At 70.9% G+C, this 115343-nt stretch carries 97 protein-coding genes and 5 pseudogenes (2 of these 102 running past the window's edge); 59 read left to right on the forward strand and 43 right to left on the reverse strand.

Translation table 11 applies throughout. The annotated features are described in order from the left end of the window. Window positions 1-733, forward strand: partial view of an iron chelate uptake ABC transporter family permease subunit gene (locus tag ACFYSH_RS13960; RefSeq protein ID WP_359468446.1) — the 3' portion only. Its footprint begins 326 nt before the window's first position; only the last 733 of its 1059 coding nucleotides appear in the window; its start codon lies beyond the left edge, outside the window; the stop codon is at window positions 731-733. Continuing rightward, window positions 730-1563, forward strand: coding sequence for an ABC transporter ATP-binding protein (locus ACFYSH_RS13965; RefSeq protein ID WP_388752490.1), 834 nt, complete (start codon window positions 730-732; stop codon window positions 1561-1563). Before ACFYSH_RS13960 ends, ACFYSH_RS13965 begins: the two co-directional genes overlap by 4 nt. Before the next feature lie 61 nt (window positions 1564-1624). Here ACFYSH_RS13965 and ACFYSH_RS13970 read toward each other — a convergent pair whose 3' ends face one another. Further along, window positions 1625-2605, reverse strand: a complete 981-nt coding sequence (locus ACFYSH_RS13970) for a PRC and DUF2382 domain-containing protein (protein WP_388752493.1) — start codon at window positions 2603-2605, stop codon at window positions 1625-1627. A 245-nt stretch (window positions 2606-2850) separates the two neighbouring features. Between ACFYSH_RS13970 and ACFYSH_RS13975 the strand changes: the two genes are divergently transcribed. Together ACFYSH_RS13975 and ACFYSH_RS13980 are read left to right on the forward strand one after the other, a co-directional pair. Further along, complete coding sequence (locus tag ACFYSH_RS13975) at window positions 2851-3573, forward strand: adenosylcobinamide amidohydrolase (protein ID WP_359468456.1); 723 nt, start codon at window positions 2851-2853, stop codon at window positions 3571-3573. A 28-nt stretch (window positions 3574-3601) separates the two neighbouring features. Beyond that, complete coding sequence (locus ACFYSH_RS13980) at window positions 3602-4498, forward strand: NAD(P)-dependent oxidoreductase (RefSeq protein WP_359468458.1); 897 nt, start codon at window positions 3602-3604, stop codon at window positions 4496-4498. Window positions 4499-4602: 104 nt separating this feature from the next. On the opposite strand, the gene ACFYSH_RS13985 is transcribed toward ACFYSH_RS13980, so the two are convergent. Then, window positions 4603-5472 carry an RNA polymerase sigma factor SigF gene (locus ACFYSH_RS13985; RefSeq protein WP_359468460.1) on the reverse strand — a complete coding sequence of 290 codons (870 nt, stop codon included), beginning with the start codon at window positions 5470-5472 and terminating at the stop codon, window positions 4603-4605. Between the two features lie 382 nt (window positions 5473-5854). Between ACFYSH_RS13985 and ACFYSH_RS13990 the strand changes: the two genes are divergently transcribed. The 4 genes and pseudogenes from ACFYSH_RS13990 (at window position 5855) to abc-f (ending at window position 10519) form a co-directional block, all read left to right on the forward strand. Beyond that, the gene (locus tag ACFYSH_RS13990; RefSeq protein WP_359468463.1) at window positions 5855-6676 is read left to right on the forward strand and encodes a GNAT family N-acetyltransferase; all 822 of its coding nucleotides are present in this window, start codon (window positions 5855-5857) and stop codon (window positions 6674-6676) included. 24 nt (window positions 6677-6700) lie between these two features. Beyond that, window positions 6701-7873 (forward strand): annotated as a pseudogene (locus tag ACFYSH_RS13995) (PP2C family protein-serine/threonine phosphatase); the annotation flags it as partial. Between the two features lie 395 nt (window positions 7874-8268). Then, window positions 8269-8541 (forward strand): hypothetical protein, encoded by a 273-nt coding sequence (locus ACFYSH_RS14000; protein ID WP_359468466.1) that lies wholly within the window; start codon window positions 8269-8271, stop codon window positions 8539-8541. Window positions 8542-8842: 301 nt separating this feature from the next. Further along, window positions 8843-10519: a ribosomal protection-like ABC-F family protein gene (gene abc-f / locus ACFYSH_RS14005; protein WP_388752498.1), complete on the forward strand. Its 1677-nt coding sequence runs from the start codon at window positions 8843-8845 to the stop codon at window positions 10517-10519. Here the strand turns inward: abc-f and ACFYSH_RS14010 are convergent. After that, window positions 10483-10989, reverse strand: coding sequence for an NUDIX domain-containing protein (locus tag ACFYSH_RS14010; protein ID WP_359468471.1), 507 nt, complete (start codon window positions 10987-10989; stop codon window positions 10483-10485). The genes abc-f and ACFYSH_RS14010 overlap by 37 nt on opposite strands. A 208-nt stretch (window positions 10990-11197) precedes the next feature. Between ACFYSH_RS14010 and ACFYSH_RS14015 the strand changes: the two genes are divergently transcribed. From ACFYSH_RS14015 to ACFYSH_RS14025, 3 genes are all read left to right on the forward strand, one after another. Then, window positions 11198-14689 (forward strand): phosphodiester glycosidase family protein, encoded by a 3492-nt coding sequence (locus ACFYSH_RS14015; protein ID WP_388752501.1) that lies wholly within the window; start codon window positions 11198-11200, stop codon window positions 14687-14689. A gap of 190 nt (window positions 14690-14879) precedes the next feature. Next, window positions 14880-15284: a hypothetical protein gene (locus ACFYSH_RS14020; protein WP_359468476.1), complete on the forward strand. Its 405-nt coding sequence runs from the start codon at window positions 14880-14882 to the stop codon at window positions 15282-15284. 33 nt (window positions 15285-15317) lie between these two features. Further along, entirely contained in the window at window positions 15318-18968 is a 3651-nt protein-coding gene (locus ACFYSH_RS14025) for an NACHT domain-containing protein (protein ID WP_359468479.1), read from the forward strand. 287 nt (window positions 18969-19255) lie between these two features. Here the strand turns inward: ACFYSH_RS14025 and ACFYSH_RS14030 are convergent, their stop codons facing one another. The 5 genes from ACFYSH_RS14030 to ACFYSH_RS14050 all read right to left on the reverse strand — a co-directional run bounded on the left by ACFYSH_RS14030 (window position 19256) and on the right by ACFYSH_RS14050 (window position 24092). Next, complete coding sequence (locus tag ACFYSH_RS14030; RefSeq protein WP_359468481.1) at window positions 19256-19666, reverse strand: PTS fructose transporter subunit IIA; 411 nt, start codon at window positions 19664-19666, stop codon at window positions 19256-19258. After that, on the reverse strand, window positions 19663-20280 hold the full coding sequence (dhaL, locus tag ACFYSH_RS14035; RefSeq protein ID WP_359468484.1) for a dihydroxyacetone kinase subunit DhaL: 618 nt from the start codon (window positions 20278-20280) through the stop codon (window positions 19663-19665). The genes ACFYSH_RS14030 and dhaL overlap by 4 nt, the downstream gene beginning before the upstream one ends. Before the next feature lie 53 nt (window positions 20281-20333). Beyond that, complete coding sequence (gene dhaK / locus ACFYSH_RS14040) at window positions 20334-21326, reverse strand: dihydroxyacetone kinase subunit DhaK (protein WP_359468486.1); 993 nt, start codon at window positions 21324-21326, stop codon at window positions 20334-20336. Between the two features lie 200 nt (window positions 21327-21526). Beyond that, window positions 21527-22693, reverse strand: coding sequence for a glycosyl hydrolase (locus ACFYSH_RS14045; RefSeq protein WP_359468488.1), 1167 nt, complete (start codon window positions 22691-22693; stop codon window positions 21527-21529). 109 nt (window positions 22694-22802) lie between these two features. Beyond that, the gene (locus tag ACFYSH_RS14050) at window positions 22803-24092 is read right to left on the reverse strand and encodes a cytochrome P450 (protein WP_359468491.1); all 1290 of its coding nucleotides are present in this window, start codon (window positions 24090-24092) and stop codon (window positions 22803-22805) included. Between the two features lie 190 nt (window positions 24093-24282). Between ACFYSH_RS14050 and ACFYSH_RS14055 the strand changes: the two genes are divergently transcribed. Together ACFYSH_RS14055 and ACFYSH_RS14060 are read left to right on the forward strand one after the other, a co-directional pair. After that, window positions 24283-24756, forward strand: a complete 474-nt coding sequence (locus tag ACFYSH_RS14055; protein WP_359468494.1) for a tyrosinase family oxidase copper chaperone — start codon at window positions 24283-24285, stop codon at window positions 24754-24756. Window positions 24757-24775: 19 nt separating this feature from the next. After that, the gene (locus tag ACFYSH_RS14060; RefSeq protein WP_359468498.1) at window positions 24776-25636 is read left to right on the forward strand and encodes a tyrosinase family protein; all 861 of its coding nucleotides are present in this window, start codon (window positions 24776-24778) and stop codon (window positions 25634-25636) included. A 90-nt stretch (window positions 25637-25726) separates the two neighbouring features. Here the strand turns inward: ACFYSH_RS14060 and ACFYSH_RS14065 are convergent, their stop codons facing one another. From ACFYSH_RS14065 to ACFYSH_RS14105, 9 genes are all read right to left on the reverse strand, one after another. Further along, window positions 25727-26002: a chaplin gene (locus ACFYSH_RS14065; RefSeq protein WP_359468500.1), complete on the reverse strand. Its 276-nt coding sequence runs from the start codon at window positions 26000-26002 to the stop codon at window positions 25727-25729. 111 nt (window positions 26003-26113) lie between these two features. Further along, complete coding sequence (locus tag ACFYSH_RS14070; protein ID WP_359468502.1) at window positions 26114-27280, reverse strand: GNAT family N-acetyltransferase; 1167 nt, start codon at window positions 27278-27280, stop codon at window positions 26114-26116. Next, on the reverse strand, window positions 27277-27945 hold the full coding sequence (locus ACFYSH_RS14075; RefSeq protein WP_359468504.1) for a lipopolysaccharide biosynthesis protein: 669 nt from the start codon (window positions 27943-27945) through the stop codon (window positions 27277-27279). Before ACFYSH_RS14075 ends, ACFYSH_RS14070 begins: the two co-directional genes overlap by 4 nt. Then, complete coding sequence (locus ACFYSH_RS14080; RefSeq protein ID WP_359468507.1) at window positions 27942-29093, reverse strand: glycosyltransferase; 1152 nt, start codon at window positions 29091-29093, stop codon at window positions 27942-27944. Before ACFYSH_RS14080 ends, ACFYSH_RS14075 begins: the two co-directional genes overlap by 4 nt. After that, window positions 29090-29860, reverse strand: coding sequence for a polysaccharide deacetylase family protein (locus tag ACFYSH_RS14085; protein WP_359468509.1), 771 nt, complete (start codon window positions 29858-29860; stop codon window positions 29090-29092). Before ACFYSH_RS14085 ends, ACFYSH_RS14080 begins: the two co-directional genes overlap by 4 nt. Continuing rightward, window positions 29850-31466: a lipid II flippase MurJ gene (locus ACFYSH_RS14090; protein ID WP_388752512.1), complete on the reverse strand. Its 1617-nt coding sequence runs from the start codon at window positions 31464-31466 to the stop codon at window positions 29850-29852. Before ACFYSH_RS14090 ends, ACFYSH_RS14085 begins: the two co-directional genes overlap by 11 nt. After that, window positions 31463-32824, reverse strand: coding sequence for an O-antigen ligase family protein (locus ACFYSH_RS14095; protein ID WP_388752515.1), 1362 nt, complete (start codon window positions 32822-32824; stop codon window positions 31463-31465). The genes ACFYSH_RS14090 and ACFYSH_RS14095 overlap by 4 nt, the downstream gene beginning before the upstream one ends. A 3-nt stretch (window positions 32825-32827) precedes the next feature. After that, window positions 32828-34324 carry a sugar transferase gene (locus tag ACFYSH_RS14100; protein ID WP_388752518.1) on the reverse strand — a complete coding sequence of 499 codons (1497 nt, stop codon included), beginning with the start codon at window positions 34322-34324 and terminating at the stop codon, window positions 32828-32830. Further along, window positions 34321-35496 (reverse strand): glycosyltransferase family 4 protein, encoded by a 1176-nt coding sequence (locus tag ACFYSH_RS14105; protein WP_359468519.1) that lies wholly within the window; start codon window positions 35494-35496, stop codon window positions 34321-34323. Before ACFYSH_RS14105 ends, ACFYSH_RS14100 begins: the two co-directional genes overlap by 4 nt. Window positions 35497-36106: 610 nt before the next feature. Between ACFYSH_RS14105 and pgm the strand changes: the two genes are divergently transcribed. Then, entirely contained in the window at window positions 36107-37753 is a 1647-nt protein-coding gene (pgm, locus tag ACFYSH_RS14110) for a phosphoglucomutase (alpha-D-glucose-1,6-bisphosphate-dependent) (RefSeq protein ID WP_388752521.1), read from the forward strand. Between the two features lie 39 nt (window positions 37754-37792). On the opposite strand, the gene meaB is transcribed toward pgm, so the two are convergent. From meaB to ACFYSH_RS14130, 4 genes are all read right to left on the reverse strand, one after another. Next, the gene (meaB, locus tag ACFYSH_RS14115; RefSeq protein WP_359468525.1) at window positions 37793-38782 is read right to left on the reverse strand and encodes a methylmalonyl Co-A mutase-associated GTPase MeaB; all 990 of its coding nucleotides are present in this window, start codon (window positions 38780-38782) and stop codon (window positions 37793-37795) included. A gap of 16 nt (window positions 38783-38798) precedes the next feature. Next, window positions 38799-41033, reverse strand: coding sequence for a methylmalonyl-CoA mutase (gene scpA, locus ACFYSH_RS14120; protein ID WP_359468528.1), 2235 nt, complete (start codon window positions 41031-41033; stop codon window positions 38799-38801). Next, complete coding sequence (gene mutA / locus ACFYSH_RS14125) at window positions 41033-42886, reverse strand: methylmalonyl-CoA mutase small subunit (RefSeq protein WP_388752526.1); 1854 nt, start codon at window positions 42884-42886, stop codon at window positions 41033-41035. The genes scpA and mutA overlap by 1 nt, the downstream gene beginning before the upstream one ends. A 167-nt stretch (window positions 42887-43053) precedes the next feature. Beyond that, entirely contained in the window at window positions 43054-45432 is a 2379-nt protein-coding gene (locus ACFYSH_RS14130; RefSeq protein WP_388752529.1) for an ATP-binding cassette domain-containing protein, read from the reverse strand. A gap of 312 nt (window positions 45433-45744) precedes the next feature. Here ACFYSH_RS14130 and ACFYSH_RS14135 point away from each other — a divergent pair, with 312 nt between their 5' ends. Together ACFYSH_RS14135 and ACFYSH_RS14140 are read left to right on the forward strand one after the other, a co-directional pair. Then, on the forward strand, window positions 45745-46239 hold the full coding sequence (locus tag ACFYSH_RS14135; RefSeq protein WP_359468535.1) for an SHOCT domain-containing protein: 495 nt from the start codon (window positions 45745-45747) through the stop codon (window positions 46237-46239). Window positions 46240-46347: 108 nt separating this feature from the next. After that, window positions 46348-47142, forward strand: coding sequence for a tyrosine-protein phosphatase (locus tag ACFYSH_RS14140; RefSeq protein WP_359468538.1), 795 nt, complete (start codon window positions 46348-46350; stop codon window positions 47140-47142). An 84-nt stretch (window positions 47143-47226) separates the two neighbouring features. Here ACFYSH_RS14140 and ACFYSH_RS14145 read toward each other — a convergent pair whose 3' ends face one another. After that, window positions 47227-47757, reverse strand: a complete 531-nt coding sequence (locus ACFYSH_RS14145) for a hypothetical protein (RefSeq protein WP_359468541.1) — start codon at window positions 47755-47757, stop codon at window positions 47227-47229. After that, window positions 47754-48329 (reverse strand): hypothetical protein, encoded by a 576-nt coding sequence (locus tag ACFYSH_RS14150; RefSeq protein ID WP_388752534.1) that lies wholly within the window; start codon window positions 48327-48329, stop codon window positions 47754-47756. Before ACFYSH_RS14150 ends, ACFYSH_RS14145 begins: the two co-directional genes overlap by 4 nt. A 227-nt stretch (window positions 48330-48556) precedes the next feature. Here ACFYSH_RS14150 and ACFYSH_RS14155 point away from each other — a divergent pair, with 227 nt between their 5' ends. Together ACFYSH_RS14155 and ACFYSH_RS14160 are read left to right on the forward strand one after the other, a co-directional pair. After that, window positions 48557-48961 carry a DUF1992 domain-containing protein gene (locus ACFYSH_RS14155; protein WP_388752536.1) on the forward strand — a complete coding sequence of 135 codons (405 nt, stop codon included), beginning with the start codon at window positions 48557-48559 and terminating at the stop codon, window positions 48959-48961. 43 nt (window positions 48962-49004) lie between these two features. Next, window positions 49005-49487, forward strand: coding sequence for a GNAT family N-acetyltransferase (locus ACFYSH_RS14160; RefSeq protein ID WP_359468549.1), 483 nt, complete (start codon window positions 49005-49007; stop codon window positions 49485-49487). 60 nt (window positions 49488-49547) lie between these two features. Here ACFYSH_RS14160 and ACFYSH_RS14165 read toward each other — a convergent pair whose 3' ends face one another. Continuing rightward, window positions 49548-49934 (reverse strand): VOC family protein, encoded by a 387-nt coding sequence (locus ACFYSH_RS14165; RefSeq protein WP_359468551.1) that lies wholly within the window; start codon window positions 49932-49934, stop codon window positions 49548-49550. A gap of 247 nt (window positions 49935-50181) precedes the next feature. Between ACFYSH_RS14165 and ACFYSH_RS14170 the strand changes: the two genes are divergently transcribed. After that, entirely contained in the window at window positions 50182-50763 is a 582-nt protein-coding gene (locus ACFYSH_RS14170; RefSeq protein ID WP_359468554.1) for a DUF6328 family protein, read from the forward strand. 16 nt (window positions 50764-50779) lie between these two features. Here the strand turns inward: ACFYSH_RS14170 and ACFYSH_RS14175 are convergent, their stop codons facing one another. From ACFYSH_RS14175 to ACFYSH_RS14185, 3 genes are all read right to left on the reverse strand, one after another. Further along, the gene (locus ACFYSH_RS14175; protein WP_359468556.1) at window positions 50780-51607 is read right to left on the reverse strand and encodes a VOC family protein; all 828 of its coding nucleotides are present in this window, start codon (window positions 51605-51607) and stop codon (window positions 50780-50782) included. A 102-nt stretch (window positions 51608-51709) separates the two neighbouring features. Next, window positions 51710-52624, reverse strand: a complete 915-nt coding sequence (locus tag ACFYSH_RS14180; RefSeq protein ID WP_359468559.1) for a cation diffusion facilitator family transporter — start codon at window positions 52622-52624, stop codon at window positions 51710-51712. A 134-nt stretch (window positions 52625-52758) separates the two neighbouring features. Then, window positions 52759-53094: a DUF6479 family protein gene (locus ACFYSH_RS14185; protein WP_359468562.1), complete on the reverse strand. Its 336-nt coding sequence runs from the start codon at window positions 53092-53094 to the stop codon at window positions 52759-52761. Between the two features lie 52 nt (window positions 53095-53146). Here ACFYSH_RS14185 and ACFYSH_RS14190 point away from each other — a divergent pair. From ACFYSH_RS14190 to ACFYSH_RS14240, 11 genes and pseudogenes are all read left to right on the forward strand, one after another. Continuing rightward, window positions 53147-53443 (forward strand): annotated as a pseudogene (locus tag ACFYSH_RS14190) (LLM class flavin-dependent oxidoreductase); the annotation flags it as partial. A gap of 167 nt (window positions 53444-53610) precedes the next feature. After that, on the forward strand, window positions 53611-56883 hold the full coding sequence (gene fdh, locus ACFYSH_RS14195) for a formate dehydrogenase (RefSeq protein ID WP_359468565.1): 3273 nt from the start codon (window positions 53611-53613) through the stop codon (window positions 56881-56883). Next, complete coding sequence (locus ACFYSH_RS14200; protein WP_359468568.1) at window positions 56880-57782, forward strand: 4Fe-4S dicluster domain-containing protein; 903 nt, start codon at window positions 56880-56882, stop codon at window positions 57780-57782. Before fdh ends, ACFYSH_RS14200 begins: the two co-directional genes overlap by 4 nt. After that, window positions 57779-58711 (forward strand): NrfD/PsrC family molybdoenzyme membrane anchor subunit, encoded by a 933-nt coding sequence (gene nrfD, locus ACFYSH_RS14205; protein ID WP_388752543.1) that lies wholly within the window; start codon window positions 57779-57781, stop codon window positions 58709-58711. Before ACFYSH_RS14200 ends, nrfD begins: the two co-directional genes overlap by 4 nt. 12 nt (window positions 58712-58723) lie before the next feature. After that, the gene (locus ACFYSH_RS14210) at window positions 58724-59119 is read left to right on the forward strand and encodes a hypothetical protein (protein ID WP_359468572.1); all 396 of its coding nucleotides are present in this window, start codon (window positions 58724-58726) and stop codon (window positions 59117-59119) included. A gap of 35 nt (window positions 59120-59154) precedes the next feature. Beyond that, entirely contained in the window at window positions 59155-59727 is a 573-nt protein-coding gene (locus tag ACFYSH_RS14215; protein WP_359468574.1) for a 2Fe-2S iron-sulfur cluster-binding protein, read from the forward strand. After that, the gene (locus ACFYSH_RS14220) at window positions 59724-60719 is read left to right on the forward strand and encodes a xanthine dehydrogenase family protein subunit M (protein ID WP_359468577.1); all 996 of its coding nucleotides are present in this window, start codon (window positions 59724-59726) and stop codon (window positions 60717-60719) included. The genes ACFYSH_RS14215 and ACFYSH_RS14220 overlap by 4 nt, the downstream gene beginning before the upstream one ends. A 40-nt stretch (window positions 60720-60759) precedes the next feature. After that, the gene (locus ACFYSH_RS14225) at window positions 60760-62856 is read left to right on the forward strand and encodes a xanthine dehydrogenase family protein molybdopterin-binding subunit (protein WP_359468579.1); all 2097 of its coding nucleotides are present in this window, start codon (window positions 60760-60762) and stop codon (window positions 62854-62856) included. Between the two features lie 142 nt (window positions 62857-62998). Further along, window positions 62999-63496 carry an ATP-binding protein gene (locus tag ACFYSH_RS14230; protein WP_359468582.1) on the forward strand — a complete coding sequence of 166 codons (498 nt, stop codon included), beginning with the start codon at window positions 62999-63001 and terminating at the stop codon, window positions 63494-63496. A gap of 151 nt (window positions 63497-63647) precedes the next feature. Further along, window positions 63648-65087, forward strand: a complete 1440-nt coding sequence (locus ACFYSH_RS14235) for an NADP-dependent succinic semialdehyde dehydrogenase (RefSeq protein ID WP_388752548.1) — start codon at window positions 63648-63650, stop codon at window positions 65085-65087. Continuing rightward, complete coding sequence (locus ACFYSH_RS14240; RefSeq protein WP_388752551.1) at window positions 65084-67471, forward strand: phosphoketolase; 2388 nt, start codon at window positions 65084-65086, stop codon at window positions 67469-67471. Before ACFYSH_RS14235 ends, ACFYSH_RS14240 begins: the two co-directional genes overlap by 4 nt. Window positions 67472-67549: 78 nt before the next feature. On the opposite strand, the gene ACFYSH_RS14245 is transcribed toward ACFYSH_RS14240, so the two are convergent. Then, window positions 67550-68665 (reverse strand): chemotaxis protein, encoded by a 1116-nt coding sequence (locus ACFYSH_RS14245; RefSeq protein WP_359468590.1) that lies wholly within the window; start codon window positions 68663-68665, stop codon window positions 67550-67552. Window positions 68666-68916: 251 nt separating this feature from the next. On the opposite strand from ACFYSH_RS14245, the pseudogene ACFYSH_RS14250 reads away from it, so the two are divergent. The 3 genes and pseudogenes from ACFYSH_RS14250 to ACFYSH_RS14260 all read left to right on the forward strand — a co-directional run bounded on the left by ACFYSH_RS14250 (window position 68917) and on the right by ACFYSH_RS14260 (window position 69714). Further along, window positions 68917-69182: pseudogene (locus tag ACFYSH_RS14250) on the forward strand (DUF1269 domain-containing protein). A 63-nt stretch (window positions 69183-69245) separates the two neighbouring features. Continuing rightward, window positions 69246-69374, forward strand: a pseudogene (locus ACFYSH_RS14255) (hypothetical protein); the annotation flags it as partial. A gap of 37 nt (window positions 69375-69411) precedes the next feature. After that, entirely contained in the window at window positions 69412-69714 is a 303-nt protein-coding gene (locus ACFYSH_RS14260; protein WP_359468692.1) for a hypothetical protein, read from the forward strand. Window positions 69715-69718: 4 nt separating this feature from the next. Here ACFYSH_RS14260 and ACFYSH_RS14265 read toward each other — a convergent pair whose 3' ends face one another. Continuing rightward, window positions 69719-70540, reverse strand: coding sequence for an endonuclease (locus tag ACFYSH_RS14265; protein ID WP_359468593.1), 822 nt, complete (start codon window positions 70538-70540; stop codon window positions 69719-69721). A gap of 211 nt (window positions 70541-70751) precedes the next feature. Between ACFYSH_RS14265 and ACFYSH_RS14270 the strand changes: the two genes are divergently transcribed. The 4 genes from ACFYSH_RS14270 (at window position 70752) to ACFYSH_RS14285 (ending at window position 76450) form a co-directional block, all read left to right on the forward strand. Beyond that, on the forward strand, window positions 70752-70964 hold the full coding sequence (locus ACFYSH_RS14270; protein WP_359468595.1) for a hypothetical protein: 213 nt from the start codon (window positions 70752-70754) through the stop codon (window positions 70962-70964). A gap of 70 nt (window positions 70965-71034) precedes the next feature. Next, window positions 71035-72192 carry a methyltransferase gene (locus ACFYSH_RS14275; protein ID WP_388752555.1) on the forward strand — a complete coding sequence of 386 codons (1158 nt, stop codon included), beginning with the start codon at window positions 71035-71037 and terminating at the stop codon, window positions 72190-72192. 242 nt (window positions 72193-72434) lie between these two features. Beyond that, on the forward strand, window positions 72435-74681 hold the full coding sequence (locus ACFYSH_RS14280; RefSeq protein ID WP_359468601.1) for a serine/threonine-protein kinase: 2247 nt from the start codon (window positions 72435-72437) through the stop codon (window positions 74679-74681). A 194-nt stretch (window positions 74682-74875) separates the two neighbouring features. Then, the gene (locus tag ACFYSH_RS14285; protein WP_359468605.1) at window positions 74876-76450 is read left to right on the forward strand and encodes an NAD(P)/FAD-dependent oxidoreductase; all 1575 of its coding nucleotides are present in this window, start codon (window positions 74876-74878) and stop codon (window positions 76448-76450) included. 43 nt (window positions 76451-76493) lie between these two features. Here the strand turns inward: ACFYSH_RS14285 and ACFYSH_RS14290 are convergent. From ACFYSH_RS14290 to ACFYSH_RS14300, 3 genes and pseudogenes are all read right to left on the reverse strand, one after another. Further along, window positions 76494-76712: pseudogene (locus ACFYSH_RS14290) on the reverse strand (cellulose binding domain-containing protein); the annotation flags it as partial. 296 nt (window positions 76713-77008) lie between these two features. After that, on the reverse strand, window positions 77009-77653 hold the full coding sequence (locus ACFYSH_RS14295) for an SIMPL domain-containing protein (RefSeq protein ID WP_359468608.1): 645 nt from the start codon (window positions 77651-77653) through the stop codon (window positions 77009-77011). Window positions 77654-77680: 27 nt separating this feature from the next. Beyond that, window positions 77681-79537, reverse strand: coding sequence for a serine hydrolase (locus ACFYSH_RS14300; RefSeq protein ID WP_359468611.1), 1857 nt, complete (start codon window positions 79535-79537; stop codon window positions 77681-77683). A gap of 246 nt (window positions 79538-79783) precedes the next feature. On the opposite strand from ACFYSH_RS14300, the gene ACFYSH_RS14305 reads away from it, so the two are divergent. Then, window positions 79784-81283 (forward strand): acyl-CoA synthetase, encoded by a 1500-nt coding sequence (locus ACFYSH_RS14305; protein ID WP_359468614.1) that lies wholly within the window; start codon window positions 79784-79786, stop codon window positions 81281-81283. 102 nt (window positions 81284-81385) lie between these two features. Here ACFYSH_RS14305 and paaK read toward each other — a convergent pair whose 3' ends face one another. Continuing rightward, window positions 81386-82678: a phenylacetate--CoA ligase PaaK gene (gene paaK / locus ACFYSH_RS14310; protein ID WP_359468617.1), complete on the reverse strand. Its 1293-nt coding sequence runs from the start codon at window positions 82676-82678 to the stop codon at window positions 81386-81388. A gap of 116 nt (window positions 82679-82794) precedes the next feature. Then, window positions 82795-83262 carry a nuclear transport factor 2 family protein gene (locus ACFYSH_RS14315; protein WP_359468620.1) on the reverse strand — a complete coding sequence of 156 codons (468 nt, stop codon included), beginning with the start codon at window positions 83260-83262 and terminating at the stop codon, window positions 82795-82797. A gap of 99 nt (window positions 83263-83361) precedes the next feature. On the opposite strand from ACFYSH_RS14315, the gene ACFYSH_RS14320 reads away from it, so the two are divergent. Continuing rightward, a complete protein-coding gene (locus tag ACFYSH_RS14320; RefSeq protein WP_359468622.1) occupies window positions 83362-83925 on the forward strand; it encodes a TetR family transcriptional regulator in 564 nt (187 codons plus the stop codon). 56 nt (window positions 83926-83981) lie between these two features. Further along, window positions 83982-85502 carry an alpha/beta fold hydrolase gene (locus tag ACFYSH_RS14325; protein WP_388752790.1) on the forward strand — a complete coding sequence of 507 codons (1521 nt, stop codon included), beginning with the start codon at window positions 83982-83984 and terminating at the stop codon, window positions 85500-85502. 42 nt (window positions 85503-85544) lie between these two features. Here the strand turns inward: ACFYSH_RS14325 and ACFYSH_RS14330 are convergent, their stop codons facing one another. Continuing rightward, window positions 85545-87179 carry an FAD-dependent monooxygenase gene (locus ACFYSH_RS14330; protein WP_359468627.1) on the reverse strand — a complete coding sequence of 545 codons (1635 nt, stop codon included), beginning with the start codon at window positions 87177-87179 and terminating at the stop codon, window positions 85545-85547. 272 nt (window positions 87180-87451) lie between these two features. Between ACFYSH_RS14330 and ACFYSH_RS14335 the strand changes: the two genes are divergently transcribed. From ACFYSH_RS14335 to ACFYSH_RS14365, 7 genes are all read left to right on the forward strand, one after another. Next, the gene (locus ACFYSH_RS14335) at window positions 87452-88570 is read left to right on the forward strand and encodes a TcmI family type II polyketide cyclase (protein ID WP_359468629.1); all 1119 of its coding nucleotides are present in this window, start codon (window positions 87452-87454) and stop codon (window positions 88568-88570) included. Window positions 88571-88634: 64 nt separating this feature from the next. Further along, window positions 88635-89078, forward strand: coding sequence for a cupin domain-containing protein (locus ACFYSH_RS14340; RefSeq protein ID WP_359468632.1), 444 nt, complete (start codon window positions 88635-88637; stop codon window positions 89076-89078). Beyond that, window positions 89075-90346, forward strand: coding sequence for a beta-ketoacyl-[acyl-carrier-protein] synthase family protein (locus tag ACFYSH_RS14345; RefSeq protein ID WP_359468635.1), 1272 nt, complete (start codon window positions 89075-89077; stop codon window positions 90344-90346). The genes ACFYSH_RS14340 and ACFYSH_RS14345 overlap by 4 nt, the downstream gene beginning before the upstream one ends. Continuing rightward, complete coding sequence (locus ACFYSH_RS14350) at window positions 90343-91602, forward strand: ketosynthase chain-length factor (protein ID WP_388752563.1); 1260 nt, start codon at window positions 90343-90345, stop codon at window positions 91600-91602. The genes ACFYSH_RS14345 and ACFYSH_RS14350 overlap by 4 nt, the downstream gene beginning before the upstream one ends. 16 nt (window positions 91603-91618) lie before the next feature. Beyond that, complete coding sequence (locus ACFYSH_RS14355; RefSeq protein ID WP_359468640.1) at window positions 91619-91876, forward strand: acyl carrier protein; 258 nt, start codon at window positions 91619-91621, stop codon at window positions 91874-91876. Between the two features lies 1 nt (window position 91877). Then, entirely contained in the window at window positions 91878-92357 is a 480-nt protein-coding gene (locus ACFYSH_RS14360) for an SRPBCC family protein (protein ID WP_388752566.1), read from the forward strand. A gap of 19 nt (window positions 92358-92376) precedes the next feature. Continuing rightward, a complete protein-coding gene (locus tag ACFYSH_RS14365; protein WP_359468644.1) occupies window positions 92377-92709 on the forward strand; it encodes a TcmI family type II polyketide cyclase in 333 nt (110 codons plus the stop codon). Window positions 92710-92782: 73 nt separating this feature from the next. On the opposite strand, the gene ACFYSH_RS14370 is transcribed toward ACFYSH_RS14365, so the two are convergent. Both ACFYSH_RS14370 and ACFYSH_RS14375 read right to left on the reverse strand, forming a co-directional pair. Next, window positions 92783-93868, reverse strand: coding sequence for a methyltransferase (locus tag ACFYSH_RS14370; RefSeq protein ID WP_388752569.1), 1086 nt, complete (start codon window positions 93866-93868; stop codon window positions 92783-92785). Window positions 93869-93902: 34 nt separating this feature from the next. Next, window positions 93903-94988, reverse strand: coding sequence for a right-handed parallel beta-helix repeat-containing protein (locus ACFYSH_RS14375; RefSeq protein ID WP_359468650.1), 1086 nt, complete (start codon window positions 94986-94988; stop codon window positions 93903-93905). A gap of 124 nt (window positions 94989-95112) precedes the next feature. Here ACFYSH_RS14375 and ACFYSH_RS14380 point away from each other — a divergent pair, with 124 nt between their 5' ends. Further along, window positions 95113-95514: an ACT domain-containing protein gene (locus ACFYSH_RS14380; RefSeq protein ID WP_359468653.1), complete on the forward strand. Its 402-nt coding sequence runs from the start codon at window positions 95113-95115 to the stop codon at window positions 95512-95514. Between the two features lie 46 nt (window positions 95515-95560). After that, a complete protein-coding gene (locus tag ACFYSH_RS14385; RefSeq protein WP_359468655.1) occupies window positions 95561-96061 on the forward strand; it encodes a hypothetical protein in 501 nt (166 codons plus the stop codon). Here ACFYSH_RS14385 and ACFYSH_RS14390 read toward each other — a convergent pair. After that, a complete protein-coding gene (locus ACFYSH_RS14390) occupies window positions 96000-98267 on the reverse strand; it encodes a terpene synthase family protein (RefSeq protein ID WP_359468658.1) in 2268 nt (755 codons plus the stop codon). The two genes, ACFYSH_RS14385 and ACFYSH_RS14390, sit on opposite strands and share 62 nt — an antisense overlap. A 245-nt stretch (window positions 98268-98512) precedes the next feature. On the opposite strand from ACFYSH_RS14390, the gene ACFYSH_RS14395 reads away from it, so the two are divergent. Continuing rightward, a complete protein-coding gene (locus tag ACFYSH_RS14395) occupies window positions 98513-99841 on the forward strand; it encodes a peptidoglycan recognition family protein (RefSeq protein ID WP_359468661.1) in 1329 nt (442 codons plus the stop codon). 100 nt (window positions 99842-99941) lie between these two features. Here ACFYSH_RS14395 and ACFYSH_RS14400 read toward each other — a convergent pair whose 3' ends face one another. Then, on the reverse strand, window positions 99942-101081 hold the full coding sequence (locus ACFYSH_RS14400; RefSeq protein ID WP_359468664.1) for an aminoglycoside phosphotransferase family protein: 1140 nt from the start codon (window positions 101079-101081) through the stop codon (window positions 99942-99944). A gap of 231 nt (window positions 101082-101312) precedes the next feature. On the opposite strand from ACFYSH_RS14400, the gene ACFYSH_RS14405 reads away from it, so the two are divergent. Next, window positions 101313-102809 (forward strand): hypothetical protein, encoded by a 1497-nt coding sequence (locus ACFYSH_RS14405; protein ID WP_359468666.1) that lies wholly within the window; start codon window positions 101313-101315, stop codon window positions 102807-102809. A gap of 102 nt (window positions 102810-102911) precedes the next feature. Here ACFYSH_RS14405 and ACFYSH_RS14410 read toward each other — a convergent pair whose 3' ends face one another. Continuing rightward, a complete protein-coding gene (locus ACFYSH_RS14410) occupies window positions 102912-104345 on the reverse strand; it encodes a SpoIIE family protein phosphatase (RefSeq protein ID WP_359468668.1) in 1434 nt (477 codons plus the stop codon). Between the two features lie 464 nt (window positions 104346-104809). Between ACFYSH_RS14410 and rpmG the strand changes: the two genes are divergently transcribed. Further along, window positions 104810-104974, forward strand: coding sequence for a 50S ribosomal protein L33 (gene rpmG, locus ACFYSH_RS14415; RefSeq protein WP_103515106.1), 165 nt, complete (start codon window positions 104810-104812; stop codon window positions 104972-104974). Window positions 104975-105218: 244 nt separating this feature from the next. On the opposite strand, the gene ACFYSH_RS14420 is transcribed toward rpmG, so the two are convergent. Further along, the gene (locus ACFYSH_RS14420) at window positions 105219-105719 is read right to left on the reverse strand and encodes a tetratricopeptide repeat protein (protein ID WP_359468672.1); all 501 of its coding nucleotides are present in this window, start codon (window positions 105717-105719) and stop codon (window positions 105219-105221) included. Between the two features lie 61 nt (window positions 105720-105780). On the opposite strand from ACFYSH_RS14420, the gene ACFYSH_RS14425 reads away from it, so the two are divergent. Further along, on the forward strand, window positions 105781-106503 hold the full coding sequence (locus ACFYSH_RS14425; RefSeq protein WP_359468675.1) for a VanZ family protein: 723 nt from the start codon (window positions 105781-105783) through the stop codon (window positions 106501-106503). Here the strand turns inward: ACFYSH_RS14425 and ACFYSH_RS14430 are convergent. Then, entirely contained in the window at window positions 106500-108242 is a 1743-nt protein-coding gene (locus ACFYSH_RS14430) for a glycoside hydrolase family 6 protein (protein ID WP_388752577.1), read from the reverse strand. The two genes, ACFYSH_RS14425 and ACFYSH_RS14430, sit on opposite strands and share 4 nt — an antisense overlap. Window positions 108243-108750: 508 nt before the next feature. On the opposite strand from ACFYSH_RS14430, the gene ACFYSH_RS14435 reads away from it, so the two are divergent. The 6 genes from ACFYSH_RS14435 to ACFYSH_RS14460 all read left to right on the forward strand — a co-directional run bounded on the left by ACFYSH_RS14435 (window position 108751) and on the right by ACFYSH_RS14460 (window position 114599). After that, window positions 108751-111702, forward strand: coding sequence for a glycoside hydrolase family 48 protein (locus tag ACFYSH_RS14435; RefSeq protein ID WP_388752580.1), 2952 nt, complete (start codon window positions 108751-108753; stop codon window positions 111700-111702). Between the two features lie 112 nt (window positions 111703-111814). Next, window positions 111815-112330, forward strand: coding sequence for a DinB family protein (locus tag ACFYSH_RS14440; RefSeq protein ID WP_359466478.1), 516 nt, complete (start codon window positions 111815-111817; stop codon window positions 112328-112330). Window positions 112331-112431: 101 nt separating this feature from the next. Beyond that, window positions 112432-113145 carry a DUF4230 domain-containing protein gene (locus ACFYSH_RS14445; protein WP_359466479.1) on the forward strand — a complete coding sequence of 238 codons (714 nt, stop codon included), beginning with the start codon at window positions 112432-112434 and terminating at the stop codon, window positions 113143-113145. A gap of 155 nt (window positions 113146-113300) precedes the next feature. Continuing rightward, the gene (locus ACFYSH_RS14450) at window positions 113301-113603 is read left to right on the forward strand and encodes a hypothetical protein (protein WP_388752584.1); all 303 of its coding nucleotides are present in this window, start codon (window positions 113301-113303) and stop codon (window positions 113601-113603) included. Window positions 113604-113682: 79 nt separating this feature from the next. Continuing rightward, a complete protein-coding gene (locus ACFYSH_RS14455; RefSeq protein ID WP_359466857.1) occupies window positions 113683-113982 on the forward strand; it encodes an alpha/beta fold hydrolase in 300 nt (99 codons plus the stop codon). Between the two features lie 80 nt (window positions 113983-114062). Continuing rightward, entirely contained in the window at window positions 114063-114599 is a 537-nt protein-coding gene (locus ACFYSH_RS14460) for a DUF664 domain-containing protein (protein ID WP_359466480.1), read from the forward strand. Here the strand turns inward: ACFYSH_RS14460 and ACFYSH_RS14465 are convergent. Next, window positions 114569-115343, reverse strand: the 3' portion of a protein-coding gene (locus tag ACFYSH_RS14465; protein ID WP_359466482.1) for an AraC family transcriptional regulator. It continues 29 nt past the right edge of the window; 775 of the gene's 804 nt are visible here — the last part of the coding sequence; its start codon lies beyond the right edge, outside the window; its stop codon occupies window positions 114569-114571. The two genes, ACFYSH_RS14460 and ACFYSH_RS14465, sit on opposite strands and share 31 nt — an antisense overlap.

Consider the following 115343-nt stretch of genomic DNA (forward strand, 5'->3'; position numbering starts at 1 on the left):
CCCGTTCGTCCTCGGTGTCTCCTCCGGGGCGTCCACCGGCGCGGTGGTCGTCGTCGTCCTGGGCGTCGGCGGGGGAGCGGTGTCGATCTCGGGCGGCGCCTTCGTCGGGGCCCTCTGCTCGTTCGCCCTCGTCCTGCTGCTCAGCCACGTCCTCGGCGGTTCCACCGACCGGGTGGTCCTCTCCGGGGTCGCGGCCATGCAGCTCTTCTCCGCACTCACCTCCTTCGTCGTGATGACGGCGGCCGACGCCGAACAGACCCGGGGTGTGCTGTTCTGGCTGCTCGGTTCGCTGAGCGGGGTCGGCTGGGGCGATGTGTGGATGTGTTCCGCCGTGCTCGCCGTGACCCTGCTGGTCTGCCTCGGCCATGCTCGTACCCTCGACGCCTTCGCCTTCGGGCAGGACGCGGCGGCAGCCCTCGGGGTGCATGTGGCCCGCACCCGGATCGTGCTGCTCTGCACCACCGCGCTGCTGACCGCGGCCCTCGTCAGCTCGGCGGGCGCCATCGGGTTCGTCGGCCTCGTCCTGCCGCACGCCGCCCGGGCGTTGACCGGGTCCGGGCACCGGCGGCTGCTGCCGGTGACGGCGCTCGCCGGAGCCGTGTTCCTGGTCTGGGTCGACACCCTGGCCAGGACCGTCCTGGACCCGCAGGAGGTTCCGGTCGGCGTCGTCACTTCCCTCATCGGGGTGCCCGCCTTCGTTCTGGTCCTCTACCGCACGAGGAGAAACGGATGACCCGGGCGGGCACCCCCGGCGACGGCCTGAGGGCCGCGCGGGTCGGCAGGGAAGCCGGCGGGCGGATCGTCCTCGACGACGTGAGCATCGCGCCGCCGCCCGGCACCACCGTCGGACTCCTCGGACCGAACGGCTCCGGCAAGACCACGCTCCTGCGGGTGATGGCGGGCGTACTCACCCCCGGCGCGGGCGTCGTCACCCTCGACGGCCGCACTCTCGCCGAGACCGGCCGGCGCGGTGTGGCCCGCCGGGTGGCCGTCGTCGACCAGCACGCGGTCACCCAGGTCGATCTGAGTGTGCTGGACGTCGTACGCCTCGGCCGCATCCCGCACCGGCGCGCCTGGTCCGCGCCCGGGCCCGAGGACGAGGCCGCCGTGCGAGAGGCCTTGACCCACACCGGGCTCGCCGACCGCGCGGGGCAGTCCTGGCACACCCTGTCCGGCGGTGAACGCCAGCGCGTCCAGATCGCCCGCGCCCTGGCCCAGCAGCCCCGTGAGCTGCTGCTGGACGAACCCACGAACCACCTGGACATCCAACACCAGCTGGAACTCCTGTCCCTGGTGGCCGCGCTGCCCGTCACCGCGGTGATCGCGCTGCACGACCTCAATCTGGCCGCGATGTTCTGCGACCGGGTGACAGTCATGAAGGAAGGCCGTGTGGTGGCCGCCGGCACACCCTCGGAGGTGATCACCGAGGAACTCGTCGCCGATGTCTACCGCGTACGCGCGGTGGTGCGGCCGGAAGGGCCCGACGGACGCCCGTCGGTGCGGTTCCTGCCGGGAGAAGCCGTCCACGGACGGCGCAGGCACGACGAGAGGGCGGGCCCGTGAACCATCCGGGTCCGCCCCTCGCTGCTGTGGTGCGGCCTTTCGCCGCTGTCTGTGTGAGGGGTCAGCGACGACGTCCCTGGCCGAACTCGCCGCCCGTGTCCTTGCCGCTGCCCGTGTCCTTGCCGTCCGCGTAGTCGATCTTCTCCTTGCGGAGCTCGGCGGAGACTTCCTTCTGCTCGGTGACCTTGCTGGTTTCGAGGTGGACCCGCTCCACGGGGACCGCCTCCTTGCGGACGGTGGCTCGTTCGGCGTGCAGGGTGACTTCGACGTCCTGCTCGCCGAGTTCGCGCCCCTTCATGCCTGTTCCCTTCTCGCCAGGCCGCATAGGCTCGCGCACCACGCGCACCTCCTCATGGGACACGGGCACCGTCCGCGTGACGTTCTCGGTCACGACGTACTTGTGCAGCCGCGCCCTTCCGCTCTCGTACTCCTCCGTGCCGACCTGGAGCTGCTCCTCGGACCGGATCATGTCCTCCCGGCCTCCGGCGCCCGCGGCGGACCGCTCGGCTCCGGCTCCCGCGAGCGGGCGCGAGGTGGAGGAGGCGTCCATGTCGCGGTGCCTGCCCGCGCCGGCCGTGGTGCCGGTGGCTTTCGCCTGGCCGGCCGAAGTGGTGCGAGCGGTTCCGGCAGCACCTGCGGCGCCGGCGGCTCCCATCGCTCCTGTTCCGGTCCCGGACGTCGTGCGCGCGTCACCGTGTGCCCCGGCGTTACCCGTGCCCTTCCTGGCCATCCCGTAGTGCCGGTACAGCTCCTCCTCCTCCGATACGGAGAGATGCGCGTCGGCGTCCACGCGGGGGGCTTCCTTGACTCGGTCCTTCGGGTGCGAGACGTGCAGGTCGGAACCCACGCGGCGGGCTCCTGCCAGCGGTACGAAACTCTCCTTCATGCCGAACATGCCGGTCTTGACGGTGATCCAGTCGGGCTTGCCGGTGTCGTCGTCGACGTACACCCGCCCCACTGTGCCCACCTTCTCCCCGTCGCTGTCGTAGACGGTCAGACCGTCGAGTTCTCCGGAATCCGTGAAACCGTCAGCGGCTCCCATGGCCGATACCTCCTCGCCCGGGCGCGTCCTGCGGTATGGGTCCAGCAGGGGAGGCGCGTCCGGATTCCATCGCGCCTCACCCAGTTGGACGGTGCAACTTCCCGGCCGGGGTGCTGAGCGGCCCGGAACACCGGGAAGGGGCGGTGACCCCGTCCCACGCGGATATCGGCCGACGACAGGCGTTACGCCATTCGGGTGAGTGCACTCTCCTGGGCGCGCCGGATGCGCGGCCTCGGCGCGCCCGTATGATCGACGCGCTGCAGCCGACCGTCGGCCCGGCCTGTCGTGGGAGGCGCGTCATCGGATCTGCGGGCATCAGTCTGCCCCGGCAGCGCGGCGAACTGCTGGCCCGCCAGGAGGACGGTCACGGACTCCACCACCTGGTCTGGCGGCTGGGGCCCGGCTGGCGGGTGTGCAGCAGTGCTGTGCTCGGCGGCGGGATCGGCGCACGGGCCTGGATCCTGAACGCCCAGGTGCCCGGCGGCTACCCCCGGCTCGACCCCGACCGGCACCTCGCGGAGATCGCGGCGGCCGAGGCGCTCGACGGCCCGGGCGCCGGACTGATGACGGCCGCTGATGTCACCGCGTACGCCGTCGCCGACGACGAAGGTGTGAGCGCGACCGTCACCAGTGGCCTCGGCGTACGGGGATGGGCCGCCGCCCCGGCTGAAGGCACCGACGGCCTGCCGCCACCGGGCACCGTCAACATCGTCGTCACCCTGCCCGTGGCGCTCTCCGACGCCGCCCTGGTCAACGCGGTGGCCACCGCCACCGAGGCGAAGGTGCAGGCGCTCGTGGACGCCGGTCTCGACTGCTCCGGTACGCCGACGGACGCGGTGTGCGTCGCCGCGCCCGCCCCGACAGGGCAGCCCGGGGAGCCGTTCGCCGGACCGCGTTCGCGCTGGGGCGCGCGACTCGCCAGAGCCGTGCACCGCGCCGTCCTGGAGAGCGCGCTGCGGCAGTCTTGAGACCCGCACCGACGAAAGGCATCTCCCCATGACCACCGCTTCCCCCGCCGACGCCGCCCCCAGCACCCCGACCGTCGCGGTCCTCGGCACGGGCATCATGGGATCCGGGATGGCACGCAGCCTGCTCAGGGACCGGCTCCCCGTCCGGGTCTGGAACCGCACGCGGTCCAGAGCCGAGCCGCTGGCCGCCGACGGCGCCACCGTGACGGACACGGCCGAGGAGGCGGTCCGCGGAGCCGATGTCGTCCTGACCGTTCTGAACGACGGCCGGTCCGTGGCGGAAACCCTGACCGCGGCGACACCGGGGCTGCGACCGGGGCAGATCTGGCTGCAGAGCTCCACCGTCGGTCTCGACGCCACGACCGACCTCGTCCACCGGGCCGCCGGACTGGGACTGGTCTACCTCGACGCCCCGGTCTCCGGCACGAAGCAGCCCGCCGAGCAGGGAACCCTCACGGTGTTCGTCTCGGGTCCTTCAGGCGCCCGCGCGACGGCGCTGCCCGTCCTGGACGCGATCGGGCAGCGCACCGTATGGGTCGGGGAGGAGCCGGGAGCCGCGACGCGGCTGAAGCTCGTCGCCAACACCTGGGTGATCAACATGGTGAACAGCGTGGCGGAATGCCTCAATCTCGCCGAGGGGCTCGGGCTCGACCCGCAGCTCTTCCTGGACGCGATGAAGGGAGGCCCGCTGGACTCGCCGTACCTCCAGGGCAAGTCGGCGGCGGTGCTCTCGGGCGACCTCAGCCCGAGCTTCGCGCTCTCCACCGCGCTCAAGGACTCCCGGCTGATCCTGGACGCGGCAGAGGCGTCCGGAGTGACACTCGACCTGGTCGCCGCCTCCGCCGAGCGGTTCACCCGGGCAGAGGCGGCCGGACACGGCGGCCAGGACATGATCGCCACCTACTACGCCGGCCGCCCCGCATAGCCTTTCGGAGCGCGGCCACCGGGTGCCTCACCACCGCGTCGAGGAACCACACACCCGCCGGCCCGGTGGTCCATGGAGCCGGCGGGTGCGCGGCCGGTTGCGCGTCAGTCCTGGGGGAACATCCCGCTGCGCAGCTTGCGGAGAATGCGGCTGAGCAGGCGCGAGACATGCATCTGTGAGATGCCGAGCTCCTCCCCGACCTGAGCCTGTGTCATCTCCTGACCGAACCGCATGTCGATGATGCGGCGCTCACGTGCGTCGAGCTCGTCCAGCAACGGGGCGAGCGTATGGAGATTCTCCACCGTCTCCATCGCGGGGTCGGGCTCGCCCAGCACATCCGCGTAGGAGCGCCTGCCCGAAGCGTGGCCCAGGTCAGCCGTGTCGGCGGGCATGTCGAGCGATCCCGCTGTATAGCCGTTGGCCGCGACGATGCCCTCGGTGATCTCTTCCTCGCCGAGACCCAGGTGCTCGGCGAGCTCCCGCACCGTGGGATCCCGGTCGAGGTCCGCGACCAGCGCCTCCTTCGCCTTCGCGAGGTCCACCCGCAACTCCTGCAGTCGCCGCGGCACATGCACCGACCACGTGGTGTCCCGGAAGAAGCGCTTGATCTCGCCGACGATGTAGGGCACGGCGAACGACGTGAACTCGACCTCACGGGAGAGGTCGAAGCGGTCGATGGCCTTGATGAGACCGATGGTGCCGACCTGGACGATGTCCTCCATGTCGCCGCTGCCCCGGTTGCGGAAGCGACCGGCGGCGAATCGCACGAGAGACAGATTCATCTCGATGAGGGTGTTCCGGGCGTACTGGTACTCGGACGTTCCCTCTTCGAGCGTCCGCAGGCGCTCGAAGAAGAGCTTCGACAGCTTACGGGCGTCCTGCGGGGCGATCTGCCCGGCGTCCTCGATCCAGGGAAGCCCGACCGGGGCACCTGCTCGATCCGCTCCGGCGGTCTGTGCAGTGTGCGCGGTCATCCCGTCACGCTCCTCAGGTTGTAGGCCATGAGGTGTGAGCGTCTGCCCGACGTTCTGCAACTCATGCATGAGGCGGCGGATTTGAGCCAAGCCGCGCGCGCGGATCGGCCGGGCGAGGACGGGGTGGTACACAGGACCGCCCCACCGGTACGGGGGAGCCCGGTGGGGCGGCCGTATCCAGAGTGCCACAGGCCGACGCCGGGTGGGGCCGTATCCCGCGCAGTGGTGCGCGATTCCCCTGACCGCACTGCACACCCGGTCCCCGCCCCGGCGCGCTTTCGGGGCGCGCTCGTGAACAGACCGGTGTCGGGAATAGGTGCGGGGTGGGGGAGCCTTTCATCCCTGTCGCCGACCGCCGCCAGTAACCGGAGTGAGAGAGTCCATGTCCGAGGCCACACCCCTGCCCACTAACCCGCTGACGTCGCGGGTGCCGGGCCCCGGTACGGAAACCGAAGCGTCGCATCCGCTGGACAATCCGGCCCGCGCCTCGCTGACCGGTCCGCATGCCCACTTCGCCGAGCGGCGCGGACGCGTCCTGCGCTACCGTCCCGACGTCACCCCCTGGCTCGCCCTGCCCAACTCGCCCGACGTCCAGGACTGGGCGGATGCCGCAGCGCTCGCCGGTCCAGGGGGTTCCGTCACACTCACCGCCTTCCGCGAGCCCCCGCCGGCCGACTGGGAGATCGTCTTCCAGGCCGAGGGCGTCCAGATGGTCGACGGCGCCGTGGACGCCGCCCCCGATCCGGAGGCCCTGCTCCTCGGCCCGGCCGATGTGCCGGAGATGCTGGACCTGGTCGAGCGCACCCGGCCCGGCCCCTTCCTGCCGCGCACCGTGGAGCTCGGCACCTATCTCGGCATCCGGCGCTCCGGAGTGCTCGTCGCCATGGCGGGGGAGCGGCTGCACCCTACCGGCTGGACCGAGATCAGTGGTGTCTGCACGGACAGCTCCGTGCGGGGCGAGGGACTCGCGACGCGTCTTGTCAGGGCCGTCGCCCACGGCATCAGGGAACGAGGCGAGACGCCCTTCCTGCACGCCGCCGCGTCGAACACCTCCGCCATCCGGCTCTACGAGTCCCTCGGCTTCACCCTGCGCCGCAGGACCACTTTCCTCTCGGCGCTCGTCCCGGCGGACGCGGGGCCGCCGCCCACCGACGTCAGGACCCGGAGCCAGGGGACGGGTAGCTTGGAACACGTGGGGCGATAGGGACGAACAGGCAGGAGACGTGCGGTGGTCATGGGGCTCCGGCGCCCGGCGGCGGCGCGCAGGCCGCAACTGCCCGGTGCGGACCCGGCAGAGACCGCGGCGGGTGCCTCCCGGATCGGGAACTGGGCGCTCACGCTGTGGCTGCTTCTCCTGACCGTCGCGGTCGTCCTTCTGGACGCCCTCACCGGTAACGACCTCCCTCTGATCCCGCTCTTGGTCGTCCTGCCCGCGTTGGCCTCGGTCTTCTGCACGGTCCGCCAGACCACCGCCGTAGCGGTATGGGTCATGCTGGTGGTCGTCGGATCCCGGATCGCCTCGACCGGCGCCTTCTGGGACGTGGTCTTCCTCCTCGGCTTCACGGCCCTCGCCAGCGCCCTGGGCGTCGTCGCCTGTGCCGCACGCATCCGGCACGCCACCGAGATGGCGAGGCTGCGCTCCGCCGCCGTCGCCCTGCAGCGCCAGATCCTGCGCCCGCTGCCCATCGTCACGCGGCAGGTCCGCGCCCACGGCCTCTACGAGCCGATCGAGGAGGACCGCTTCGTCGGCGGCGACATCTACGAGGTCGTGCAGTCACCGTACGGAACCCGGGTGATCATCGGAGATGTGCAGGGCAAGGGCCTGCCCGCGATCGGGGCCGGTTTCGCCGCTCTCGGCGCGTTCCGGGAGGCGGCCGTCAGGGAACCCCAGCTCACCGCGGTGGCCGACGCCGTCGAGGACGCGGTCGTCCGGCACAATGCCTTCTCCGCCGAGACCGGCGAGGAAGAACGTTTCGTCACCGCCCTGCTGCTGTGCTTCGACGACCGTGACCGGGCGCTGGCCGTCAACTGCGGCCATCTGCCGCCACGGCTGCTGCACGGCGGGGCGGCGTCGACGGTCCCCCTGCGCCGGACGTCCGTACCGTTGGGCATGGCGGACCTCGGCGGTGAGGCGCGTGTCACCGAACGGGTCGGCTTCCCGTCGGGCGCCGCTCTGCTGGTCTTCACCGACGGGGTGACCGAGGCGCGCGACGCGGCGGGCAACTTCTACCCGTTCGACGAGCGGCTCGGCTCCTGGGCGGGGCGCGAGCCGGACCAGGTCCTGGACGCGCTCCAGGCCGATCTCCAGCACTTCTCCGGCGGGGTGCGCCGCGACGACGTCGCCGTGCTCGTCCTGAGCAGGTCGCAGGACGGCGGGGGAGACCCCGCGCCGGGCGCCGCCGACCGCGCAACGGCGGTGGGGCGTGGCCCCGGCCGCCACGGAGGGGACACACACCAACTCGATCCCACCAGGATCGACAGGGACCGCCACTCCTCCGACCGCGGGGCGCAGCACCGCGCCGGCGCTCCACCGGCCCGCCATGAGGCGCAGACCGGCCCGCACGCGCTCTTCACCCGCTTCCCGTTCCTGTGCTCGCGACCCGTCCGGCCCGCCGCGCAGGTGGAGTCGTTCATCGCGTACGGAACGGCGCCCTGCCCCTGCGCCTGGGCCGACCTCCGGCCTGGCAGGGCGAGGCGGGGCGGGTGTGCGTCGTCCGGGGCGCACGGGGTACGCGAGGTGCGACACCCGGCCGGCACAGGAACGGCGCGCGCACCGCACCGAGGGAGAGCAGACACATGACCGACCGCAGGCCCCAGGGAACCGCCTACACCGGGGCGACGGGCAGCCCGCCGCCGATACCGGCCGACATGCCCGACCAACAGGCCCAGGACGGCGAGGACGCCCTCGACGTGATCCTCCCACCGGGTACCGAACACCCCGAAGCGGAACCGGACACCGAGTCCGGCGCCGACGACACCGGCCTGGACGAGGCGGGATCGGGCCGGGACACCGCCCGGAACGCCGGCGTCCACCCGGAACACCCCACCCCGGACGAGTCGCCCGGGTGACTCGGGGCCCGCGGCCACGACGCCGAGCGGGCGGCCCCCGGTGAACCGTGGTCCACCGGGGGCCGCCCGCTCCATGGTTACCATGGCTGCCATGGGTTCGTACTACTTCTTTCTCTGATCAGCGGCCAGGACGCCGCCGGGCGACGCCGAGCGTCGTCGCGTGACCCGCAGGCTCACGCCGCGTGCCGCTGTCCTTTCCGTTGTCCGACATCCCGGTCCCGAGTCCGCCAGCGCCCCTTCCGTCCGCGACGGACGTCGGTGTGCGCGTCGCCGAGGGCATGCCATTTCAGGGAAAGCACCCATGTCTCTTCCGCATACCCCCGCCCAACTGGCCATGACCGACGTCTCCAAGGCGTACGGCGACCGTTCCGTCCTCGATCAGGTGTCCCTCACCGTCCGTCCCGGAGAGAAGGCCGGGGTCATCGGGGAGAACGGGTCCGGGAAGTCCACGCTGCTCCGACTGATGGCAGGGGCCGAAGCTCCGGACAGCGGCGACATCACCGTCAGCTTCCCGGGCGGAACCGGTCACCTCGCCCAGACCCTCACCCTCGACCCCCGCAGCACGGTCCAGGACGCCGTCGACGCGGCCCTCGCCGAACTCCGCGCCCTGGAACGGTCGGTCCGCGCGGCGGAGGAGGCGATGGCGGAGGACGAACCCACCGCGGCGCAGCTCGCCCTGTACGGGGACCTCCTGGCGGAGTTCGAGGAGCGCGGTGGATACCGGGCCGACGCGAGGACCGACGCCGCACTGCACGGTCTCGGGCTAGGCCACCTCACCCGGGACCGCGCGCTCGGCACACTGTCCGGCGGTGAGCAGTCCCGGCTCGCCCTGGCCTGCGTGCTGGCCGCGGCGCCGGAGCTCCTGCTCCTCGACGAGCCCACCAACCACCTCGACGCCGCCGCCGTCGCCTGGCTGGAGGACCACCTCCGAGCCCACCGGGGCACGGTGGTCGCCGTCACCCACGACCGGGCGTTCCTGGAGCGGATCACCACCGTGATCCTGGAGGTCGACCGCGACCTGCGGAGCGTCTCCCGGTACGGGGACGGCTGGGACGGCTACCGCACGGCGAAGGACGCCGCGCGCCGCCGATGGGCCCTGGAGCACCAGGAGTGGCTGGCCGACCTCGCCCGCACGGAAGAACTGGCGGGGGCGGCCGGCCGGCGCCTCGCCGGGACGGGCAAGGATCCCGGACAGGGCTTCGGCAAGCACCGCAGATCGCACGAGGCCAAACTGTCGGGCCAGGTCAGGTCCGCCAGAGCACGGTTGGAGGTGCTGCGCCGCTCACCCGTCCCCGCACCTCCCCGGCCGCTGTGCTTCACCGCCGAACCCGCCGTGGCCGGTGCGGCCGGCAGTGCCTCACCCCTGGTTGAATGCGACGCGGTCCGGGTCGGCGAACGGCTGGACCTGCCCTCCCTGCGTGTCGAGCCGGGCCGACGGCTTCTGGTCACGGGGCCCAACGGTGCGGGGAAGACCACACTCCTGCGTGTCCTGGCCGGCGACCTGGCACCCGACGCCGGCACGGTCCGGCGGCGTGGCCGCATCGGCTACCTCCCGCAGGAACTGCCCGTCAGGCCCACCCGCCGTACCCTGCTCGCCACCTTCGCCGCCGGCCGGCCGGGATTCCCCGACGAGTACGAGGACGACCTGCTGGCCCTCGGCCTGTTCCGCCCGGAGGACCTGGCCGTACCGGTGGCGGCCCTTTCCGTCGGGCAGCAGCGCAGGCTCACCCTGGCGCGGCTGGTGACCCGTCCAGCGGACCTGCTGATCCTGGACGAGCCGACGAACCACATCGCGCTCGGCCTGGTCGAGGAGCTGGAGGCGGCGCTCGACCGGTACGCGGGAGCCGCCGTGGTCGTCTCGCACGACCGGAGTTTCCGCAGCCGGTTCACCGGCGAACGCCTCGAACTCCGGGCAGGCCGCGCCGTGGCCGACTCCGCAACCTACGCCCCCGAGGGAGCGCGCCCCTCCCGGACGTAGGCACGCAACCGCTCGACGAAGACCCGCTGGCCCGCCACCAACAGCTCCAGGGCCTCGTCCGGTGTGCACCAGGCGAACCGGTCCATCTCCGGGAACTCCCGCAGCACACCGGATCCCTTCGGCCACTCCATGGAGAAGGTCCCCGGGACCGCCCCGGCCGGGTCCAGGTCGGCTTCCACGGCCCACACGGTCACGGTCTTGCCTCCGGACTGGCGCGTCTCGCCCAGAGGCACCCAGGCCCCGGCCGGGAGGGGCAGTCCGAGTTCCTCCTCGAACTCCCGGCGCGCGGCGGCGGCAGGCTCCTCGGCGGGGTCGTACTCGCCCTTGGGGACAGACCAGGCCGCCGTCTCACGGTGGGCCCAGAAAGGCCCACCCATGTGGCCGATCAGCACCTCGGCGTCCGGTCGGCCGTCCCCGCCGGTGACGACCCGGTAGAGCAGGAGCCCCGCACTGCGCTTGACCGTCGACATGTCGTCAAGTGTGCGGGCCGGTGCGGTGGAAGGCCACCGGACCGGGGACCAGAAACGCATGTGGTGGGGGACGGCCGAGGGTCACTCCTTCGCCGCTCGCTGTTCCTCCTGATGTCCCTGTGGCCCCCTGGTGCCTCCCACCGCGCCCGGTCATGCTGTCCGCCGACAGCTCTTTCCGCGCGCAATCCGCTCTGCACCAGGAGGATTTGTGGGCCCTGGCACCTTCCGCGGCACTCTGCGGCCACTCGTGTTGCTGACGACGGTGGTGGCGACGGCGGCCGGTGCCGTCGCACCCGCCGCCGCCGACCCGACCCCGGATCCCCGCCCGCACACCACCGCCGAGATCCTCAGACCCGTCGCCCCGCCGGCCGCGAGCGGCGCTTCCGGTGCGGCGAGATCCGTCGTGGACGGCGACGGCATCGAGACGGCCCGTACCTCCCGCCCCATCGCCCCAGGTGTCCGTCTCCACTCGTACGACCGCCTCGAATCCGACAAGTGGCTGCGGGTCGACACCCTCTCGGTCGATCTGGACGGCAGCGGAGTACGCGCCGACTACCTGTCCTCGGGCAAGGTCGCGGACCGGCACACGGTCTCCGAGCTCGCCGCCGGGCACGACCCGGGGAAGGGCCGCCGTACCGTCGCCGCTATCAACGCGGACTTCTTCGACATCAACCAGACCGGAGCGCCCCAGGGCCCCGGGGTCAAGGACGGAAGGACGGTCCACTCCCCGGCCCCGGGCGTCCACCGGGCGGTGGGCATCGGGCCGCAGGACGCGGGCCGCGTCCTGGAGCTGTACTTCGACGGCACGCTGACCCTCCCCTCGGGCACGCACCCGCTCGCCGCCTACAACGCGGCGAACGTACCGGCCCAGGGTGTGGGCGCCTACACCTCCGCGTGGGGCGGCGCCGACCGCGCGCTGACCGTCGACGCCGCGCGGCCCGTCGTCGAAGTGGCCGTGCGCGACGGCAAGGTCGCCTCGGTGTCGGGCACCCCCGGGTCGGGGCCCGTGCCCGAGGACACCGTGGTGCTCGTCGGCCGGGAGGCAGGGGCGGGGCTGCTGACCGCGCTGGAGCCCGGTGACCCGGTCGGCATCGCATACCGGGCGCGCGCCGGCACCGGAGCCGTCCCGCGCACCGCCGTGGGCGGCCGGGAGCTGCTCGTCGTCGACGGGACGGCGCAGAATCACGACGGCGAGGGCAACAACACCGCGGCGCCCCGTACCGCCGTCGGGTTCTCCAAGGACGGCAGGACCATGCAGGTCATCACCGTCGACGGCCGCCAGAGCGACAGCGGCGGCGTCACCCTCACCGAACTCGGCGAGATGATGCGCGGGGCCGGTTCGTACAGCGCTCTGAACCTCGACGGCGGAGGGTCATCGACGCTCGTCGCCCGTGAGCCGGGCAGCGACTCGCTCCAGGTCGAGAACAGCCCGTCCGACGGCAGCGAGCGCACCGTCCCCAACGGTCTCGCCCTGACGGCCCCCGACGGCAGCGGGCGGCTCGAAGGGTTCTGGGTGGAGACCCGTACGCCGGCCGGTGCCGCCCCCGGTGACGACCCGGTCGCCGGCGGCCACCCCGAGCGGGTCTTCCCGGGCCTGACCCGGCTGCTGACCGCTGCCGGATACGACGAGACGTACGGCCCCGCCGCCGGCTCCCCGCGCTGGCGTGCCGTCGGCCCGGCGGTCGGCAGCGTCGACGACCGGGGGACGTTCACCGCCCGCCGCAGCGGCACGACCGAAGTCCGGGCGGAACGCGCAGGGGTCCACGGCGGGACCCGGCTCACCGTCCTCGACCGGCTGGCCCGTATCCGGCCCACCAGCGCGCGCGTCGGCCTGGCGGACGAGGAGGCCACCGGCGGCTTCGGCATCGTCGGATTCGACGCCCACGGGACGAGTGCCCCCGTCGAGCCCGGGGACATCACACTCGACTTCGACCGTACGCGGTTCGCCGTCGCCGACGACGGCCGGGGATCCTTCACCGTCAGGTCTCTCACCGGCCCGGGAGCCGGGCAGATCAAGGCCACCGTGGCAGGCGTCAGCACGACCCTCACGGTGAGCGTCGGCCTCACGCAACAGCCCGTGTCGGACTTCGAGGACGCCGGGTCCTGGAGGTTCAGCCAGGCCCGCGCGGACGGTTCGCTCGCCGCGACGCCGGACGGGCACACCGACACCGGGCTCCGGCTCACCTACGACTTCACCAGGTCGACGGCGACGCGTGCCGCCTACGCGGCCCCGCCTCAGCCCGTTGTCGCACCGGGCCGGCCGCAGGCGTACACCCTCTGGATCAAGGGGGACGGCAACGGCGCCTGGCCGACCCTCCACCTCAAGGACGGTGCGGGCTCCGACCAGCTGCTGCGGGGACCGTACATCACCTGGACCGGTTGGCGGCAGGTCACGTTCGCCGTGCCGCCGGGCGCGGCGACGCCGCTGTCGGTGTACCGCTTCTACCTCGCCGAGACGGCAGCGGCCCGGCAGTACACCGGTGAGATCGTCATCGACAGCCTGACCGCCCAGGTCCCGCCCACCGTCGAGCTCCCCGAAGAGACGGAGAACGCCGACCCGTTGATCGACACCGCCGCGGTGACCGAGGGCAGGGACTGGCAGTTCGCGGTGATGTCGGACGCCCAGTTCGTCGCGCGGGAACCGGACAGCGCCATCGTCCGGCAGGCCCGCCGCACCCTGCGGGAGATCAAGGCGGCGCACCCCGACTTCCTGGTCGTCAACGGGGACCTCGTCGACGAGGGGTCACCCGCCGATCTCGCCTTCGTCCGGCAGGTCCTCGACGAGGAGCTGGGCGACTCGCTGCCGTGGTACTACGTGCCGGGCAACCACGAGGTGATGGGCGGGAAGATCGACAACTTCATCGCACAGTTCGGTCCTGCCCGACGGACGTTCGACCACGAGGGCACCCGGGTCATCACACTCGACACATCGAGTCTCAGCCTGCGCGGCGGTGGCCTCGCCCAGATCAAGGAGCTGCGGGCCCAGCTGGACGCGGCGGCGGAGGACCGGTCCGTCGGCTCCGTCCTGCTGATCGAACACGTCCCCCCGCGCGATCCGACCGTGCAGAAGGCCAGTCGGCTGAGCGACCGCAAGGAGGCCGCCCTCGTCGAGCAGTGGCTCGCCGCCTTCCGCCGTACGACGGGTAAGGGCGCGGCCCTCATCGGCAGTCACGTCGGCGTCTTCCACGCCTCGCGCGTGGACGGGATCCCCTACCTGATCAACGGTAACTCCGGAAAGGCTCCGGCCGGCCCGGCGGACGAGGGAGGCTTCACCGGCTGGACCATGATCGGTGTCGACCGTGTCCGGCCCGGCGAACAGGCCACAGCCCGTCGGCAGCCATGGCAGGGAGGGCCGGACTGGATCTCCGCACAGACCCGCGCCCACGTCGACTCGCTGGCCCTGGACGCCCCCTCGGCGCTCGTCGCGGGGGAGCGCGCGAAGGTCAGGGCCCACGTCACCCAGGGCACACGGACCGCTGCGGCGGCATTCCCGCTCAGCGCGGACTGGACCGCCTCCCCGAACGTCCACATCGGGAAGGCGGACGGCGCCCGGCGCCGCCACGTCGCGACGATGGACCCCGCCACGGGCGGCCTCGCCGCGCTCCGGCCGGGAACCGTCACGCTCGCGGTGACCGTCAACGGCGTCACCCGCCAGGTGCGGATCCAGATCGCGGCCGGGGCGGTGGCACCCGCTGCCTGACGCCCCGACTCCTGGACCAGGCCCGGCGACGGCCGGGGGCGGGGCTCCTCCCTGCCGCCCGGCCGGACGGTCACACGGCGGTCGAGGGCATCCCGTTCAGGTCGGCCGACCGCCGGACACAAGTGACGTGCGCCGTGGTTCGGTCGGGGCTTAGAGTCGTACTCCCTGCGGCAGTCGGAAGGGGAGACGCGTGGAGACCGTGGCAGTGGACCTTCTCATGGCCCTGGCGAGCGGCACCGCCGGGGCCGCCGGACAGAACCTCTGGGAACGGCTGCGCACCCTCGCGCAGCGGTCCCCCGTCCAGCGGCCCGACGCCACGCAGGGCGACGGCGAGCCGGCGGTGGGCGAGTTGGTCGTGGCCCTGGACGAGGACGCCTCCGACGAGCAGCGCGCCGCCCGGCTGGCCGAAGGCCTCGCCCTGCGCGCCCGCCAGGACCCGGCGTTCGCCGAGGCCCTCGCGCTGTGGCGACGGGAGGCGGAGCAGCTGCCCGCCTCGTCGACCGGCGGGGGCACCCAGCACCAGGAGATATCGGGAGGCACCCAGCACAACGTCGTCTTCACCCGCGACGTCCACGGTTCGATCAACCTGAGCTGACCGGGGGAGAGAAGGCGAGGGGAGGGGACGGGCGTGGCGGGCGGCGGGGGAAGCCGGGCGACCGGCGACGACGGCTCACACCAGGAGATCTCGGGGGGAACCCAGCAGAACGTCGTCTTCGGGCAGGTCATCGAGAACGTCCACTTCCACGGGGGTCACGACTTCCGCACGGTCCACGGTGTCGGCGGCCTCGGTCCAGGTCGCGGACCCGACCGCGGTCTCGGCACGGTGGTCCTGCAGTCCGCCGTCGTTCTGCTCGGTGTGTTCCTGCTCCTCGCCCGCCCCGGGCTCCCGCTGCCCGCGGAGTTCGACCCGGGACCGGTGACCGCCGGTTGGTCGCTCCTCGTGGGGGCCGTCGGATACGCCGCGTGGTCCAGGGTGCGCAGGGAGCGGGCCCGTCGGCGCCTGGCCGCCTGGCGCACGAAGCGCAACCTCGTCCGGGCCGCCGAGGCGCTCGCGGAGGGCCTGGCCGTTCGCTACGACCAGGACGAACGCCTGACGAGGATCAACGACCCTTACCCGCTGGACGTCGCCTGGACGACCCCGGACGCAGAGGAGGAAGGAGCGGCAGGGGAGGAACAGGAGGGGACCGACGCGGAGGAACGACGCCCGTCGGCACGCCTCGCCCCGGCGGGCATCGCCGACTACTACACCGCCACCCCCGCCCGCCGCCTGGTCGTTCTCGGCGGCGCCGGGGCCGGCAAGTCCGTGTTCGTCCTGCGCCTGGCCCACGCCCTGCTGCACCGCCGGGCCAAGGGCTCAGGAGACCCGGTGCCGGCGGTCGTGTCCCTGGCGTCCTGGGACCCGGGCCAGGGTCTGTTGCGCTGGATGGCGGACCAGCTCGCCGACGCGCACCCGGAGGCGTGCACCCCGGTGCCGGGAGCGCCCGCGGCGGACGTCGCCTTCCACCTCCTCCTCACCGGCCGGGTCCTGCCGGTACTCGACGGTTTCGACGAACTCCCCGGGGAGCGGCGGGCCGCCGCCCTCCACCAGATCAGTCAGACCATGCGCGGTCGCCGCCCCTTCGTGCTGGCCGGCAGGGAGCCCGAGTACCGCGAACACGCGCCCGACGAAGTGGACTTCGAGCGCACCGAGATCCGCCTGAGCCCGCTCGGCGACGCGACCGTACGGGCGTACCTCAGCTCCGCTCAGGCACACACCCGCTGGACACCGGTCCTGGACCGGCTCACCGACCACTCCGGCGCCGCACCGCCCGAAGTGCGGCGACTGCGCGAGGTCTTGAGCGTTCCGCTGATGGTGGGCCTGGCCCGGGCCGCGTACGCCCACACCACATCCGATCCGTCGGAGCTGCTGGATCCGGACGTGTTCGGTTCCCGCGCCGACATCGAGCGGCACCTGTACGACGCGTTCCTGGACGCCGTCTACAGCTCCTCGCACGACATGCAGGCGGCGCACGGCGGCTGGTCGCCCCAGCAGGCGCGCACCTGGATCGGTTACCTCGCCGCCCGGATGAAGGCGGCGAACGAACAGGACCTCGCCTGGTGGCGTCTGGACGAGACCCTGCCCCGGTTCGTGGCCGTCCTCGTCCTGGTACCGGCGCTCCTCGTCGGCACGCTGTCGGTGGCGGGCCTCACCTTCGGCCTGCCGTGGTGGCGGTGGCAGCCGCTGCCGTCTCTGCCCGGCGCGTACGCGATGCTCTGCGCGCTGGTTCTCGTCGCGGAGGCGGCTGTTCGCACCGTGGGGCGGCAGGAGCCGCCACGCAGGCTGCACCGGCCCGACCGGGACGACGGCCGGGAAGCGTTCGCCGAGTGGCCGGACCGGGCGCGGGCGGTCCTGGCCGCCATCGCGCTCGCCGCCGCGGGCACGGCCGCCTCGCGCTGGGGCGGCTCGTGGATCTTCCCCATGATCTACGTCTCCGGCGTGGTGGTGTGGTGGTACGGGCGCCGGATCCTGGGACGCGTGTGGCGCCTCGCCGATCCGGCAGTGGCCGACACCCCGGCCGCCCTCCTGCGAGCGGACCGGCGAGGCGTGCTCACCCTGGGATGGTTCCCCTCGCTCCGCCCGGACAACGAGGCGACACCACTGCGGTACGTCCTCCTCCTGCCGCCCGTGATGCTGCTGTCCTGGCAGTTCATCGGAGGCGGCAGGGACGTCGTCACCGGTCGCGACTGGGCGCTGATGGCCGTGGAGATGTCGGTGTACTGGCTGCTGTTCTCCTTCGGCTTCTCCGCGTGGGGCGGGTTCACCATGGCCCGCCTGTACTTCTGGGCCACCGGCCGGCTGCCCTGGCAGCTCCTGTCGTTCCTGGAGGACGCGCACGCCCGCGGGGTACTGCGACAGGCCGGCGGCGTCTACCGGTTCCGGCACATCGAGCTGCGGGACCGTCTCGCGCGCGGCGTGCCGGCAGAGGTGCTCGTGCGGCCCCGGGCAGCCCCCGGACGGGTTCGCCGGGCTGTGGCCATGGTGCTGGTCCTCGCGGCCTCGGGCGGGCAACTCGTGGTGGGCTCCGGTGCGGTGCTCGCCGAGCGCCTGCCGGGGCCGGTCCGATCGCTGCCCGCCGCCTGCGAGCTCCTCGACCCGGCGGACCTGACGCGGCTGATGAAGGACCCCGCCGAGGTGGGCGCCGCCGACGGCGCGTCGTGCTCGGCGGGCGAGCAGGCGCCGTTCAGCCGCAACGTGTCCATCGGCGTCCACAGGAGCCTGGGCATCGGCGACGGCATCGTCCTCAGCGGAACCGAGCGGGCTCAGACCCGCTACGTGGAGTTACGCGACCAGGCGACGGGTCGCGCGGCGAAGGACGTGTCGCACGGCGGCTTCCACCGGGATCTCAGCGGTCTGGGCCACGAGGCGTACCTGGCTGTCCGGTCCCGTCCGGCCGCCGTGACGACCCGCATCGAGCAGCCTCAGACGACGGCCAGCGTCGGCATGCGGATCGGCAACGCCTTGATCGAGCTCGACTACACCGAGGAATTCGCCTCCGTCGAACGCGCCGCCGAGATCGTCCAGATCCTGGCCCGGCAGGCCCTCCGCCAGGCGGACCTCGCCGCGACCCGGCCCCTGGAGGAGGACCCGAAGCCGTTCTTCCGGGGCACCACGGAGCCGGCCGTCGACGGGCCGCTCGCCTCCGTCACCCCGCAGTCGGCCCTCCCCTCGAAGGACCACCGCTTCGTGTTCCACAACCGGCGTGCGGCGGGTTCGGTGTACGGCGCGACATGGCAGGGCGATGAGCGCTCCTACCTCTGGCACCTGGAATCCGTCCCCTTCGTCTTCCGCGCGCCGACGCACATGGACTGCCGGCGCGGCGAGTACATCCCCGACGACAGCACGTACACCTGCACGGCGCTGCCCGACCACGTCACAGCGGGGCTGGTCCCCGAGCTGCGCCTGGAGATCCGCAGCCTGCGGTGCGGCGAGAACTGCACCGACGAGCGGACGGCCTCATTCCTGCGCTCCACCAGAGCTCACGCCGCCACCACCTGGACGAAGCACGACGAGCGGGCGTACTACGCGGCCGACCCCGTCGGCGACAGCCGCTACCGCATGGCCATGAAACGGTCGTGGGCCTGGCAGAACAAGAGCGAAGGCACCCAGCAGGCCTTCCTGCTGTGGGTGCGCATCGAGGTGCCGTTCGAGCACCGCGCCCTGGCCCAGAAGGTCGTCAACGGCATATACGCACAGACGGGTGGCGCCGAGATCATGCAATTCCACCGAAGGAGCGCGTGATGGGGCGGTGTCTGTCTGATCCCTCGCGGGCAATCATCACTGCCGCCGTGCAGCTTCGCCGCATGGCCGGATACGGAGATCCAGAACACGGGGGCGGCCCGCTGATCAGGTCGCCCGGGCCCGCGACAGCCGGGCAGTCGCACGCGCCGGTACTCGACGACGAGCCCGCCTCGCCCTCCCGTCCACGTGTGGTCGTGCGCTGGACCATCTGACCGGGTGATCCGAGGCCGGCGGCCGAGAGACCTGCGCCGGCCGCCCCTCCCTACGGGGCGTCCGGCGCGGTCCACTCACACTTTCCGGTAGCCGTACGCGTCCGTGGCCGCCGCCTCCACGGTGTCCAGATCGCCCCCCGCCGACGCCGTCACCAGCGCGGCCACCGCACCCTCCACGAACGGCGCGTCCACCAGCCGTGCCCCGGCCGGCAGCTCGTCACCCTCCGCCAGCATGGCCTTCACCGTGAGCACCGCGCTCCCGAGGTCCACGAGCAGCGCCACCCCGGCGCCTCTGTCCACCGTCCTGGCGGCCGCGGCGATCAGCTCCGTACTCGTCCCCAGGCCTCCGGCCGAGGTGCCTCCCGCCGCCGCCACCGGTGCCGTCGCACCGCCGGCCGCCAGCCCCATGGCCAGCTCGACGACGGTCTCCGCCACCGGCCCGCTGTGCGAGACCAGTACGATCCCGACCTGCTTGTCCTCGCTCACGCACCGCCTCCACCGCTCGAAGCGTCGGCCTCGGCGAGAGCCCCGACCAGCAGCGCCGACGAGGCGGCCCCCGGATCCTGGTGCCCGATGCTGCGGTCGCCGAGATAACTCGCCCTGCCCTTCCGGGCCCGCAGCGGCACGGTTGCCAGAGAGCCGGCCAGCGCGGCGTCGCGGGCCTCGCCGAACGAGCGGTCGAGCACCTCGACGGCCGGGAGCAGCGCGTCGAGCATCGTCTTGTCCCCAGCCTGCGCCCCGCCGAGCTGCGCCACCGCGGCGACACCCGCACCGAGGGCCTCCGTCAGCTGACCGGGCGTCACCTTCAGAGCCTCGCCCAGAGCCTTACCGGTGCGGCGCAGCAAGGTCCCGTACAGAGGTCCGGACGCTCCGCCGACCGTCGAGATCAGTTGCCGGCCGGCCAGCGTCAGCACCGCCCCCGGGGACGCGGGGGCCTCCTTCTCGAGAACGTCGCTCACGGCGGCGAAGCCGCGCCGCAGGTTGCTCCCGTGATCGGCGTCGCCGATCGCGGCGTCGAGCTCGGTCAGCCGGTCCGCCTCACGGTCGACGGCGGCCGCGGTGGCAGCCATCCAGCGACGGAAGAAATCGGTGTCGAGCACAAGATCTCCTGTTCCATGCATATGTGGAGAGTCGCACACGGTGGACAGTCCCTTCACCGGCCCCAGCGGAGCGCGGACGTCTGTACCGGCGCGTCCCACAGCCGCACCATCTCCTCGTCCACCTGGCAGAGCGTCACCGAGCACCCTGCCATGTCGAGCGACGTCACATAGTTGCCGACCAGGGTACGAGCCACCGTCACGCCTCGCTCCGACAGCACCCGCCGCACCTCGGCATTGAATCCGTACAGCTCCAGCAGCGGTGTCGCGCCCATCCCGTTGACCAGCACCAGCACGGGACCATCGGGCCGCAGGTCCTCCAGCACCGCATGGACGGCGACGTCGGCGATCTCCCCGGACGTCATCATCGGGCGGCGCTCCCTCCCGGGCTCGCCGTGGATCCCGATGCCCAATTCCAGTTCACCCGCGGGCAGATCGAACGTCGGCGTGCCCTTCGCGGGAGTGGTGACGGAGCTCAGCGCCACCCCGAAACTCCGCGAGGACTCGTTCACCCGCCGGGCCAGGGACTCCACCCGCTCCAGCGGCGCACCCTCGTCCGCGAGGGCACCGGCGAGCTTCTCGACGAACAGGGTCGCCCCGGTGCCGCGCCGGCCCGCGGTGAACGTGCTGTCGGCCACCGCCACGTCGTCGTCGACCAGGACCCGCGCGACCTGGATGCCCTCGTCCTCGGCGAGCTCGGCGGCCATGTCGAAGTTCAGCACGTCCCCGGTGTAGTTCTTGACGACGAACAACACGCCCGCGCCGCTGTCCACCGCCGCGGCAGCCCGGACCATCTGATCGGGCACCGGCGAGGTGAAGACCTCCCCGGGACACGCCGCCGACAGCATGCCGGGCCCGACGAACCCGGCGTGCAGGGGCTCGTGCCCGGACCCGCCACCGGACACCAGGCCCACTTTCCCGGCCACCGGGGCGTCACGCCGGACGACGAGACGGTTCTCGACGTCCACGACCAGATCCGGATGGGCGGCGGCCATACCGCGGAGCCCGTCCGCGACGACGGTCTCCGGCACGTTGATGAGCATGCGCAACGGTTCCTCCTGGGAAGAGCGTGACGGCCGGCCGAGGGTGCGATCGGCCGTCGGCGTGAAATCCGGTCCTCTTGTCTCAGGTGCGTACGGCACCAGTATCGAAGAGACCCGGATGATCGGGAAGTGACGCGTCGGCCGGCCACTGCGGTTCCGCCTGCTCCTCCGCCGATCCCGTCACGCGGTACGCCTGGCAGAGGCCCTCAGTCGCGCACGCAGAGTTCGCGGTCGCGCAGCCACTGGCTGAACCAGTCGCTCAGCGGGACGGTGACGCACCAGCCGGGATCGTTCGTCACCGGCGCGGGCGCCGTCGGTGTGTCACCAGGGTAGGGAACGGGCGCCGAGGGGCCGGTGGTGTCCGGCAGCCCGCTCAGCATCTCGCGGAACACCCGGGAGGACTCGGGGTTCTCGGCGCACTGCCACACCCCGTGCGGGCAGTAGTCCGTGATCGTCTGGTACACCGGCCTGTGCCGCTCGATCCATTCCAGCATGCGGCGCATGTACCGCGGATTGTCGCCGTTGCGGAACAGTCCCCACTCCGGGAACGAGATCGGCTTGCCGTGCTCCGCCGCGAAATCGACATGCTTCTGCAAGCCGTACGGTTCGTTCACCTGCTCGTCGAAGGTCCGCGCCGGCGGCTGGTCGTAGGAGTCCATCCCGATGATGTCCACGACGTCGTCGCCCGGGTAGCACTCCGTCCAGGGCACGGCGTCCCGCCCCCTGCTCGGGGCGAAGTCGAAACGGAACTCCTGGCCGGACACGGACCGCATCGCGGTGACGATGCGCTTCCAGTACGCCTTCCACGCGACGGGGTCCGGTCCGCACCGGTGCGTGTACGTCGTGCCGTTCATCTCCCAGCCGAGGACGATCACCGTGTCGGGCACGCCCAGCAGGACCAGACGCTCGGCCAGTCTGCGGAAGTGCTCGTCGAAGCGGCCCTCGGCACCGGCCCGCAGCAGACCGCGAACCTCGTCGTCGGAGACCCGCTCCTCGTTCCGCTCCAGCATCGGTGTGTTGAGCACGAACATCCGGTTGTCGGCCGCTTGCCGCCAGGCTGCCCAGGAGGCGAGGAAGCCGGGGCGGCCCTCGATGTTCTCCCACAGGTCACCCGGCAGATAGCTGTGCCCGACGCGCAGCTCCGTACCGCCGAGCCAGCGGGACAGCTCAGCCATCCGCCGCACGCCCCTGGGCCCGTAGTCCAGATAGGCGCCGACGGCGGTCGCCCTGTCCGGCTCCGGGGCCCCCTGGGCGGCGCCCTTGCCGGCCTGGGTGTCGGTGGTGTCGTGGCCGGCGATGACCACGCCGCCGGCGAGGAGGCATAGCGCGGTCGCGCCGATGCCGAAATTGATGAGTCGGCGCTTCTCGGGCACGGCTCCTCCTTGTATGGCGGCTGGATCCGACCCTGCCGACCCTAAGGAGAAAGATTCGATATGGGGCTGTGGGCCGCCTTCGAATAGACCATTAGCGACCTGCGCAGGTTCAGAGTCGTCCGTTCGGGTGAAACATCTCGAAGGTGAAAGGAAGAGAACCGACCCGGTTGTCGAAATTGGAATCGACCAGGGCGGGTTCACTTGAAGTCCGGACGTTTCTAAGCCGCGTGAACATCTCGCGGAAGAGCGCCTTCATCTCGAGTTTCGCCAGATGTGCACCCAGACAGTGGTGGGGCCCTCCGCCGCCGTATCCGAGATGTGGATTGGGTGAGCGGGTGATGTCGAAAGCGTCCGGATCGTCGAAGACGGCCGTGTCCCGGTTCGCGGACGCGTAGAGGAGTACGACCTTCTCCCCGGGCAGAAAGGTGTGGCCGCCGAGCGTGCATCCGGTCGCCACCGTCCGGCGGAACTGGATGATCGGCGTCGAGTGACGGACGATCTCGTCGACCGCGCCGTCGGCGTAGCGGTCGAAGTCGGACTCGAGGAGGGCCCGCTGCTCCGGATGCTCGGTCAGCAGGACCAACCCGTGGGCGATCGCGTTCCGGGTGGTCTCCACACCGGCCACGAGCAGCAGCGAGAAGAACGCGCCGAGCTGCCGTGAGGACAGGGCCTGCCCGCCGACGTCCGCGCGGACGAGCGCCGAGATCACGTCGTCCGCCGGGACCTGGCGCCGCTCCCGTGCGATGCCTGCCATCTCCCACTGCATGCGGGCCAGGGAGCGCAGGCCGCGCCCCGGGACCCGCAGCCGGGCGCGGCCACGGCGCCGGACCCCGACGTACTCGGACGCCTGGTCGACGCGCGCGGCGATCACGGCCCGATGACGTACGGGGATGCCCATCAGGTCGCAGATGACCTCGAACGGCATCCGGGAGGGCGCCGCACGCATGAAGTCACCCGGGCCCTCGGCGGTCATCTCGTCCACCAGCCGCCGGGCGACGGCGTTGATGTTCACCTCGGCGGCGGCCAGCAGCCTGGGGGTGAAGGCACGGGAGATGGTCCTGCGCAGCCCCGTGTGCTCGGCGCCGTCCATGTTGACCATGGAGTTGCCGAACAGTGCCTTGGCCCAGGGCGCCGGTTCCGGAACCGTGGCGCCGGGGGCACTGGCGAAGAACTGCGGCTGCCGGCTGGCCGCCCTCACGTCCGCGTGCTTCACCAACGCGTAGAACGGCGTACGCGGCCCCGTGCGCGGGGTGAAGCGGACCGGGGCGTCGAGTTCCCTCAGCCGGGCGAACGCCGACAACCTCTCGGACCGTGGCAGCCGCCAGAACGCGGGATCGGCCAGATCGGCACCGGCCGTTCCTCGTACGCGGGCGATGGGCATTTGCGTCGGCGCGTGCATGCACAACCTCCGGGAGCTCGGACGGCCATGCTGGCCCGGCGGGCGGCGCCGGACGGCAGACACGGCCGAAGGAGCCGGAGAAATCCCACGGTCGCGTGATGCCCCGCGGATGAGAACTGTTCGCGCCTCGTCTCGTTGCCCACTCGAGCGAGAGACCTCGCACAAGCGGACAAGAGGGAGGTACACCATCATGAAACCGACCACCGGCACGCACACGGAGCCGGTCGGGGCCCTGCGGCCGGCCCGCCGCGCGGTGCTCCGCACCGTCTTCACCGCGGCCATGATCGCCGGCACCGGCGGTGCACTCGCGCCGGTCCTCCTCGAAGGCCCGGAATCCGGAGACCGGGGACAGGATCGCGACGCCGTGGGACCCGAACGGTTCTCCGAGCTGTACAAGGGCCGCGAGATCCGGGGCACCGGAGCAGTCGTCGTGGCGGCCGGGGCGCAGCCGTACACCGCCGAGGCCGGAGCCGCGGCGGCGGCGCCCGGTGCCGACGTCCGCGTCGACGGGAGGGCGCTGCACGTGATGAGGCGCGCCGACGGGAGTTATCTCAGCACCGTCAACCACTACGAGTCGTTCCCGACGCTCCTCGAGGCGGCGCGCGCGGCGGTCGACGAGCTCGGCACCGCCCAGTTGTCAGCAGCCTCCCCGCACACCATCTGAGCCGAAAGGACGAGCACGGGTGTACAGCCGCAAGAACCAGCGAGACCTCACGAGCACCGAGAAGAAACGCCTGGTCGACGCGATCCTGGAGCTCAAACGCTCGGGGCGCTACGACGACTTCGTCACCCTGCACCGGCAGTACTACGTCACCGACGCCGAGAGCAAGCCGCGGCCCGCCCACATGGCCCCGTCGTTCTTCCCTTGGCACCGCAGGTATCTGCTGGAATTCGAGGAGGCGTTGCGGGCCGTCGATCCCCAGGTGTCGATCCCGTACTGGGACTGGACGCGGGACGACACGCCGAGCGCCTCCCTCTGGGCGGAGGACTTCCTCGGCGGCAACGGCAGGCCGGGTGACCGGCAGGTCATGACGGGGGCCTTCGCCTACCGGCAGGGGAACTGGCGCATCCGCACCGGCGTCACCGACGACCCCTTCCTGCGGCGCAACTTCGGCCGGCCCTCCGCGCCCGTCACTCTGCCCGGCACGGCGGATGTGGACCAGGCGCTGAGCGATCCGCTGTACGACGCCGCGCCCTGGAACAGTGTCAGCACCACCGGCTTCCGGAACAGGATCGAGGGCTGGGGCATCACGGGGAGGCGAGGTGTGACCAACCACAACAGCGTGCACCGCTGGATCGGCGGGTCCATGGCGGGCGCCGCGTCACCCGACGACCCGGTCTTCTGGCTGCACCACGCCTTCATCGACCTGCTCTGGACCCGCTGGCAGAAGGCGCATCCCCGCTCCGGCTACCTGCCCGCCCGCACACTCCCCGCCGACGACCCGCAGCGGGACCGGATCTTCGCGTTCGATCAGCCGATGCCCCCGTGGGACGTGGCGCCCTCACAGCTCATGGACCACTCCCGGCTCTACCGGTACGTCTGAGCAGCACCGGCCGGGCCCCTGAACGGGGCCGGGCCTCCCCCCGCCGCCCGGAAGCGGAGAGGGGAGGCCCGGAGGCTTCCTCGGAGTGGATCAGTGACCCTGGTCGTACGCGCCCTTGTCCTTGTCCGACACGTTCTCGCAGGTGTTGCCGAACGCGGGGTTCAGCAGGGCGATCACGTTCACCGTGTTGCCGCACACGTTGACCGGGATGTGGACGGGCACCTGCACGACGTTGCCCGAAAGGACACCGGGGGAGTGGGCCGCGACGGCCTCCGCACCGGCGTCGGCGGTGGCCATGCCGGCACCGCCGGCCATCAGGGCACCGGTACCTGCCATGACGGCGGCCACCTTCGAGATACGCGACATCTGTTCTCCTTGTGAGGTTCGAGACCGGCTGCCGTGCGTGCGGCCGGTATGCCCTGACAACGCGAAACTCGCCAGACGGTAACGGACCGGCTCAAAACTCATCATCTCCGCTCAACTTCGGCTGATCGCCGCGAGCCCCGCCGACGGAAGCTCTTTCAACAGGCCACGCCACCCCCGCGCCGCGGGAAAACGGGACCGCACCGTTTCCGCCGCACGCTCCCGCGCGCTCACCTGGGTCTCGCGCAGCCGCAGCAGCGGCTCGAGCGAGGAGCGGGCCAGCAGCAGGCGCTGATTGACGACCGGCACGGGGCCCCAGTGATTCTTGTACTGCTCCGAGCCGCGCAGCAGACTCAGTACACCGCGGTCCAGGCTCGCGGACTCCCGCGCGAGCTCGCGCAGCAGCATCGAGGAGACGTCCACCTTCCGCTCCCTGAGCCGGGGGTCGGCGCCGTAGAGGTAACCTCCCGTCAGCTGCGCGGACCGGTACGACAGATCGGCGGCCACCACCTCACCGTCGAGCAGGAACTCCCTGACCGACGCCTCGCCGTCGCGCACCATCCGTCGGGTGGAGCGCACCAGGTGCGCGCAGAAACGGGGCCTCAGGTGCTCAGGAGTGACACCCCTGTCGAGCCATTGGAGTTCGTGCAGCCGCAGCAGGGTGCCGATCGCGCCCGCCACCCCGTGGACGGGCGCCGTGCGGCACTCGATGCCCAACGCGTCGATCCGGCGCAGCTTGGCCCTGGCCCGCTGGGCGCGCGAACGGGTCATCCGTCCGATGAGAACATCGATCGGCTCGGCCGGCAGTTCCATGCAGGTCGAGTCCGTGCGGCTGCTCCGGGCGCCGGACCATGCCTCGAACAGCAGGTGCGCCGAGGCCTCGGGCCGTACCTCCCGCAGATCCACGACCGTGTGCGCGGCCGCCCGGTGGAGCCCGCGCTCCAGTGCGGTGACTGCCGCACCGGTGTCCTCGCCGTCCACCAGGATGTCGGAGAAGTCGGAGATGGCTCCCCCCATCGGCACCAGCAGAGGCATCGGGCGGTGCACGAGCATCAGCGGCGCCGCCCCGATCAGACGTCCGCCCCGGCGCGCCAGGACGACCCTGAGCCGGCCGGGGGTCCCGTAGGAGAGCCACCACGAGTGGAGCCAGGCGTGGCTCTGGAACGGCGTGGCGGTGGGGCAGCGGCGGTGCAGCGCGTCCCATGGCGCGGCGAGGTCCGCGAAGTCCGCCAGATCCCGGCAGAGGGTGACGGTGAGCCGCCCGGAGAGGTCGGTGTTCAACGTACGAGCTCCCGTTCGTCGGCGGCGCCGCCCTGGGCGGGGGCCGGTACCTGGGCGGTGACGTCCCGGCGTCCGGGGCGGGGCCGGACGAGCAGGACGAGTCCGCCGACCAGACCGCCCGCGGAGGCGCCCACGGCTGTGCCGAGCGGCGCGGAGGGGGCGACGGGGTCCACGGGCGGTACGGCGTGCGAGAAGGTGATCAGCTTCACGCCGGTGTCCTTGGCGACGTGCCCGCTGCTCACGACCACCGCCTCGGTCACCGCGTTGGCGATGTCCGCGGCCCGGTCCCGGTCGGCCGAGGTGCCGATGACCGCGATCATCGGCGAGTCGGGGGAGGTCTCGGACCGCACGTGCGTACGCAGCTCGCGCACGGGCTCCCCCGCCGCTCCCCTGGCGTAGGTGAGCGTGGCGTCGCTGGTGGCGAGACGGCCGTACGACTGCGCGTACCCCAGGGCGGAGGCAGGGTCGACGCCCTTGCCCGCGGTGACCATCGCGTAGCTGGTCGCCGCGTACTCGGGCTGGGCGAGCATTCCGTACGAGAATCCGCAGGCGGCTCCGAGCAGGACGCCTGCGGGCAGGGGCCACCAACCGGGCCCTGCGAATGCGGGGCGGCGCCTGCGCCACCACCCGGGGACGGCAGACTGCTGCTCGGACGATTCGGTCATGGCTTCGCTCTCTCGGTCGGGGGAACAGCGGGGATGCCGACGGCCTGTGCGTAGACGTCCATGAGGCGCCGGCTGCTGAGCCTGATGTCGTAGTGCTCCACGGCGGTGGGTGCCGGCAGCCGACGGACACCGCTCTCCATGTGGCGCCGCAGCGCGGCCGTCAGCTCACGCGTGGCATCGGTCGCGCCGGACGCGGATCCGAGGCGGGTGGCGCCCGGCACCCGGGCGCCCGGAAGGTCCTCGATGGCGGGACAGGCCGCGTGCAGCACGGGCAGCCCCGCGGCCAGGGCCTCGACGACGGCGAGACCGAAGGACTCCTCTCGGGACGCCGAGACGAACGTGTCGACGGCGCTGAGCACCGCGGGGATGCCGGGAGCGGCGCCCGTGGTGCCGCACTCGCCGAGGAACCTCACCCGGCCGGTCGCACCGAGCCGGGCGGTGAGCGCGCGCAGCGGTCCGGCTTCCGGCCCGTCCCCGGCCAGGACGAGCCACGCTCCGGGGAGGGCGGCGACGGCGCGGATCAGCAGGTCGAAGCGTTTGCCGGGGACCAGCCTGCCCACGCCCCCCACGACGAAGGCGCTGTCGGGCAGGCCCAACAGGGCCCGGGTGGCGCGACGTCGCGCGCCGTCGAAGCGGAAGGCCGTCACATCGATCCCGTTGGGGACGGTATGGATGCGGGCAGCCGGTACGCCCCACTCGCGCAGCCTGCCCGCGACGGTGTCGGAGACGGCGACCGTCGCGGCCCCGAGCCGCTCGGTGCGCAGATAGAGCTCCCGGGTGCCGCGGGTGAGCGGCCGTCCCTCGATCTCCGCACGCCCCAGCGAATGCTCCGTCGACACCACGGTGGTCCCGGCGAGACGTGCCGCGATCCGGCCGTAGACACAGGCCCGGTAGAGGTGTGTGTGCACGAGGTCGTACGCGCCTCGGCGGATGAGGCGGGCCAGCCGGGGCACTGCGGCGAGGTCCCGGTTGCTCCGCATGCCCAGATCCCGGACCTGGACGCCGTCGGCGCGCAGCCCCTCCGCGACCGCTCCCGGGTTGGTGAGGGTCACGACGTCGCAGGGGACCGGCAGGTGGCGCAGCAGCAGACGCAGTTGCTGCTCGGCCCCGCCGACGCCGAGGCCGGTGATGACGTGCAGCGCCTTCACCCGGCGTCACCCGGCCGCGTGGTGCCGGCGGAGCGGTGCCGCAGCCGGTGCCGCACCTCCTTGGCCCGCAGGCGGGCACCCCGGTCGGCGTGGCTGACATGCGTGCGGGGAAGGGCGAGCGGCCCCGGGAGCGGACCGGGGACCAGGGCGCACCCGTAGGCGTATCCCGCCTGCCGTACGGACTCGACCACCCGCCGGTCGGCCGTCCCGTACGGGTAGCAGAAACCGGACGGCGTCCGCCGGAGGAGACGACGCAGCGCGTCCCGGCTGCCGTGTGTCTCCTGGCGCAGCTCCTCGTCGGACAGCGCCGTGAGGTCCCGGTGGAGCATCCCGTGCGAGCCGACTTCCATTCCGGCCGCGGCGACGGTTCGGACGCCCTCCTCGGTCAGCAGCGGTCTTCGCGGACCGAGCGGATCCCAGTCGTTGGAGCCGCCGGGCCGGCCGGGCAGGACGAACACCGTCGCCGTGCAGCCGTGAGCGAGCAGCACCGGGAGGGCCTCGTCGAGGAAGTCGGCGTACCCGTCGTCGAAGGTGAGCCCGACCAGGTCTCGCTTTCCGGAGGCCCGCGCGCGCAGCAGCGCCGCCACCCCCACGCCGCGCAGTCCGCGGCGCCCCAGCCAGGTCAGCTGCTCGTCCAGGCGGTCGGCGGAGACGGTGATGCCGTACGGATCGTCCGTGGGATCGCTCACCGAGTGATAGGTCAGGATCCACGGCCGGGACCGGAGGGGGAGCGTACGGACGCGGGGTGTCGAGGTGTCAGCGGCCATGGGGAATCCTCTGTCGGATGAGTGCCAGCAGATGCACGGCTTCGGGGGCTCTGAGCGCGAGCCCGGTGAGAAGGAACGCCGTGGGTACGAGAAGGCAGCCGGCCACCAGACCCGTCACGGGCCCGGTCACCAGGGCCGTGGCCAGCCGGCCCGCGACCGCGGCGACCGCCGCGGCGGCCGCCGGACGGGCGAGGGAGAGAGCGACCGCCCCGGCCCGTACGGCGACCGCCCGCGAGCCCAGCCCCAGGAGCATCAGCAGGGCGGCCGTGCTGATGCCGACGGCATTGGCGGCCGCGATGCCGTTGACACCGAACGGCCCGGTCAGGAGCAGTCCGGCGACGGTGGTGACCAGCAGTCCGGCGCCCATCGCGCCGAGTGGGTACCAGGTGGGCCGGCCGGCGGAGAAGAACGGCCTGCACAGGGCGCCGACCAGCGTGTGGCCGAGCAGCCCGAGCGCGTAGACCCGCATGACACCGGCCGTGGCGGCGGTGTCCGCGGCGTCGAAGGCCCCGCGCTGGAAGAGGACTGCGATGATGTGGGGCGCGCAGCCGAGCACCGTCGCCGTGCCCAGCAGCACCACGGTCCCGGCCAGGGCGAGATCCCGCTCGACCCGCCGCCGGGCGCCCTCCCGGTCCCCGGCCGCCATGGCCTGGGCGACGACGGGAAAGGTCACCGTGCAGATCATCATGGACAGCACCATCGGCAGCTGCGCGACCTTCTGCGCGTAGTTGAGGTGGGAGATCGCCCCCTCCGGCAGCGACGAGGCGAGGAACCGCTCGACGAAGACCTGCGACTGACGCCCCACCACGAACAGGACGACGGGCGCCAGCACCGTCGCGCCGAGGAGGGCGGGGCCCCGTTCCCGTGGCGCCCGCTTCCCGCCCCGCGCCGGCATCAGCCGTAGACACGTCGGGAGCAGGGTGAGGACCATCAGCAGACTGCCGACGGCCACCCCGGCGGCAGCGGCGCGCACACCCCAGGCCGAGTGCAGTGCCAGGGTCATGCCGATGATGCCGATGTTGTACGCGATGTAGACCCCGGCCGGTGCGAGGAACCGGCCGTGCGCCCGCGACGCCGCGCTGAAGTACCCCGTGATGCCGAAGGTGAGCACCGTGACGGCCGTCAGACGTGTGCAGTCGACCGCGAGCCGGGGATCGTCCAGCCCGGGCGCCAGGATGCCGACGGCCCAGGGCGCGCCCCATACCAGCAGCCCGCCCGCACAGGCCAGTGCGGCGCACAGCCGGGGAAGGGTGTCCGCCACCAGGGTGCGGACCGGATCACGCGCGTGACCGCCGGCGGCGCGGCGGGTCAGTGCCAGGCTGAACGCGGGTACGAGCAGCAGCGCCATGCCGTCCTCGATCAGCAGCGTGGCCGCCATCTCCGGCACCGTCCAGGCGATCAGGAAGGCGTCGCTGGCATGACTCGCGCCGAAGAACCGGGCGATGGCCTGGTCCCGTACGAGTCCGAGCAGGGCGGCGATCACGGTCAGCCCCCCGGCGCCGGCCGCCGCCCGCGCCAGGAAGCGCCCGGGCCGTACCGGTGCGTCGGACGCGGAAGTCCCGGCGACCGGCGCGTCCGCGGCCGGATCCGTGGCTGTCCCGTTCACGCGACGGTCGTCCTCTCCGGCTCCGCGAGCGCCCACCACGCGGCGAGGCCGAGCACGATCCCGGTCAGGACGGTGGAGGGGCCGCCGATGTCCGCGTACAGGAAGTCGACCGTCTGCCAGGTCATCAGCCCGACGGCGGCGAGACCGCAGTCGACGGTCGCGGCTCCCCGGGCCCGTGCGAGCACCAGCCTGCGCACCCCGCCCACCAGGAGCGCCGCCCAGGAACCCACCAGCGCGGTGAGGCCGATGAGCCCCTGCTCGCTGAGGATCAGCAAATACATGTTGTGGGGGGAGAGCAGCGGTTGCCTGCGGAACTCCTGTCCGGCCCCCGCCGTGTCACTGCCCGCGGAGAGCCCGATCGAGGCATGCCCGTCCCGGTGCGCCGGGAAGCCCTTCAGCCCGACGCCGGTCGCGGGCCGCTCGCGCCACATGCCCGCCGCGGCGGCCCACATGGTGTAGCGGTCGTTGACCGACCGGTCGGGCGCGCTGGTCACCTCGGTGATGCTGGTGAGCCGCTGCGAGATCATCTCCGATCCGACACCGAAACCGCCGACCAGGACGACTCCGGCCGCACCCACCACCGCCAGAGCGCGAACGGCCTGCCGGAGCCCGGTCAGCGCGATCGCCGCGAGGGCTCCCGCCGCCGTCGCGATCCACGCCCCCCGGCTGAACGACAGCGTGAGCGGGACGACCAGCAGGGCGGCGGTCAGGAGTGCCCACAGCTTCAGCCGGCGAGGCGCACCGGCGGGGGCGCGGAGCGCGTACGCGGTGGCCGCGACCAGACCGTAGCCGACGACCGTTGCCATGCCCATCACGTCACCGGGGCCGAAAGTGCCGACCGCGCGGATGTCCTGGCCCATGTAGGAGGCGCCGGAGCCGGTGACGTACTGGTGGACCCCCGTCACTCCCTGGACGGCCGCGAGCAGGACGAGCGCGCCGGTGACGGCCCGGAACCCCCAGGCGTCCTTGACCAGCAGAAGGACCGCGGCCGGCACCAGGACGAAGATCTGCAGGTACCGTACGAACCCCGGCAGCGCCGCCGCCGGGTCCGTGGCGGCGACCGTCGCCAGGGCGAGCGCCACGGCCGGCAGCCCCAGCACGACCGCCGCGGTCGGCGTGAGCGGGCGCCGCCGCAGGAACAACAGGCGGCCCACGCACACGAGGACGGCCACACCGGACAGGAGATCGGCCACCGGTACGCCGGACACGGCCCCGGCGCCCGTGCCGTCGGACGGTACGCCGACGAGCAGGACGGTCGCGATCAGCGGCAGCAGCGGCCATCGGCGGCGCCACCCGGGCGGGGACGCCTTCTCAGGGGCGGACGGCGGTGCGGGCGCCGCAGTGACGGTGAGTGTCACGGTTCAGCTGCCTCCGAGCCGGAACACCGAGCCGGCCGTGCGCGCCAGCACGCACATGTCCTGCCACAGCGACCATGTCTCGATGTAGTGGTTGTCGAACCGGGCCCGGTCCTCGATCGAGGTGTCGCCGCGCAGGCCGTGGACCTGGGCGAGCCCGGTGATGCCGACGGGCATCCGGTGCCGGGCCTGGTAACCGGGGTACGTGCGGCTGAACTGCTGCACGAAGTAGGGACGTTCGGGGCGCGGACCGACCAGGCTCATGTCGCCGCGTACGACGTTCCACAGCTGCGGCAGCTCATCGAGCGACGTCCGGCGCAGCAGCCTGCCGACACGGCTCATGCGCCGGTCCGCCGCCACGTTCCACCGGGTGGCCGACTCGTGTGCGTCCGCCGGGCGCAGGGTGCGGAACTTCAGCAGGACGAACGGCCGTTCGTGCGCACCGATCCGCTCCTGTCGGAAGAGGACCCCCGGGCCGTCGCACACGCGTACGGCCAGTGCGCAGGCGGCCATCACCGGGGAGGCCGCGACCAGGACGGCCGATGCCAGCACGGTGTCCATGGCCCGCTTCGCCCGGCCGGCCACCGGACGCGTCGGTCCGGCGTGCAGCGGATGTGCCGCGAAGCCCCACACATGGTCCGGCAGGGGCGCGATCCGGACCCGCGTGACCGCTCGCTGATCGGTGATCAGCCACACCCGGCAGCCGTGGCGCGCGAACAGGGAGAAGAGTTCCGCCCCCTCGGGCGAGGCCTCGGGCGGTGCTGTGAAGACGGCGTGCCGTACGGCGTTCTGCACGACAGCCCGGCCGGCGTCCTGCACCGACGCGAGGACCGGCAGCGGAGCGTCGCCCGTCGGCGGGCCCGCGGCCTTCTCCGCATCCGTATCCGCGTCCGCGCCCACCACCCGTCCTACCGGCCGCATCCCGTACCGCGGGTGCTCCTGCAGGACGGCGACGACCCGGTCGGCGACCGGACCGTCGCCGACCACCAGGGTGGACTGCGGATGGCGCGCGGTCGTCCACAGCCAGGAGCGGTGGACGAGGGCGCGTGCCCCGAAGCACAGCACGGTCTGCACGGCCGCCGCGCAGCCCAGCGCCACCCATCCGGTAACGCGGAGCGGGTCATGGGCGGCCACCGCCTCGGCCACCACGTACCACTGGACCACGGCCAGCCCGGCCAGCGCGGGCAGTTCCGCCAGCGCGGACGGGGACAGCCTGGTGCGGTAGAGGCCCCGGTAGGCGTGCAGGAGGAGCTGGACGGCGGCCTGCAGGAGTACGGCGACCGGTGGCCACGGCGCGGGGGCGACCAGGGCCACGGTCAGACCGAGCGCGAGCAGGTCGAAGGTCACGAGCATCGCCGGCGCCCGCCGGTGCCTGAGGCTTCGGGCGGCCCGCGGGGCCGGAGCACCGCCCTGTCCGCCGCGCGGCGGACGGATCGCGGAAGCCGCATGCCGTACGGCAGTCGCCTGCACGGCTCGGGGGGCGGGTGCACTCTCCGTCGTCATCGCTCGGTGCGCTTCCTCGTCGTGGGGCGGGACTGGCCGACAAGTTCCTCGTAGAGGCGGAGGACCGCTCCGGCGGTCTTCGTCACGTCGAAGACCGACCGGGTGCGGAGCTGAGCCGTGCGGCCCAGCTCCGCCCGCAGCCCAGGGTCACTCAGCAGAGTGGTCAGCGCCGCCGCGAGGGCCGTGGGGTCCTCGGGCGGCACCAGGCAGTGGGGCAGATGACCGGGCGGCAGGCTCTCCCTGGCCCCGTTGACGTCGGTCAGCAGGACGGGCGTGCCGCAGGCCATGGCTTCGAGGGGGGCCAGCGCCATCCCCTCCCAGCGCGAAGGGAGCACCAGGAGTTCCGCCGCGTGGATCCACGGCCGCACATCCGTGCTGGCCCCTGTGAACAGCACACCGGGGGGCGCGGCGCGCCGCAGCTCGTCCTCGTACGGCCCGTCGCCGACCAGGACCAGCCGCGCACCGCCCACCGCTGCCGTGTGCCAGGCCCGCAGCAGCACGTCCTGGCCCTTCTGCCGGCTCAGACGTCCGACGCACACCACGAGTGGTGTGCCGGCCGGGATTCCCCTGGGCAGCGCCAGCGAGGCACGCGCGGACGCGGCCACCCCCTCGCGGGCGGGCCGGAAGCGGCCGAGGTCGATGCCGTTGTGGATCACCGACCAGGCCGCAGTGATGCCCGCGCGCTGCCCGGCCCGGCGCTCGGACTCGCTGACGCAGACGATGCGGTCGCTCCACCGCGCTCCGAACCGCTCCCACGCCCTGGCCAGTCCGGCGGCCCTGCCCTCCAGTGCCTCGAACGACCATGCGTGCGGCTGGAACACCGTCGGAACCCGGCCGCGCACGGCCAGGCGGCCGGCGAGCCCCGCCTTGGCGCTGTGGGCATGGATCACATCGGGAGCGCACGCGTGGATCAGACGGTTCGCCGTGAGGACCTCCCGGCCGAGCCGGGGGCCGGGGGCGCGTTCCGCCGGCCAGGCGCACACCCGTGCCCCGGCTGCCGACACCCCGGCCGCCAGTGGTCCGCCGGGCGGGCAGGCCACGACGGGCCGGAGTCCCGCCCGGACCTGCGCCGTGACGAGGTCGGTAACGACGCGTGCGACTCCTCCGTCCACCGGCTGGACCAGGTGAAGGACCGTCAGTCGACGTTCGTCGGTGCAACTCATCTGCAGCACGCACGGCTCTCTTTCACGTGCCCCCGAAGAGCCGGTTCGCGTAAACACCGGCGGTAAGGAATATGGCGGCGGATAACAAGTGGATAAAACCGAAATGCACTGTGGCAGAACGTGCGGGGGAAAACACGCAGGACTCGCGCACATGTCCCCATTTGGTTCGTTCTCGGCCGGGTGGGCGGCAGCCGGCTCCCGGACCTGCGGCGTGTCAGGTGACTGTGACCGCCATTGCGCCATTCTGTGCCGCATGATGACGGTGCCGCACTCCACCGCTCGCATGCAGGAGGGTCATTTCCGGCCCTGGATACGCCTGCGAACAAAGCGCCGCGACGACGCGCCGAGTTGAGTGCCGCGATTACTGCTGCCGGCTTTCCGTCGGCTTGTGACCGGCCGTTCGGGCAGCATTCCGTGCTCCCGCCGTCTTCCGGCGCCCCTTCCGCCTGGACCGGCCACCCGCGGCGGAACAGGCCCCGGGACCCGCCGCGCCCCGGATGTACCGCTGGTCCGGCCACCTACCCGCGAGTGCGGCCGAAGAGGCAGTATCGGGTACAACTCGTGGTGATCGTCCGCCGCGTGGCGATCCGCGAACGGCCGATGGGACAGAGGAGAAGCGATGGTTCACGAACGGGCCGGTCAGCCGGCGCAGCCCGGAGACCTGGTGGACGTGGCACGGCTGGTGACGGCCTACTACACGGTCCACCCGGATCCGGCCGAGCCCGGCCAGCGTGTGGCGTTCGGTACGTCGGGCCATCGCGGATCGGCACGCGCGGCGGCGTTCAACGAGGACCACATCGCCGCCACCACCCAGGCCATCTGTGACTACCGGCAGCGGCAGGGCACCGACGGGCCGCTGTTCCTCGGCGCGGACACCCACGCACTGTCCGAACCCGCGCGGGTCACGGCCGTGGAGGTACTGGCCGCCAACGGCGCCACCGTCCTGATCGACAGCGACGACGGCTACACCCCCACCCCGGCCGTCTCGCACGCGATCCTGACGTACAACCGGGACCGTACGGGCGGCCTCGCCGACGGCATCGTCGTCACGCCCTCGCACAACCCGCCTGCCGACGGCGGGTTCAAGTACAACCCGCCGCACGGCGGGCCGGCCGGCTCGGATGCCACCTCCTGGATCCAGGACCGGGCCAACGCCCTGATCGAGGGCGGTCTGAAGGAGGTACGACGGATCCCCTACGCCCGGGCGCTGGCCGCCGGCACCACGGGGAGGCACGACTTCCTGACCGCCTACGTCGATGACCTCCCGGCCGTCCTCGACCTGGACGCCGTCCGTGATGCCGGGATCCGCATCGGCGCCGACCCCCTGGGTGGCGCCTCGGTCGCGTACTGGGGGCGGATCGCCGAGCGTCACCGGCTCGACCTCACGGTGGTCAATCCGCTCGCCGACCCCACCTGGCGTTTCATGACGCTGGACTGGGACGGAAAGATCCGGATGGACTGCTCCTCACCGCACGCCATGGCCTCGTTGATCGAGCGGCGCGACGCCTACGCCATCGCCACCGGCAACGACGCCGACGCGGACCGGCACGGCATCGTCACACCCGACGGCGGGCTGATGAACCCCAACCACTACCTGGCCGTGGCGATCCGCTACCTCTGCTCCCACCGCGAGGGCTGGCCGGCCGGCACCGGCATCGGCAAGACCCTGGTCTCCTCCTCCATGATCGACCGGGTCGCCGCGGACCTCGGGCGTCAGCTGGTGGAGGTCCCGGTCGGCTTCAAGTGGTTCGTCGACGGGCTGTTCGGCGGCACCCTGGGATTCGGTGGCGAGGAGTCCGCCGGAGCGTCCTTCCTGCGCCGCGACGGCCGGGTGTGGACCACGGACAAGGACGGCATCCTGCTCGCCCTCCTCGCCTCGGAGATCACGGCCGTCACCGGCTCCACCCCCTCCCAGCACTACGGCGAACTCACCGCCCGGTTCGGTGATCCGGCCTACGCCCGGATCGACGCACCGGCCACCCGCGAACAGAAGGCGGTGCTGGCCAGGCTGTCCCCGGAGCAGGTGACCGCGGACACGCTGGCGGGTGAGCCGATCACCGCCGTGCTCACCGAGGCACCCGGCAACGGGGCCGCCATCGGCGGGCTGAAGGTCTGCACCGACAGCGCGTGGTTCGCGGCCCGGCCCTCCGGGACGGAGGACGTCTACAAGGTGTACGCGGAGAGCTTCCAGGGCGCCGGACACCTGGCCAGGGTGCAGGACGAGGCCCGTGCCCTGGTCTCCGACGCACTGGGCGCCACGGGCTGAGCGGCCGGGCGGGCGTGCCCGGTCCCGGGCCGCCCGCCCTCAGCCGTCCCCGCGGAACGCCCGCAGGATCTGCTCGGCGGCCAGCGTGGCCGTCACCCCGCCTTCACGAACCTGCTGTTCGAGCTTCGGGGTGAGCGAGCGCACCGCCGGATGGCCGCGCAGGCTGTCCAGCAGCTCGTCGCGGACCATCGCCCAGGTCCAGTCCACCTGCTGCTCACGGCGCTTGGCGGCCAGGCGACCGGTGGACTCCAGGAGCGTACGGTGCTGCTCCAGCCGCTCCCACAGAGCGTCCAGCCCGGTCGACTCCCTGGCGCTGCACGTCAGCACAGGAGGAGTCCAGGCCGCGTCCACGGGGTGCATCAGCCGCAGTGCGCCCGCCAGCTCACGCGCCGCGGAACGGGCATCGCGTTCGTGCGGGCCGTCGGCCTTGTTGACCGCGATGGCGTCGGCCAGCTCCAGAACACCCTTCTTGATGCCCTGCAGCTGATCGCCGGTACGGGCCAGGGTGAGCAGGAGGAAGGTGTCGACCATGCCGGCGACCGCCGTCTCCGACTGCCCGACCCCGACCGTCTCCACCAGCACCACGTCGTAGCCCGCCGCCTCCATCACCACCATGGACTCGCGGGTCGCCTTGGCCACCCCGCCGAGCGTCCCGGCCGTGGGGGAGGGACGTACGAACGCCCTGGGATCCACCGCCAGCCGTTCCATGCGGGTCTTGTCACCCAGGATGGAGCCGCCCGTGCGGCTGGACGAGGGGTCCACGGCCAGCACCGCGACCCGGTGGCCGAGCCCCGTCAGCAGGGTGCCGAGCGCGTCGATGAACGTGGACTTCCCCACGCCCGGCACCCCGCTGATCCCGATGCGCCTGGCCTGCCCGGCATGGGGCAGCAGCTCGCTCAGCAACCGTTGGGCGAGCACCCGGTGGTCGGGACGCGTCGACTCCACGAGCGTGATCGCGCGCGCGACGAACGCCCGCTTCCCCTCGAGCACACCCTTGGCGTAGGCGTCGATGTCGATGTGCGTAGTCACCGTCACCGCCGGCGGCTCACAGCTCGTGGCCGAGCGCGGCGCCGAGCCGTGCGACCAGGTCGTGGGCGGCGTCGGGGATCACCGTGCCGGGCGGGAACACCGCAGCGGCACCCGCCTCGTGGAGTGCGTCGATGTCCTGCGGCGGGATCACCCCGCCCACCACGATCATGATGTCCTCCCGGCCCTCGGCGGCCAGCTCCTCGCGCAGCGCGGGTACGAGCGTGAGGTGACCGGCGGCGAGCGACGAGACGCCCACGATGTGCACGTCCGCCTCGACCGCCTGCCGGGCGACCTCGCCCGGCGTCTGGAAAAGGGGGCCGACGTCGACGTCGAAGCCCAGGTCGGCGAAGGCGGTGGCGATCACCTTCTGGCCGCGGTCATGTCCGTCCTGGCCCATCTTGGCGACGAGAATGCGCGGACGCCGCCCCTCCGCCTCCTCGAAGTCGTCGACCAGACTGCGGGTGCGGTCCACGGACGGGGACTCTCCTGCCTCTTTGCGGTACACGCCGGAGATCGTACGGATCTGGCCCGCGTGCCGGCCGTACACCTTCTCCAGCGCGTCCGAGATCTCCCCGACCGTGGCCATCGCCCGGGCGGCGGCCACGGCCAGTGCCAGCAGATTGCCCTCGAGCCCCGGCCCCGGGTCGCGCTCCGCGGCGGCGGTCAGGGCGCGCAGCGCCTCCTGACAGGCCGCCTCGTCGCGCTCGGCGCGGAGCCGGCGCAGCTTCTCGATCTGCTGGGCGCGCACCGAGGAGTTGTCGACCGATCGGACGTCGATCTTCTCGTCGGTCTCGACACGGTACTTGTTCACGCCGACGACGGGCTGGCGCCCGGAGTCGATCCGCGCCTGCGTCCGGGCCGCGGCCTCCTCGATGCGGAGCTTCGGGATGCCCGCGTCGATGGCCTTGGCCATGCCGCCGGCGGCCTCGACCTCCTCGATGTGCTGCCAGGCCCGCGCCGCGAGGTCGTGCGTCAGCTTCTCCACGTACGCGCTGCCGCCCCACGGGTCGATGACCCGGCAGGTGCCGGACTCCTGCTGCAGCAGCAATTGGGTGTTGCGGGCGATCCGCGCCGAGAAGTCCGTCGGGAGCGCGAGCGCCTCGTCGAGCGCGTTGGTGTGCAGCGACTGGGTGTGGCCCTGGGTCGCGGCCATCGCCTCGACGCAGGTGCGCGTCACGTTGTTGAACACGTCCTGCGCGGTCAGGGACCAGCCGGACGTCTGCGAATGGGTGCGCAGCGAAAGCGACTTGGCGTTCTTCGGCCCGAACTCCTTGACCAGCTTCGCCCACAGCAGCCGCGCCGCGCGCAGCTTCGCGATCTCCATGAAGAAGTTCATGCCGATCGCCCAGAAGAACGAGAGGCGCGGGGCGAACGCGTCCACGTCCAGGCCCGCCGCCTGCCCGGCCCTCAGGTACTCCACCCCGTCGGCCAGGGTGTACGCCAGCTCCAGGTCGGCCGTCGCTCCGGCTTCCTGGATGTGGTAGCCGGAGATCGAGATCGAGTTGTAGCGCGGCATCTTCTGCGAGGTGAACGCGAAGATGTCGGAGATGATCCGCATCGAGGGGCCGGGCGGATAGATGTAGGTGTTGCGGACCATGAACTCCTTGAGGATGTCGTTCTGGATGGTCCCGGCCAGCTTCTCCGGCGGCACGCCCTGTTCTTCCGCGGCGACGATGTACAGGGCGAGTACGGGCAGCACCGCGCCGTTCATCGTCATCGACACCGACATCCTGTCCAGCGGGATGCCGTCGAAGAGCTGACGCATGTCGTAGATCGAATCGATCGCCACGCCCGCCATGCCGACGTCACCCGTCACCCGGGGATGGTCGCTGTCGTAGCCGCGGTGGGTGGGCAGGTCGAACGCGATGGAAAGACCCTTCTGGCCGGCCGCCAGATTGCGCCGGTAGAAGGCGTTGGACTCCTCGGCCGTGGAGAACCCGGCGTACTGACGGATCGTCCAGGGCTGATTGACGTACATCGTCGGGTACGGGCCGCGCAGATACGGTGCGATACCCGGATAGGTGTCCAGGAAGTCCAGGCCTTCAAGATCCCGCCCGGTGTACAGCGGCTTGACCTCGATGCCCTCCGGGGTCTCCCAGAGCAGTTCGTCCTCGGACCGGCCGGCCGACTCCTTGACGGCGGCGTGCCACCGGTCCTCGGTGACCTCGGCGGAGGGCTCGCCGTTCAGCGCGATGTCGGAGAAGTCCGGCACGGCCCCGGCAGTACCTGTGGGGGTCTCGGGGGTCTGCATCACGCCACTCCCATACGGTCGAGTTCGGAGGAGAGGACGGCGACCACGTCGCAGCCGGCGAACACATGGACGTCCGCCCCGGCGTACTCGTCCGGCCGCCCCGCGAGGATGATCCGCTCGGCGCCCGCGGCCCTGAGGGCCGAGGCGACGGCGTCGGCCTGCTCGGCGTAGAGCGTGTCCGTCGAGCACAGGCAGGCGGTCGTCGCTCCGCTGGCGCGGAAGGCCTCGGCAGCGGTCGACGCGTCCACGGAGACCGGCTGATGGACGGGCTCGACGCCCCCCGCCAGGAAGAGGTTCGCCGCGAAGGAGGCCCGTGCGGTGTGCACCGAGGCCGGCCCGAGGGCGGCGATGAACACCTTCGGGCGGCTCCCCGTGGCCGCGAGGTGCGCGTCCGACCGGGCACGCAGCGCCTCGAACGCCTCGTCGCGCCGTACCTTGGGCAGCCCGCCGCCCGGTACGGCGGGGGCGGGCTCCCGCTCCACCGGCCGCTCGTCCAGAGCCGGGAATTCGCTGACACCCGTCACCGGCTCCTTGCGCCGCGCCAGATCCTTGCTCCGGGCCGCCCAGGTGGCCGCGAGCCGCTCCTGGACCATGCCGGAGCGCAGGGCGGCGGCCTGACCGCCGGCCTTTTCGATCTCCTGGAAGAACGACCAGGCGGCAGAGGCGAGTTCATCCGTCAGCCGCTCGACGTACCAGGAACCGCCCGCCGGGTCCGTCACCCGGGCCAGATGCGACTCCTCCATCAGGATGGTCGACGTGTTGCGGGCGATCCGCCGGGCGAACGCGTCCGGCAGGCCCAGTACGTGATCGAACGGCAGGACGGTGACGGACTCGGCTCCGCCGACGCCCGCGCCCAGGCAGGCCAGCGTCGTCCGCAGCATGTTCACCCAGGGATCACGGCGGGTCATCATGACCGACGAGGTCACGGCGTGCTGCCGCTGCGCCCCGGAGTCCGGGGCTCCGCAGACCTCGGCGACCCGGGCCCACAGCCGCCGGGCGGCACGAAGCTTCGCGATCGTCAGGAACTGGTCGGCCGTCGCCGCGTACCGGAACTCCAGCTGCGCGCACGCCTCCTCGACCGAAAGCCCCGACGCCGTCAGCGCCCGGAGGTAGGCGACACCGGTGGCCAGTGAGAGCCCCAGCTCCTGGGCGGTTGAACCGCCCGCCTCGTGGTACGGCAGGGCGTCCACGGCCAGCGCGCGCAGCCCCGGGTACTCGCGGGAGCACAGCAGCGACCAGTGCACGGCGCCGCTCAGATCCGGCTCCGTGCCCGTACGCGCGGCCTGCCCGAGTGGATCCACCCCGAGGCTGCCCCGTGCGGCCTCCTTGGAGACACCCCTGGCCTCGTAGAGCCCGAGCAACTCCCTGACTGCGGGCCCGGGGTCGGTGCCCGCGTCGAGAGCGACGGGCGCCAGGTCGAGAAGCACACCCTCCAGCGCACGGGCCAGACCGGAGACCGGCACCCCACCCGGGCCGCCGACGGCCAGCCAGAGCGAGGTGACGCCGTTCTCCAGATCACCGAGGACGGCTTCGTTCAGGCGCACGGGATCGGCCAGTTGGTGGCGCTGGCGCACGTCCCACCCGTCCGTGGTGTTCCCTGTGGCCCTGCTGCCCCGGGTGAAGGGCGCGAAGCCGGGCAGACCGGGGTCCGCCGATGCGTCGATGGAGGTGTACAGCGGGCGGACTGTGAGCCCGTCCCCGAGCGCGGTGGACAGTGCTTCCTCGGCGGCCGGACCCGTGACTTCCTTACCTGACCTGCGCAGTACGCCTTCGACAAGGGTCTGCCACTGGTCGTGGGAAGGGTCGGGGAACTCGGCGGCCGGAGGGAGCCCGTCAGCAGGCAGGACCGTCATGCTCAGATGCTAGGTCAGCACTCTGACGGGCAGCAGGGCTACCGGCTGTGACCTTGCACTCTCCGAAATGTGCCGGATCTTATGGGTAGAGCGGCCTTGTCCTGGGAACACGGCCGGAGGCGAAGCCCGACGCCGGGCGCGGAGGTTGGCTCCGGGCTCCGCCTCGGTCAGGCGCCTACGTAGGCCGCGAGGTGTTCGCCGGTGAGGGTGGAGCGGTCGGCGACGAGGTCGGCCGGAGTGCCTTCGAAGACGATTTGGCCTCCGTCGTGACCGGCGCCGGGACCGAGGTCGATGATCCAGTCGGCATGTGCCATGACCGCCTGGTGATGCTCGACGACGACGACCGACTTGCCGGAGTCGACGAGCCCGTCGAGCAGACCGAGCAACTGCTGGACGTCGGCGAGGTGGAGGCCGGCGGTCGGCTCGTCGAGGACGTAGACGCCGCCCTTCTCCGCCATGTGGGTGGCCAGCTTGAGGCGCTGCCGCTCGCCGCCGGACAGTGTGGTGAGCGGCTGGCCGAGGCTGAGGTAGCCGAGCCCCACGTCGGCGAGCCGGCCGAGGATGCGGTGCGCGGCAGGCGTGCTCGCCTCGCCGGCGCCGAAGAACTCCTCGGCCTCGGCCACCGACATCGCGAGCACCTCGCTGATGTCGCGCCCGCCCAAGTGGTACTCGAGCACCGAGGTGTCGAACCGCTTCCCCTCGCAGTCCTCACAGGTCGTCGCGACACCGGCCATCATCCCCAGGTCGGTGTAGATGACGCCCGCACCGTTGCACGTGGGGCAGGCTCCCTCGGAATTCGCGCTGAACAGTGCCGGCTTCACACCGTTGACCTTGGCGAACGCCTTACGGATCGGGTCGAGCAGCCCGGTGTACGTGGCCGGGTTGCTACGACGTGAGCCCTTGATCGGGCTCTGGTCGACCGACACCACGTTCTCACCGGGCGGGATCGACCCGTGCACGAGTGAACTCTTGCCGGAACCCGCGACACCTGTGACGACGGTCAGGACCCCGAGCGGGATGTCGACGTCGACGTCCTGCAGGTTGTGTGCCGACGCTCCGCGGATCTCCAGCGCGCCGGTGGGCTTGCGCACCGATTCCTTGACGGTGGCCCGGTCGTCGAAATGGCGGCCGGTGACGGTGTCGCCTGCCCGCAGCCCTTCGACGGTGCCCTCGAAACAGACGGTGCCGCCCGCACTGCCGGCCCCGGGGCCGAGATCGACGATGTGGTCGGCGATGACGATCGTCTCCGGCTTGTGCTCCACGACGAGCACCGTGTTGCCCTTGTCACGGAGCCGCAGCAGCAGGCTGTTCATCCGCTGGATGTCGTGCGGGTGCAGACCGATGGTGGGCTCGTCGAAGACGTAGGTGATGTCGGTGAGCGAGGAGCCGAGGTGGCGGATCATCTTGACGCGCTGTGCCTCGCCGCCCGAGAGCGTGCCCGCCGGCCGGTCGAGCGAGAGATAGCCGAGACCGATCTCCGAGAACGAGTCGAGGGTCTGCTGCAGCGCCGCGAGCAGCGGCGCCACCGACGGCTCGTCGAGGCCTCGGACCCATTCGGCCAGATGACGGATCTCCATCGCGCAGGCGTCCGCGATACTGATCCGCTTGATCTTCGAGGACCGGGCGCCTTCGGTGAGCCGGGTGCCGTCGCACTCGGGGCAGGTGGTGAAGGTGACCGCACGTTCCACGAACGCTCGGACGTGCGGCTGCAGCGCCTCCTTGTCCTTGGACAGGAACGACTTCTGGATCTTGGGGATCAACCCTTCGTAGGTGAGGTTGACGCCGTTGACCTTGACCTTGACCGGCTCCCCGTAGAGGAAGGCCTGCAGTTCCTTCCCGGTGTACCTGCGGATCGGCTTGTCCGGGTCGACGAAGCCCGACTGGGCGTAGACCTGCACGGTCCACTGACTGTCCGATTTCCAGCCAGGGATGGTGAACGCGCCCTCGGCGAGCGACTTGGTGTCGTCGTAGAGCTGGGTGAGGTCGATGTCGGAGACCGAGCCCCGGCCCTCGCAGCGTGTGCACATTCCACCGGTGCGGTTGAAGGTCGCCTTCACGGTCCTGGTCTTGGCGGTCCCGCGTTCGACGGTGATCCCGCCGCTCGCCCGGACCGAGGCGGTGTTGAAGGAGTAGGCGCCGGGTGGGCCGATGTGCGGCGTGCCGAGCCGGCTGAAGAGGATACGCAGCATCGCGTTGGCGTCGGTGGCGGTGCCGACGGTGGAGCGGGGGTCGGCACCCATCCGCTGCTGGTCGACGGTGATCGCGGTGGTCAGCCCGTCGAGGACGTCGACCTCGGGACGCGCCGGCGTCGGCATGAAGCCCTGGACGAAGGTGCTGTACGTCTCGTTGATCATCCGCTGGGACTCCGCGGCGATGGTGCTGAACACCAGCGAACTCTTGCCCGAGCCGGAGACGCCGGTGAACACCGTCAGCCGGCGCTTCGGGATCTCGACGCTGACATCCCTGAGATTGTTCACACGTGCGCCGTGCACGCGGATCAGGCCGTGGCTGTCGGCAACGTGCGGCGCGTCCGTACTGGTGGCCATGCTCGTCCTGTCTCCATCCGTCACGCGAGCCGCGTGGTTGCGGCAACGGTCGTTGTCCATCAGCCCGGCGGTGTCGTCCGGGGCGAAATCATTCGCTCGGTCGGCCGTACGCGGACAGGGATCACGCTACGGGTGGCCGGGTGCATGTGCTTCTTCATTCCTGACCGGACGGTGGGCTCTCGCCGGCCCGGAACCCACAGGTGTCCCTTCTGTCATTTGTTCGCACAGTGCATAACGGATTGCCCGAAGTTAAGCTGCTGTCGATCCAGAACCGATCCGAAACGATCCAGAACCGCAGGGAAAGGACGCACCGTGGTCGTGGGGCCCGTGGAATACCTCGTCGTCACCTTTCCCGTCGGACACTTCGCCGACGCGATCGCGCCCGTACTGGCTGACGCCGTCGTGTCCGACGCGGTACGCATCCTCGATCTGGCATTCGTCCGCAGAGCGGCAGGAGGCGCCATCGAGCGCGTCGGGCTGCGGGAGATGGACCCCCAGGGGCTGGTGCCGTTCGATCCCCCGGACGACCCACCGGCCGGGCTGCCGCAGATCGCCGGACTCGATGCGCTCGGACGTCTGCCGGAGGAGGGTTCTGCCGCGCTGATCGTCTGGGAGGACCTCTGGTCGGTACCTCTCACCCGGGCGGTCCAGGAGGCGGGTGGCCGGCTTCTGGCGCACGAGCGGGTTCCGGCGGACGGCGGGGACGACGTCATCACGCTGCTCGAGAGGCTCGCCGACCTGAAACAGCGCGGCGTACTCACCGACACGGAATTCTCGGAACAGAAGACGAGGATCCTCACCGACTGATCGCCCGCCCGGCCGGCGCCCCCACACCTCACGTTTCCTTTGTCGATATTCGTACGCCGTGCGACGTTGATTCCGACCTGCAGTCTGTCGGGAAAGAGGCAGTTCATCGTGCAGACCGCCCGGGCCGTCCCCGCCTCCACCGTTGTCAACCTGCGCGATCTGGGTGGTATCGCCCTGGGGCACCACCGCCGCTTGCGGCAGGGAATCCTCCTCCGCTCGGGCCAGCTGAGCGAATTCCAGCAGCACGACATGGCGGTGGCCGCCCTCGGTATCCGCACCGTCGTCGATCTGCGCAGCGCCGAGGAGCGCCGATGGGCGCCCGACAGACTTCCGGCGGGTGCCAGGCTCTTCGTCGCCGACGTACTCGGCGACAACCCGGGGGTTGCACCGGCGCGGCTCAAGGCGCTGCTCACCGACCCGGAAGGAGCAGCCGGCCTGCTCGGTGGCGGAAGGGCCGAGGCGCTGTTCGCGCAGACCTACCGGAAGATGGTCCTGTCCCCGGGTGCGGCCGCCGCCTACCGTGCCTTCCTCGACACCGTCGCGGATCCGCGGGCGAGACCGCTGCTGTTCCACTGCGCGACAGGGAAGGACAGGACGGGCTGGGCCACCGCGCTGCTGCTGATGATGGCGGGGGCGTCGCGTGCTGTCGTGCGCGCGGAGTTCGTCGCGGTGAACGGGGCGGTGCGCGCCGCCTTCGGACCCGCCGTACGGCGCTTTCTGGACGAGGGCGGGGACCCGGACATCGCGTCCGCCGTCATCGACGCGCGGCCCCGGTACCTCGAGGCGGCGCTGGACGCGATGGACGAGCGGTGGGGCGGACTCGACGGCTATCTGGCCAAGGCGCTGCGTCTTCCCCCGGCGGTGGCCGAGCGGCTGCGCGACGACCTGGTCGTCTCCGTCTGACGGTGCCGGACCGTACGGACGGGAGACGGCCCGGTGCCACGTCGGGAGACGTGGCACCGGGCCGGCGAGCGGCGGCTGCGCCGCTCAGATCTTCAGCAGCTGTTCGCTGATGTCGCGGTAACGCTGCAGGGCTATGCGCAGCTCCTCCGTCCGGGCATCGGTGTCCTGCCCCTGCCAACTCGCACGCAGGACGCGCCTGCGTTCCGCGAGGGCTTCGGTGAGGCCCGAGACGATCCGGTCGAACGTGTTGTCCGCCTCCTCGACCGCCCGGCGGGGGCTCTCGACGAAGTCGGTGACCGCCTGCTGCATGCGCAGCGACAGCGCGTCCTGATCGTCCCGGGGGATCAGGGGGTGTGCGGTGGAGGTGGCCTCGTGCCGGGCGGTGTGCTCGGTCGGCGGTACGGCGGGCGCCGCGCGCGGGGCGGGCGGAACGCTGAGATCGCCGACACCTCCGAGCTTGGGCTCGAGGCCCTTGCTGTCCCCGGTCGCCGCTCCTGGAATCCTGCCCGACGTGGTTGCCTGCACACCCGTGGATGCGGGCGCAGGGGTGCCGGTGGTGTGCCCCGGGTCCGTGGCGGGGAGGGGTTCTGTCGTGTGTCCGGTGCGGTCGGTCATGCTGCTGCCCCGCCCTTCGTCTCGTGTCGGTCCGTCCGTGCCGGCTCAGCCGGTGCGTCAGCGAGCAGTACGTCGAAGAGTGCCCGGGACTCGACCAGGGCCTTCCTCATCTCCTCCGTGCCCCCGTGGCCACGCACGGCCGTGTGCACCCTGCGGTAGCCGTCGACCTGCTCGGCGTGATGGACGGACAGGGCGGCCGTCTGCTCCTCGAACCTGTCGCCGTCCGGGAAGCCCCGGTCGCGCGCCAGTTGTGCCAACAGCGCGTCGGCTTCTACGACCGCGTTCCTGGGGGAGTCGATGAACTGTTCCTGCACCTCGGCCCAGCGGCGGGCGTACGCCTCGCGAGCTTCCGGCCGAAGGGGCCGCTCGGACAGGGAGCCGTGCAGCTTCACACGCTCGGAGAGCTCGTGCTCGGCCGCTTTGGTGTCGCCGTCGTGACGGGCGACCACCCGGTCGTACTCGGGTCCGAAGCGGCGTCGCAGCCCACGGCCCGCCGTCCCACGGCCGCGGACGAGGAAGAAGGCGAGCGCGGCCACCAGGACGACGGCAACGATGATCACCACGGTCGTCATGGCCGACGCTCCCGTCGGTTCGCGGTCGGTGCGTCGTGCTGTTTCACTCTCGTCAACCCCTTCCGGTTCGGGCCCGGCTCGCTGTGCAGGCCGGGCTGTGTGCACCAGCCGTGTACCCGCTGGACGCGGTTCAAGCGGGAATGCCCCCGGTAACCTGGAATGCACGGACCCGGACGTACCCGTCCGAACGCGGCGCCGTCCGACACGAGTTGCGAGAGGGATACGCGGTGACCGAGCGCAAACCCCCAGGGGTCGGCTTCGAGACGTGGGTGGACCGGCAGATTCGCGAGGCCGAGGAGAAAGGTGCTTTCGAGGACCTGCCGGGTGCCGGCAAGCCGATCCCGGGTCTCGACAGGCCCTACGACGCGATGTGGTGGGTCAAGGCGAAGATGGAGCGTGAGGGACTGTCGGTGCTCCCGCCCTCGCTGACGCTTCGGAAGGCGGCAGAGGACGCCCGGAAGGAGGCGTCCCACGCGCCGTCGGAGGCCGAGGTCCGGCGCATCCTGACCGAGGTGAACGGGAGGATCCGCGAGGCACTGGCCAGGCCGCCGGAGGGTCCGCCGCTGAACCTCGCGCCGTTCGACATCGACGCGATCGTCTGGGAGTGGCACGCCGGGCGACGCGGGCGCTGAGCGCCGTATGTGCCCGGGACCCGGTTTGCGTAATACTCATCTCATGAGATCGAGTGTTACGGACCGGTGTGGCGGGGTCCATGTCAGACGAGCTGTCGCGCGGGACGCCAAGCGGCTCACCCGTCTGGTCACCGGGTCACGCGCCTACGAGGGTCCGTACGCACCCCTGGTCCAGGGGTACAAGGTCGGCCCGGACTACATCGAAGCGCATGCCGTCCATGTGGCCGTGGACGACGGCGGCAGGTTGCTCGGGTTCTACGCGTTGATCCTGTCACCGCCGGAACTGGACCTGATGTTCGTTGCCGACGACGCCCAGGGCCGGGGCATCGGACGGCTTCTCGTGCGCCACCTGCTCGACGAGGCGCGCCGCGTCGGCCTGGCAGCCGTCCGCGTGGTCGCGCACCCGCCGGCCGAGGGCTTCTACCGCAGCGTGGGCGCCGAACGCACCGGTATTGTCGCGGCGCGCCCGCCCGCGGTGATGTGGGACCGGCCCGAGCTGACGCTGACGGTCGACGGCGGTCCCTGAGCCGAGCGGCCCGGCCGGATCCGGCCGGGCCGCTCGTGTGTGCCATGAGCGGCGGGAGCTCTACGACCAGCCGCCGTACGGACGGGTGATGAGTTCCATCCCGTGACCGCTGGGATCGGGGAAGTACACCCCGCGTCCGCCGTCGTTGTGATTGATCTCGCCGGGGTGCTTGCGGTGGGGATCGGCGTAATACGCGATCCCCTTCTCCTGGATGAGGCCGAAGGCCGTGTCGAACTCCGCCTCGGAGATGAGGAACGCGTAGTGCTGCACGGTGATCGACTCGGCGGGGACGGTCGCGAAGTCCAGCGTGACGCCGTTCGCGAGGACCACCGGGATGAAGGGGCCCCATTCCGTTCCGACGGTGAGACCCAGGATGTGCGCCAGGAATTCGGCGGACTCGCGGTTGTCCCGGCTGTGAACGATGGTGTGATTCAACTCGACTGACACTGTGGAATGCCTCCAACAGGCATCTCACGGGCTACCTCCACGCCTCACCCAGCCGGTGACCGACGCGCGATGCCGTATGCCGATCCTAAGGGAGTTGTCACGGTGCGTCGAGGCCTTGGCCCGGAGTCGGCTTCGCCTTCCGGCGTCCGTCGTGGTGGTTTCCCGGGCGGCTGCCACCATGGAGCACAAGGATTCACACCAGCTCGGCGGGGAACCAGTACACCTCTACCAGGTTCAGGAGGCGTCGATGGGACACATACCGGCGGGTCGTGAGGGCGACGGGAGAGACCGGGTCGCGAGGAACCCGCGCAGCGGGCGGCAGGAGACCGACGAAGAGCGGGCTGACCGGCAGTGGAGCGATCTGCTCCAGGAACTCCGGGTCGCGCAGACCGGCGTACAGATCCTGTTCGGATTCCTGCTCGCGGTGGTCTTCCAGCCCCGCTTCGCCGATCTCTCCACCGTCGACCGGAACATCTACGTCGTGACCGTCATGCTCGGATCGGGGACCGCGGCCGCCCTGATAGGGCCCGTGACGTACCACCGGCTGCTCACCGGCCGGCGACTGAAGCCACAGACGGTCACCTGGGCCTCACGCCTGACGAAACTGGGGCTCGGGCTGCTCTTCTGCACGATGTGCAGCACGCTGCTGCTCATCCTGCGGGTCGCGCTGCACAACGTGGTGGCCCTGTGGCTGGTGGGGGGCATGGCCCTGTGGTTCCTGGTCTGCTGGTTCGTGTTCCCGCTGTGGGCCATCGCCCGTGACAACGGCCGTCGGCCGGCCGACGGGGGAGAGGCCGGGGACGCCGAGGACTCCGGCCGGCGCTCCTGACACGGCCGGCCCTTCGTCAGTCGTCGTCCTCATCCGCCGGGCTTCGTACGTCCGTCACGGTGAAGAGCCCGCCGTCCGGGTCCCGCAGCGTCGCCTCGTCGCCGTGTGACACGCCGCGCCGCTCCATGAGGGCCCCACCGTTCCGCTCCGCGGCGAGGACCGCGGCGTTCACGTCGGCCACCGGGAACTGCACCTGCCAGTGCGGGCGCACCTGTGGGTCGGGTGCGGCCTCCAGGGCGCCTGAGCTGATGCGGGCCAGCGGGCGCCCGCCGCAGCGCACGAGCACCTCCTCCTTCACGTACGCCACCTCGCAGCCCCCGGGCTCGCCGCTCTCCCAGCCGAGGACCTCGCCGTAGAAGATCGCGGCGTCGAAGGCGTCCCTGGTCCGCAGCCGGAGCCAGGCGTGCGCCCGGTTCCCGGACGGCGCGAGGGTGGCCGCACGTCCTGTCCACTCCCAGACACCGAAGGACGCTCCGTCGCGGTCGGCGGCCAGGACCGCACGTCCCTGCCCGACCGTCAGCGGGCCCACGGCCACCGTTCCGCTGCGTTCGCGGATGCGGTCCGAGACGACATCGGCGTCACGGACCGAGAAGTAGGGCATCCAGGCCACGCCCACCTGATAGGCGGACGCGACCGCGCCGATGCCCGCCACCGGCACACCGTCGGAGCGCGCCATCAGGAAGTCCCGGCCCAGCGGTCCGGGACGGAAGGTCCAGCCGAGAACGGCGCCGTAGAAGCGCTGCGCGTCCTCCAGGTCGTGGGTCAGCAGGTGGACCCAGCACGGAGCGCTCGCCCCGCTCAGCACCGCCGGTTCCGGTGCGGTCCGCGGATCGCCAGGAGTCATGGTCCACTGCCTTACGGTTCTGCGGCATGACTTCTTCGCTGCCGCGCGGCCAGGACCAGCCTCATCCGCCCCGGCGACTCCCGCAACACGCGCCGGCCGCGATCACACACCGCCGGGGGGTGGCGCGTTCGTGATGTCGAGGAAGACGTGATCGGCTTCCGGCCAGCTCCGGGCGATCGCCCGCTTGACCCGGACGGCGACCCGCTCGACCTCCTCGCTCTCGAGGCCGGGCGCCAGATCGACACGCGCAGCCACCAGCACCGAGTCGAGACCGAGGCTCATGGTGAACAGGGCCGCGACGTTGTCGATCTCGGCCTGTGACGTCAGGAACTCCGCGACGCCCCGGCGGAGGGCAGGATCGGCGGACTCCCCGATCAGCCGGTCGCGGGCGTCCTTGCCGAGCCGGAAGGCGACGTAGACCAGCAGCAGGCCGATTCCCAGAGAGGCCGACGCCTCCCATACGACGTCTCCCGTGACCAGGTGCAGCACCATCCCCGCCATGGCCAGCAGCACACCCAGCACGGCCGTGCTGTCCTCGGCGACGACCGTCCGCAGCGCGGGGTCGCGGGCCGCACCCTTCTCCCCGCGGAGCTGGAGCAGAGCACGGAGCAGCGAACCGCCTTCCGCCAGGAGGGCGACCCCGAGGACGACCAGTCCCACCATGTATCCATCGGGTGACTCCTGCTCGTCCCGGCTCAGCGCCTCGAAGCCCTGGAAGAACGAGAAGCAGCCCCCTACGACGAAGATCCCGACGGCCGCGAGCAGGGACCAGAAGTAGCGCTCCTTGCCGTACCCGAAGGGATGGCGGGTGTCCGGCGGGCGGCGGCTCCGTCTGAGCGCGGCCAGCAGGAAGACCTCGTTCACGCTGTCCGCCACGGAGTGGGCGGCTTCGGACAGGAGGGCGGGGGAGCCCGAGAAGAGTCCCCCCACCCCCTTGGCCACGGCGATGACGAGGTTGGCGGCGAGCGCGACCAGAACGGTGACGCGGGTCCTGCGGTCCGACTCCCGCTGATTCATATGCCCCCCGGTTTCATGTTCCTCCGATCGACGGTGAAAGGTGACGGGCCCAGGCACAGACGTCCGGGCCCGCTCCATGACAGGCCCGGACGTCCGATTTCCCGTCGGCCTCCGGTGGCCGACGGGATCGTGTGTCAGTCACGCCGGCGTTCGTCCTCCGGCGGGATCACCTCGTTACCGCGGTCGCTGAGCTCGTACGGCGAGAGGGCGCGGCCGTTCTCGGGGAAGTGGTCCGAGCCGTGCTGCCCGCTCTCCTGGATCTCCGTCCGGTGATCCGGACGTGGTGGCTGCTCATCGGGGCGTGGCGGCCGTGATTCCTTGTCGCGGCGCCTCATCCCGAACCAGAAGCCGCCGATCAGCAGAAGCACCACCAGCAGACCGATGATTCCGATGACCACGCCTACCGCGCCCGGCCCGTCGGCGCCGCCCGTGCTGGCGAGCGATTCCCATGCTCCGTTCGTTACGTCCATGCATGCCGCATACCCCAGGACGTCGATCACAGACAGCCATTGACATGAATTCATGTTTTATGGCGATGTCACGGTAAATGTGTTTCATAGGGATCAAATCGGCTACACGATCAAGGCCGAGCAAGCAAGGCCCCGGACCTCGTCGAGGACGTGGTAGCGGCGGAAGCGGCCGGCTCCGCCTTCTCCGTCACCGCTTCCCAGGGGGTACGCGCCCTACGCCTGGCCGGTCCCGGGAGCCGCCGCGCAGGCCACGTCGAGGATCCCGGCGACGACGTACGTCACCTGTCCGACCACGCGCCACCACCCGAGGGTGATCGCGCGGAAGGCGGCGACGCTCCACACGCTCGCGTCGAGGGCCGTCAACGCCCACGACCGGAGCGGGGACCCACACGTTTCCCCGCCGCTCACCGGGTACGAGATCTTCGCGGGCCCGCTCGTCCGAGCCATCGCTCGTGTCGCCGACACGGAGCCGTGGGGTGAGCCTGGAGTCAGTCCCCGGACCGCTGGAGGAACCCGATGGGAACACGCAACCCGCTCGGCCGCTGGCCCGTGTACCGGCAGCTGACCGGCGGCGACCCGCTGGGCAGAGGGCAGGCGGTCGTATCGCGGGTGACGAAGGAGACCCGGCCGCGCACGGCCACCGCCGACCGCGTGGTCAAGTCCGTCTGCCCGTACTGCGCGGTGGGCTGCGGCCAGCAGGTGTACGTGAAGGACGACCGGGTCGTCCAGATCGAGGGTGACCCGGACTCACCGGTCAGCCGCGGCAGGCTGTGTCCGAAGGGCTCCTCGACGCTGCAGCTCACCACTGGTCCGGCCCGCCGTCACCAGGTGCTGTACAGGCGCCCGTACGCGACCGACTGGGAGCCGCTCGACCTGGAGACGGCCATGGACATGGTCGCGGACCGAGTCGTCGAGACCCGGCGCAGGACCTGGCAGTGGGAGCACGAAGGGCTCCGCACGGCACGCACCCTGGGCATCGCCGGTCTCGGCGGAGCCACCCTGGACAACGAGGAGAACTACCTGATCAAGAAGCTCTTCACGGGGCTCGGCATCGTGCAGGTCGAGAACCAGGCGCGGGTCTGCCACAGCTCCACCGTGGCCGGCCTCGGTACCTCGTTCGGCCGCGGCGGAGCGACCACCTTCATGCAGGACCTCCAGCACGCGGACTGCGTCATCATCCAGGGGTCGAACTTCGCCGAGGCCCACCCGGTCGGCTTCCAATGGGTGATGGAGGCGAAGGCCCGCGGCGCGCGGATCATCCATGTGGACCCGCGCTTCACCCGCACGAGTGCCCTGTCCGACCTCTACGTGCCCATCCGGGCCGGGAGCGACATCGCGTTCCTCGGCGGCATCATCAACCACGTGCTCACCGAGGAGAAGGACTTCCGGGAGTACGTCCTCAACTACACCAACGCCGCGACGCTGATCGGCGACGGCTTCAGGGACACCGAGGACCTCGACGGCGTCTTCTCGGGCCTGGACGAGGAGAAGGCCCACTACGACCCCCGCACGTGGCAGTACCGGGGAACCGAGGTACAGGCACCCTCCGGGGCCGTGGACGAGCTGTACGAGGACCGCGCCGGGAGCGACGACGCGCAGAGCCGGATCCACTCCGCGGCGGGGTCCGAGACCCACGGGTCGGGAGGCCCGCAGGCCGAGGCATGGCCGCCGCGCGACGAAACCCTGCGGGACCCGAGATGCGTCTACCAGATCCTCAAGCGCCACTACGCGCGCTACACCCCCGAGATGGTCGAGGAGATCACCGGGGTGAAGCGGGAGGTCTTCCTGGAGGTCTGCGACGCGCTGACCTCCAACTCCGGACGTGACCGGACCACCGCCTTCGCCTACGCAGTCGGCTGGACCCAGCACACCACCGGCGCCCAGTGCATCCGCGCGGCGAGCGTGCTCCAGCTGCTCCTGGGTAACATCGGGCGCCCCGGCGGCGGCATCCAGGCCCTGCGCGGACACGCCTCGATCCAGGGCTCCAGCGACATCCCGACCCTCTTCAACCTGCTGCCGGGCTACCTGCCGATGCCGCACGCCCACGCCCACGAGAACCTCGACGCCCTCATCCGGGCGAGCCGCACCGACAAGGGCTTCTGGGGCGACATGAGGGCGTACTTCGTCAGCCTGCTCAAGTCCTACTTCGGCGACGCGGCCACCGCCGAGAACGACTTCTGCTTCGACCACCTGCCCCGTCTCACCGGCGCGCACGGCACGTACGAGACGGTGATGGCGCAACTCGCCGGGGAATGCAAGGGCTACTTCCTCATGGGCGAGAACCCGGCTGTCGGCTCCGCCAACACACGGCTGCAACGGCTCGGCATGGCCCAGCTCGAATGGCTGGTCGTCCGCGACTTCTCGCTCATCGAGTCCGCCACCTGGTGGCAGGACGGCCCGGAGACGGAGACCGGGGAGATGACCACCGCGGAGATCGGCACCGAGGTCTTCTTCTTCCCGGCGGCGGCGCACACCGAGAAGTCCGGCTCCTTCACCAACACCAACCGGTGGCTCCAGTGGCACCACGCGGCCGTCGAGCCCGAGGGCCACGCACGCAGCGACCTCTGGTTCACCTACCACCTCGGCCGGCGTATCAAGGAGCGGCTCGCGGCCTCCGCCGATCCGATGGACCGTGCCGTCCAGGACCTGACCTGGGACTACCCGGTCGACGGTCCGCTCGAGGAACCGGTATCGGCAGCGGTCCTGGCCGAGATCAACGGGTACGGCCCGGACGGCGCCCCGCTCTCCGCCTACACCGAGCTCAAGGACGACGGTTCGACCCGCTGCGGATGCTGGATCTACTGCGGGGTGTACGCGGACGGAGTCAACCAGGCCGCCCGCCGCAAGCCCCATGCGGAGCAGGACTGGGTGGCGGCCGAGTGGGCCTGGGCCTGGCCCGCCAACCGGCGCATCCTCTACAACAGGGCCTCGGCGGCCCCCGACGGCAGCCCGTGGAGCGACCGCAAGGCCTACGTCTGGTGGGACGAGGCCGAAGGCCGGTGGACCGGGTACGACGTCCCGGACTTCGTCCCGGACCGCGCCCCCGGCCACGTACCTCCTCCCGGCGCCGAAGGGCCCGACGCACTGCGCGGGGACGACCCGTTCATCATGCAGGCCGACGGCAAGGGCTGGCTCTACGCCCCCTCCGGCCTCGAGGACGGACCGCTGCCCACGCACTACGAACCGCAGGACTCGCCCTTCACCAACGCGCTCCACCCCTCACGCTCCCGCTCACCGGTCAGGCAACTGCACCCGCGCGAGGGCAATCGCTACCACCCGAGCGGCGACGAGCCGGGTGCGGACGTGTACCCGTACGTCGTCACCACCCATCGGCTCACCGAACACTTCACGGCCGGCGGGATGAGCCGCTGGTCGCCCTACCTGTCCGAGCTCCAGCCTGAGTTCTTCTGCGAGGTGTCGCCGCAGCTCGCCACGGAGAGAGGGCTCGAACACGGTGGCTGGGCGACGATCGTCACGGCCCGCAACGCCGTCGAGGCCCGTGTCATGGTGACCCGCCGGATCGCACCGCTGACCGTCCGGGGCCGGACCGTGCACCAGATCGGTCTTCCCTTCCACTGGGGACCCAACGGAATCGTGACCGGGGACGCGGCGAACGAGCTGGTGGCCATCGCGCTGGACCCCAACGCCCTGATCCAGGAGGACAAGGCGCTCACCGCCGACATCCGGCCCGGGCGCAGGCCCAGGGGCCCGGCACTGCCCGAACTCGTCGCGGAATACCGCCGCCGGGCCGGGATCACGGAGACGACCGGAACGCAGGAGACGACGTGAGGGACAACCTGTTCAGCGGGCCCGAGCCCGACCCGGCGGGCGACGCCGGACACGAGAACGCCCCGCCGCGCGTCGGGTTCTTCACCGACACCTCCGTCTGCATCGGCTGCAAGGCGTGCGAGGTCGCGTGCAAGGAGTGGAACGCCCTCCCCGAGGACGGGCTGAAGCTGACCGGTATGTCGTACGACAACACCGGCGGCCTGGGCGCCTCCACCTGGCGGCACGTCGCCTTCGTCGAGCAGCCCGTGCCCGCAGGGCGTACGGAACTGCCGCTCGTCGAGCCGGACCCGGGGAAGCCGCAGGACACGACGGGCGTCCGGTGGCTGATGTCCTCGGACGTCTGCAAGCACTGCACCCACGCCGCGTGCCTGGACGTCTGCCCGACCGGATCCCTGTTCCGCACGGAATTCGGCACGGTCGTCGTCCAGGAGGACATCTGCAACGGCTGCGGCTACTGCGTACCCGCCTGCCCGTACGGAGTGATCGAGCAGCGCCCCACGGACGGCCGGGCCTTCAAGTGCACCATGTGCTACGACCGTCTCGGCGCAGGGCAGGAACCCGCGTGCGCCAAGGCGTGCCCCACCGAGTCCATCCAGTTCGGCCCGCTCGACGAACTGCGGGAGCGCGCCGCGCTGCGGGTGGAACAACTGCGCGGCACCGGGGTCACCGAGGCCCGGCTGTACGGCCATGAACCGGACAACGGCGTCGGAGGGGACGGCGCGTTCTTCCTCCTCCTGGACGAACCCGAGGTGTACGGGCTGCCGCCGGCCCCCGTGGTCACCACCCGGGACCTGCCGGCCATGTGGCGCCACGCGGGCATCGCCGCTCTGTCGCTGGTCACGGGCGCCGCCCTCTCCTTCGCGATCCCCGTACTCACCCGAAGGAGTGGCCGGACATGACCACCAGCACGCCCAGGAGGAAGGCCGCCCGCGCGGAGTTCACCTCCTACTACGGCCGGCCCGTCATCAAGGCACCGTCGTGGTCCGCACAGGACATCGCGGGGTACTTCTTCCTCGGCGGTCTCGCCGGTGCCGGGTCCGTCCTCGCCGCCGGGGCCCACCTGACCGGCCGCGGCGACACCGCCAAGGCCATGAAGATGTCCTCGCTCGCCGCCGTGAGCCTCTCCGCGGCCGCGCTCGTCCACGACCTCGGCCGCCCGTCGCGGTTTCCCCACATGCTGCGCGTCTTCAAGCCGACCTCGCCGATGAGCATGGGTTCCTGGCTGCTCTGCGGCTACGGGCCCGCCGCCGGGGCCGCCGCCCTCACCGCGGTGACCGGGCGACTGCCCAGGACGGGCGCCGCGGCCACCGCGGCCGCCGCGGTGCTCGGCCCCGCCCTGGCGACGTACACCGCGGTGCTGGCGGCAGACACCGCCGTACCCGCGTGGCACGGCGCACACCGCGAACTCCCCTACCTCTTCGGGGCGTCGGCCACTGCCGCCGCCGCCGGAATGGCGCTGGCAGCCGGGCCCCTCCACGAGAACGCCCCGGCCCGGTACGCCTGCGTAATCGCGGCCGCCGCCGACGGCGCCGCGAGCCGCGCCGTGGAACGGCGCCTCGGCTCCGTCGCGGTGACCTACCGCGAGGGCCGTGCCGGGACGCTGATGCGCGCGGCACGCGGACTCACTGCGGTCGGGGCGACCGCGGCCCTCCTTCTCGGACACCGCAGCCGTACCGTCGCCGCCGGCGCGGGCCTCGCACTGCTCGCGGGTTCCGCCTGCACACGCTTCGGGGTGTTCGCGGCGGGCATCGCCTCCGCCGAGGACCCCGCCCACACGGTCGGCCCCCAGCGCGAGGCCGTCCAACAGCGCTCACAGCGCTCCCAGTGAAAGGAATCCCAGGTGAACAGCACGCAGGAACAGACACAGGCACACCAGGAGAGCGGCGACGTCGTGGTCGCGGTGACCGGCTGCCCGAAGGAGGACGCGCACACCGTGTTCGACGTGCTGCGCAGTTCCTTCGTCTCCGACCGTCCGGCGAGCGACACCCCCGAGGACGCGTCGGACACCCGCCCCACCGTGTGGACGGCGACCGTCGACGTCTCCGAGACGAAGGCCGGCCCCGGCCCCGCGCAGCTCTCCGTACCGGTGATGGTCGAGGCACAGGGCGGCTACTGGGCGGTCGACCGTCTCCGCAAGCACCTGGCGGACGCGTTCACCGTCCGGCTCGTCGGAACAGCGGCAGGCGACCAGGAGCAGGAGATCCGCCTACGGCTGGAGAGCCACCGCCCCGCATGACGACCGCCCGCCCCGAATCCGGAAGGTACGCGTACATGGATGCCACCCCCGGGGCCGTCGACGCGGAAGCGGCACAGGCGCCGTCTCCCGACGACCGTTCCACCTACACTCTGCACGTCAACGGCACGGCGAGCACCCTGACGCTCGATCACCGCACCACCTTGCTGGACGCGTTGCGCGAGCACCTCGGTCTCACCGGTGCCAAGAAGGGCTGTGACCACGGCCAGTGCGGAGCCTGCACCGTCCTCGTCGACGGCCGGCGTGCCAACAGCTGTCTCCTGTTCGCCGTCGCCCAGCAGGGCGCCCGCATCACCACCGTCGAAGGGCTGGCCGAGGGCGACCGGCTGCATCCCCTGCAGTCGGCCTTCCTGGAGAGGGACGCGCTCCAGTGCGGTTACTGCACGCCGGGGCAGATCTGCTCGGCGGCCGGCATGATCGGTGAGGCCGCGGACGGCTTCCCCTCCCACGCCACCCCGCGGGCGGCGCTCGCCGCCGCAGGGCCGGCGACGCTCGACACGGACGAGATCCGTGAGCGGATGAGCGGAAACCTTTGCCGGTGCGGCGCCTACCCGCACATCGTCGAGGCGATCAAGGACGTGGCCCCGTGAAACCCTTCGCCTATCAGCGTCCCGCCACCGTGGCCGAAGCCGTCCGCGCCGGCGCGGGGCACCCCGACGCACGGTTCCTCGGCGGCGGCACCAACCTCGTCGACCTGATGAAACTCGGCGTGGAGTCGCCCGGTCTGCTCATCGACGTCAGCCGGCTGCCGCTGGACCGGGTGACACGGACGGACGACGGCGGTCTCCGGATCGGCGCGACCGTACGCAACAGCGACCTCGCCGCCCACCCCGACGTGCGCAGCGGCTGGCCCGCCCTGTCACAGGCGCTGCTGGCCGGCGCGTCCGGGCAGCTCCGCAACGCCGCCACCACGGGCGGGAACCTGCTCCAGCGCACCCGTTGCCCGTACTTCCAGGACGTCTCCAAGCCCTGCAACAAGCGGGCTCCCGGCTCGGGCTGCCCGGCCCGGGAGGGAGTGCACCGCGATCTCGCGGTGCTGGGTCACTCGCGGGACTGCGTCGCCACCAACCCCTCGGACATGGCGGTCGCCCTCGCGGCACTCGACGCCACCGTCCAGCTGCACGGGCCCGAGGGGGAGCGGACCGTACCCGTGACCGACTTCCACCGGCTGCCCGGTGACAACCCGGACCAGGACACCGTGATCCGGCCGGGCGAGCTCATCACCGAAGTGGTGCTGCCGCCACCTCCCGCCGGTGCCGTCTCCCTGTACCGCAAAGCCCGGGACCGCGCCTCGTACGCCTTCGCCCTGGCCTCCGTCGCCGCCGTGCTGAGCGTGCGCGACGGCCGCGTCGACCGCGCGTCGCTCGCCTTCGGCGGGCTCGCGCACCGGCCGTGGCGCGCCCGGGCGGCCGAGGACGTGCTGCGTGGGGCTCCCGCGACCGAGGACACCTTCGCGCGCGCGGTGGGCGCCGAGCTCGAAGCGGCCAGGCCCCTGCGCGACAACGGTTTCAAGGTGGACCTGGCCCGTCGGATGGCCGTCGGCGCCCTGGCCGAACTCACCACCCAGGCCGCACCGGCCTGACCGCGCTCCGCACACCCCCGACGAACCGAGGACTACCGTCATGAGCGACTCCCCCCAGGCGCTGGGCGCGCCCGTCGTCCGCCGCGAGGGCCGGGACAAGGTCACCGGCACCGCCCGCTACGCCGCGGAGCACCCCGTGCCAGGGCGTCTGTACGGCTGGATCGTCCCCGCCACCGTCGCGAGCGGGCGTATCACCGCGATCCGTACCGCGGACGCACTCGCGGTACCCGGGGTGCACACCGTCCTGACCCACGACAACGCACCACGGCTGGAGGAGCCCGACGACCCGATCCTCGCGGTGTTGCAGGACGACAGGGTGCCGCACCGGGGCTGGCCCGTCGCCCTCGTCGTCGCCGAGAGCCTGGAATCCGCGCGGGCCGGCGCCGAGGCCGTGTACGTCGAGTACACCGCCACCGGGCACGATGTCGTCCTCACCGGGGGCCACCCGGGTCTCTACACCCCCGAGGAGGCGAACGGCGGTTTCCCGGCTCTGCGGGAACGCGGCGACGCCATGCACGCGTTCGATGCCGCATCCGTGCGGATCGACGCCACCTACACGCTGCGGGGGCTGCACAACCACCCCATGGAACCGCACGCCTCCACCGCACGGTGGGCCGACGGACATCTGACCGTCCATGACTCCAGTCAGGGATCGACCACCGTGCGCGACAGTCTCGCCACGGCCCTCGGACTCGACCGGGACCGCATCACCGTCATCTCCGACCATGTCGGTGGCGGCTTCGGTTCCAAGGGCACGCCGCGCCCTCAGGTGGTCCTCGCCGCGATGGCAGCGCGGCACACCGGTCACCCCGTCCAGCTCGCCCTGCCCCGGCGGTACATGGCGGCGATCATCGGGCACCGCGCACCCACCCTGCAGAGGGTCCGTCTGGGGGCCGACCGCGACGGCGTCCTCTCCAGCGTCTCCCACGAGATCGTCACGCACACCTCGCGGGTCAAGGAATTCGTCGAGCAGGCGGCCGTACCCGCCCGCGTCATGTACGCCTCGCCCCACAGCCGAACGGCGCACCGGGTGGCAGCGCTGGACGTGCCCAGCCCGTCCTGGATGCGCGCACCGGGGGAGGCCTCCGGCATGTACGCGCTGGAGTCGGCGATGGACGAACTGGCGTGCGCCCTCGGGATCGATCCGGTCGAACTGCGGCTGCGTAACGAACCGCAGACCGAACCCGACAGCGGGCGTCCGTTCAGCAGCCGCAACCTCGCCGCCTGTCTGGCCGAGGGAGCCCGGCGCTTCGGCTGGTACGGCCGGGACCCGCGGCCCGCCGCCCGCGAGGAGGGGCCCTGGCTGCTCGGCACCGGGGTCGCCTCGGCGACGTACCCCGTGCTCGTCTCGAAGTCGGCGGCCTCCGCGCAGGCCGCTCCGGACGGCTCCTACCGCGTCGGGGTCAACGCGACCGACATCGGCACCGGTGCCCGCACCGTCCTCGCGCAGATCGCCGCGTCGGTCCTGGAGACGCCCCAGGAGAACGTGACGATCGACATCGGCAGCAGCGACCTGCCCGCCGCGTCCGTCGCCGGCGGTTCCTCGGGCACGGCTTCCTGGGGCTCCGCTGTGCACAAGGCCGCCACCGCCCTGGTGCGCCGGCTCGCCGAGCACACCGGACCGCTCCCGCCCGAGGGCCTCACCGTCACCGCCGACACCGGCGAGGAGACGGCACAGGAGTCCCCGTACGCACGGCACGCCTTCGGCGCCCACTTCGCCGAGGTGGGGGTCGACTCGCTCACCGGCGAGGTGCGGGTACGCAGGCTGCTCGGCGTGTACGCCGCCGGACGCATCCTCAACTCCCGTACCGCACGCTCCCAGTTCATCGGTGGCATGGTCATGGGCCTAGGCATGGCCCTCACCGAGGGCAGCACCATGGACCCGGCCTTCGGCGACTTCACGGAATGCGACCTGGCCTCCTACCATGTACCGTCCTGCGCGGACGTCCCCGACATCCAGGCGCACTGGATCGACGAGGAGGACCCGCACCTCAATCCCATGGGGAGCAAGGGCATCGGCGAGATCGGCATCGTAGGAACCGCGGCCGCCATCGGGAACGCCGTGCGGCACGCCACCGGTGCCCGGCTGCGCGAACTCCCCCTCACCCCGGACAAGCTCCTGCCCTACCTGCCGTGACGTCCCGCTTCGGTTGCGCAACCGGCCCCCTCGGGCCACCCTGATGAGTGACCCGGAAGTGATTACTGCTCACGCTTCGTGTTCGGGGGTCGTTGGTTCAACGGGGTGAAGCACGTGGGCCTCGCGGTGAGGAGCCTCGACGATGACCGTTCCACCCGACCGGCGCTATCTGGTCGAACTGCAGGTGTCGGCAGAGCGCATTTCCCAGCTGCGGCGCATAGTCGCCGCCCACCTCCGTCACTGGAGTCTCGAGCTGCACGTCCGGCCGGTGTGCCGGGCCGCGGAGGAACTCCTGACGAACGTCCAGCGCCACGTCGGCGACGAGAGCGCATGCGTCGTCGAGCTCCGCTGGTCCGGCCGGCACCTGACGGTGTCCGTGGCCGACAACGATGCCCGGATGCCCCGGCTGCTCGACGGCGGTGGTGGCGGCCTCAGCCGCGTCATGGCGCTGAGCGACAGCTGGGGCACGTGCCGGACCACCGACGGCAAGGTCGTGTGGTTCACGCGCTATGCCGAGACGCCGCACACCGTCGGCCTGCTGCCGCAGACGCCCCTCCCCGGCGGCCGTACGTTCCTGAGCGGCCCGGCCGCCGAGAGCAGCCCGGCAGCTGACAGCGGCCCCCTGGCCGAACTCGTGTGAAGGACAGCCCGGCCCCGACCCGGCCGCTGCGGACGGTGTGCCTCGTGCACGCATGATCCGCGTCGGCCGGGTACGCGTGCGTGAAGGGAGCCGCGTTGCGCGCGGTGGCGCGGCGCGGCACGGTCGGAGAATAACGCAAGGAGGCGCTGCCATGCCCATCGCGACGGTCGATCCCGCGAACGGCGAGACGCTCAGGACATTCGACGCACTGGACGGCGAGGAGACCGAGCGGAGGCTCGCCGCCGCACACCGGGCGTTCCGCGACTACCGCACCACGGACTTCGCCGAGCGCGCCCGCCTGCTGAACCGGGCCGCCGATCTCCTCGACGAGGACCAGCGGGACATCGCCCGCACCATGACCAGGGAAATGGGCAAGCCGGTCAAGGCCGCCCGCGCCGAGGCCGCCAAGTGCGCCAAGGCGATGCGCTGGTACGCGGCCAACGCCGAGCGGCTGCTCGCCGACGAACACCCCGATGACACCGACGTCGAGGACTCAGGTGCCTCCCATGCCCGGGTGCACTACCGGCCGCTGGGCGTCGTGCTCGCGGTCATGCCGTGGAACTTCCCCCTCTGGCAGGTCATGCGCTTCGCGGCACCCGCCCTCATGGCGGGCAACACCGGTCTGCTGAAGCACGCCTCGAACGTTCCGCAGACCGCCCTGTACATCGAGGACCTGTTCGCCAGGGCGGGGTTCCCCGCCGGCTGCTTCCAGACGCTCCTCATCGGCTCGGGCGCCGTCGAGGCGATCCTGCGCGACCCACGGGTCGCCGCCGCGACGCTGACCGGCAGCGAGCCGGCCGGGCGCGCGGTCGCCTCCGTCGCGGGCGACGAGGTGAAGAGGACCGTACTGGAACTCGGCGGCAGCGACCCTTACGTCGTCCTGCCCTCGGCCGACATCGAGAAGGCCGCCGGGACCGCGGTGACCGCCCGTGTGCAGAACAACGGCCAGTCGTGCATCGCGGCCAAGCGCTTCATCGTCCACACGGACGTGTACGACGCGTTCGCCGAGCGCTTCACCGACGGAATGCGCGCCCTGACCGTCGGCGATCCGTTGGAGGAGACCACCGACGTGGGGCCGCTCTCCAGCGAGCGGGGCCGCACCGACCTGGAGGAGCTCGTCGAGGACGCCCTGGGTAAGGGTGCCACCGCACTGTGCGGGGGCCGACGGCCCGAGGGGCTGGACCGTGGCTGGTTCTACGAGCCCACGGTGCTCACCGGGATCACTCCCGACATGCGCATCCACCGTGAGGAGACCTTCGGCCCGGTGGCCACGCTGTATCGCGTGGCGGACCTCGACGACGCGCTGCATGTCGCCAACGACACGCCCTTCGGGCTCAGTTCCAACGTCTGGACACGGGACCAGGGGGAGATGGACCGCTGTGTGCGAGACCTGGAGGCCGGCGGGGTCTTCTTCAACGGCATGACGGCCTCCCACCCCGCGCTGCCGTTCGGCGGGGTGAAGCGCTCCGGCTACGGGCGGGAGCTGGCGGGGCACGGCATCCGCGAGTTCTGCAACGCCACCACGGTCTGGTACGGACCGGATCCGGACGCCCGCCGGCCACGCCCAGGGACCCAGGGAGACGCTTCATGACCGACGCCCGCACACCGTCCGGGGCACCCGTCCTCTCGGACACCGAGATCTCGGCACTCGACGCGCACTGGCGTGCCGCCAACTACCTGGCGGTCGGCCAGATCTACCTGATGGCCAACCCGCTCCTCGAGGAGCCGCTGGCCCCCGAGCACATCAAACCGAGACTGCTGGGCCACTGGGGCACCTCACCCGGGCTGAATCTCGTCCACACCCACCTCAACCGGGTCGTCAAGGCGCGCAACCGGCAGGCGCTGTGCGTCTGGGGGCCGGGTCACGGCGGCCCCGCCGTCCTCGCCAACTCCTGGCTGGAGGGCAGCTATACGGAGACGTACCCGGATGTCAGCCGCGACCGGGCCGGAATGGCTGCGCTGTTCAAGCAGTTCTCCTTCCCCGGTGGCGTGCCCAGCCATGTCGCCCCGGAGACCCCGGGTTCCATCCATGAGGGTGGCGAACTGGGATACGCGCTGACCCACGCCTACGGCGCGGCGTTCGACCACCCGGAGCTCCTGGTCGCCTGCGTCGTCGGGGACGGGGAGGCTGAGACGGGGCCGCTCGCCGCGTCCTGGCATTCCAACAAGTTCCTCGACCCCGTGCACGACGGGGCCGTCCTGCCGATCCTCCATCTCAACGGCTACAAGATCGCCAACCCGACGGTGCTCGCCCGCCTGCCCGAGGAGGAGCTCGACGCACTCCTGCGCGGATACGGCCACGACCCCCTCTACATCGAAGGGGACGATCCCACCGCGGTCCACCGCGCGCTCGCCGCCGCCATGGACCGGGCCGTGGACCGCATCGAGGAGTACCAGCGCGCGGCCCGCGCCGAGGGCGCGTCCGCACGCCCCCGCTGGCCCATGATCGTGCTGCGCACCCCCAAGGGCTGGACCGGGCCCGCGGAGGTGGACGGACTTCCCGTCGAGAACACCTGGCGTGCCCACCAGGTCCCGCTGCCCGGGGTCCGGGACGATCCCGACCACCTGCGCCGGCTCGAGGAGTGGATGCGCTCCTACCGGCCCGGCGAACTCTTCGACGCCGAGGGCCGGCCCACCGCCCAGGTCCTGGACTGCGTCCCCGAGGGCCGCGCACGGCTCGGCTCGACACCGTACGCCAACGGCGGGCTGCTCCTGCGGGACCTGCCGCTCCCCGCGCTCGAGGACCACGCGGTCAGGGTCGACAGGCCGGGGACGGCCCTGCACGAACCCACCCGGGTACTGGGCGGACTGCTCGAGGACGTCATGGCGGCCACCGCCGCCCGCAGAGACTTTCGTGTGGTGGGGCCCGACGAGACCGAGTCCAACCGACTGGGCGCACTCTACGGGGCCACCGGCAAGGCGTGGCAGGCGGACGTACTCCCGACCGACGAGCATCTGGCCCGCGACGGCAGAGTGATGGAGGTGCTGTCGGAACACCTCTGCCAGGGCTGGCTGGAGGGGTATCTCCTCACGGGGCGGCACGGTCTCTTCTCCTCGTACGAGGCCTTCGCCCATGTGATCGACTCGATGGTCAACCAGCACATCAAATGGCTGCGCACCTCGCGCCGGCTGCACTGGCGCGCTCCCGTCGCCTCGCTGAACTACCTGCTCACCTCGCACGTCTGGCGCCAGGACCACAACGGCTTCTCGCACCAGGACCCCGGCTTCGTCGACCACGTCCTCAACAAGAGCCCCGAGGTCGTCCGGGTCTATCTGCCGCCGGACGCCAACACGCTGCTGGCCACCGCCGACCACGTGCTGCGCAGCCGCGATTACGTCAATGTGATCGTGGCCGGCAAGCAGCCCGGCTTCGACTGGCTCACCCTCGACGAGGCTCGCGCGCACTGCGCGCGAGGGGCAGGGGTGTGGGACTGGGCCGGCACCGAGGACGGCAGCCGCGAGCCCGACGTCGTACTGGCCTGCGCGGGGGACGTACCCACCCTGGAGATCATGGCCGCGGCCGGGCTGCTACGGCGTCACCTTCCCGACCTCGCCGTGCGTGTGGTCAACGTGGTCGACATGACGCGGCTGCTGCCGCACGGGGAACACCCGCACGGGATGCCGGACGCGGAGTACGACTCCGTCTTCACCCGTGACAAGCCGGTGATCTTCGCCTACCACGGCTATCCCTGGCTCGTGCACCGGCTCGCGTACCGGCGTACGGGTCACGCACACCTCCACGTCCGGGGTTACAAGGAGGAGGGGACCACCACCACACCGTTCGACATGGTGGTCCGCAACGACCTGGACCGCTACCGGCTGGTCATGGACGTGATCGACCGGGTGCCCGGCCTGGGGGTACGCGCCGTCGCCGTCCGGCAGGCGATGGCGGACGCCCGCACCCGTCACCACGACTGGATCCGGGAACACGGCACCGACCTGCCCGAGGTGGCCGACTGGACCTGGCAGGGCTGACGCGCCCTGCTCCCATCGCTGCGGCCGGTCTGCTTCCTCGCAGGCCGGCCGCAGCGATGCTCACCTCAGGGCACGCGGTCAAAAGCGCAGGGCCGCCGCGATCCGGCCGTGCGCGGCGAGGGAGTCGTCGGCGACGAACACCACTTCGCCCCCGTTGTCCAGAACCGTCTCGATGAGCTCGTCCACGATGTCCTCGCGGATCCCGCCGTCCTCAGGCGCGACGTCCGCCGGATCCACCGACTGCACGTGGGTGTCGGTGATCCGGACCGTCTGCTGGAAGTGCTCCTCGACCGCGACGAAGGCCACACGGCTCTCCCTGGCGGCTGTCCAGACCTCGTCGAGGCCGCCCGTGAAGGACTTGGCGCCACGGGCGGTGTCGAGCCTGTCCCGGACGGCGGCGTCGGACTGCTCGCGCCAGTCGTCCAGCGCCGCCTTCAGCTCCTTGGCCAGCTCGGGCGCGGTCGTTTCCGCCGTCGTTCCCTTCGGGACCTTGCAGGCGGCCGACCTGGCGCACTCTCCGACGTCCCCGAGCAGGGAGAGGGCCTGCGGCAGTCCGACGAGGAACAGTGGCCGGGGGTCCGCGGCCAGCACGGTGCGCAGATTGCCGTCGACCGTGCGGAAGAAGCTACGGGTGTCCTCGTTGGAGTAGATGCTCGGAGCGCCGCCGCTCCGGGCCTGGCGCTCCGGGTCGAAGTTCTCGTGCGGCGGGCTCAGCGGGAAGCCGCGCCGGTCCTCCGCACGCAGCACCTCGTCCGTCCCCGACCAGAGCGCCGCGTGTTCGGCGGAAAGGCTGAGCACCCAGAACAGATGTGCCCCCGCCTTGGCCGCGACGAGGTTGCGTGTGAGGAAGGAGTCACTCAGGACGACGCGCGCGGGGGCCGTCCGCGGCAGTTGCCAGATCTGGTACCCGTCCGAGTCGGCCAGGATGATCAGTGAATCCAGGGCGCGCCGCTGGTCCACGTCGTCGACCGCGCGGTCCAACTGCGCCTTCACGGCCTTCTGCGCCTCGCGGGTCACCCGTGGGTCGGCGTCCAGCCGGCTGCCGGCCTCGGCCACGAGGTTGCGCAGCCGTACGGCGTCCTGGGCGTTGTCGGGTGCCACGCGGTGGGTCGGCATCGTCAGGGACAGGGCCGGATAGGGCCTGGTCGCGCGTAGTTCCTGCAGCAGGCCGGGCGTCAGGGCGTCCGTATCCATCGTTCCCTCCCGGAGGGTTCGGGGTCCTCGGTACTGGAGCCGCCCTCGGCGTGGGGCGGGTCGTTCAACGAGTCAATTCATACCTTTTGATCATAATATGGGCGAATTATTCTCTTGCTATTCCGGAGGTGCAGGCGATGTCCGCGCTCACTGTGTGGAAGTTCCGGACGGCCGACGCCGCGGAGAACCTCGTCGGCGCGGGTGCGCTGAGCGGCACCTTCCGGGGCATGCTCTTCGGGCTCATCTTCCTGATGCCACTGCTGGGCGCGACCATCGGCGCCGCCGGGGGGCGCTCGGCGGGAAGCTGGCCGACGTCGGCATCGACGACGACTTCATCGCCGAGGTCAAGCGGAAGGTGACACCCGGGACATCGGCGCTGTTCCTGCTCACCCTGGGAGAGGTGCCCAGCCGCATCAGCGAGTCGTTGCCCGGCGACGGTGGCGAGCTGCTGCACAGCAACCTCGACGCGGAGCGGGAGGCCAGGCTCCGCGAGATCTTCGGCGACGAGGCGGAGTGACAAGGCGGGGGCGCCCTTCGTGGGCCCCGTGAGGGACCCGGCGCGGCGGCCGGCGGCCTCCTGGTGAGCGCGTCCGGGGCCGTCACGGACGCGCTGTGTGATCTCCACGGACGCTTCGCCGGCGTACGGGAGGGCCATCGTGCCGACTACATCCCGGAGTTGACCAGGTCGGACCCCGACGACTTCGGGCTCGCCCTCGTCAGCATGGACGGGCACTCCTACGGCGCGGGTGCGGCGGACACCCGCCGAGCGTGTGCTGTACGCCTTGGACGAGTCGGGCGCGGAACGGGCCGGCTCGGTGGTGCTCGACCTGTGCGAGGTGACCGGCGCAGACTCCCTCGCCGTCGAGCTCCTGCGCGCAGGCCTGTTTCGGCTCGTCAGGGACGGGCGGCGCGCGGCCGGCGTCGACCCGGGCGACCGGCTGGGACCGCCGGACCCGCTCAGGGAAGGGACCGGCCGGGACCTGCCACGCTTCGGCTCCCGTGCGCAGGCCGCGGAGCACTGCGCGCAGACCCTGGCCGGACCGCGCTGAGTCCCTACCAGATGGCCTCGACCCACTCGGGGTGGTCGATGAACGGGTTCCGGTTGTGCTGGTACCGGTCGAATATGATCTCGTTACGGTTCCGCTCGAAGCTGTCCGGCGGGTCCTCCTGGCTCCACTGCTTCAGGACGGAGAGCCGCCCGATGTAGGGGGCCGACCCGTTGCTCACGCTGTCGTTCGGCTCCAGGTCGGCGAAGGCGTCGTCGCCCTCGTACCGCACCGCCATGTAGAGGATCATCCGGGCGACATCGCCCTTGACCGCGTCGCGAGGCTCGAAGGAGTTGCCGTCGGTGTAGTTGCCGGGCGCCCCCGAGACGGCGCTGCCCCCGTTGTCGAAGTCCTTGTTGCCGCGGGTGGAGTTGACCTGGACGTCCTCGGGGCGCAGGTGGTGGATGTCGGTTCCGGGGCCGGTCGCGGTGCCGAAGTCGCCATGGGACTTGGCCCAGACGTGTTCCCGGTTCCAGTCGCCGACATCGCCTCCGTTCTCGCTCTTGGACTGCGAGCGGCCGGTGTAGAGGAGGATCACGTTGGAGGAGTTGGCCGGGTCCTGGTCGGTCGCCTTGAGCGCGTCCCAGACCTGGCTGTAGGAGAGCCTGGTCTGGTCGCTGATGATCGTGTGCAGCGAGCTCTTGAGGGCGCTGCCCGTCTTGCCCAGGGCGTCCTGGTAGTACGTGTCGTCGAGGGTGCCGGCCGGGGACGCCGTGCCGGCGGTGGTCGGGGTGACGGCGGGCGCGGCGGAGGCGATGCCTGTGAGGACGATGACCGAGGCGGCCGCGGCCAGTAGTGGACGCGCGTAGAAACGGCGACGACTGGACATGTGGGGTGTCCTTTCCGGTGGGCGGAACGGTGTCGTGAGGGCCGGACGTTGTCTGCTCGTCCGGGAGCCTTCCACACGCACGGTGCCGGTCGCGTGAACGTTGCGTATTCATCATGTGCAGGTCAAGTGACAGCTTCTTCCGGACCTTCGGGGCATCGGATGCGCGGACGCCGCACCGGCGCGAGAATTGCCGCAAGGACGAGGAGGCGGTATGAGCGAAGAGTCCGAATCCGTATCCGTATCCGTGCCGGAAGTGCGGGGGGTGACCCCCGACCGTCTGTTGCACACCGGTGGCGACGAGCAGCCCACCGCGGAGGACCTGGTGCTCGCCTCCGGGCGGGACCTGACCCCCGAGAGTCTGGAATGGGCGCAGCGCAGGCTGTCCGAGGAAGGCCGGTCGGCCATGGACAAACGGCTCCCGTAGCACCGCACGACATCCCGGTGGCGGGGAGCGTGCGCAGCGCTTCCCGCCACTCGGTTAGCCTGAACGCAATATGAACCGTTTGACGACGTCACAGGGCGGATTCGATCTCGCCCGCTTTCCCGAGAGTCCGCGCGACCCGTTCCGTGCGTGGGACGCCGCAGACGAGTATCTCCTGCGGCGGCTGGAGGGAGCGGAAGGGAGCGAGCCGGTCCGTCCGAGCGGCACCGTGGCCGTGCTCGGCGACCGCTGGGGCGCCCTGGCCACCGTGCTGGCCGCGCACCGGCCTGTCATGATCACCGACTCGTACCTCGCCCGACGGGCCACCCAGGCCAACCTGGCGCGCAATGGCGCAGCCCCGGACGCGGTGCGCGTTCTGTCGGTGCGGGACACACCGCCCGAGCGCGTGGACGTGCTGCTCGTGCGGGTGCCCAAGAGCCTCTCGCTCCTGGAGGACCAGCTCCACAGACTCGCGCCCGCCGTTCACGCAGGGACGGTCGTCATCGGCACCGGCATGGTGAAGGAGATCCACACCTCCACCCTCAAGCTGTTCGAGCGGATCATCGGGCCCACGCGTACGTCTCTCGCGGTGAAGAAGGCACGGCTCATCTTCTGCACTCCCGACCCGGCCCTGGCGAGGATTCCCAGCCCCTGGCCGTACCGTTACGACCTGCCCGACGACGTCGGCGTGGTCTCCGGCCGCACCGTCACCAACCACGCCGGAATCTTCTGCGCCGAACGCCTCGACATCGGCACCCGCTTCTTCCTGAAGCACCTTCCGGAGCGCAAGGGGCCGGACCGCGTCGTCGACCTGGGCTGCGGAAACGGCGTACTGGGCACGTCCGCGGCACTCGCCAACCCCGACGCCGCCGTCACCTTCATCGACGAGTCGTACCAGGCTGTCGCCTCCGCCGAGGAGACCTTCCGCACCAACGTGGGGCCGGACGCCGAGGCCGCGTTCCTGGTCGGGGACGGCATGGCGGACGTACCGTCGGCAAGCGTGGACCTGGTCCTCACCAACCCGCCGTTCCATTCGCACCAAGCGGTCACCGACGCCACGGCCCGGAACATGTTCCACGGAGCACGAGCCGCGCTGCGCCCGGGCGGGGAGCTGTGGGTCGTCGGGAACCGCCACCTCGCTTATCACACCCAGCTGCGCCGGATCTTCGGCAACTGCGTCACCGTCGCCGGCGACCCGAAGTTCGTGGTCCTGCGGGCTGTCAAGCGCTGACCCGCGTCAGGGGAGGCCGCCCGGCCCAGCCAGGACGGCACCTCGGGCAACGCCGTGCGCCGCATCCCCGGCGGCCTCCGTCGACGCCTGCCGCCCGGGCACATGTGAAGGCGATGGCACGGCTCGGTCCCGGGCGCCGACCCGCCCCGTACAAACTCCGCAGGCAGGCAGCCATACTGGACGGGCCGGGGAGGGCGCAGCAGCAGGAGCGGGCAGCGAAGCGACGGGGGCGACAACAGGCGATGGCGGACACCAGGCTGATTCAGAGCCGCTACCGGTTGCTCGATCTGATCGGGCGCGGAGGCATGGGCGAGGTGTGGCGTGCGCGCGACGAATCGCTGGGCCGCCAGGTGGCCGTCAAGTGCCTGAAACCGATGGGGCCGCAGCAGGACCAGGCCTTCACTCGCGTTCTGCGTGAACGCTTCCGCCGCGAGGCGCGGGTGGCCGCAGCGCTCCAGCACCGCGGAGTCACCGTCGTCCACGACTTCGGGGAGTCGGACGGTGTCCTGTACCTCGTCATGGAGCTCCTGGAAGGCCGCAACCTGAGCCAGCTGCTGGAGGACAACAAGCAGCACCCGTTGCCGGTGGCCGACGTCGTCGACATCGCGGAGCAGGTCGCGGACGCCCTCGGCTACACCCATCAGCAGGGCATCGTGCACCGTGACCTCAAGCCCGCGAACATCATGCGGCTCGACGACGGGGCCGTGAAGCTCTGCGACTTCGGCATAGCGAGGCTCGGCCACGACATCGGCTTCACCTCCCGCCTCACCGGCACCGGCATCGCCATGGGCACCCCGCACTACATGTCGCCCGAGCAGATCAGCGGCGGGGAGGTGGACCACCGCAGCGATCTCTACTCCCTGGGCTGCGTGCTGTACGAGATCGCCACGGGCGTACCACCGTTCGACATGGACGATGCCTGGGCGGTGCTCGTAGGACACCGCGACACGGCTCCCGAGCCCCTGCGCACCCACCGCGCCGAGCTTCCGGGGTTCTTCGACAAGGTCGTCCTGGACCTGCTGGCCAAGAAGCCCGGCGAGCGCCCGGCCGACGCCGGCGCCCTGCGACAGCGCATCGCACTCGGCCGCACCGGTGAGCAGCCGGAGGCCGGACGGATCCGGCTCGCCCCGCCCGTCCCGGTCCAGCACCCTGCCGGCGCCGGGCAACTTCCTTCCTGGACGAGCAACATGACCACAGGGCACAAGGCGACCGGTACGACGACGTTCACCGGTACGGCCGCCATCGACCACGCCACCGCGCTGACCGGCGCATGGACCACCGGGACCGGCCACGTTCCCACCGGCGGCTTCCCGTCCGCGGACCTGGTCCGCCCCACGCCGTCACCCGAGCTGCTCGCCACCCTGGCCGGCCGCCACAGCGCCGGACTCAACCTGGGACGCCTGGGCCACTGGGAGGAGGCGGGCGACGTACACCGCGCGGTGGCCGCCGAACGCGAACACGCGCTCGGCCCGGACCACCCCGACACCCTCGCCAGCAGATACGAGGTCGGTTTCACCCTCAGCCGCACCGGACGCGTCGCGGACGCGCTGCGCGAGTTCGGTCGGGTCGCCGACGGACGGCAACGCACCTTGGGACCCGATCACCCCGAGACCCTCGCGGCGCGGCAGGAGACGGCGTACGTCCTCGGCCAGCTGGGTCGCCACTTCGAAGCCCATCAGGTCTACGCCGCGGTGCTCGCCTCGCGGGAGCGCTCCATGGGACCGGACCACCCCGACACCCTGCGCTGCCGTCACAACCTCGCTTTCAACCTCAGCAGACTGGGCCGGCTGGAGGACTCGTACCGCATGGCCCGCGAGGTGGCGGACGCGCGTGGCCGCCTGCTCGGCGCCACACACCCGGACACCCTCGTCACGCTCTACGAAGTGGCGTACACACTCGGCCGGCTGGACCGCTGGACCGAAGCCCTGCAGACCTACCGCGACGTGGCGCAGGCCCGCGCCGCCGTGCTCGGCGCCGACCACCCGGACACGCTGTCCGCGCGCTACGAGGCGGGCATCAGCCTCGGCAGGCTCGGCCGCAGCGCCGAAGCGCTGGAGCTCTACCGCGCCCTGGTCGAGGACCGCACCAGGGTCGGCGGCCCCGCTGACCCCGAGACGCTGCGCGCCCGGCACGGACTCGGCGTCAACCTGGGGCGGATGGCGCGATGGGAGGAGGCGCTCGCCGAGTCACGGGAGGTCTGCGCGATCCGGGAACGCACTCTGGGGCCCGATCACCCCGACACGCTCGTCAGCCGCCGCGAGGTGGCCGTCGGCCTGGGCTGGCTCGGCCGCTGGGCCGACGCGCTCACCGACTACCGCACGGTCGCCGAGACCCGCGAACGCGTCCTGGGCGCCGAGCACCCCGACACCCTCGCGAGCCGCAACGACGAGGCCCACTGCCTGGAACAGCTCGGCCGCAGCACGGAGGCGGTGGATCTCTACCGGCGGGCCGCCGCCCTGCGCCGGCAGCGGGGGATACCGCCGCACTGACCGCCAGGCCGGGCAGCCCCGTCCGCGGTGGAGGTCCGCAGCAGCGCGATCTCCGCTCCGTGGTGCAACAACTCCTGGCCGCCACGGTGTCCAGGAAGGGATGTTCCGGGTCGCTGCCGTACGGGTGGGTGCTGTACCCGTCCGCCATGGGCCGCCCCCTGTCCACCGGTGATCTTCCCGTGTTACGAAGGGGCATGCCCGCAGACGAGACGTCATCACCCGGCACCCCCACGCACCCCGCGTACGACGCGGTGATCGTCGGCGGTGGCCACAACGGCCTGGTCGCCGCCGCCTACCTCGCCCGCGCAGGACAGTCCGTACTCGTCCTGGAACGCCTCGGCACCACGGGAGGCGCGGCCGTGTCGACCCGGCCCTTCGAGGGGGTCGACGCCCGGCTCTCCCGCTACTCCTACCTCGTCTCGCTCCTCCCGCGGAAGATCGTCCGCGAGCTCGGGCTCGACTTCGCCGTACGCAAGCGCACCGTCTCCTCGTACACCCCGGTGGTGCGCGGCGGCCGGCCCACCGGGCTGCTCGTCGGCGGTGACGGAACCCGGGAGTCCTTCGCCGCGCTCACCGGCGACGGGCGGGATTACGAGGCCTGGCGGCGTTTCTACGGGATGACGGGCCGGGTCGCCGAGCGGGTGTTCCCGACCCTCACCGAGCCCCTGCCGGCCCGCGAGGAATTGCGGGCCCGCGTCGACGACGCGGATGCCTGGCGCATGCTGTTCGACGAGCCCATCGGCGTCGCCGTCGAGGAGCACTTCACCGACGACCTCGTCCGCGGAGTCGTGCTCACCGACGCACTGATCGGTACCTTCGCCGACGCCCATGACCCGTCCCTGCTCCAGAACCGCTGCTTCCTCTACCACGTCATCGGCAACTCCACGGGGGACTGGGACGTCCCGGTCGGTGGCATGGGCGCGCTCACCGACGCCCTGGCGGAGGCGGCCCGGGCCGTGGGAGCCGAGATCCGCGTGCTGCACGAAGCGACCCGCGTCGAGACCGACGGCACCCGCGCCGAGGTGACGGTCCGCTCACCCGACGGGGAACACGTCATCGGCGCGCGCCGCGTCCTGGTCAACGCCTCGCCGCAGGCGCTGGCCGCACTCCTCGGGGAGGATCCGCCCGCACCGGCCGAGGGAGCCCAGCTGAAGGTGAACATGCTGCTCACCCGACTGCCGAGGTTGCGTGACCACTCCGTCGACCCGCACCGGGCCTTCGCCGGGACGTTCCACATCGCCGAGGGGTACGGGCAACTGGCCGCCGCCTACCGCGAGGCGGCGGCCGGACGCCTGCCCGGCGCCCCGCCGTCCGAGATCTACTGCCACTCGCTGACCGACCCGTCGATTCTCGGCCCCGAGCTCGCCGCCCGCGGCTACCAGACCCTCACCCTGTTCGGACTGCACACCCCCGCCCGGCTCTTCGCGGCCGACAACGAGGCGACGCGCACCGCCCTGCTCGACGCCACCCTGGCCGAACTCGACGCCCATCTCGAGGAGCCGATCGCCGAATGCCTGGCTCTCGACGCCGACGGCAGACCGTGCATCGAGGCGAAGACACCCCTCGACCTGGAACGCGACCTGAGGCTGCCCGGGGGCCACATCTTCCACCGGGACCTCTCCTTCCCGTACGCCACCGAGAAGACGGGCCGCTGGGGCGTGGAGACCGACCGTGCCAACGTCCTGCTCTGCGGGGCGGGCGCGGTGCGCGGCGGTGGGGTCAGCGGGGTACCCGGCCACAACGCCGCCATGGCGGCGCTCGGCCGGTGACGTCCCCGCCCGCCCGGTCGGTCGACCGGACAGGGCATGGTGCTCAGGACGCGGTGCAGGTGCCGACGACGGGCTCCGTCGTGTTGCCGTTCGTCGTGACGGTGAAGCCGAAGCTCGTCGAGGCGCCGGCCGCCGGTGTGCCGTTCCAGGCGGGCCTGACCGTCAGCACGTCGCCCGAAGTGGCGGGTGTGCCGTTCCATGTCGCGGTCCGCGTGTACGTGGCCGTGCAGGAGCCGGTGCCGCCGTCACCGCCTCCGCTCGGGGAAGTGAGGGAGAGTACGCGCTCCGTGCGACCTCGCGTCAGCGCAGTTCTTGTGGGACCGGTTCCGGATGCGTCTCGGGAAATCGAGCTCGGTCATGACCGAGACATGCGCATGCCTCATGTCGAAAGTTTCGGACCGCTTCGAATCCGCGAATACGCCCAAAGGCTTCGGACGGCACCGTAGAACGAAGGAGCGCGGACCCGGCCGGCGAACACGGGTGCGGGCACGGACCGGCAGACCGGCTGGTCCGGGCCCGCACCCTGGGCCCGCGCTCGTCGCCGCGCCGCGTGCGGCCTCAGCCGCCGACGAGCGAGAGACCGAGCACGACACCCGCGGACACGGTCACCTTGCCGGGTGTCAGGTCGCCTTCCCCGCCACCGCTGTGCTTGCTGCTGTGACTGCGGTAACTCGGCAACGGTTCCGCGTCCACGTCCTTGATGTGGATGACGGGCCCGAGCTGCGCGCCCGCCGCCTCCGCGTACAGGGCGGCCTTCTCCCGTGCCGCGGCCACGGCCGCAGTGCGCGCACGGGCGCGCAGTTCCCTCTTCGTCCGTACGTCGAACTCGACGGCATCGACCTCGTTGGCCCCGGCGTCGACGACGTCGATGAGCACGGTCTCCAGAAGGTCCAGCTCACGCAGTTCGATCACGAATGAGGCGGTGCACTCGTAACCGAGGAACGTGCGCTCATCGCCGTAGCTCCACTGCGACGACAGGTTCAGCCGCGAGGTGGACACGGCGGTCTCCGGCACCTCGTGCCCGCGCAGGACCTCCCGGATCCGGTTCACCCCGCTGCGTGTCGCGGCGAATGCCTCGCCCGGCGTGTTCTCGGTCTGCGATATGGCGACGCGGAGGCGTGCCAGGTCGGGTGCGGCGTCCACGCTCGCCGCTCCGAACACCGAAACGCCCCACGGGGTGTCTATGGACTGGTTTCCATTCATGCTGATCATCCAATCAGCCGGACGCCTTCAGTCGGAGGAAACGGTCCACCCCGTCGCCTCGATGCGCCCGGCGTCGCCGGGCCTGCCCCCGTCGAAGAGGACCCCGTCGCCGTCCTGGACCCGGATCTCGTCCACATAGACACCGCGCCCGACGTACAGCTGGTCGGTGACGTACCGCCAGCGAAGTCTCACTTCCGCGCCCCGCCAGGCATCGAGTTCCGCCTCCAGCCGGTGCCAGACACGCCCCGACCAGCCGGAGACCGCACCGTCCGGATGCCGCCGCGACTCCCGGGGCTCGTCCCCCCGGGCCGGTACGGTGGTGAACGGCACCGGCTGCCAGGTGGCCCCGGAGTCCGACGTAGCCTCCAGGCGGAGGATGTCCGAAGCGGGCTCGGTGTCCCACCACAAGGCGCACCTCAGCACCGGGCGCGAGGAGACAGGACGCAGCGTGGGCAGCGCCAGTGTCGCGGCCGCGGCACCCGCCATGCCGGAGAACCAGGCGGTACGGCCCCGGGCCGGGCGCACGGGCACCGCGCGTGCCATCCGGTTGGCCGCCGCGACCCTCGGGGCGCTGCCCGAACGCCAGGTGCGTACCGGATGGACGGAATTGCCAAGGACGATCAGGAACGAGTCCGTCGTCGGATCGAGGACCAGACTCGTGCCGGTGAAACCCGTGTGGCCCGCCGTGCGCGGAGTGGCCATCGCCCCCATGTACCAATGCTGGTAGAGCTCGAAACCGAGACCGTGCTCATCGCCGGGAAACGCGGTGTTGAAATCGGTGAACAGCAGCTCCACGGACTGCTCGGACAGGATTCGGGACCGGCCGTAGATCCCCCCGTTGAGCAACGTCCGGGCCAGCACGGCCAGATCCCAGGCGCACGAGAAGACGCCCGCATGGCCGGCGACCCCGCCCAGGCTGTAGGCGTTCTCGTCATGGACCTCGCCCTGAAGGAGCCCTCGGTCCAGCCCTGACCAGGGCGGCCGGGCGTCCTCGGTGGCCGCGATATTCGGCTTCCAGGAGGCAGGAGGGTTGTACCGGGTGCGGTGCATGCCGAGCGGGGCGGTGATGTCCTCGCGCAGCAGGACGTCTTGGGTTCGTCCGGTGATCTTCTCCAGGATCAGCTGCAGCGAGATCAGATTGAGGTCGGAGTAGAGGTACTTCGTACCGGGAGCCGAGGCCGGAACCTCGTTCCAGAGCAGGCGAAGTTTCCCCTCACGGGTCGGCTCCTTGTAGAGCGGGATCCACGACCGGAAGCCGGACGTGTGCGTCAGCAGCTGGCGGACAGTGATGCCCTCCTTGCCGCCACCGGCGAAATCGGGGAGGTAGGACGCGGCCGTGGCCTCGAGTTCCAGTGCGCCCCGTTCGATCTGCTGCACGGCCAGGATCGACGTGAACAGCTTGGACACCGACGCCAGGTCGAAGACCGTGTCCTCGGCCATCGCGATCTGCTGGTCCGCGGGGAGTTCCACCCCGGTGTCGGTCGTCTCGTCGTACGCCGCATAGCGCACCGCGTGGCCGATCGGCCGGTGCAGAGCCACGGTGCCGCCCCGGCCGGCGAGCAGGACCGCGCCCGCGTACCAGGGGTGCGCGGGGGAGTCGGTGAGGTACTTCTCCGCGTCGGCGACGAGCAGGTCAAGTTGGGCCGGGAGCAGCCCGGCACGTGCGGCCGTCCCCCGACGCAGTGTCGTTCCGCCCCGCCCTGATCCCATACCCGTCCCCGATGCCGCGCCGCTCTGCGGCCCCATGCCCGGCTCGGCACCGGCCGCCGCTCCCGCCGACCCGGCGAAGGGAATCGGAGCGAGGGCGAACGCTCCGCCCAGCGCCAGTATCCCGCCGCTCATCCTTCGGCGGCTCATTCCCCGTCCCGACACGTCTCCGGCCATCCGGAATCCCTTCCCCTCATGTCGAAAACCCGCGTGCGAAAGTAACTTTCGAAATCATGTGCGGTGATGAAACTTCCTGCCGACGCAGAGGTTACTGTCACCGCCGCCTGTGGGACCCTCGTGGGAGCGGTATGTGACGTACTGCCCGCCGATTCGGCGGGCCCTGCCGAGGTGACAACCGGGGCGGGGCCGACCCGGGTGTCCCGGACTCTTGACCCCCGGCGACCCGCCACTCAGGATCACGCCATGACAGGTGTACGCAGCAGCACAGTGGACGGCGTCCTGACGCGCAGCGCACGGCGCACCCCCGGGCGCATCGCCGTGCGGTACGCCGAGCGGTCCTGGACCTACGCCGCACTGGACGAGGCGGTCGGCACGGCGGCCGCGGTGCTGACCTCCGCCCACGGGCTGCGCCCCGGTGACCGGGTGGCGTCCTACGCCCATAATTCGGACGCGTACCTGATCGCCTATCTGGCCTGCGCCAGAGCCGGGCTGGTCCATGTGCCGGTCAACCAGAACCTCACCGGCGAGGATCTGGCGTACATCCTCCGTCAGTCCGGCAGCACGCTCGTCCTCACCGACCCCGGTCTCAGCCCGCGCGTCCCGGCCGGCCGTGATGTACGGCCGCTGCGCGACGCGCCGGGCTCCCTCCTCGCTGAGCTGGACACCCCACGTACCTTCGTCCCCGTACGCGAGCCCGGCGCCGACGACCTGGTCCAGCTGCTCTACACCTCCGGCACGACCGCCCAGCCCAAGGGCGCGATGATGACGCACGGTGCGCTGGTCCATGAGTACGTCAGCGCTGTCACCGCACTCGACCTGCGCGCCACCGACCGCCCGGTGCATTCGCTGCCCCTCTACCACTCCGCGCAGATGCACGTGTTCCTGCTGCCTTACCTCGCGGTGGGCGCCGAGAACACCATCATCGACGCCCCGGACGCCGGCCGGATCTTCGATCTGGTCGAGGCGGGCCAGGCGGACAGCCTCTTCGCGCCGCCGACCGTCTGGATCGGGCTCGCCAACCATCCGGAGTTCGCCACCCGCGAGCTCGGGGCACTGCGCAAGGCGTACTACGGCGCGTCGGTCATGCCGGTGCCCGTCCTGCAACGGCTGCGTGAGCGGTTGCCGGACCTGGCGTTCTTCAACTGCTTCGGCCAGAGCGAGATCGGCCCCCTCGCCACCGTCCTCGGTCCCGACGAGCACGAAGGGCGGATGGATTCGTGCGGGCGGCCGGTGCTCTTCGTCGAGGCGAAAGTGGTCGACGAGCAGGGCGAGGAGGTACCCGACGGCACGGCGGGCGAAGTGGTCTACCGCTCCCCTCAGCTCTGTCAGGGCTACTGGGACGAACCGGAGGAGAGTGCGGAGGCCTTCCGTGACGGCTGGTTCCATTCCGGCGATCTCGCCGTGCGTGACACCGAGGGCTATTTCACGGTGGTCGACCGGGTGAAGGACGTCATCAACTCGGGAGGCGTACTCGTCGCCTCCCGCCAGGTCGAGGACGCCCTCTACACCCACCCGGCCGTGGCCGAGACAGCGGTGGTGGGACTGCCGGACGAACGGTGGATCGAGGCCGTCACCGCGATCGTGGTGCTCCGCGGGGAGGCGACGGAAGCCGAACTGATCGCGCACGTCCGCGAGGAACTCGCCCACTTCAAGGCGCCGAAGAAGGTCCTGTTCGTCGGCGAACTGCCACGTAACGCCAGCGGCAAGATTCTGAAGAGGGAGTTGCGGGACACGTACTCCTGAGCATCGCCGCACTCCGGGAGTCCGCCGGCTCGACGATGGCGGCCACGACCGCACCGGCGCGCCGACACGGCACTGCCGGCCTCCCGGCCGACGACTCGCGTCTCAGTCCGTCGCCTCCCTCAGGTCGATGATCCGCTTGATCTTGCCGACCGACCGTTCCAGCGTCTCCGGATCGACGATCTCGACCTCGACGCTCACACCGACCCCGTCCTTCACGGCGGCCGCGATGGACAGCGCGGCCGCCTCGCGCTCCGCCGTCGTCGCACCGGCCCGCGCCTCCGCCCGCACGGTCAGTGCGTCCAGCCGCCCCTGCCGGGTCAGCCGCAGCTGGAAGTGCGGGGCCACCCCCGGGGTCCGCAGCACGATCTCCTCGATCTGTGTGGGGAAGAGATTCACCCCGCGCAGGATCACCATGTCGTCACTGCGACCCGTGACTTTCTCCATCCGGCGGAAGACGCGCGCCGTACCCGGCAGCAGCCGGGTCAGGTCACGGGTCCGGTAGCGGATCACCGGCATGGCCTCCTTGGTGAGCGAGGTGAAGACCAGTTCGCCCTCCTCCCCGTCCGGCAGGACCTCACCGGTGAAGGGGTCGACGACCTCCGGATAGAAGTGGTCCTCCCAGATGTGCAGCCCGTCCTTCGTCTCGACGCACTCCTGCGCCACACCTGGACCCATCACCTCCGACAGCCCGTATATGTCGACGGCGTCGATGGCGAACCGTTCCTCGATCTCGACGCGCATCTGCTCGGTCCACGGCTCGGCGCCGAAGATGCCGACCTTCAGCGACGTCGAACGGGGATCCACTCCCTGGCGCTCGAACTCGTCCAGCAGGGTCAACATGTACGACGGTGTGATCATGATGATCTCGGGCCGGAAATCCTGGATCAGCCGCACCTGGCGCGCCGTCATGCCGCCGGACGCCGGGACGACGGTGCAGCCCAGGCGCTCAGCCCCGTAATGCGCTCCGAGCCCTCCGGTGAACAGCCCGTAGCCGTAGGCCACATGGGCCTTCTGGCCCGGGCGTCCGCCGGCCGCCCTGATCGACCGGGCGACCACGTCGGCCCAGGTGTCAAGGTCGCCCTCGGTGTACCCGACCACCGTGGGCCGGCCGGTCGTTCCGCTGGACGCGTGGATCCGCCGCACCCGGTCCTCGGGAACGGCGAACATCCCGAACGGGTAGTTGTCACGCAGATCGGCCTTGACGGTGAACGGGAAGCGGGCGAGATCGGCGAGCGTACGGCAGTCCCCGGGGTGCAGTCCCGCCCCGTCGAAGGCCGCACGGTAGAACCCGACGTTCTCGTAGGCGTGCCGCAGCGTGGCCCGGAGGCGCTCCAGCTGCAGCGCCTCTAGCTCGTCGCGGCCGAGCCGCTCGCCGGCGTCCAGCAGCGCGGTCATACGGATCATCCCCTCACCGACCGACGACCGACCATTCGGTCGCCTCCTGGGAGCAGTAATTCAGGAGGCGGGGGGTCCTGGCAAGGGCCGAGGCGCCGCCTGTGGACAACTCCCGCTCAGAAGCCCAGCTCGGTGAGTCCGGGGTGGTGGTCCGGCCGCCGTCCGAGGGGCCAGTGGAGCCGGCGGTCGCCCTCCGCGATCGGCAGGTCGTTGATGGACGCGTGGCGCACCCGCATGAGCCCGTCCCTGTCGAATTCCCAGTTCTCGTTGCCGAAGGAGCGATACCAGCGGCCTCCGTCGTCGTGCCACTCGTAGGCGAAACGCACGGCGATCCGGCTGCCGTCGTGCACCCACAGTTCCTTGACGAGGCGGTAGTCGAGTTCCCGGGCCCACTTGCGCCTCAGGAAGCCGATGATCTCCGCCCTGCCCGTCACCCACTCGGCGCGGTTGCGCCAGCGGGAGTCCGGTGTGTACGCGAGTGCGACCTTCTCCGGGTCCCGGCTGTTCCAGCCGTCCTCGGCCCGGCGGACCTTCGCTGCCGCGGACTCCCGGGTGAAAGGCGGTGCGAGTGGCTGAGCGTCCATGGCGGGCTCCCGTCGCATGCGGAGAACATACGTTCTCCGTCCGGACGCCGTAGCGTAGGAGAACGTACGTTCTCGCGCAAGGCGGCAAGGGGAATCAGGGTGGATCTCGCACAGGCACGGACCGCGGCACTGGAAGCCGCCGAAGACCTCTTCTACGCCCGTGGCATCCAGGCCGTCGGGATGGACGAGATCCGCACCGCGTCAGGTGTCCCGCTCAAGCGCCTGTACGCCCTCTTCCCCTCCAAGTCCGCACTGGTCCGCGCATGCCTCGAGGCCCGGGACACCCGGTGGCGCGCGGAACTCGCCGCCTACGTGGACAACCGCCAGGGCTCCCCGCAGGACCGGGTCCTCGCGGTCTTCGACTGGCTGCACGTGTGGTTCTCCGAGCCGGGCTTCCGCGGCTGCGCCTTCATCAACAGCTTCGGTGAACTCGGAGCGACGGACGCCGCCGTCGCCGGCATCGCACGCCGGCACACGGACGCCTTCAGGGCCTACGTCACCGGCCTGGTGGTGGCCGCGGGTGGGTCGCAGGAGTCAGCCCTCGCGCACGTCCTGCTCGCCGAAGGTGCGATCGTCACCGCGGCCGTCTCCGGGACGCCTGAGCCCGCCCGCCAGGCAGAGAGGGCGGCCGCCCGGCTCCTGGCAGACGCACCCGTCACCTGATGCGCTGTGGGCGTACGCGTTCGCATCGGACCACCCGCCCTGTTTGGATGGCAGCCATGCCGCTCTTCGACACGTACGACGGAACCGAACTCGCCTACCACCTGGTGGGCGAGGGCGAACCCCTGATCTGCCTGCCCGGTGGCCCCATGCGGGCCGCCCGTTACTTCGGCGACCTCGGCGGTCTGTCCCGCACACGGCGACTGGTGCTCTTCGATCTGCGGGGCACCGGAGACTCCGCCGTCCCCCAGGACCCGTCGACGTACCGCATCGACCGGCTCGTCGACGACGTCGAGGCGCTCCGTGCACACCTCGGGCTCGAACAGGCCGATGTGCTGGGCCACTCCGCCTCCGGCGAACTCGCGGCGATCTACGCGGCGAAGTACCCGCAGCGACTGCGCTCCCTCACTCTCATCACACCCGGCACCGGCACCCTGGGCCTGCCCGCCACCGACCAGGACCGGCGCGACGCAGCCGAGCTGCGCGCCCACGAACCGTGGTACGCCGAGGCCAGGGCCGCACTGGAGGAGATCCAGGCAGGGCGTGCCACGCCCGAGGCCTGGGCCGGAATCCGGCCCTTCATGTACGGGCGCTGGGACGCGGCGGCACAGGCGCACGCCGCCGCCTCCCCCGGGCAGCGGAACGCCGAGGCAGGTTCGCTCTACTACCCGGAGAGCGGCCTCGACACCGACGCCACAGTCGCCGCACTGCGGGAGCTGCCTGTCCCCGTGCTCGTCCTCGCGGGGGAGTACGACGGCGGCCCCAGCCCCGACCGAGCCGCGGAACTCGCCGCGCTCTTCCCTCAGGCGGACTTCGCCGTCCAGCGAGGCGCCGGCCACTTTCCGTGGATGGACGACCCCGGTGCCTTCACCCGCACCGTCGCCGCCTTCCTCGACCCCGACGTCAGCAGCGTGCAGGCAGGCGGGATCCGGCTCGCATACCGCACCTGGGGCGACCCTGCGGCCCCGCCCGTCGTCCTCGCCCACGGGCGGGGCGGGAGCAGCCTTGACTGGACCGGCATCGCCGAGCAACTCGCGTCCCGGCACCGGGTGTACGCACTCGACTTCCGGGGCCACGGCCTCAGCGACTGGCCGGGCCGCTACTCCTTCGAGTTCTTCCGTGACGACCTGCACGCCTTCCTGGAGGCCCGCAATCTCTCCGGTGCAACGGTGGTCGGGCACTCCATGGGCGGCGCCGCAGCCCTGCTGCTCGCCGAGCGGTACCCGGCGCTGGTCGGGACACTGGTCATCGAGGATGCCCCGCCCCTGCTCCCGCTCGACCCACCCCGCGCGCCGGCCGAGCAGCCGTCGGAAGAACTCGGCTACGACTGGCAGGTCGTCCCGTCCATCGACGCCCAGCTGAACGCCCCGGACCCGGCCGCCCGGGAGCTCCTGGGCGAGATCACCGCCCCGGTGCTCGTCGTCGGAGGCGCCCGCAGCCACATCGACCAGAAGCAACTGGTCTGGATGGCAAGGCAGATACCCGCAGGGCAGTTCACCTCCGTCGACGCGGGCCACCTGGTGCACGCCGACAACCCTCAGGGGTTCCTCGCCGCCCTCAGGTCGTTCGGGGTCGGCTGACGGGCCCCCAAGTCCCAGGGCCCGTCCGCCGTACCCGGCGCGTCAGTCTCGGTGGAGCAGAGTCAACATGACCTCGTACAGGGTCGCTTCAGGGTCCGGGGCCGCCCCCACGGAACGCCAGGCGACGAATCCGTCGGGGCGCACGAGAGCGGCACCTTCGGCGGACGTGCCGTGGGCGGCGGCCCAGTCGGCCCCGTTCTCGGGCGCCAGGTCCGCACCCGGGGCGGGACCGATCCCGTAAGCGTCCAGGGGGACCGCCAGACGCTTCGCCACCTGCTCCGCCGCCGCACGCCAGTCCGGATACCGGGCGTCGCACAGCAGCACGAACGACTTCTCGTAGAGATCCAGGGTGGACACGCGCCTGCCGTCGCGCTCGAGCCACAAGTGGGGTGCCCGCGTGCCGGGTTCGCCCGTCAGTCCCATGCCCTCGGGCACCACCGGAAGACCGGGATCGACGCCCAGGACAGAACCCCGCACATAGCGGTAGCCGAGTGCGACCGTGAGCATGCCGCCCTTGCGTCCGCCGCCAGGGCCGGGCGATCCGGCGTACCCCGGGTGGCTGTGCTCCCCCGAACGGGCCGACGCACGCGCGCTCGTAGCCTTCGCCACCGGCAGCCGTTCCTCCTCGTACGTCCGCAGAAGCCCCGGCCCCGCCGCCTCGCCGAGCACGGCAGCCAGCTTCCACGCCAGGTTGTGCGCGTCCTGGATACCGGTGTTGGAGCCGAACGCCCCGGTGGGCGACATCTCGTGTGCCGCATCACCGGCGAGGAAGACCCGGCCGGATCCGTACCGTTCGGCCACCCGCTCGGCCGCGTGCCACGGGGCCTTGCCGGTGATCTCGATGTCCAGGTCCGACGCACCGACCGCCCTGCGGATGTGCTCCGCGCACCGTTCGTCGGTGAAGTCCTCCAGTGTCTCGCCCAGGTCGGGCTGCCACGGCGCGTGGAACACCCACCGCTCCACGTTGTCCACGGGCAGCAGCGCCCCGTCCGCCTCCGGATTGGTCAGATAGCAGACGATGAAGCGTCGGTCGCCCACCACGGAGGCGAGCTGCCGGGAGCGGAACGTGATGCTCACGTTGTGGAAGAGATCACCCGGCCCCGACTGGCCGATGCCCAGCTGCTCCCTGACCGGGCTGCGGGGCCCGTCGGCGGCGACGAGATAGTCCGCGCGCACGGTGGTGTGCTCCCCGGTCTCCCGGTCCTTCACCACGGCGGTGACCCCGTCCGCGTCCTGCTCGAAGGTGAGCAGCTCGGTGGAGAAGCGCAGCTCGCTGCCCTGTGCCCGGGCATGCGCGACCAGCACCGGCTCCAGGTCGTTCTGGCTGCACAGGCACCAGCCGCTCGGGCTGAACCGTGCGAGCCCGCCGCCCGGGTCGATCTCCTTGAACAGCCACTCCTGGTCGTCGCCGGTCAGCGACCGGGCCTGAAGAATGCCGTGATTGTCCGCCAGCACGGATGCGGCGTCCCTGATCAGCTGCTCCGCACCCGCGGCACGGAACAGCTCCATCGTGCGGACGTTGTTCCCGCGTCCCCGCGGGTGGGTCGAAGTGCTGCCGTGTTTCTCCACCAGCAGGTGGCGGACGCCGAGCCGGCTCAGGAAGAGGGAGGCGGACAGGCCCACCAGGGAGCCTCCCACCACGAGGACCGGTACGCGGAGGTCGACGTTCTCGTTCATCAGTTGCTCCAGCTCGGACGCGTGACGGATGCAGTGTCCATGCCCCGCAGGAGGACTTCGGCCGGGTTTCGGCCGACACCTCACCTGAACGGTTCATAAATCTCGCGCCACCGGTACCGCCGTTCCACGATCAGTCGCGGGAGCGATGCTCGCGGAGCGGGGACGGACGTCACGTGCGGGCGGGCAGGGATCTGCGCCGCTTCCACCGAAACCGACGGATGACGAGGGGCCACGGGACGTGGCCGCCGCACCGTCTCGAAGGAGAGCGAAAGATGACAACCCTCTCGGAACGGATATCTCAGTCCGCCTTCGACGGTTCGAGGCTCCGGGTCATACTGCTGCTGGACCTGCACGACGGCGCCCAGAACCAGTTCCTCGAGGCGTACGAGCACATGCGAAACCAGGTGGCCTCCATCCCCGGCCACATCAGCGACCAGCTGTGCCAGTCCATCGAGAACCCCTCGCAGTGGCTGATCACCAGTGAGTGGGAGAGCGCGCCGCCCTTCCTCGCCTGGGTGAACAGCGAGGAGCACGTGGCGACGGTGCAGCCGCTGCACAGCTGTGTACGCGACACGCGATCCCTTCGCTTCAGCGTTCTGCGCGAGACCGGGGCCGCGTTCGAGAACACCCCCGAGCCTGTCAAGGGCCGCCTCCAGGCAGCCCCCCGCCTGGGTGACGGCGTCGTGCGTCACGCCCTCACCTTCACGGTGAAGCCGGGCACGGAGGAAAGGGTCGCCAAGATCCTCGCCGACTACGACTCCCCGCAGGCGCGCGTCGACGAGAACACCCGGCTGCGCCGCACCTCGCTCTTCATGCACGGCAACCGTGTCGTGCGGGCGGTCGAGGTCGAAGGCGACCTCATGGCAGCCCTGCGCCACGTCTCCCGCCAGCCCGAGGTCAGGGCCGTGGAGGAGGCCATCAACCCGTATCTGGAGCAGGACCGCGACCTCGGCGACCCCGACTCCGCCCGGATGTTCTTCACCCGGGCCGCACTCCCGACCGTCCACCACGTGACGGCCGGCCGTCACGCCCCCGAGGACGTCCAGCGGCACTCGCTGTTCTACCAGGCCAAGGAAGGCTGCGGCATGGCACTGGCCAGGCTGCTCGCCGGTCAGGACGAAGAAGCGGCGAACGACGCGTCCAGCCGCATCGAGAGCAGCACGATCTTCCAGCGCGACGACATCGTGGTGCGGCTTCTCGAAGTGAGCGGCCCACTCGACGCACAGCCCGCCCGGGCACTCGGCATCGACGGTGACCGAAAGGCGGCCACGCTGGGCCGTCTGCTCGACGGCGGTGCGAACGGCATGCCGACGACCGACCAGGAGGCCGCGCGCTTCCTCGCGCAGGCCGAGATGAACCTGATCACCGACCGTCGGGCCACCGAGTCCTGACGCGTCACCGGCAGCAGGGCCGGTCCCTGCTGCCGCCACACAACGTGCCTGGAGGAGAACAGCCATGACCACCCACCGGCCTCGCATCGTGGACCTCAGCGAGACTCAGCCCAACCGCAGGCGCGGGGGCGACCTGCGCGCCATGCTCACACCCACGGCGGTGGGCGCCACCAGCGGCTTCATGGGGCTGGCCATCGTCGCCCCCGGTGACCGCATCGGCGAGCACTACCACCCGTACTCCGAGGAATTCGTGTACGTCGTGGACGGACTCCTCGAGGTGGACCTGGACGGCGAAGCGCACGCGATGCGACCCGACCAAGGCCTGCTCATCCCGCCGCACGTCCGGCACCGCTTCCGCAACGTGGGCGACGTGGAGGCCCGCATGGTCTTCCACCTCGGTCCGCTCGCCCCGCGCCCCGAGCTCGGGCACGTGGACACCGAGGTCACGGAGACGGCGGACCCCAGTGACGGCTACGCGCCGCCAGAACGAACGGGGGCGGCCTCATGACCCGGCGGCGCGTGGCCGTCACCGGGGTGGGCGTCGTCGCACCTGGTGGCATCGGCGCCCCGGCGTTCTGGGACCTGCTCGCCAACGGCCGTACGGCGACCCGCGGCATCACGCTGTTCGACCCGGCACAGTTCCGTTCGCGCATCGCCGCCGAGTGCGACTTCGACCCGGTCGCCCACGGCCTGGACGCGGACCTGATCGCCCGCTCGGACCGGTACATCCAGTTCGCCCTGGTGGCGGCGAGGGAAGCACTGGGCGATGCCGGACTCGACCTCGAGAGGGAGGACCCCTGGCGTATGGGGGTGTCCCTCGGGACCGCGGTCGGCGGCACCACCCGTCTGGAGCACGACTACGTAGCGGTCAGCGGCAGCGGTGCGCGCTGGGACGTCGACCACCGGCCGGCGGGCGCCCACCTGGAGAGGGCGTTCGCGCCCAGCACCCTCGCCTCCGCGGTCGCGGAGGAGGTCGGCGCGCACGGGCCCGTTCAGACGGTCTCCACAGGCTGCACCTCCGGCCTCGACGCGATCGGGTACGCCTTCCACTCGGTCGAGGAGGGGCGGGTCGACATCTGTGTCGCCGGAGCGTCCGACACGCCGATCACCCCCATTACGGTGGCCTGCTTCGACGCGATCAAGGCGACCTCGGCGAACAACGACGACCCGGAGCACGCCTCCCGGCCGTTCGACGCACGCCGGGACGGTTTCGTCATGGGCGAGGGCGGTGCCGTCCTCATCCTGGAGGAACTGGAGCACGCCCGCGCCCGCGGCGCGACCGTCTACTGCGAGATATCCGGTTACGCCACCTTCGGCAACGCCTACCACATGACCGGACTGACCAGCGAGGGAGTGGAGATGGCCGAGGCCATCAACATCGCTCTCGCGCACGCACGCCTCGACGGATCGCAGGTCGACTACGTCAACGCGCACGGCTCGGGCACCAAGCAGAACGACCGGCACGAGACGGCAGCGGTGAAACGGGCCCTGGGCGCGCACGCGTACAAGGTGCCGATGAGCTCGATCAAGTCGATGGTCGGCCATTCCCTCGGCGCCATCGGCGCCATCGAGATCGCCGCCTGTGTCCTGGCCCTCAAGCACCAGACGGTGCCACCGACGGCCAACTACGAGACCGCGGACCCCGAGTGCGATCTCGACTACGTACCCCGCACCGCCCGGCCCCTCAAGCTGCGCAGCGTGCTCTCGGTCGGCAGCGGCTTCGGCGGGTTCCAGTCCGCCGTCGCCATGACCCGATCAGGCGGGAGGACCCCATGAACACCCCGGCAACCCCGGCACGCCGCAGTTCCGTCATCACGGGAATCGGTGTCGTCGCTCCCAACGGGATCGGCGCCGGTGCTTTCTGGAAGCAGACCCAGGAGGGTGCCAGCGTCCTCGACCTCGTCTCCCGTGCGGGTTGTGAGAACCTCCCGCTGCGGGTCGCGGGCGAGGTCAGGGACTTCGACCCCGTCGCGTACATCGAGGAGCGCTTCCTCGTCCAGACCGACCGGTTCACGCACTACGCGATGGCCGCCGCCGATCTCGCCCTGGACGACGCGCGGCTCGGACGCGCGGACTACGAAGACGCGCCCTTCAAGGTGGGCGTGGTCACCGCCGCCGGATCCGGCGGCGGTGAATTCGGCCAGCGCGAGCTGCAGCGGCTGTGGGGTGAGGGCTCCCGCTTCGTCGGCCCCTACCAGTCCATCGCCTGGTTCTACGCTGCCAGCACCGGTCAGATCTCGATCCGGGGCGGCTTCAAGGGGCCGTGCGCCGTCGTGGCCAGTGACGAAGCCGGCGGCCTGGACGCGCTGATGCACGCCGGGCGTTCCATCCGGCGGGGCACGGACGCCGTCGTCGTCGGCGCGGCCGAGGCCCCGCTCGCCCCGTATTCGGTCGTCTGCCAGCTCGGCTACGAAGACCTCAGCCTCTGCGACGACCCCACCCGCGCCTACCGGCCCTTCACCGCGGGCGCCTGCGGATTCGCGCCGGCCGAGGGTGGCGCGATGCTGGTGGTCGAGGAGGAGACGGCCGCCCGCGACCGAGGCGCACGCGTCCGGGCGGAACTGGCCGGCCACGCCGCCACTTTCACCGGCGCGGCCCGGTGGGACGATTCCCGCGCGGGGCTGGCCCGGGCGATCGAAGGGGCGCTCCGCGAGGCGGACTGTGCACCGCAGGAGATCGACGTCGTCTTCGCGGACGCGATGGGCGTGCCCTCCGCGGACCGGGCCGAGGCCCTGGCCATCGTCGACGCCCTGGGCACGCACGGACGTCGCGTCCCGGTGACCGCGCCCAAAACCGGAACGGGCCGCGCCTACTGCGGCGCACCGGTGCTCGACACCGCCGCCGCAGTGCTGGCCATGGAGCACGGCCTGATCCCGCCGACGCCCAACGTCTTCGAGGTGTGCCACGACCTGGACGTGGTCACCGGACGCGCGCGCCCCGCCGAACTGCGTACCGCGCTCGTACTGAGCCGCGGGCTGATGGGCTCGAACTCGGCCCTGGTACTGCGCCGCCCCACCGACCCCCCGCTGTGAGAAGGAGTAGTCCCTCATGACCGCTCAGCTGACGTACGAAGAACTGGCCACGCTGATGAAGAACGGCGCCGGCCTGACGGTCGACCCGTCGGAGATGGCGAGCCGCCCCGGCTCCGCCTTCGACGAGTACGGCCTGGACTCGCTCGGCCTGCTCGGCATCGTGGCCGCGCTGGAGAACCGGTACGGCCACCCGCTGCCCGTGGACGCCGACCGGTGCAAGACGCCCGGCGAGTTCCTCGACCTCGTCAACAACACCCTCGTGACAGGAGCCTGACGTGCCCGGACACACCGAGAACGAGATCACCATCGCCGCCCCCCTGGACCTCGTCTGGGACATGACGAACGACCTCGAGAACTGGCCGCAGCTGTTCAGCGAGTACGCGGCCGTCGAGGTGATCGAACGTGAGGGGCAGAAGACGACCTTCCGGCTCACCATGCACCCCGACGACAACGGCAAGGTCTGGAGCTGGGTCTCCGAGCGCACCACGGACCGTCAGGGACGCAACGTACGCGCCCGGCGGGTCGAGCCCGGCCCGTTCCAGCACATGGACATCCGGTGGGAGTACTCGGAGGTTCCGGGCGGCACACGCATGCACTGGCGTCAGGACTTCGCGATGCGCCCCGACGCACCGGTCGACGACGCGTGGATGACCGACAACATCAACCGCAACTCGCGCGTCCAGCTCGAACTCATCCGCGACAAGATCGAGCAGCGCGACCGGGATCGCCGCTCTGCCTCGGTCCCCGCCAGCTGACGCGCGGAAAGGCAGCCGGATGCATCACGCACTGATCGTCGCCCGGATGGCGCCCGAATCCGCACCGGACATCGCGAAGCTCTTCGAGGCGTCCGACAGGACCGAACTGCCCCACCTCGTCGGCGTCAACAGGCGCACCCTGTTCCAGTTCGGCGATGTGTATCTGCACCTGATCGAATCCGACCGCCCCCCGGGACCGGAGATCGCCAAGGTGACGGAGCACCCGGAGTTCAAGGCCGTCAGCGAGCAGCTGACCGCCTTCGTGAGCCCTTACGACCCGCAGACCTGGCGCGGTCCGAAGGACGCGATGGCGCAGCAGTTCTACCGCTGGCAGCGCGACGGCTCCGCATGACCCACGAACGATCGCCCCGGGTCCGGCACCTGAGTGCCGGACCCGGGGCGACTCCGTGCGCCGGGGCCGCGTGCTACGGCACGAAGCACTCGAAGGCGTGCAGGTACGCGTTGACGGGGTGGACACCGTCGACCCGCAGGCCCGCGGCGGACAGCCGTCCGACCAGACTCTCCCGGGTGTGCTTCGCGCCACCGACGTTGAGCAGGAGCAGCAGGTCCATGGCGGTGGTGAACCGCATCGACGGGGTGTCGTCGACGAGGTTCTCGATGACCACCACACGAGCGCCCGGACGGGCCGCGGCGACCACGTTGTCGAGGGTCCTGCGCGTACTCTCGTCGTCCCATTCGAGGATGTTCTTGATGACGTACAGATCCACCTCGAACGGGATGTCCTTACGGCAGTCCCCGGGCACGATCCGCACCCGGTCCGCGAGCCTGCCGCCTTCCCGCAGCCGCGCGTCCGCACGCGCCACGACACCCGGCAGGTCCAGGAGGGTGCCGTGGACCGAGGGGTGCTTCTCCAGCAGGCTCGCGAGTACGTGCCCCTGACCGCCGCCGATGTCGGCGACCGAGGACACCCCGGTGAGGTCCAGGAGGTCCGCGACGTCCTGCGCGGACTGCACACTGGAGGAGGTCATGGCCCGGTTGAACACCTGGGCGGACTCACCCGCGTCCTGGTGGAGGTATTCGAAGAAGCCCTTGCCGAACGTCTCCGGGAAGACGCTCGTGCCGGAGCGCACCGCGTCGTCGAGCCGCGGCCAGACTTCCCAGGTCCACGGCTCCGTGCACCACAGGGAGATGTACCGCAGGCTGTTCGGGTCGTCCTCGCGCAGCAGTCTGGACATCTCCGTGTGGACGAACTTCCCGTCCGCCGTCTCGCTGAAGATCCCGTAGCAGCACAGCGCGCGCAGCAGCCGCCGCAGGGGTGCGGGCTCGGCGTCCACGACCAGGGCGAGCTCCGGGGCCGATGCCGGCGTCTCGCCCAGCGCGTCGGCGACACCCAGCCTGGCCGCCGCGCGAACGGCGGCCGCGCAGGCCGCCCCGAACGCGAGCTCCCGCAGCCGCATGGACGGCGGCGGGGTAGGGGCGGCGTCAGCGTTCGACGCGGCGGGAGGGGGCGTGACGGGAGCGGTGTCGGGGGTGGGACTCACGATGGTCATACGGTCTCCTTCCTGCTGGTACGGAGGTGTGCCGTCATCCGGCACACATCCCGGCCGGGACGGACGTCCCGCACGTGTTGCTGACGAAGCTGTTGCCGGTGCCCGCGGTGTCGCGGTTGGCGAGGTCGGCCGGCTTGTTCCCGTGCACGAGGTTCTCGCTGATGGTGTTGTCGGTGTTCAGCGCCCCCACGAAGCTCTTGAACAGCAGGATGCCGCCGGAGAGCGGGGTGGAGCCGACGTTGTCCCGGACGACGTTGGAACGCACGGTCGTGGCCTGGCTGCCGGTGAGGACGATGCCGGACCCCTGGATCGCGGACAGACGAGGGGTCGCCGGACAGAACTTGTTGTTCTCGACGATCCGGTTGCCGCTGATCGTCATCGCCCCGGCCGCCGGCTTGGACTCGTCACCCACGACGAACACGCCGCTGCAGTTGCCGGTCAGGTTGTTGCCGTCGATCACGAGGTTGCGGACCCGGCGGGCGGTGACGCCGATGCGGTTGCCGCTCATGGAGTTGTCCACGATCAGGGTCCCGCCGGTGTCCATCGCACCGCCCTCCTCGGTGACCGAGTTGGCGACGAAGACGCCCGCGTCGCCGTTGCCGGTCGCGGTGTTGTGCCGGAAGTCGCCGCGGGTGGACCGTTCCTGCGCGATGCCCCAGGTGCCGTTCCCCCGGGCGGCCACCCTGTGCACGGAGAGCCCGTCCGTCCAGGACGCCCAGATGCCGCTCTTGGCGAAGCCGGAGACGGTCAGGGAACGGATGTGGACATCCTCGACGGTGCGGCCCTTCGTCCCGACGACACAGATGCCGTTCCCGCCCGTGGCGCAGGCGTTGGTGGCCTTGGCCCCCTTCGCGGCCGGTGGTGTGATCACCGTCCGCTTGCCGGTTCCGCGCAGGGTGAGGCCGGGCCTGGTGATCAGAACGCTCTCGCGGTACGTCCCCGGCAGCACGACGACGGTGTCTCCGGGCTTCGCGGAGTCCACCGCACTCTGGATCGATTCGCCCGGGCGCACCACATGATCACTGTCGCCGGACGCGACGGAGGGAACGGCCGCGAGGCCCAGGGCCGTGGCCGTGGCGACGGTGATGCCCGCCAGGCATTTCATGTGTCCTTTTCTCATGAGCCGAAGCTATGGGCGATCAACCGCAGGTGCCACGCAAGGTGAGCGTATGGATACATGGCGTGCCCGAATGGCTTACTCCCCACCGCACGCATGACCTCCGCACAGCCGTAGCGTGGCCCCCATGACGGCTGAGCGTGATCTTCGAACACTGCTGCGCGGCATGCGACCGGAGCTGAGGCCCGGCCGCTACGTCTGGACGACCGTGCCCGGCGACGAGCTGCCCACCGGTGTCACCCCGGTGGTCACCGTCTCCGAGCGGGAGGGGCTGACCCTCGTCGTCGCCGAGGCACAGGCGGCGTCTGCAGGACTGACGTACCAGTTCACGGCCGGCTGGATCACGCTCCGTGTGCATTCCGCGCTGGACGCCGTCGGACTGACCGCGGCGGTTTCCCTGGCACTCACGGATGCCGGGATCAGCTGCAACGTGGTTGCCGGATTCCACCACGACCATCTGTTCGTGCCGTATGCGCGTGCGACCGAGGCCGTCCGGGTACTCGAAGCGCTGGCCGCGGAGTCCGCGTAGGAGTGCCCGGCTCCGCAACGTGAGCCGGGACACGTAACATGGCCCCATGTCCTTCCTCCGCCGCCGTAGCGCCGCCACACCCGCGGGCCCGGACTTCGACGTCCTGGCCATGGACCCGGGAGACTGGCCCGGCAACCTCGGCGCCGGTCTGCTCCCCGCTCCCGACGGGAGCTGCCAGGGGGTGTTCCTGCGCTACGACCTGTTCGGCGGACGCGGCCCCGCGATGATCATCGGAAATCTGCCGGAGGGCTCCCCGGCCCGCGAGACCGAGGAGGGCCAGGTCCCCTTCGAGGTCGCCCAGCTGCTCCTCGCCCTCGAGAACGACGAGCCGGTCGAGGTGACCGGCACCGAGGACGTGCCCGTCATGCAGGGCGACAGCCTGTTGGTCGTGCGCCGTATCAAGCTCTCCGAGAGCCGGATCTCCTGCGTCCAGTTCGACCGGAGCGACGGCGTACTCGTCACCATCGCCAGCTGGGACCGGCCGATCACCGACGATCTGTACGCCCTGCTGAAGCCACTGCCCGCAGAGCTGTTCCAGCAGGGCTGAAAGATCCCCCCCTCGTCAGCAGCCGTGCGACCCGCGCCGCCGACGTCCCGAACCCCGTGGGCCCGCTGATGTGCCACGGGGTTCCGGTGCCCCGCCGCAGATCCTCCTCGCGATAGCGCCGGCAGTCCCGGTGCCAGATCAGAATGCCCGCCAGCCAGTGCTGGAGCTCCACCACGTAGCCGGCCAGAATGTCCCGCGCCTCCGCGCCCAGATCGAAGTCGTCGTACAGAACCGGCAGTTCCTGCTCGGCTACGTGCTGGAACTGCCGCATCCGTGAATTCATCAGGTCGTGCACGATCGCGACCCCCGTCGGATAGTCCACCCCGAAGAAGTTCTGCACGACCAGGACGCCGTTGTGCACCTCACCCTCGTACTCGATCTCCTTCTGGTACGAGAAAAGGTCGTTGAGCAGGCACGCGTAGTCCGCCGCGGCGTTCTCCAGGGACCGCATCGGGCCGCTGCGGTAGACGGCGTCCGGCACCTTCCTGCCGTGACCCAGCCGGCACAGGCTCATCGTCAGGTCCGAGCCGAACGTGGCCCGCCGCATCTCCATGTAGTCCACCGGATCGGGGATCCGGTTCTGCGCCTGGTTCGCCAGCTCCCAGAGCCAGCTCGCCGTCATCGACTCCACCGCCTCGCGGAAGGTCCGTCGGGCGTCGTCGTCCATCGGCCCCGCCGTCCGCCGCCACAGATCGGCCAGCGCCCGCTCCAGAGCGTTGACGGGCTCGGGAACGGACGCTCCGTCCAACGGCATGAACAGCGACAGCCGCTCGTTGGCCAGCCGCGCCCCGGTCAGATCACGGGTCCGGCCGTGTACCACCGGGAACCAGTCGTCGCCGTACGTACCCCAGGTCAGCCACCCCGAGGACAGATCGAGCTCGTCCGGCGTCGCGTCGGGATGCAGCCCCGCCGCGCAGAGTGGCAGATCGGTCGCGACGAGCCGCTCCTCGTCCCAGATGTGCGAACCCGGCACGCCCGGCTGCGCCTCCAGAAGCCCCATCCGGCGCGACCACTCCACGATCCGGCCGCGCGCCCCGTCCAGATGCGGGCTCAACGTCGTGCTGAACGGCATCTCGAAGTCGGGCAGCAGGGACGGGCCGACGTGTTGGTACGGCACATGGGTGTGGCTGCGCCTGCGGAACGATTCGGAGCGGGGGGTGAAACGGAGTGATGCGGCAGCCATACCGAATCCGGGCCGCACGCTCTCACCCGCGCCACCGCCGTTCATGTAGCGGCTGGACCGCATGTGCCACTCATGACCGCCGGACTGCCAGTCCTGGAGCCCTTTCACGTACGCGAGGACAGCGACCGTCTCGTCGGCGCTCAGCCCTTTCTCCGCGCACAGCGGACCGAGTTCGGTGAGGGCGGTGTTCTCGAACTGCTGCAGACGGGAGGTCAGCAGATCGTTGACCGCCTCCGCCGCCTCCTGCGTCGAGCAACCCAGGAACCTCTCCAGGACCAGTACGCCGTTGCTGTTCTCGCCCTCTTCCTCGACCTCGCGCTGGTACGAGAACAGATCGTTGCGCAGATGCACGCCGTCGGAGAACGCGTCCCTCAGCACTCGCAGCGCGCGCGAACCAGCCACGGCGTCGGGCACCTCGGCGTTCGCCGCGTACTCCACCAGACCCGCTGACCAGGGTGCCCCGCCCACCTTGCGGCGCATCTCGATGTACTCGACAGGGTTGGCGATCCGTCCCTCGTTGATGTTCGAGAGCTCCCACAGGGATTCGTTGAGCAGATTCTCCGTCGCCTCGGCGAACCGGGTCCGCCAGGCATCGGACATGCCCGGAACGGTCCGGGTCCAGAGGTCGGCCAGCCCTGCTTCCACCGGATTGGCCGGCTCCGGCGTCGCCGCACCCCGCTCCATGGGCATGAAGGCGGGCAGCCGGTCCAGATACCGCTTCCCGCCCTCACGGTCCGGAGTGCGTTTGAACAGTTCGAGGAAGTGGTCGTCGAAGAAGAAGACCCACACATACCAGTCGGTGACCAAGGACAAGGCCTCTGCCGTGCAGTCGGGATGAGTGTAGGAGCAGAGCAGCGCGTAGTCGTGGGATTCGAGATCCTTCTCCTCCCAGATCCCGGAGCCCTCCAGCATCCCCATTCCGCGCGCCCATGTCCGGGTGTGGCTCCGGGCCGACTCCAGATGAGGATTGAGACGCGCCGGGTACGGCACGTAGAAGTCCGGCAGTGAGAAGGGCTGTGCCATGTGCGTCCGGCCTTTCCGAAATCTGACTCCGCGCGGTGCACGCGGACCGGTCCTGTCCGCGCCAGAGCTACCCCTCGGCCATCCGGGGCACGCACAGCGCGGAATAGTCACACAAACGCGAGTCCGGTGGCACACTGCACTCTTGACTCACCGACACCCGCCGCCACAGAGCGTGCGCCGACCGGAGGGACGCGAGGGAAGCGCCCCGGGAACCGCTTCGCCAACCAGGTCCGAGAAGGGTTGTCATGACGTCGAAGCAGAGGACCGGATGCGCCCTCGCACTGACCACGGTGGGAGCGCTGAGCATGGCGCTCCTCTCCCCGGCAGCCGGTGCGGACACCGTACGACCGGAATGCCCGCGCGCTCTGGTCTGCGACTGGGTCCCCGCGGCCTACCAGCAGACCGGCGACCCGGCGGACAAGGACACCTACGGCAACTACGACACGGCGAACCGGCCCGACAGCAACGCCGTCAAGTTCATCGTCCTGCACGACACCGAGGTCGACTACGACACCACGCTGAGGATCTTCCAGAACCCGGCCAGTCAGTCCTCCGCCCACTACGTGGTGCGTTCGTCCGACGGTCATGTCACGCAGATGGTGAAGAACAAGGACGTCGCCTGGCAGGCGGGCAACTGGTACCTCAACACCCACTCCATCGGCATCGAGCAGGAGGGCGTCGCAGCCGAGGGCGCCACGTGGTACACCCCTGAGATGTACCGCTCGACCGCACGACTGGTGCGTCACCTGGCTGCGAAGTACGACATCCCACTCGACCGGCAGCACATCCTCGGCCACGACGGCGTGCCGCCCACCAGCGCGGCCGGCACGCACGGCATGCACTGGGACCCGGGCCCCTACTGGGACTGGAACCGCTTCATGGCGCTGCTCGGCAGGCCCACCGTGCCGAGCGCCCCCAGCGGCAGCGAACTGGTGACCGTCAGCGCGGACTTCACCGAGAACCAGCAGGAGTTCCGGGACTGTGCAAAAGGTGTCGACCTGCCCAGGCAGGGCAGCAGCGCGGTCCCGCTGCACACCGGGCCGTCCGCGGCCTCGCCGCTCTTCTCCGATCCGGGAGTGCACCCGGACGGCTCGCCGGGGACGAACTGCGCCGCGGACTGGGGAAGCAAGATCAACGCCACACAGCAGGCCGTCGTTGCCGACAGAGCACCCGGCTGGACGGCGATCTGGTGGTACGGCGAGAAGGCGTGGTTGCGTACCCCTCCTGGAAGCCGGGTCGTCAGCCCCACATCCGGCCATGTCGTGCGGCCTAAGGGAGGCAAGAGGGAAGTGCCCGTGTACGGCGTCGCCTACCCGGAGAAGGCGGAGTATCCGACGGACTTCGCCAAGCCGGCCGTGGGCGGTCCACTCGTCTACACGATCAAGACGGGGCAGGCCTTTCCCGGCGGTGGCGCGGCGCCCACCGGCTACTACTACGCACCGACGATCGACGCCTCGAAGCCGTACGACCATACGTACTTCCACGGAACGCGGACGTACATGACAGTCCAGATCGGTCACCGGATCGGCTTCGTGAGGGCGTCCGACGTCGATGTGGTGCGAGCCGGTTCCTGATCAGCGACTGAGACCCCGAACGGCGCGCTGCGGGACCCATGTGTCGGCACCGGTCCCGCAGCGCGCTTCCCCCGTGGGTCAGGCCGGTCGAACCGGCTGGTCAGCGTGTACCCACTGCTGCCCGCACGGCCCGCCGGGCCATCGCGCAGTCGTCGTGCAGCCTGCGTAGCAGCAGTCGTTGCTCCTCGCTGGAAGTCAGCACACCCTGCCGCGCCTGCCCGCCACCCGCGGCCGGCGCGCCCTCCCGCATGGCACGCTGCACAGCCGTCTCGTACGTACGGATCTCCCGGGTCAGCACGATCATGAGGTTGACCAGGAAGGCGTCACGGGCAGCGGCGCCCTTCGTCTGTGCCAGCTGGCTGATCTGCCGCCGTGACGCCGGTGCGTCACCGAGCACGGCCCAGAGCGTCGCCAGGTCGTACCCGGGCAGATACCAGCCGGCGTGCTCCCAGTCGACCAGCACGGGCCCGGTGGGCGGCAGCAGGATGTTCGAGAGCAGTGCGTCGCCGTGACAGAACTGGCCCATGCCCTGCCGACCACCCGCATGTGCCAGACCGTGCAGCAGTTTCTGCAGGTCGCCCAGATCACGATCGGTGAAGAGCCCCAACTCGTGATATCGGGCGATGCGTGAGGCGTAGTCCAAGGGCGCGTCGAACAGACCTGCCGCCGGCCTCCAGGCATTGACCTGGCTGACCGCTCCGAGAACGGCCCGTAGGTCCGCACGGGGCGGCGCTTCCGCGGGATGCCTCGTCAGAGCCGCGACACGGCCGGGCATCCGCTCGATCACCAGGGTGCAGTTCTCCGGGTCGGCGGCGATGAGCCGCGGGACCCGGACCGGCGGGCGGTGCCTGACGAACGCACGGTATGCCGCTATTTCGTGCCGGAACCGCTCCGTCCACGCGGGGGAGTGATCGAGTAAGCACTTGGCCACAGCGGTCGCGCGACCGGTGGTGCCCACGATGAGCACCGAACGCCCGCTGCGACGCAGCACCTGCACCGGATTGAACTCCGGGCAGATGCGGTGCACCGAGGCGATGGCCATCCGCAGCTGCGCGCCCTGCGCGCCGGACAGGTCCAGTCTTCCGCTGAGTGGTTGGGAGCCCGGCCCCGCCGCCCGCCGGGTCCGACCCGTGCCGGACGTCGGTGACACGGCGCGGGGGTCGAGATACGGCCCGCCGCCTGTCCCCAAGGGACGGAGCGGCCGGGGCGGGGCGGACACGGAGGACGATGCTGTGTACATGGGCGAGACAGATCCCTTCGTGCGCCGACAAGTTGCGTGCACCGCCCCGTCCGACGGCCGTTCGGCACCCTGGGGAGTACCTAGGGCTGCCGGGCGGGGTGGCGCTTTCCTACCTGACACCGGACGGCGGGTGGCACAACATCTAGCGACCCCTGGCGAACCCTGGCGAATATTCGCCGGGCATCGGCCAGGGAGCTAGGGTCAAGTCAGCCGAGAACCTGGGGGCTTGACGTGACCGGAGAACCCAACACCCGCCTGTCTGACCTGTTCGGCCTGGCCGGCTGGTCCAAGGGCGAACTCGCGAGAATGGTGAACAGGCAGGCGGCGGCCATGGGCCACCTCCAACTGGCCACCGACACCTCGCGGGTGCGGCGCTGGATCGACATGGGGGAGTCCCCCCGTGATCCTGTGCCCGAAGTGCTGGCGGCTCTGTTCACCGAGCGGCTCGGCCGTGTCGTGACCATCGAGGACCTCGGGTTCGGCCGGCGCGGGCGTGTGGGGAAGCGGCGAAAAGCCGGGACGGAAGACAATCCCGACGGTTTGCCGTGGGCGCCCGAACGGACGGCAGCGGTCCTCACCGAATTCACGGGAATGGACCTCATGCTCAACCGACGCGGCTTGGTGGGCGCGGGCGCCGCGCTCGCCGCTGGCTCAGCTCTCACCGGCGCCATGCACGACTGGCTGCACTCCGATCCGGCTCCGGCAGTACGGGGCCCCCGACACAATGATCCTCTGTACGCCGACAGTGCCGGCTTCGACCTCTACGAAGCCGCGCCCGTCGGATCCGAGGAGATCGAGGCTCTCGAGCGCTCGGTCGAGGTGTTCCGGGCCTGGGACGCCTCAAGAGGGGGCGGGCTCCAGCGCAAGGCCGTCGTGGGCCAGCTCAATGAAGTGGGCGGCATGCTCGCCTACCACCACCCCGAGCATCTGCAGCGCCGTCTCTGGGGTGTCGCCGCCAACCTCGCGGTGCTCGCCGGCTGGATGTCGCACGACGTCGGCCTCGAGCCCACCGCCCAGAAGTACTTCGTGATCGCCGCCCACGCGGCGCGTGAGGGCGGGGACCGTCCGCGCGCGGGTGAGGCACTCTCCCGCGCCGCCCGCCAGATGGTCCACCTCGGCCGACCGGACGACGCCCTGGACCTCATGAAGCTCGCCAAGTCCGGTTCCGGGGAGGAGACCCTGCCGCGCACCCGCGCCATGCTGCACACCATCGAGGCCTGGGCGCAGGCGGCGATGGGACGCGGGCAGGCCATGCGACGCACCCTGGGCGAGGCCGAAGAGCTCTTCGTCTCGGACAAGGGCGATGTGCCGTCGCCGAGTTGGATGCAGATGTTCGACGAGGCGGACATGCACGGGATGCAGGCTCTGGCCTTCCGTACGCTCGCCGAGCACGACCCGGGTGCGGCCACCACTGCCCAACGCCATGCCAAGCAGGCGCTCGCCCTGCGGATAAACGGTCGCCAGCGGTCCAAACTGTTCGACTACATCTCGCTCGCCTCGGCGTGCTTCATCGCCGACGACCCCGAACAGGCCGACCGCTACGCGCGGCTCGCCCTGGTGTCGATGGGGGAGACCTCCTCGCACCGGACCTGGGACCGGCTGCGCGAGATGTACCGGCTCACCGGTCAGTTCGCGGGTCACGCCAAGATCGAGGACCTGCGCGAGGAGATCGAACTCGTCCTGCCCCCCCGCGCGTCCAACAAGAAGGCCAGGGGCTCCCGGATCTGACCGGGCAGCGTCGTCGACGTACACACGGCGCGGGCCGTCCCGGGCCGGACAGATCAGCCGTGTCGCAGACCTCCCACAGGTACGGGGTGATCGAGCAGTTCCTCACGGCTCGACGCGGGCCACCAACAAGCAGGCATCGTCGATACGTTCGGTCGATCCGAGCTCCTCGACCAGGATCCGTACGCAGTCCTGTGCTGTACGGGCCCGCGCGAACCGAGGTGCCAGTCCCAGAAGCATTTCCGGGCCGGCGCTCCATTCGCTCCGTCGTGTCGACCCGTCGGTGTGCAGTACGAGCACGTCGCCCGGCAGCAGGTCCACCTGGTCCTGCTCGTAGGCGACTCCGGATGCCGCTCCGAGCAGCACCCCGTCCGGCGCGGGCAGAGGACGCCCCTCTCCGTTGCGGAAGAGCAGCGGCGCGGGGTGGCCCGCCTGCGCCCAGACGAGTGTGCCGCTCGCGGAGTCGAAACGGCAGCAGACGGCGCTGCCCAGGGCAGGCTGCGCCGAGCATTCGATCAGCTCGTTCAGATGGCCCATGACCGTTCCCGGGGCGAGGCCCGCCACGGCCATACCGCGCAGCGCGCCCAGCAGCATCGCCATGGCCGAGGTGGCCGGGATCCCGTGGCCGGTGAGGTCACCGACGGTGAGCAGGGTCTGGCCGTCCGGCAGCGGCAGCGCGTCGTACCAGTCGCCGCCGATCAGGTCGCTCGACCCCGACGGCAGGTAATGGGCCGCGAGGTCCAGGCCGCTCGCGCCCTGGCCGGACATCGGCAGCGAGCCGCGCCACGGTGGAAGGACTGCCTCGTGCAGTTCCACTGCCATCCGGTGTTCGGTCCTGGCCACCTGTTCCTGGCGTCGCACAGTGTCCCGAGTCCTGCTCACGATGTGCTGGCCGCGCCGCAGCCTGCTGACGTCGCGCAGGACGGCCCACATCGAAGCGGTGCAGCCGTCCGCGTCGAGAACGGGTTCACCCATCATGTGCAGTGTGCGCATACCGCCGTCGGGCAGCAGGATCCGGAATTCGCCGTCCATGGGCCTGCCGTCCACCAGACAGTCGGTCACCATCGCGGTCAGAAGGGGCTGGTCCTCCGCGAGGAGCAGGGACGGCAGCTCGTCGAGGGACAGCGCTCCTGTTCCCGGGGCCCTGCCGAAGATCTGATACAGCTCGTCGGACCAGCTGACCTCATCGGTGAGCAGATTCCACTCGGCACTGCCCACTCTGCTGAGGAGCGAGCCCGTCGGCGACGCGGTCGGTGCCTCCGCGGAGTCCTCTCCCACGGGCTCGGCGGCCGTGGCACGGGGGATGCCGTCCCGTAGCTGTCCCAGGTGCTCACCGAGGTCGTCGAGCTGATGGACGGCGAGTTCGCAGAGAGCTCGCTGCCAGCGCAGCTGCGGATCGTCGTCGTCGGTCACGGAACTGTCGCGCCGCACGGCGTCCACATCGCCGCGCAGCAGTCGGGTCCGGTTGATCAGGGCATCGACGGCGTCCCGCTCGGGCGGCTGGGGGGCGGGGCGGTCCGCAGACAGATGGGACGGCATCTGGTACTCCGATACAGGCGGTACGGCCGGTTCGTGGGGTGGACCGAACACGACTGTTGCACAGGCTTACGAGCCCCGTAAGGGGTTTGGCGACACTCGGCACGTTCTTGCTTCCGGCATATGCCGTCGGCTGACTGAGGTGAGGGTGCGACCAATACCCTCGCGTTCGACGGGGAGTTGACGCAAGTCGCCCGGCGCGAGCCGATCGGCGTACGCCCGCGCGTGCGGTCCTGCGCGGCTCGCACCGGTCGGGATCAGTGCATATGTGGAGGTGTGGACCGACGGCAGGTACGGCCGATCAAGCCGTGAGTCGCTGAAGGGTTCGACGTGCCGCTCGAGGGTACGTCGGGCACTCATTCGACAGCGGGAATGAGGGTGCACTCGTTCGTGTTGGGGGAGTCAGAAGCAAAAACGACACCCATTCCCATTACGGGGGCGGGGTCGGAACCCTGTCTGGAGGTCCCATGGCGCGCAGTGAGACCAGGCCCGTCGTCCTGCTCCGGTCCACCGCCGGAACCGGCCACACCTATGTGACGCGTAAGAGCCGGCGCAACGACCCCGACCGGCTGGAGCTGCGGAAGTTCGACCCGGCCGCAGGGCGTCATGTCGTGTTCCGCGAGGCCCGCTGACGATCGACGGCATCACCTTGCCGCAGCCGGAGGCGCCCCGACCTGCGTAGTCGTGGTGTGGATCACACCCCAGGGGGCCGATGTACGGGAACGGCGCACGGTGTTTTATCGTTCATCTATACGTGGGAGTGAGGGCCGGAACCCGCTGAACGGAGTCCGCCTTCACGTCCGCACACAAGCCGCCCCGGCTGGATTCCCCCGATCCGGCCGGGGCTTCCCCTTTGTCACCCGCTGCGGCCCACGCTCACATGGTCCGTGTGAGGTCTTCCGCGTAGAACTCGATGGCTGGACGGTACTGCTGAACATGGGGGCTGTCGCTCGTCGTCGCTACCAGGCGCAGCAGGAGCCGCATGGCCTCGTGGTGCTCACCGGTGTTGAACAGGGCCATGGACAGGAAGGTCCGTAGCGCGCCGTCGTCCGGGAATTCCGATACCCCACGCCGGAGCGTCTCGACGGCCTGTCCGAACCTGCCCAGGACGCGGTAGGTACTGCCGAGACCCAGGAGGGCTCCGCGGCGCTGCTCCTCGGACAGGCCGTCGCCCTGCAGGCACCGCTCGTAGTACGGCACGGCCTCGGCCTCCAGACCGAGCACGTCATGGACCCAGGCCGTCTGATAGGCGACGTCCACGGCGTCGGGGAACGTGGCGGTGAGGGTGAGAAGGCGTTCCCTGGCTTGTTCGGGATGGCCCTGCTCCCGCAACCGCACGGCTTCCGCCAGCAGTTCGTCCTTCTTCTGTGTGCTCATGCGCACATGGTCGCACCCGGCGCCGGGTGTGGCCGTCAGGGTTCGGGGAACTCGTTCCGCCATGACAGCAGAGGCAGATCGTAGTGCACGGCGCAGGAATGTCGGACGTGTGCTGCTGCGCGCGGCAGCGCTGATCGCCGCGTTCGTGGCGCTCGTCGCGTTCTCCGTGGTCCTGGCGAAGGTGACGCTCACACCGTCCCCGGCGTCGGAGGACGTCGTGACGTCCAATCTGAGCCCCGGGCGGTCCCTGCGCCAGTACGCGCAGGACTACACCTTTCTTGGCGCGTGCAAGCAGGCCGGTGGAAATCTCCTGCTCGGCACACCGTTCGGCGTGCTGTTGCCGATTCTTGTGCCGCGCCGGCTCCGGATGCTCCGGATGACTGTGCTGACCGTCCTGGTCATGGCGGTCGTCGAGCTCATCCAGGGCGCGCTCGTGGTGGGACGGGCCTTCGACATCGATGACGTCATCCTCAACACGGCCGGCGCGCTGCTGGGGTACGCGGTGGTGGGACGCCGCATCAGCCACCGTTATCACGCGCTCACGGACGAACCGGCCGCCGTGGAGACGGCTGACACCGCGAAGCCCGCACCGCGGACCCCCGCCAGGACCGCACCGGCTGACAGGAGGACCGTGCGGCGGGGTGGCGGGAGCGGGGCCGAGCCCGCCGCACGCCGAAGCGCGTCCGCGCCGGTGGCTCGCGGACGCGCTCTGCTCGACAGGTGGCGCAGCCGTCGGGAGGGCCCGGGCGGGGGAGCGCCCGGTCCCCGCCGACATGGGGCCTAGAGCGCCGGGTAGGCGTTCTTCATGAGCTCCTGGAACTGGGCGGAGAACCACTTCCCGGAGACGGGGGCGTTGCCCAGGGCGCCGGACATGTTGTTGTTGTTGCGGGCGTTACCCGTGTACGTCGGGTCGCACATCCGGTCGAATCCCTTGCCCTCGTTGTTCGGGATCTCCTTGCTGGATCCGTCCGACTCCCCCGGCGGCTTCATCCAGACGTACGCGTCGATGCCGGCTTCCGGGGCCGCCTGCGGCCGCTCGCCGAGGCCGGCGCCGGACTGGTTGCACCAGTTGCCCAGGTGGATGCGCCGGTCGTAGCGCCCGCCGTCCACATAGGTGTCGACGCTGGTGGTGGCGCCCGGACCGCTGGGCCGGTCAGCACCGCCCCAGCCGTTGCGCGAGGTGTCGATCAGCATGCCGATGCCGGAGTTGAAGCCGACCGAGACCAGCTCGTTGCGGAACGCCTGGGCGAACGACAGCTCGTCCGTGTAGCGGTTCCAGTCGACCCACTTGGACTGTCGTACGGAAGTACCGTTCACGGCGTCGCCGATGGAGAAGTTCTCCTCCTTGAGGGCGCTGTAGTTGGCCGTGTTGGTGATGAAGCCGTGCACGTCGTTGACGGTCGCGCCCTCAGCGGTCGCGGCTTGGTGGAAGATGTCGGCGGAGGCGCCGAAGTTGTCGTCCCAGCCGATCCAGCCATGGTGGCCCGCGTCGATGTAGTTGTAGACGTTCGGCGCGTCGCCGAGCTTGTTGAGCGCGTAGCCGACGCCCTTGACGTAGTTGCCGTTGGCCTTCATGACGTCACAGGCGGGCGTGGCGGTGGGCCGGCCGCCCGCGTTGGTGACGAGGTTGGGCAGGGAGTCGATCTCGACGGTGGTGACGATACGCAGACCCGCGTACTTCTCGTCGGCGAGGATGGCCGCGATCGGGTCGATGTACTCGGTCTTGTACCGGCCGATCTCGGTGGGGCCGAGCTCGCCGTTGGAGGCGAGGGCCGCACAGTCGCGGCCGGGCAGGTTGTAGATGACCAGCTGGACGACGAGTTCGCCGGAGCCCTTCTGGGTCAACGCCTCATCCAGGTGGTCACGCAGGCCCATTCCGCCGTTGGCGCCTTCTATGGCGGCGATGCGGTCGAGCCACACACCCGTCGGCTGGTCGGCGATCCGGCTGCCGCCCGGTTCGGCTGCGGCGTTCTCCGACCACTCCGGGTTCACATAGACCTTGGCGCCCTGATAGGGGTTGTCCGCCTGCTCGCCCGCGGGCGGATCGGTCGGGTCCGGGGGATCGGTCGGCCCCGTGGTGCCTCCGTCGCAGGTGACGCCGTTCAGCTTGAAGGTCGCGGGCACGGTGCTGTTGCCGTTGCCGGTCGCGTTGAAGCCGAAGGTGGCGGAGGAACCGGTGGCCAGTGCGGCGTTGTAGCCGGCGTCCTTCGCGGTGACGGTGGTGCCGCTCTGCGAGACGGTGGCGTTCCAGCCCTGGCTGACCTGCTCGCCGCCCGCGAACGACCACTGCAGCTGCCAGCCGGATACGGCGTCGCCCAGGTTCTTGACGCTGACCGAGGCGGTGAGGCCACCGTTCCACTGGTTCTGGATCTTGTAATCGACTGTGCAGCCTGCTGCTGCTGCGGCGGAGGCCCCGAAGGGAGCCACCGCCGCAGCGGAGCCCGCCGCGGCGGCGACGAGTGCTCCTGCGGCTATGAGCGCCGTTCGGGACCGGCGCAGGGTGGTGCGGCTCGTGCGGCTCATACGAATTCCGTTTCCTCAGCTGTCGAGGGCGCGCAGGCGATCACGCAGCCCGATTCCGTACGGGGTGGGGATACCGTCGTAGTCGCTGATCAAGGACCGGGCCGTGGAGCGGTCCTGGGTGGTACAGGGTGGGGACGGGGATACGCCGGACCGATGGAGCCGGTCGGATCCGAGGTGCGGAGCGCGCTGCCGGCCATGTCGGGCACTGCTCCGGGAAGCAGTCCGAACAGGTGCGGCACGTGCGGGGAACGGTGCTCGCAGATCGGACGTGCCCCCTACGGCACGTCGACTGTGGAACCGCTCCCACTGGTGTGGCTTGACGTTAGAGCGTCAAGTGGTGTCGGTCAACACACCAGTTCCCAACTCTTGTTGTCGAAATTATTCGACTCTTCAAGTGTCTTGACTCTCTTTTTCCTCGTCCCCATGCTGGGAGCGCTCCCACTGGTTCAAGGCTTGTGCTCAACCCTGCACACCCCCCATATCGCCGAGCCGCGAGGAGGTACTGCGCATGCCATCGGGACGCGCACGAAGAACCTGGTTACCGAGGAGACCCGGAAGAACCGGAACCGGGAGACGACGGTTGTGGACCGCGCTCGTGGCGGCATCGGCCCTCCCCGTGGGAATGACAGCGGCAGCCGGCGCACCGGCTCAGGCGGCAGCCGTCCAATGCAGCGTCGACTACAGGACCAATGACTGGGGCTCGGGCTTCAGTGCCGAACTGACCGTCACCAACAGGAGTTCCGCCGCTATCGACGGCTGGACCCTGACCTACGACTACACCGGCAACCAGAAGCTCGCCAACGGCTGGAACGGGAACTGGACCCAGGCGGGCAGGACCGTCACCGTCAAGAACGCGAGCTGGAACGGCTCCGTCGCAGCCGGGGCCGCTGTCACGACGGGTGCGCAATTCACCTACAGCGGTACCAACGCCGCGCCGTCGGCCTTCGCGATCAACGGCACGGCGTGCGTGGGTGCTCACCAGCCGCCCATCACCGTCCTCACCAGTCCGGCGCCGGGTGCCGTCTTCTCCGCCGGTGACACCGTCCCCCTGGCCGCCACCGCGGCGGCCGCCGACGGGGCAGGGATCAACAAGGTCGAGTTCTACGACGACACCGAGCTGCTCGGCACGGACACCACGTCTCCCTACACCTTCGACGCCGAAGGGCTGTCCGTCGGCGGCCACTCGGTGTACGCCAGGGCGTACGACAACCTCGGCGCATCGGCGGAGTCGACCCCGGCGGGTATCACTGTCGTCGCAGGTCCGGCCGTGGTCGCCACGCCTTCGCAACTGGGCGTCAAACAGAGCGAGTCGGCGACTTTCGACGTCAGACTCTCCACCGCACCCTCCTCGGCGGTCACCGTCACGGTGGCACGAACCGCCGGCAACTCGGGCTTGAGCGTCACCGGCGGCGCGAGCCTCACCTTCACGCCGTCGAACTGGTCCACGGCCCAGAAGGTGACCGTCTCGGCCGACGCATCCGGTACGGGAGCCGCGACCTTCACGGTGACGGCTCCGGGCCACAGCACGGCCGAGGTCACCGTCACCCAGGTCGCGGCGGCGAAGGACTACGACGCGCGCTTCCTCGACCTGTACGGAAAGATCACGGACCCGGCGAACGGCTACTTCTCCTCGGAGGGCATTCCCTACCACTCCGTCGAGACCCTGATCGTCGAGGCCCCCGACCACGGACACGAGACGACGTCGGAGGCGTACAGCTATCTGATCTGGCTCCAGGCGATGTACGGAAAGATCACCGGTGACTGGGAGAAGTTCAACGGCGCGTGGGAAACCATGGAGACGTACATGATCCCCACCCACGCCGACCAGCCCACGAACGGCTCGTACAACGCCTCGAAGCCCGCCACCTACGCACCCGAGCACGACACGCCCGATGAGTACCCGGCCGTCCTCGACGGCTCGGCGGCCTCCGGCTCGGACCCGATCGCCTCGGAGCTGAAGAGCGCGTACGGCACCGACGACATCTACGGCATGCACTGGATCCAGGATGTCGACAACGTATACGGGTACGGCAACACCCCCGGGAAGTGTTCGGCCGGCTCCACCGAGACAGGGCCTTCGTACATCAACACCTTCCAGCGCGGGGCACAGGAGTCGGTCTGGGAGACCGTGACCCACCCGACCTGCGACAACTTCACCTATGGCGGTGACAACGGTTACCTGGACCTGTTCACCGGGGACGCCTCCTACGCCAAGCAGTGGAAGTTCACCAACGCACCGGACGCGGACGCCCGTGCCGTGCAGGCCGCCTACTGGGCCGACGTCTGGGCGAAGGAGCAGGGCAAGTCGGGCGAGGTCTCGGCGACCGTCGCCAAGGCGGCGAAGATGGGCGACTACCTCCGCTACGCGATGTTCGACAAGTACTTCAAGAAGGTGGGCAACTGCGTCGGCCCGACCACCTGCCCCGCCGGCAGCGGCAAGGACAGCGCGCACTACCTGATGTCCTGGTACTACGCCTGGGGCGGTGCCACCGACACCTCGGCTGCCTGGTCCTGGCGCATCGGATCCAGCCACGCCCACGGCGGCTACCAGAACCCCATGGCGGCCTACGCGCTGAGCTCCGTCGCCGACCTCAAGCCCAGGTCGGCGACCGGACAGCAGGACTGGGCCAAGAGCCTGGACCGGCAGATGGACTTCTACCAGTGGCTCCAGTCCGACGAGGGAGCCATCGCGGGCGGTGCGACCAACAGCTGGAAGGGCAGCTACGCCCAGCCCCCGGCCGGTACTCCGACCTTCCACGGCATGTACTACGACGAGAAGCCCGTCTACCACGATCCCCCGTCGAATCAGTGGTTCGGCTTCCAGGCGTGGTCCATGGAGCGCGTCGCGGAGTACTACCACGAGTCGGGCGACGCCCAGGCCAAAGCCGTGCTCGACAAGTGGGTCGACTGGGCCCTGTCCGAGACGACCATCAACCCGGACGGCACCTATCTCATGCCGTCCACCCTCAAGTGGTCGGGGGCGCCCGACACGTGGAACGCGTCGAGTCCGGGTGCCAACTCCGGACTGCACGTCACGGTCGCCGACTACACCAACGACGTCGGGGTGGCCGGCGCCTATGCCAGGACGCTGACCTACTACGCCGCCAAGTCCGGTGACACCGAGGCCAAGGCAACAGCCGAAGGGCTGCTCGACGGCATGTGGAGCCACTATCAGGACGACGCAGGCGTCGCGGTCCCCGAGACCCGCGCCGACTACAACCGGTTCGACGACCCGGTGTACGTCCCGAACGGCTGGACGGGCGCGATGCCCAACGGTGACACCATCGACAACGACTCGACGTTCCTCTCGATCCGGTCGTTCTACGAGGACGATCCGAACTGGCCGAAGGTGCAGGCCTACCTGGACGGCGGGGCCGCTCCGGTCTTCACCTACCACCGGTTCTGGGCACAGACCGACGTCGCACTGGCCCTGGGGGCGTATGCCGACCTCCTGGAGTGAGTGAACGCGTCACCCCAGGGGTTCCGGCCGCCGGCCACAAGCCGGCGGCCGGAACCCCGCTCGTCCGGCCGGGGCCTCGCGTGACCCCGACGGCGGGAGGCATGATCACGCGATGACATGGACAGCTCCTGCAGCCACCCGCACCACCGGACCGCTCGCCGGCGGTGAACGCGAGACACTGACCTCCTTCCTGGCCTTCTACCGCAGCACACTGCTGCGCAAATGCGCGGGCCTGACGGGCCGACAGCTCGCCGAGCAGACCGTCGAGCCATCCCGTCTGACCCTGCTCGGCCTGATCCGGCACATGGCCAAGGTCGAACGCATCTGGTTCCGCGAGGGGCTCGCGGGCCTGACGGCACCCCCGATGTACGACCCGGACAAGGGCAAGGACGCGGACTTCGAGGACCTCTCACCGGACCGGGCCCCCGACGACTACGCCCGGCTCGTCGAGGAGATCCGCCTCGCCGACGAGGCAGCCGCGGCCGCGTCACTCGACACCACCTTCGCCCGGCAAGGCTCTGTCTACTCACTGCGCACGGTGTACGTGCACATGATCGCCGAATACGCGCGCCACATCGGGCACGCCGACCTGCTGAGAGAACGTCTGGACGGCACCACGGGTGCCTGAGTCCGCCCAAGCCTCGGACAACAGCCACGGTCCCGTACAGGATCTGGCGTAATCTGCCGGCCGGCCGGACTGAAACCGGCGGACGGGGTCACACGGAAGACATGACGTCCACCGACGTAAGGACAGAAGGCACCGGGGACCCGGGCTGCGGCGGCACGCCGCGTCGCCGCGCCCCTCTGCGAGGATGCCTGCCGTTCGCCGGCGTGTGCGCGGCGGCGCTCGTCCTGCTGGTCCTCGGCTCCAGGATCAGCCTGCTACCGGGGTTCGGTGGTCTCTTCGAGGAGGAGACCACCGACCGCTCCGGGCCCGCAGTGCTCAAGTCCATCCAGGACATGAGCGCGTACGAGGCCGCGTCCGGCAACTTCCAGGTCGTCGTCGACCTGGAGAAGGATGCCAAGTTCCTGCCCGACGCCATCCGGGGCACCAGGACGCTGTACGTCGGCGCGGGCACCGTCGGAGCCTCCGTCGACCTCGGCAAGGTCGGGCCCGACGGCGTGAGCGTCAACGAGGACCGCACCACGGCCGAACTCGTCCTGCCTCGCGCCGTGCTGGGCAAGCCCGCCCTGGACCCGGACCGTTCCTACGCCGTGTCCAAGCAGCGTGGCCTCCTCGACCGGCTCGGCGACTTCTTCTCCGACAACCCCGGCAGCGAGCAGGCAGTCAACAAGCTGGCGGCCCGGCACATCGGAGAGGCCGCCCAGGAGAGCGGCCTCACGGAACGGGCCGAGAAGAACACCGCCTCCATGCTCAAGGGCCTGCTCGGTTCACTCGGATTCGACACGGTCACCGTGCGTTACACCGATCCGTCGGGCTGACCCCCCGTCTCCACCAACCCGGGTGGCCTGCCCCACCCTCGCCGGAGCGAGGCCCGACACCCGCGATGCCGCTACCCCGGGTGACCACCGCGACTACGAGGTGGCCGAGCCGTACGGGCTCTCGCAGGGCAGCATCGCGACGCAACATCAAGCGGTTGTTCGACCACGTCCACCTCACTGCCGCGGGCGCGCAGTACCGGCTGTGGAACACCGGGGGGAGCGCGCGGCACTTCGGGCGGCAGGTGTGGCCGACGGCCATCACCGGCATCGAAGGTGTGCACGAACCGGCTCCCACACCACCGGACTTCCCGCATCCGGGGAAGTCCCCGACGGGGTCGTGGGAGACCGGCGCCTGCGAACGCGGCACATACGAAATGATCGCCCGCCACCCGGACGAGGCGTCGGCCTGCGTGCACCTTTCGCGCCTGCTCGTCCGACGGCTGCGGCACTTGCCGTAACGGCGCGTTTCCTCGGTCAGCGGTACGCAGCGCCGGACGATGGTCGCGCGGACCGGCTCCGAAGTCCGAGGAGAACACCATCTCGCAGCCCGCTGCCGAGCCCTCCACCACCGTTCCCGGAGCGGTCCACCGGCTGGTGGACGTCCCCGGAGGCCGGAGCCATCTCCTGGAACAGGGGACCGGCCCCCTCGTCCTCATGTTCCACGGATTTCCCAAGACCTCGTACTCCTGGCGTCACCATCTGTCCGCCGTTGCCGCGGCGGGCTTCCGTGCGGTCGCTGTCGACGCACGCGGCTACGGTCGGTGCTCGGCCCCCGGCCCGGACATGTTCACGGCCGCAGCCATGCTCAGCGCCCCGCTGAGGTCAACGCCCTGCTGACGAAGTGGCCGCACACCGTGCACGCGTGACGGCGCGTGTCGAAGTCGGGGCCCCACCCACGGACCGGCCATGGTGGTCGTATGAACAGTGCAGGCATTCTCGCCGATGCGTTCGAACGTATCCATGAAGCGGTCCACGCCGCCGTCGAAGATCTCCCTCCCGAGGACCTCAACGCCCGGCTCGACGACGAGGCGAATACCATCGCCTGGCTCGTGTGGCACCTCACACGCGTCCAGGACGATCACGTCGCCGACGCGGCGGGGACCCAGCAGATCTGGTTCGCGAAGGACTGGGCGTCCCGCTTCGAACTGCCCCTCGAGAAGGGCTCGACCGGCTACGGCCACAGCAGCGCGGAGGTGGGGGCCGTGAAGGTGGCCTCGGGCGATCTCCTCCTCGGCTACTTCGACGCCGTGCACGAACACACCCTCGCGTTCGTCCGGGGACTCGACGGCCGTGCCCTGGACCGCATCGTGGACGAGGCGTGGTCACCGCCGGTGACCCTCGGTGTGCGGCTGATCAGCGTCATCGGGGACGACCTGCAGCACGCCGGTCAGGCGGCATTCGTCCGAGGCGCGCTGGAGCGCCGTCAGCAGGCCGCGGATCCGGTGCGGGCGTAGTGTCCCGGGCTGGTCCCGACCACACGCTTGAAGTGCCGGGAGAAGTGGGACTGGTCGTAGAAGCCGGCCGAGGCCGCGACCTCCGGCGCCCGCATACCACCCAGCAGCAGACGCCGGGACAGATCGACGCGGCGCCCCGTCAGGTACTGGTGCGGGGCCATGCCGAACTCCTGGCTGAAGGCACGCACCAGGTGCGTGTGATGGGTGTGCAGCCGCTCCGCCGCCTCGCGGAGCGTCAGCCCTTCGACGTAGCGTTCGTCGAGCAGATCCCGGAGCGCGTGCGCGACCCGGCGGTCGGGCACCTGCGGTGCGGCCGCCTCGTCGCGCAGGTGCCCGGCGAGCCGTTCGGAGACGAGCGCGAGACGGCTCTGCGCCTCCCACTCGTCCCCGGGGCGCTCGAGTGTCCGGTGGAGTTGGTCGACACGCCGGCGCAGACGCGGATCCCGCAGCACCGGCCGGTCGACCGCGCGCCCGACGAGATTCGCGTCGATCTGTGCGGTGTTCAGGTACAGGACACGCTTGCGGAACCCTCCAGGTGTCGCCGCATCGCCGTTGTGCGGAACGTGCGGGGGCAGCAGCGTCACCACCGAACTGGGCGCCCCGTGCTCATGGCGGTCCAGGTCGTAACGGACCATTCCCTCGTCGACGATGAGCAGCGTCCATGCGTCATGCGTGTGCATGGGATACGCGTGATCGGCGAAGTGTGCGTGGAAGACCTCGTCGATTCCCTCGACGCGCGGACGC

This window comes from Streptomyces sp. NPDC005791 (assembly GCF_042871485.1).
Taxonomy (GTDB): Bacteria; Actinomycetota; Actinomycetes; order Streptomycetales; family Streptomycetaceae; genus Streptomyces.

Coding starts and splice junctions, on each gene's coding strand:
- ACFYSH_RS13965 (WP_388752490.1), top strand. CDS start 730: ATGACCCGGGCGGGCACCCCCGGCGACGGCCTGAGGGCCGCGCGGGTC.
- ACFYSH_RS13970 (WP_388752493.1), bottom strand. CDS start 2,605: ATGGGAGCCGCTGACGGTTTCACGGATTCCGGAGAACTCGACGGTCTG.
- ACFYSH_RS13975 (WP_359468456.1), top strand. CDS start 2,851: ATGATCGACGCGCTGCAGCCGACCGTCGGCCCGGCCTGTCGTGGGAGG.
- ACFYSH_RS13980 (WP_359468458.1), top strand. CDS start 3,602: ATGACCACCGCTTCCCCCGCCGACGCCGCCCCCAGCACCCCGACCGTC.
- ACFYSH_RS13985 (WP_359468460.1), bottom strand. CDS start 5,472: ATGACCGCGCACACTGCACAGACCGCCGGAGCGGATCGAGCAGGTGCC.
- ACFYSH_RS13990 (WP_359468463.1), top strand. CDS start 5,855: ATGTCCGAGGCCACACCCCTGCCCACTAACCCGCTGACGTCGCGGGTG.
- ACFYSH_RS14000 (WP_359468466.1), top strand. CDS start 8,269: ATGACCGACCGCAGGCCCCAGGGAACCGCCTACACCGGGGCGACGGGC.
- abc-f (WP_388752498.1), top strand. CDS start 8,843: ATGTCTCTTCCGCATACCCCCGCCCAACTGGCCATGACCGACGTCTCC.
- ACFYSH_RS14010 (WP_359468471.1), bottom strand. CDS start 10,989: ATGTCGACGGTCAAGCGCAGTGCGGGGCTCCTGCTCTACCGGGTCGTC.
- ACFYSH_RS14050 (WP_359468491.1), bottom strand. CDS start 24,092: ATGCACGCGCCGACGCAAATGCCCATCGCCCGCGTACGAGGAACGGCC.
- ACFYSH_RS14055 (WP_359468494.1), top strand. CDS start 24,283: ATGAAACCGACCACCGGCACGCACACGGAGCCGGTCGGGGCCCTGCGG.
- ACFYSH_RS14065 (WP_359468500.1), bottom strand. CDS start 26,002: ATGTCGCGTATCTCGAAGGTGGCCGCCGTCATGGCAGGTACCGGTGCC.
- ACFYSH_RS14075 (WP_359468504.1), bottom strand. CDS start 27,945: ATGACCGAATCGTCCGAGCAGCAGTCTGCCGTCCCCGGGTGGTGGCGC.
- ACFYSH_RS14085 (WP_359468509.1), bottom strand. CDS start 29,860: ATGGCCGCTGACACCTCGACACCCCGCGTCCGTACGCTCCCCCTCCGG.
- ACFYSH_RS14100 (WP_388752518.1), bottom strand. CDS start 34,324: ATGACGACGGAGAGTGCACCCGCCCCCCGAGCCGTGCAGGCGACTGCC.
- pgm (WP_388752521.1), top strand. CDS start 36,107: ATGGTTCACGAACGGGCCGGTCAGCCGGCGCAGCCCGGAGACCTGGTG.
- scpA (WP_359468528.1), bottom strand. CDS start 41,033: ATGCAGACCCCCGAGACCCCCACAGGTACTGCCGGGGCCGTGCCGGAC.
- mutA (WP_388752526.1), bottom strand. CDS start 42,886: ATGACGGTCCTGCCTGCTGACGGGCTCCCTCCGGCCGCCGAGTTCCCC.
- ACFYSH_RS14130 (WP_388752529.1), bottom strand. CDS start 45,432: ATGGCCACCAGTACGGACGCGCCGCACGTTGCCGACAGCCACGGCCTG.
- ACFYSH_RS14145 (WP_359468541.1), bottom strand. CDS start 47,757: ATGACCGACCGCACCGGACACACGACAGAACCCCTCCCCGCCACGGAC.
- ACFYSH_RS14150 (WP_388752534.1), bottom strand. CDS start 48,329: ATGACGACCGTGGTGATCATCGTTGCCGTCGTCCTGGTGGCCGCGCTC.
- ACFYSH_RS14160 (WP_359468549.1), top strand. CDS start 49,005: ATGAGATCGAGTGTTACGGACCGGTGTGGCGGGGTCCATGTCAGACGA.
- ACFYSH_RS14170 (WP_359468554.1), top strand. CDS start 50,182: ATGGGACACATACCGGCGGGTCGTGAGGGCGACGGGAGAGACCGGGTC.
- ACFYSH_RS14175 (WP_359468556.1), bottom strand. CDS start 51,607: ATGACTCCTGGCGATCCGCGGACCGCACCGGAACCGGCGGTGCTGAGC.
- ACFYSH_RS14180 (WP_359468559.1), bottom strand. CDS start 52,624: ATGAATCAGCGGGAGTCGGACCGCAGGACCCGCGTCACCGTTCTGGTC.
- ACFYSH_RS14185 (WP_359468562.1), bottom strand. CDS start 53,094: ATGGACGTAACGAACGGAGCATGGGAATCGCTCGCCAGCACGGGCGGC.
- fdh (WP_359468565.1), top strand. CDS start 53,611: ATGGGAACACGCAACCCGCTCGGCCGCTGGCCCGTGTACCGGCAGCTG.
- nrfD (WP_388752543.1), top strand. CDS start 57,779: ATGACCACCAGCACGCCCAGGAGGAAGGCCGCCCGCGCGGAGTTCACC.
- ACFYSH_RS14215 (WP_359468574.1), top strand. CDS start 59,155: ATGGATGCCACCCCCGGGGCCGTCGACGCGGAAGCGGCACAGGCGCCG.
- ACFYSH_RS14225 (WP_359468579.1), top strand. CDS start 60,760: ATGAGCGACTCCCCCCAGGCGCTGGGCGCGCCCGTCGTCCGCCGCGAG.
- ACFYSH_RS14230 (WP_359468582.1), top strand. CDS start 62,999: ATGACCGTTCCACCCGACCGGCGCTATCTGGTCGAACTGCAGGTGTCG.
- ACFYSH_RS14235 (WP_388752548.1), top strand. CDS start 63,648: ATGCCCATCGCGACGGTCGATCCCGCGAACGGCGAGACGCTCAGGACA.
- ACFYSH_RS14240 (WP_388752551.1), top strand. CDS start 65,084: ATGACCGACGCCCGCACACCGTCCGGGGCACCCGTCCTCTCGGACACC.
- ACFYSH_RS14245 (WP_359468590.1), bottom strand. CDS start 68,665: ATGGATACGGACGCCCTGACGCCCGGCCTGCTGCAGGAACTACGCGCG.
- ACFYSH_RS14265 (WP_359468593.1), bottom strand. CDS start 70,540: ATGTCCAGTCGTCGCCGTTTCTACGCGCGTCCACTACTGGCCGCGGCC.
- ACFYSH_RS14270 (WP_359468595.1), top strand. CDS start 70,752: ATGAGCGAAGAGTCCGAATCCGTATCCGTATCCGTGCCGGAAGTGCGG.
- ACFYSH_RS14275 (WP_388752555.1), top strand. CDS start 71,035: ATGAACCGTTTGACGACGTCACAGGGCGGATTCGATCTCGCCCGCTTT.
- ACFYSH_RS14280 (WP_359468601.1), top strand. CDS start 72,435: ATGGCGGACACCAGGCTGATTCAGAGCCGCTACCGGTTGCTCGATCTG.
- ACFYSH_RS14285 (WP_359468605.1), top strand. CDS start 74,876: ATGCCCGCAGACGAGACGTCATCACCCGGCACCCCCACGCACCCCGCG.
- ACFYSH_RS14295 (WP_359468608.1), bottom strand. CDS start 77,653: ATGAATGGAAACCAGTCCATAGACACCCCGTGGGGCGTTTCGGTGTTC.
- ACFYSH_RS14300 (WP_359468611.1), bottom strand. CDS start 79,537: ATGGCCGGAGACGTGTCGGGACGGGGAATGAGCCGCCGAAGGATGAGC.
- ACFYSH_RS14305 (WP_359468614.1), top strand. CDS start 79,784: ATGACAGGTGTACGCAGCAGCACAGTGGACGGCGTCCTGACGCGCAGC.
- paaK (WP_359468617.1), bottom strand. CDS start 82,678: ATGACCGCGCTGCTGGACGCCGGCGAGCGGCTCGGCCGCGACGAGCTA.
- ACFYSH_RS14315 (WP_359468620.1), bottom strand. CDS start 83,262: ATGGACGCTCAGCCACTCGCACCGCCTTTCACCCGGGAGTCCGCGGCA.
- ACFYSH_RS14325 (WP_388752790.1), top strand. CDS start 83,982: ATGCCGCTCTTCGACACGTACGACGGAACCGAACTCGCCTACCACCTG.
- ACFYSH_RS14330 (WP_359468627.1), bottom strand. CDS start 87,179: ATGAACGAGAACGTCGACCTCCGCGTACCGGTCCTCGTGGTGGGAGGC.
- ACFYSH_RS14335 (WP_359468629.1), top strand. CDS start 87,452: ATGACAACCCTCTCGGAACGGATATCTCAGTCCGCCTTCGACGGTTCG.
- ACFYSH_RS14340 (WP_359468632.1), top strand. CDS start 88,635: ATGACCACCCACCGGCCTCGCATCGTGGACCTCAGCGAGACTCAGCCC.
- ACFYSH_RS14345 (WP_359468635.1), top strand. CDS start 89,075: ATGACCCGGCGGCGCGTGGCCGTCACCGGGGTGGGCGTCGTCGCACCT.
- ACFYSH_RS14350 (WP_388752563.1), top strand. CDS start 90,343: ATGAACACCCCGGCAACCCCGGCACGCCGCAGTTCCGTCATCACGGGA.
- ACFYSH_RS14355 (WP_359468640.1), top strand. CDS start 91,619: ATGACCGCTCAGCTGACGTACGAAGAACTGGCCACGCTGATGAAGAAC.
- ACFYSH_RS14365 (WP_359468644.1), top strand. CDS start 92,377: ATGCATCACGCACTGATCGTCGCCCGGATGGCGCCCGAATCCGCACCG.
- ACFYSH_RS14370 (WP_388752569.1), bottom strand. CDS start 93,868: ATGACCATCGTGAGTCCCACCCCCGACACCGCTCCCGTCACGCCCCCT.
- ACFYSH_RS14375 (WP_359468650.1), bottom strand. CDS start 94,988: ATGAGAAAAGGACACATGAAATGCCTGGCGGGCATCACCGTCGCCACG.
- ACFYSH_RS14380 (WP_359468653.1), top strand. CDS start 95,113: ATGACGGCTGAGCGTGATCTTCGAACACTGCTGCGCGGCATGCGACCG.
- ACFYSH_RS14385 (WP_359468655.1), top strand. CDS start 95,561: ATGTCCTTCCTCCGCCGCCGTAGCGCCGCCACACCCGCGGGCCCGGAC.
- ACFYSH_RS14390 (WP_359468658.1), bottom strand. CDS start 98,267: ATGGCACAGCCCTTCTCACTGCCGGACTTCTACGTGCCGTACCCGGCG.
- ACFYSH_RS14395 (WP_359468661.1), top strand. CDS start 98,513: ATGACGTCGAAGCAGAGGACCGGATGCGCCCTCGCACTGACCACGGTG.
- ACFYSH_RS14400 (WP_359468664.1), bottom strand. CDS start 101,081: ATGTACACAGCATCGTCCTCCGTGTCCGCCCCGCCCCGGCCGCTCCGT.
- ACFYSH_RS14410 (WP_359468668.1), bottom strand. CDS start 104,345: ATGCCGTCCCATCTGTCTGCGGACCGCCCCGCCCCCCAGCCGCCCGAG.
- rpmG (WP_103515106.1), top strand. CDS start 104,810: ATGGCGCGCAGTGAGACCAGGCCCGTCGTCCTGCTCCGGTCCACCGCC.
- ACFYSH_RS14420 (WP_359468672.1), bottom strand. CDS start 105,719: ATGAGCACACAGAAGAAGGACGAACTGCTGGCGGAAGCCGTGCGGTTG.
- ACFYSH_RS14425 (WP_359468675.1), top strand. CDS start 105,781: ATGACAGCAGAGGCAGATCGTAGTGCACGGCGCAGGAATGTCGGACGT.
- ACFYSH_RS14430 (WP_388752577.1), bottom strand. CDS start 108,242: ATGAGCCGCACGAGCCGCACCACCCTGCGCCGGTCCCGAACGGCGCTC.
- ACFYSH_RS14435 (WP_388752580.1), top strand. CDS start 108,751: ATGCCATCGGGACGCGCACGAAGAACCTGGTTACCGAGGAGACCCGGA.
- ACFYSH_RS14440 (WP_359466478.1), top strand. CDS start 111,815: ATGACATGGACAGCTCCTGCAGCCACCCGCACCACCGGACCGCTCGCC.
- ACFYSH_RS14445 (WP_359466479.1), top strand. CDS start 112,432: ATGACGTCCACCGACGTAAGGACAGAAGGCACCGGGGACCCGGGCTGC.
- ACFYSH_RS14460 (WP_359466480.1), top strand. CDS start 114,063: ATGAACAGTGCAGGCATTCTCGCCGATGCGTTCGAACGTATCCATGAA.